The following is a 97,218-nucleotide window of genomic DNA, read 5'->3' as shown; positions in this document are numbered from 1 at the left end:
ACGAGAAGCGTTCTTCGACGCGCCACTCAGAAGCGTCTCGCTCTTGGAGTCGCTTGAGCGTCGTGAACATCTCTTTGCAGATTCGCTTGGCTTCTTTCCCGTTGATTAACAGTGGTTTGGTGGGGGTGTCGTGTTGGAGGGCACAGCCCGCAACCAACATCGACTCACCAATATCGAATCCAACCCGAGTCGGGTTCTCGGGGAGTTCGGAAGTGTCCTTGATTTCGTATTCGACGGTAACGTGGAGTGTCCACGTCTTCCGGTGTTTCTGCAAGCGAAGTTCGCCCACTTTGGTACTCGACTCGTCATCGAGCATCTCTCCCCACAACTCCTCTTGGTCGGGATTCAGTCGGAGTGGAATCCAGAAGTTGGTTCCGCGACCGGGTTGCGGAACATTCCAACAGATTTCGTACTCGCGCTCGGAGTCACGGTCGAACTTCCCGGCTCGATTCACGAATCGGAGTGGATGTTCGTCGTCCAACTCTTTCGCGTTGTACTTCTTGTGAAGTTTCGGGACGTAGGATTTGAGGGCGTCTTTCGCTTGGTACGGCAGGTTGTACGGCGTCACCACGTCGTTCGTGGCACTCATCGTCGTGCAACCACTGTCGAACGCCTCGTGGAGTGCCTCTCGGTACTCGGTGAGGATTTGTTGGAGGCGTTGCTCTTTGCACTGTGTGGGGGGTGCGAGCGTGGCTTCCAGCGTCTTGTTCGCGGTTGCAGACACAATACTCTGTACGAATCATACACACTTAAGAGTAACTAATACGTAACACAGAGCATGACGAAGTACGTGAAAATTGAGTTCGATAACGAGGAGCAGTACGAGTCGTTGAAAGAGACGAAAGACCACTACGGGTTCACATGGAAGGGTATGCTACTGAAGGCGCAACGCACGTTGGAGTCCCAACCGAGCGACGAGGAATAGTTAGTTCGGGAAAGTGTCGGATTCCCTCCTTGCTGGAAGATGGTCCGGCCGGTCGGTGTCTCTTTAGCGTGTTCATTACATGTGTTCACGGTGTTCATTCACTGAATTCATTTCCGTGAGGTCCCCCGAGAAAATCGAGATGCGTAGCGGTAGAGGCCAGTTACAGAACGGCTAAGGTTGCCACGGATTTGTGTGCTGTGCAGACTGCCGGCAAACGGTTGGTGAGTGGTAAGTGTTATTCCTCGCAATCGTCGAGGCCAAACGTGGAACTTTCTATCGTCGATTTGTCCCCGGTCCCCCGCGGCGGCACTGCGACAGAGGCGTACGAAAACACCGTAGAGACGGCCAAGCAGGCCGAGAAACTCGGATACTCTCGGTTCTGGGTGGCCGAACACCACGGAATGGCCGACACGCTTGCGGGGACGACACCGGAAGTACTGCTCGGACGACTCGCCGGCGAAACCGAGTCGATTCGACTCGGGTCGGGAGCAGTACTGTTGAATCATTACAGTCCGTTCAAGGTCGCCGAACAGTTCGGTGCGCTGGACGCGCTCGCACCGGGACGTATCGATGCTGGGCTCGGACGTGCGAACGGGTCACCAGCGGCTGACCGAGCGCTCGGAACCGACCGCTACGTCGAGAATCCCGACGAGGACCACGCCGAGAAAATTGAGGCTGTCGTCAACCACCTGTACGACCAGTATCCGGGCGGACATCCGTACGGCAAGTTGCAAATACCATCCTCCAGCGAGGGACCGCCCACACCGTGGGTGCTTGGGTCGAGTCCATCGAGCGCTGCGCTCGCCGGGAAACTCGGGCTTCGGTACTGCTTTGCCGCGTTCATACGCCCGCAGTTTGCGACTCAGGCGTTCGAGGAGTATCGCAGTCAGTTCACGCCGTCGAAGTTAGCAGGGAGCGTCGAGGAACCGAAGGGAGTAGTTGCAGTAAATGCGGTCTGCGCCCCGACTGACGAAGAGGCAGCACGACAGCGAGCGGTGGCCGAAGCGTCGTTCCAGCGACTCCAGCGTGGAGTGGTCGGGACGAGACCGACGGTGGAGGAGGCTATCGATGAACTCGGTGGCGTTCCCGAGCCGACGCCTGCAACGCTGGATGACGGGGAATGGCCCCGCGCGATTTCCGGTAGCCCCGAAACCCTCGCAGGGCTGTTAGCGCAACTATCCGACCGTGTTGGTGTGGACGAACTGATGATTCAACACGTCGTCGACGACCACGAAACCGGACTCCGGTCACACGAACTCTTAGCAGAGGGCATTGGACTAAATCCCCGTGTTCGTGTCTAACTGTCATCTGGTCGGGTCTCTGATTGGCTCGTGCCGCCGGCGGAATTGCTAAATCCGTGGCTTGCCCCCGGTCTCGTATGAGAGAGACGGGCCCGATGACTAGCTTCGACAAAATCACCGATGTGTTTACTCAGCTGCCTGACCCATATGAACCGTTGACATCGGCTGAAGTCGCAGATAGTATCGGGTGCGCTCGTCGGACTGCGCTCAAAAAACTGGTTGCGATGGTGAAAGAGGGACTGCTTCGGTCGAAAAAGGTCGGTGCAAGCGGCCGTGTGTTTTGGAAACCACCCAAAGGCACGGTGTCCAGAGAGACTGCCGCAGTCGGAGCGGATGCGCAAATCGTCGCAACACCAACCTGGGAGTTCGTCTTTCGGTCAGCAAAAATCGCAAAGCCACTGCTAGACGCTGGAAGCGAGGACACGGAGGTAGTCGTTGACGGAATCGTTCGCCTCGACGGGGAGACTCATCTTCAGTACTGGAATGCAAGTGGAATCTCTCCAAAGGACCTACTGGAGATAGAACAGCATTACTCGACTAATTTGGGCGGGCGTTTACTCAGCACTCACGCAGACTCCTGTCGAGTCGAGGTTGTCGGGTCGAACGATTCGCTATTAGCTATCTTCGAAGAACTCGGTGGCCGTCTGAAATCGGCGGTAATCAAAGACGGTACGATCACCATCGATGCAGCACTGCCGTACTCGGTCGACCCATCTTCGATTCTCGATTCAGTGGAGGATATTTACCCCGATTTAGAACTCGTCTCGAAGCGCTTGGTTTACACACCTCGCTTGTTCCGCCAGCTTATCGAAGACGTACTATCTCCGCGTCAGTGGATTGCTCTCCAATCTGCATACTACGCCGGGTACTTCTCGACTCCAAAGACGAGTACGGGCGAACAGATTGCGGCGAGTATGGGAATCACAAAGCAGACATTTCACGAACATCTTCGTTCTGCAGAAGAAACTGTTATCACCTGTATGCTTCGAGGAGACGAAAATCCGAATCCTGACTAGTCAGATGTAGTAGTTAGGTCGGTCCGTCTGGATAATGATTACATGGCCGAGCAGAGTGAGTCAGTGTGTGATACGGTCGCTTCTCAAAGTGGTTTTCAGGCGGCACTCTCTGACCTCGTTTCGGAGTCCGAATCGAACGCCGTCGATATTCGAGGCCACTGGGAAGTCTCTTGGGGAGACGACCAAATCTGGGAGGTAGAGATAACCAGCGTCGACAGTCGCTCGACTACTCGTATCGAAAATAGCGGACATATTCTCACGTCAGTGATTGAGACCGTTGCAGAAAAGAAAGGAGTCGATGCACAGGACCTTCCCGTCCTTTTCGACGTAATCGACCCCGACATATTCGAGGCAGTCTCCGACGAAAGCACGAAGTTACAGTACGATATTCGGTTCCCATACTGTGGATACCAGGTAACGGTCAGTGACAACGGGATCATCACTGTTGACGGATAATACAATCCATCCCAACTTCGTACTCCCGAGATGTCGAATGCCGTCACGAGAACGGTGACGCCACCGATTCGGTCGTGAGTAGCTGGCCTCTTTGCTGAACTGGCTGTGACCGCATTCGTCTGCTGTCGGACGACTGTGTCTCAGCTTGCTCGACTGTGGCAGGCGTATCGTTCGTAAGCAGAGAACAGTCAGGGGCTGTCACGCAATTCGAGACCACGTGTGTGGCGAGTGTCGCTCGCCGAACAAACGTTGATTATCTGCGTGGTACACTGTTCTGAACATGAGTTGGTGGAAGCGAGGAGTTGCAGTCGTGTTTGTGGTATTCATCGTCGGTAGCGCCGGTATTGTAGCCTACTTTTCGACGCCGTATCACGGACCGCAGTCGTCGGTCCAGCAAGTCGTGGATGACTCCCGGGTATCGGTTACGACCGAAGACGGCGTACACGTCCTCGCCCCGGAGGAGACCAACTCCACTGTCGGGCTCGTGTTCTACCCTGGGGGACGCGTCGCTCCTGACGCTTATTACAGCACGTTCGCACCAGTGGTGGCGCGGACGAACGTCACGGTGTTTATCCCGGAGGTGCCGCTCAATATTGCGCTCCTCGACACCGATGCGGCCGAGGGCATTCGGACGCAACGCCCCGGTATCGACACATGGTTCGTCGGTGGTCACTCGCTCGGCGGTGTTGCCGCCTGCCAGTACGCAGATTCACAGGACGTCGACGGACTCGTCTTGTTCGCGTCGTACTGCAACGTGGACGTACGAAACGAGTCGTTTGCTGCCCTCAGCGTCACCGGAAGCGCGGATACGGTGCTGAACCGTGAGAACTACCGGGAGGCGAAGAGTCGATTACCGCCGGAAGCGACGGTCTACGAAATCGAGGGGATGAACCACACACAGTTCGGTTCGTACCGAGGACAGCGTGGAGACTCACCTGCATCGCTCTCGTACGACGACGCACATCAGCGACTCGCTGACGTTCTCGTCCCGTGGCTGAGAAACCACTCGTCGCCTGCTGAGACTGCCGACGCCATCTAGTGACAGTGACAGAAAAGTTCAGTTGCCAAATTTTCTCTGTACGAGCGAATCCGAGGCCGGTGACTTCATCGACGAACCCGGCGGACGGACTCATCCCGGTAGTTATACAATCAGGATGTACAGTGTGATATACGCGCCCAACTGTGGCGTTTCCGGGTGCAACTTGAGGGTGGAGTGGTCGTCCATGCGTTCTGCATCGGCGGCTCTCCTCTTTGACTCCCGAATCGCATCAGTCGATTCTCATTTCTCGAATCCCGCCACTGTATCGCTCTGTCGATTGAGTTACGGTTGTCCGCCGTCGCCGAGATGCTTCACGTCTTGACCGGGAAAACCGAAAACATCGGTTGCTTTCGGTGTCAGCCAAGCCCACCGCTTTCAGAAGCCTCATTGACGAAAATCGCCCGAGATAGAACGTGGAAGACTCAAACCGGAGTTGGTATTTCGCGGAGCGACCGGACGGAGAACCGGATGCGGACAGCTTCGAACTCAGAGAGGAACCCGTTCCGGACCCCGATGCCGGTGACCTTCTCGTCCGCGTCGGGTATCTCTCCGTAGACCCGTACATGCGCGGTCGAATGCGAGACACCGAGTCGTACGCAGAACCGTGGGACGTTGGAGACGTACTGAAAGGTGGAATCGTCGGTGAAGTCGTCGAGAGCAAGAGCGAACAGTACGACGCGGGCGACTTCGTCACCGGACAAGGAACGTGGTCGGAGTACAGTGTCGTCGACGCGGACGACGTCGCCCCCGTCGACCCCGAGGTTGCCGACCTCCCGGCCTATCTCGGTGTCCTCGGGATGCCGGGACGGACGGCGTACTTCGGTTTGCTCGATGTCGGCGAACCCAAGCCCGGAGACACCGTCGTCGTCTCCGGGGCGGCGGGTGCAGTTGGGTCGGTCGTCGGTCAAATCGCCAAACTGAACGGTTGTTACGTCGTCGGATTCGCCGGGTCAGACGAGAAAACGCAGTGGCTTACGGACGACCTCGGATTCGACGCTGCAATCAACTACAAGGACACCGACGACTACGGGGCGGCACTGGACGATGTTGCACCGGAGGGCGTCGACGTCTACTTCGACAACGTCGGCGGCCCGATTACGGATGCCGTGTTCACGAAACTGAACCTCGATGCCCGGGTCGCAGTGTGTGGACAGATTGCCCACTACAACGACGAGGACGTTCCGACAGGCCCTCGAAAGCTGCCGTTGCTCATCGCCCCGCGTGCGAAAGTCCAAGGACTTCTCGTAGGCGACTACGCGACTCGGTTCGGAACCGCAAGCGAACAACTCGCACAGTGGGTGGCGAACGGCGAGATAGCCCACCGCGAGACAGTCGTCGATGGGTTGGAGAATGCACCAGACGCGTTCCTCGGCCTGTTCTCGGGCGACAACATCGGCAAACAGGTCGTCCGAGTGGCTGAGTGACTACCTTGGAATAACACCAATGGGTAGTTGAGGCGCGCTGTGGGCACGGCGACTGCTGCCCGTGTGTCTCATATCGCTGTTTCTTTCGGTTGTCTCGATTCTGATTCTCATCGATAACCGATTGCAGTACAAGGTGAGCGGCTTCTGTAGAGCTGGATGTTCTGGGCCAAATGTCAACGTTCTTTGTTGAATTTGAACGCAGAATGTCCGGAAGTATTTAACCACCTGCTATCCGACACGCAATCGAACTACGGCCCAGCGTTCAACCAGCATGACCAGACTTCTATCCCGATTCAATCAACGGACACTCCTCGTGTTTTTGCTCCTCGCCGTTGCGCTCCCAATCGCTTTCTTGGGGTCGGGGGGTGTGCTCGAGGATTCGAGTCCGTCAGTCGACGCGAACGTGACCGAACGGTACCGCGCCGTCGACACCCTCACTGGAACGCAGACGGTCCTGATACGAACCAACGGAACCGTCACGTCCGAGAACGCGGCAACTGTCACCCTCGTTCCGGGGAGCGATAAGAAACGGGTTCGCTTCCACGACGCCGGAACCCGTCAGTACGACCTCCAGGTCTCGAACGGTTCGACGCTCTGGCTCCACGACACCGAGGAGAACGCTATCGACGCTATCCAACTCTCGAACTCGCCTGCGGAATCACGAACTGGCGCTCGACTCCAGCGACTGTTCGTCGCCGCCGAACTGGCCGACCAAGCAGGCCGGCCACAGTCTATCGGCGTGTCACCCCTGCCGGTCTTGCCCCGACACACGGGCATCGCTCCACAAGTAGACGCGAATCGGAGCTACACCGTCGATTTCGTCGAAATCGACTCTGTCGGCGGGCGTGAGGCGTACGTACTCGACGTCGTACCCACAGACGAGGTGAGTCGTAACCGCTACGAACAGCGACTGTGGGTCGACACCGAACGGTTGTACCCGCTCCGTAAACAGACGGCGTGGACCGACAACGGTACTCAGCGCTCGGTGACGACGACGTACACCAACGTGACGTTCGACACACCGATTTCGACAGATACGTTCCAACCAGAGCGAAACGCCGACACGAGCGTACAGCGACCAAACGTCCCCAACACGGAGTGGTATCGAAGCCGCGCTGACCTGAAAGCACAGAGTTCGCTTTCTGTACCGGACCCGACCATCCCTTCGGAGTTCGAGTTGGTCTACGCCACGCAGACGACGGGCCGTATCGATGGAGTCGGACTCCGCTACGCTGCGGACGGACGACAACTCACCGTCGCAAAGTTCAACCGCACTATCGGCATCGACTCCGACCAGCGCGATGTGACAATCGACGGTCAACCGGCGGCCTTCGATTACGGCCCGACCACCTCGCTCTCGTGGGACTGCAACGGCTACGGGTACAGCGTCCGGGGAACAGACCTCGAACCGGACCGACTGGTCGAAATCGGCCAGTCCGTCGGTTGTAACACGTGAAAGTAGACGAATTTCTGGGTCAGAAACTCGTCGCCGCGTTATATTATCCGATAGCTCATCGATTGGAATGCAATGGGGTCTACCGACCAACCGACGTACTGCCGTCATGAGCAGTATCGTGATGTGCCTTCTGACAGCACGACGGCCCCCATTGCAGTCTCCCCTGACGCACTAACCCCTCCACAGTATCGCCGTACTGCTCTGACGGCCCTATCGTACTTTAGCCCCAATTCGGTCCCCGTGACCGGCCGGGCTTGAAACCCATGGGCCTATTAGTTCGACGAGTAGTCATCCAACCGAAACGTGAGCGATGAACCGACGCTGGGTGAGGTCCTCGATATCCTCAGCGACGAGTACGCCCGGGACATCCTCGCAGCGACGAGTATCAAACCGATGTCAGCACAACAGCTTGCCGACGAGTGCGAGATGTCCAAGCCGACGGTCTACCGCCGGGTGGAACAGCTACGAGCACACCGGCTTCTCGACGAACAGACCAAGATTCGGACCAAGAACAATCACTATAGCGTGTACACAGCCACGCTCTCGGAGTTCTCGCTCCAGTTGGACGCTGGTTCCTTCGAATCCTCCATAGCACGCATCGACGAGGAATCGTTCCCCGGAGAACGCGAAAGCGACACCGCCGACCGCTTCACGAAGATGTGGGAGGACCTGTGAGATGACTACCGCGGCTGCCGTCATCGACTGGGCCATCGTCGCACTCGCGCTCGGCTCGACGCTCGTCGGTGGCTACGTCGGCTACCAAGCGTACCGCGGCTACCGCCGCCACGACAGTCGGACGATGCAGGCGCTCTCTCTGGGCCTGTTTCTCCTCACGGCCGTTGCATTCTCCACCGCGTTTGTGGGGTCTATTCTACTCCACGAAGGCCTTCTCGGGCTACAGTATCAGCAACCGCTCACACTCGTAACGCGACTGTTTCAGTTCCTCGGCGTGCTGCTGATTGCGTACTCGTTGCATTCGCGTGGCTGACTTCCACAACGGTCACTGCTCTTTTCGTTGAAAGCCACACACACACACATACTACGGAATCGACGCTACCGAGGTCGTCGTCTCGCGGTTTCGACGACTGTCGCGGATTCGTCGACCGTGACTTCGAGTATCTCACCGTCTGCTTCGATGGGAACGAGATACCGGAGTGGGTCCGTCGAATCGACCCTGACTCCTCCGTCGTCGAGACAGAAGTCGAAGGTCCAAAATCGGCGCTCGTCGACACGGATACCGTGAGAATCGAGAAAGGTGACGACTGCTGGGTCGGCCAGAAGACGGAGTCCGATTGTCGAACCAGCGGTGGCGCCACAGTCGGTACAGATACTCTGGGCGGCGTATCCAATGTACCAGTCGGGGTCCGGTTCGACACGCGTGTCCGTTCGGCCACTACAGTGCGGGCAAACTCCGCGATGGGCGAGCGTGAAATCCCGCCAGAGACGTCGTGAGTACGCGTCGAGAAAATCGTCGGCGTTTCGCGTCACCCGACCACGCGGTGGGAAGTACCCGTAGTGGACCAGGGTCTCACAGTCGGGGCACGAAAGGCTGAGGTCACCATCTTCGTAGCGTGCCCGGAGTTCGGTATCACAGCGTGGACAGTCCGCTCCCGCGGACTGGTCGACAGATGGTGGCGTGGGACCGAATCGCTCGTCGAGAACGAGGTCGACGGCCTTCGCTCCCGAGGGCGTGAGTTGATACCCGTCGTCCGTCTTTGCGACGAACCGCCCGACGAGTTTGTCGAGGTGGTAGTTGAACCGCCCGCTGTCGTCGAATCCAGCCGCTTCTTGAAGCGTGACGAACCCAAGCGAGTCGGACTGCCAGAGGGCGAGGAGGATGTCGATACGTGCTTCGTCGGCTAACGCACCGAGTGCAGTGGCTGCCGCCTCCCGATTGACGTCCTCGGTTCGCTCGTCCATGCTCGCCGTTCGACGACACTGACCGTGAAACTGTCTCTCTAGCTCTGACGACCCTCGCTTTCGACTCGGAGTGGCCACCTGAAGATTTCTTCACAACGAGGCCTGCAATCGACACCGAACCTCTCCAGAAGCGTCCGAGGTCCCGACTCGGTGGCGACCGGTAGACGGACCGATAGCGACCGTGAGCATCCGCTCGCGCCGCGTTCCGACTCGGAACCGGCGAGACAAGGTGTCGAATACGACACCCGAAATCTGTTCTGCTGACAGTTAACTGGCCCTCCTCCGTGCTCTGGTAGTGACGATGCACCATCCTGGACCGCCGCGGTTTACGACAGTCGGTACCGCAGTCGAACTCGCCCCACGCGACCCCGACCCGACAGCCGAGTACGTCTGGTCGATACTGGAGCAACCCGAAGAGAGTACAGCAACACTCGGCGAGAGTCCGGTTTTGGACTTCGAACCGGACGCGCCGGGTACGTACCGGGTAACGCTCGACGCTCCCGACGGTCGACACGACCTCACGGTTCGCGTGTTCCCCGACGACCGGAGGCTGACCTGTTTGGATTACCCACTCGACGAGTTTCCGCGAGACGCCGACGACTTAGCCGACGTCTCGGTTATCGGTCTGTTCAACGAGCACATCCTCGGTGCGGACCAGCCGACGGTCGAAGACGGTATGGTCGGCGTCAAAAAACGGCTCTCGCCGGGCGTTCACCGGTTCGGATTCTCCGCACCCGGGGCGTTCTGGGTCCCGGGTGGCAACGTTCGCGTACCGGGACCGGGTCGGCCGAAACTCCAACTCCGGGCCGATGTCGAAGACGAAACGGTCGTCGTCTCCGCACAACCTACGGCCGCACCGAAGAGCCAGTTCGAAGACGGTGACCTCACCGTCGAGTTCTACGTCGACGACCGTGACGACCTCAGTCCGGCCGATATCGAAACAACCGAACGGACGATGAAGATTCCCCGTTCCGAACTCGGTGAACGGACACGTATCCACGCTGTCGCGGTCGGCGAGCGTCACAGTGTGCCGGACGTCGTCGACCTTCGGATGCCGGTCGAAGATACCCGAAAAGTCACCGTCGGACGACCGAACGGCCCACCTGAGTGGCTCGCGGACGCGACCATCTACGAGATATTCGTCCGGTCGTTCGCCGGCGAGCGTCCACCGACCACGTTCGAGGAACTCGAACGTCGACTCGCCTACATCGACTCGCTCGGCGTCGACTGTATCTGGCTCACGCCGGTACTTCAGAGTCCGACGACGCACGGCTACCACATCACGAACTTCTTCGAGATGGCCGACGACCTCGGGACACGAGCGGAGTTCGAGTCGTTCGTCGACGCGGCCCACGACCGTGGGATGACCGTCATGTTCGACCTCGTCATCAACCACTCCGACCGCGAACACCCGTTCTTCCAGATGAGCGCCGCCGACGTGCCCGAGTACCGAGACTGGTACGTTTGGGAGGAACGCGCAGACGCGTTTACGCCGGCCGAAGAGCCGAGTTCACGCTCGCGCGGTCCCGGTGAGTCGGACAAACGGGCAGAGCGATATTTCGCTTGGGAACGCATTCCGAACTTCAACTACGGCTCTCTCGCGGTTCGCTCGCACTTACTCGACGTGGTCGACGAGTGGGCCGACGTGGTCGACGGCTTCCGCTGTGACGTCGCTTGGGGTGTCCCTCACGGCTTCTGGAAGGAGACTCGCGAACGTGTCAACGAGAGCCATCCGGAGTTCGGTTGGCTCGACGAGACTGTTCCACACGACCCCGACTATCACGACCAAGAGTTCGACGCACACTACGACACCTCGCTGTACTACGCGCTGCGTGATATCGGCAGGGACGAGTCACCGGCCACGGCTGTTCTCGACGCACTCGACGATATCGAGTCCGCTGGCTTCCCCGACAGCTCAGTCCACATGCGCTACGTGGAAAATCACGACGAGGACCGTTATCTCGACGAGTGCGACGAGGCCGCGCTCCGTGCAGCAGCGGCCACGACGTTCACCTTACCGGGCGCACCGATGATTTACGCCGGCCAGGAACGTGGCATGACGGAGTACCGCGGTCCGATGACGTGGCACGACGGCGATACCGAACTCACGAACTTCCACCGGCGACTCAGTCACGCCCGCGACGAACACGCCGTCCTCCGTAGGGGGGCCGTCGAGCGCGTTGGCTTCGTCGCCGAGTCCGAAAAAGTAGTTGCGTTCGCCCGTGACGACGGTCAGAACCGTGTGCTGGTCGTGCTCAACTTCGGTTCGGAATCTGCGAGGGTAACTCTCGACGAAGCAGTTGGCGACACTGACCTCGTAACGGGTGCCGACGTGACGACACCCGCCGATGACGAGACCGAAGTGACCGTCGACAACGTTCTCGTCTTGGACACGAACCAGTAACCGACGGGAATCGATTTCCGTACGGGAACACGCTCGAAGTTCCGCTCATCGTCGGTGTCCTCGCTATCCTTCTGTCGGAAATATCTGGGCTACTGCGTCGCGTCAGACGTACTCCTAGATTCGATGCAGAGCGCCTGGCAACACTCACTTTTCGCCGTCCGTGTTCTGCCAATCGAGGAGTGCCGAATCGGTGTTCTCACAGCCGGGAATGCCACAGACGCCGGCATCAGCACCTGCTTGCTCGACCCCTCCGGCTACGCGAATGATTCGCCAGTCGACGTCGTGACCGGTCTCCAATTCGTGGTCGTCGAGCGCGACGCGTGCACGCCCCAGATTCTCGAACGATTCTTCGAGCGTACAGTCACGACACGTGACGACGACGTTTCCCTCGCTCATACCGATGATTCGGTCTAGAACGACGAAAGTACACCGGTCCGTTCGGAGTTCACCGTGCAGACGCTGTGTCCTCACACGGGCCGAAAGGGAGTGTGCTGCTTGCTCTGGCAACTCCCGGAGATTGACCGCTCTCGACTCTCGAATACCGTGAGTTATATTTGAGCAAGGCTATATTACTCACGTGAGTACCCGATGACAGCAAACGACGGCCACATTCGGACGACGCACATCGGAAGTCTCCCTCGCCCACCAGAACTGCTCGAACTCCTCAAGAAGCGTCAAGACGGTGAGGATGTCGACGCCGAGGAGTGGGAGACGACTGTTGCAGACGCCACACGGGACATCGTCGAGCGCCAAGTCGAAACTGGACTCGACAGCATCAACAACGGCGAACAGTCCCGCGTCTCGTTCAACTGGTACGTGGCGGGCCGCCTCAGCGGTATCGAAGGCAAGCGCAAGCAGGAACTCTGGGCGGATCTCCAGGAGTTCCCCGACTACGCCGAAGAGACGTTCAAAACGGACGTTATCGACCTCTCGATGCATCCAGTCGTTACCGACGCTGTCGAGTACACCGGACAGGAGGACGCCGAGGCCGAACTCGCGGAGTTCCAAGATGCGCTCTCGGCAGTCGGTGCCGACGTCGAAGAGACGTTCATCACGTCGGCGTCACCCAGCGTCGTCACCGCCACACACGTCAACGACTACTACGACTCATACGAGGAGTATCTCTTCGCCGTCGCGGAGGCGATGGCAGCGGAGTACGAACTGGTCGCGGAAACCGGAATGACGCTCCAAATCGACGCCCCCGAACTGCTCACAGTTGGACATACGGCGGCGTACGCCGATGCACCCTTAGAGGAAATCAAAGGTGCGACACGACTCCACGTCGAAGCGCTCAACGAGGCGCTGGCGAACGTCCCGGAGGACCAAGTTCGGCTTCACACCTGCTGGGGAAGCTACGAAGGGCCGCACCACCTCGACACTGATTTGGTCGAAATGCTCCCCGAGATTTACGAGGCCGACATCACCGGCCTCAGCATCGAGCAGGCGAACCCGCGCCACCAACACGAGTACCGCACGTTCGCCGAACAACCGCTTCCTGAGGGGTGGACACTCATCCCCGGCGTCGTCGACGTGAAAACGAACATCATCGACCATCCAGAGACGATTGCGGACCGCTTGGAGCGAGTCGCCGACGAAGTCGACGATTCGACACCGCTCGTTGCAGCGCCGGACTGTGGGTTCGGCACGCAAGCAGGTCTCGACATGGTCGACCCCGAAATCGCCTGGGCGAAGTTGGAAGCGCTCGTCGAGGGTGCCGAAATCGCAAGCGAGCGCATCTACTGAGGACTGCTCGCAGGACGGTACGTTCGTTCTCTTTATCGCCTCCTCAAATACGCGACGTTCGTCACACCTATCATCAGATATCGAGAATCTACACCAATGACCAACCCCTCCATGTACGCACACTACCAGTCGACGGCTGGTAACCGCTCGGACGGCACGTATCGTGTCGTCGGTATCTCCGACGAATCAGTTACCCTTCTCCGTATCACGGACGCGGATGGAAAGCGCGTCCACACGGGTCAGACGGTTACTGTCGCACGCGACAGCCTCGGTGACTACGAAGTCGTCGACAATCCAGATGAGACGTTTTCGTTCGAGGGGACGGTTTCGTCGGCAGTAGAGGCGCTCTACTGGACCTCCCGCGTGTTCGCTGCCCAACTGCTCACGCACCGACTGTTGTCGAGTATCGCAGTTGCGCTCGTTCTGATAGGGTTCCTCGGAGACGAAGCTGTCCCGCTCCCTGATTTCGCTTCGTCGATACTCGTGCTCATTGGCACGTTGACTCTCGTTTACATCGGAAACGGCCGTCTTTGAGCCATCTCGGTCACGAGTTCAGTCCACAGTCGCTGTTGCTGAGGGCCTCAGATACTGAGTGAACCCCGAGCAGGCTTTTTGACAACGGTTGATAATGATTACCTCCATACATGAAAATCTGGACTGTTTCTCGATTGTTCGCTAACGGCGAACTACTATATTAGAATTACAATCTTTGTGATAATAATATCCGGACCGGATTTTCATTGTGTTAGAATAACTGTTTCAACTCAGGAGGTGGTTGTCTGTGGGCCTGTCCAGAAACCCCGATTTCTGTTATCAGAAATGTGGTTCGTCATTACGTTCTCATTGTATAACTCGAACGATCGCCCTGACACTCTCCTCGGCGATTTGTTGTATTTGCAAACCCGATCACGCTCATGTAGTATTAAGTTGAAATTGACATATCTTGTAAGTTGGTAATTATGCACATCTCATACAAGCCTGATTGCTGTTGCGCCGGTCGTTCACTCGTTTGCCGCCTAAATCACGGATACGGTTCTCTCAGTAGATTGAAAGTCGAGTCCGATCCGAATCGATTGGACCCTGACAGCCGTATTTTCCTTGTCTCTCGCACTGAGGAACCTGCGAAAACGTCGTTCGAGAGTTGTGAACATTTAACACCAAAGAGGGCGCAGCAACTTCCTCTCCCCGATGTTATTCAGTTTTCTCTCGGTTATTCCCGCTAGGAAATGCATCAATCGCAAAAATCGGCACCAGTTCCTGTTGTATGTCACAATCTAGCGCCCTAGATAACAGTACTATGCTTGTTATGGGGACGGAGTGTTGCACGACTTCGCCGAAAGCCCCGTTCGGCTCTTGCGAATTGAGCCTCTTTCTCGGGGGACACACCCGGTTCGTGGTCCAGTATAGACTGTGCTACTGCGTACAATACGCACTGTGGCGTTTTATCTCGTTAGCACGACAGTCCAACGGCACACTTCCGCAGATATTTCGATGCGTATGCTGGTATAAATGTCCGCGTCTCGTAAACAGAGACACAGTTCGATGTACCTTTTGACACTGTGTACGTGTTCGAAGACTGAGTAAACGGAGTCGGGCAGTGACTACGAACACGAAACGGAGATTCGAACACCGTCACAAACAGTTTTGGTGATTCCGTCTGACAGACGGCTATGACAAAGCGAGACACAGGACGGGTGCTCCAGACGACTGCGCTCTCGCTTCGGTTGGTCGACCATATCCTCGAACTGGAGGGGGCAACATTGGCCGAACTCGCGGAGGCGTCGAACCTCGCAAAGAGCACCGTCCACAGCCATCTCACCACGCTCATGAGATACGGGTACATCGTCAGCGAGGACAACCAGTACCGCCTCGGAGCGAAGTTCTGTCACCTCGGAGACTACGTTAGAACTCGAAAGGAGTACCGACGCATCGCGGAGGAGGCAATCGCACACCTCTCACAGGAGTCGCCGCTGGAGGCAGACTTCGCCGTCGAGGAGAACGGTCGAATCGTCTCGCTGTACGGTGACCTCGACTTCACGAACTTCCCACAGTTTCTCGTCGACGGAAGTCCGTTTCACATCCACACGACGGCCTCGGGGAAAGCCATCGTCGCCGAGTTTCCCCGACAGCGAGTCCACGAAATTGTCGACCAGTGGGGGCTGCCGGCCTCTACGGAGCGCTCCATCACCACGGAGGCAGAACTGTTAGACGAACTCCAACAGGTCCGCGAACGAGGCTACGCCGAGACCGACGGAGAAGCTATCGAGGGTCTCTGGGCCGTGGGGAAGGCGGTGAAATCCCCTCGTGGGGAAGTGTACGGTTCGTTGAACCTCTCGGGCCCATCCTACGCTATCGACGACGAGACGAAAGCCGCACAGGTCGAGATGCTGAACGAGGCCGTCGCCACGTTCGAGCGAAAGGTTTCCGAAATGTACGGTGCGCCGTCGAGTGACGAGCGAGACTGACCGTCAACCTGGAGAACGAACTCGTCGACCGTTCGCTGCTACACGGGTACCTCGTCGTCGGGGACGACACCGTCGTTCGTCCATCCGCGTCGGTCGTAGTATTCGTCGAGCGCCGCCTCGAAGTCGGGAAGGTCGTACGGGAGTACGTCGTCGTTGCGGTCGAAACCACGCCGGTTGTTGAAGTGACGTTCGAGCGTGACGATTCGGTCGCCAACTGCGAGCAACTCCCCGAACTCGGCACCGAACAGCATCTCGTATCGCTCGGGGGTCATGAAATCGCGCGAAAACTTGCAGACGACGCCGCTGTCGTTGACCGCCATCTGGTTTTCTTTCTCGATGAGGCGCTGGGGCTTCCCGTCGAGTCCGGTCGGGTCCATCGCGTCGGCTTCTGGGACAAGGGGATACTCCTGCGAGTAGAAGACGGCGTACATGTGGTCGGCACCGCGGTTCGCTACCGCGTACGACAGTCCTTGTCCGTGGAGGACGCGTCCCTCGTGGGCGGCGAAGTCAAGGCCCTTTACCGTCCAATTTTCGACACCCAACTCGTCGTGAACACGGTCGATTCCTTCGGCGAGGTCGTCGCCGACGCCCTCTCGACGAGCGATTTTCTCGACGAGTTCCCAAATCAGCTCTCGGTTACCGAACTCGTCTTCGGCCGCGAGATACGCGGCGATAGTGTTGCCCGCCGAAATAGCGTCGAGTCCGAGTTCGTCGCACAGTTCGTTCGATTTCATCACGTCGACGATGTCGTCGACACCGGCGTTCGACCCGAACGCCATCGCCACCTCGAACTCCGGTCCCTCCGTTTCGACGCCTCGCTCCTCGTCTCTCGTCGGGAGTTTACACGCGAACGCACAGGCCGAACAGGTTCCCTTCTTGTACTTCTTCGACTCGACGGCGTCGCCGTTGATTCCTTCGACGCCCTCGAACTGTTGCTCGGAGAAGTAGTAGGAGGGAAGTCCACCGATTTCGTTGGCGAGGTCCATCACTGCGACCGTCCCCTGCCGTTTCATGATGTGGTCGTCGGTTGCTGCTTCACGGTGAATCTCCATCTGCTTCGATGGAATATCGATATCGGGCGCGGAGTCACCGTCGAAGCTTATCGCCTTCACGTTCTTCGAACCCATCACTGCCCCCAGACCACCGCGTCCGAACGCCCGTTCCCCGCTCGTCATGATAGATGCGAAGCGGACGTGGTTCTCGCCCGCGGGACCAGCAACGGCGAGGTTGTCGACGCCGAGACCGTGCTCGTCCTCCATGTACGCACCCACTTCTGAGACGGGTGCATCTTCGAGTTCCGGTACCGCCTCGAACTCGACGTCGGTGTCAGTGACGTGGACAGCGAGCAACTCGTCACTCACGCCGACGAGTTCGACGGCGGCGTAACCCGTATCAGCAAAATTCCGCGACATGAATCCTCCGGCGTTCGACGAGACCAACCCGTCGGTGAGCGGCGAGACGCCGGTGCAGTTCATCCGTCCGGTGAAACTCATGGTCGACGCTTGCATCGGCCCCGTCGTGAAGAACAGGCGGTTCTCCTCCCCGAACGGGTCGGCATCGAACGGAATCCGGTCGTGTGCGAGTTTCGTGGCGACGCCTCGCCCTCCGATGTAGGATTCGAGTAGCTTGTCGATGTTCTCCGTCCGACTCTTCTTCTTCCCGACGTCGACCGTCAGAAGCGGTCCGACTGTGTGCAACATTACCATGACAGTCCTTTGCCCACCCCCAAATTGGTTACGGACACTGTGTACCGTATCCATGGTAACCGTGGACAATGTTTTTATGACTGTTCCCCATGGTGTCGATTATGACTGCTGGGCCACCGATAGCCGAACTACAGTACGACGACGCACCGAACGTCGACTCCGTTCCGGGACCGAACTCTCGGGCTCTTCTGAAGAAACAACGCGAAATCGACAGCAGCGCGGTGGCGTATCCCGAGGACATCCCTGTCGCGTTCGAGGAGGGAAAAGGAGCAACCGTCCGCGACGTCGACGGCAACACGTACATCGACATGTTCGCCGGTATCGGCGTGTTGAACGTCGGCCACGCCAATCCCTACGTCTTGGAGGCGGTCCACGAACAGGCGGATAAACTCGTCCACACGGTCGATTTCCCCTCGGAGGCCCGCCTCGAACTCATCGAGAAACTCGGAGAGATTGCACCCGGAAATCTCAGCGGCAACAGCAAAGTCGTCTTCGGCGGTCCGACCGGTAGCGACGCCGTCGAAGCGTCCATCAAACTCGCAAAGTACAACACGAAAGGAACGGGTCTCGTCGCCTTCCGCGGTGCGTACCATGGTGCGACGAGCGGCGCGATGAGTATCACCGGCAACAAGAAGTTCAAAGGCAACTACACGCCGCTTCTTCCCGATGTCGTCCACGCACCGTATCCGAACCCCTTCGAGCAGAACAAGAGTCCGCAAGAGGCCGTCGACCACGCTCTCGAAGAGGTACAAGCCATCTTCGAGGACCCCTACGGCGGCCTCGCAAACCCGGCGGGTATTTTCGTCGAACCCATTCAAGGCGAAGGTGGTGTCGTCGCTCCCCCCGAAGGGTTCCTGAAGGGGCTTCGAGACATCGCCGACGACAACGAGGTCCCGCTCGTGTTCGACGAAATACAGAGCGGTCTCGGGCGCTCCGGACGGTGGTGGGCCAGCGAGTGGTACGACGTCACGCCCGACGTGATGACCTCCGCGAAAGCGCTCGGCGGCACTGGCTTCCCGCTGTCGGCGACCATCTACCACGACGACCTCGACACGTGGGGCTCAGGTGACCACGCCGGGACGTACCGCGGGCACGTCGTGGCGATGCGCGCAGGAACTCGCGCTATCGAGTACATCCAAGAACACGACCTGTTGGCGCACGCTCGTGACCTCGGCGAGTACATTCGTGCCCGTCTCAGAGACGTCGGCGAGAGTAACCCGCACATCGCCGAGGTCCGCGGCAAAGGACTGTTTATCGGCGCAGTGCTCGTCGACGAACAGGGACACCCCGACGGTGAGATGGCCGACGCCATTCAGGACTACTGCTTCGAACACGGCGTGCTCATCTGGAAGGCTGGGCGGCACGGCAACGTCCTCCGACTCCTCCCGCCTCTCGTACTCACCGAAGAGTTGGCAGAAACGGCGCTCGACATCATCGTCGACGCAATAGAGTCCGTCACGACCGAGACACAGCGGGTCTGAGTTTCCTTCTCTTTCGACCTTCGCTCAGTCGTTCAGTTCTTCGAGGCGACGCTCACGGTGTTCGGTCGCGGTGTCGACTCGTTCGATGAACTCGGTCATCTGCGCTTTCATCTCCGAGCGGACGTCGGTCGCCGAGAAATCGTCGGAGTCTGCGAGTAGTCGGGTGAATGCGCGGAGTTCCTCGTCGGTGAGTTCGCCGAACTCGCCGTACTCCAGTTTGTCGACGACGTCGTCGACGTCGATTCGACCAACAGGTTCGACGTTGAAGTCGACGGTCACCATCCGGTAGTCGGAGCCGGCGAGTTCCTGTTCGGCTTTGTTCACTCCCCGTGCGAGCATGTCTTTGAACGGCGTGTGGTAACCCATCGTTCCGAGATGGAAGAACGCAAGCATGTCGGTGATTCCCTGTGTGTACGCGTCACGGGCGTCGTCGGGGTCGAACAGCGTCTCTCGGTCCCGGGCTTCGAGATGTTCGAAGAGAATCGTAAAGTCGAGGATAGCGTTCCGGAGGCGGCGTCGGATGCGGTTACGTTTCTGTTTCTTCGAGTGGTCGGTGTAGTCGGTTTTCCGGCCGAGGAGATACTCCCTGTCGCTGGGCGTGAGAATGCCGCGGTCGCGGTCCGCTGAGTAGGCCAAACCGTCGTAGGTTTCCGCGTCGTCGGGAGTGTCCGCGTCGTCGGGGGTGCTCTCCATACACAGTTCGTGTGGATTAACGGAAGTAAGGATTTCGACCTCTGTCTGCCGGTTTCTCGTTCGATGACTCGATTGTGTATCTGGAAACAGGGGTTCAAAATTTGTGTATGCCGCTATCTCGACGCTGTGGGTTCACCACTGGACGTCACTCGAACTCGCTACTGCTCGTCGACGGCCGCCTGCGAGAAGACACACCGACTCTTCGCTTGCCTCGATGTTCGTCACTATTGCTCCAGTGACGCGAGCGTCGCCGCCGTCGATAGGTGGTGTACAGATACTGTATCCTGTGGTCTCAGCAAGGGTAACGCTTAACTGTCTCATTGCTGACTCCCATGCTGTGCGACACCGTATAGCACAGTAAGTGTTCACAGGGGACAGGCTCATGTACGCCAATACCGATACACCCGACAGACCAGACGACGTACAGTACCGTGCCCGACGCCGGCCGGAGCGGGTCGAAGGCAGCGAACCGACTGGGCGGTATCCCGTCCGGTCAGAGAGGAGGTGCTGAGAGATGGCCACTTCCGACGACCAAGGGGCAGTGGCTCAGTTCTTCGACGAAATCGAACCGGTGATTTTCGCGTTCGGTGCGGCTATCACGTTGCTCTTCGTCGCCGCTTTCGCGGTGAGTCCCGACCGAGCGTACGAACTCGTCGACGGCGTCCGTCTCTGGGTGCTGTCGTACTTCAACTGGTTCTTCCTTCTTGTGATGCTGGGGTTCGTCCTCTTTTTGGGCTTCGTCATCTTCGGCCCGTGGGGGAAACTGCGACTCGGTGACGACGACCCCGAGTACAGTTACTTCTCGTACTTCTCGATGATGTACTCCGCCGGACTGGCGGCGGGCATCGTCTTTTGGGGACCGGCGGAAGCACTGTTTCACTACTCGGAGGTTCCACCGCTGTACGGTGCGGCCGCCGAGTCGACGGCGGCGATGCCCATCGCCGTACAGTACTCCATCTTCCACTGGAGTCTCACCCAGTGGTCCTGCTTCACCGTGATGGGGCTGGCAATCGGCTACTACGTTTACAACTACGACGCGCCGCTTCGCGTTTCGGCGGTGTTGACGCCGATTCTCGGCGCTGACAGCGTCAACGGCCCGCTCGGCAAGACCATCGACATTCTCGCCGTGTTCGCAACCCTCGGCGGTGTGGCGACGTCGCTCGGCTTCATCGGCAGTCAGTTCATCACCGGACTGAACTTCCAGTGGGGCATCCAACTGGGCGACATCGGCACCGTCCTCGTCATCACCGGGATGACGGTTATCTTCACCGTCTCGTTGGTGCTCGGTGTCGACCGGGGTATCCGTCGACTCTCGAACTTCAACATGCTGCTGTTCTTGGCTCTGATGGTGGCGACGCTCGTCTTCGGCCCGACGTTCCGTATTCTCGAGCTGTCAACGCAGGCTGTCGGCGGATTCGTCGGCGAGTTCTTCCGGATGAGTCTGTACACGCAACCGGGCGTGGCGGCCGCCGAGAAGTGGGTGAACGAGTGGACCGTCTTCTACTGGTTGTGGCCGCTCGCGTGGTCGCCGTTCGCCGGTCTGTTCATCGCCCGCGTCTCCCGCGGGCGCAGCGTCCGCGAAGTCGCCTTCGCCGGCATCGGCGCGACGTCGATGGCGACGGTTCCGTGGTTCGCCATCGTCGGTGGCTCGGCGGTCATCATGCAGAACTCGAACACCGCGTCCCTGCTCGGCCCCGTCAGCCAGTACGGCGAGTCCGTCTCGGGCTACGTCCTGTTCGGGTCGCTGCCCATCGTCGGGCCGCTGCTGCTGTTCGCGTTCCTCGTTCTCGTGACGACGTTCTTCGTCACGTCGGCGGACTCCTCGACGCTCGCGGTGTCGATGATGACGACCGGTGGGAAGGAGCATCCGTCCTCCATCAACCGCATTTTCTGGGCGGTGCTGCAGGGACTCGTCGCGTCCATCCTGATGGTCGTCGGCGGCGTCAACGCACTGCAGTCGGCGGCTATCATCACGGGCGCACCGTTCGCGCTCGTCTGTCTGGTGGCCGTGATTGGCCTTATCAGGACCTTCCAACAGGAGACGGGTGGTGTGCTCTTACAGGAACGGACGCGGTTCCTCGGTTCACCGAAGAAAGACAGCACCGTGACGCCGGGGAAAGTCGCCGGGCAGGACGACGACTGACGGAACGAAGTGGCGGGCCGTCTCCTGCCCAAAACCGCGTCGAAAACAGCCGCTGTCGGCTGTTTTCTGCAGTATTAGCGACTGCTGACAACCCACTGATTCGTCTGTTCGATACCAACTTTTAATGTATGGCATACACGTTCTTTGTGTATGGATAGGGATACCGCGGAGCCCGACACAGCTGCGCTTCCCGGACCCAACGCGCGCGACTGGATAGAGTTCCACACGCGACACGCCGCACCGAGTGAGTACTCCCACGAGTTCGTCTGGGACGTGACCGCCGACGCCGACGGCCCGTTCGTCACCGACGTCGACGGCAACGTCCTCTTGGACTTCACCTGCCACATCGGGGCAGCGCCACTCGGCTACAACAACGAGAAAGTCGTCTCGAAACTCCGCGAGTTCGACCTGGTCGAACCGATGAAGATTGCCGGTCAGGACATGTACTTCGGCGCGGGGCCGAATCCCGAGACCACCGAGTTCCCGGTCGCAAGTCATCTGATGGAGAAGCTCGTCGACGTGTCGAGTCAGTATGGGATGGACACGGTGTTTCTCTCGAACTCCGGTGCGGAGGCCGTCGAGAACGCGATGAAGATAACCCACGACCATAGACCGACCGCGAAGTACGCCTACGCGTTCGAGGGAAGCTTCCACGGCCGCACGCTCGGAACGCTGTCGCTCACGTTCTCGAAATCGGTGTACACCCGTCACTACCCCGAAATCGCGGGCGTCAAGACGATTTCGTTCTGCGACTGCGCGGCGTACGACGACTGCGACTGCGGGTTCGCTCGGAACGACGGCTCACAGTTGCGGAACGCACTCGAACCAGAAGGCGGCCACGTCGACCCCGACGAGGTGGCCTTCGCTATCCTCGAACCGATTCAAGGCGTTGGCGGCTATCGGTTCCCGAACGAGGAGTTCATGGCCGAGGTGGGTGACGTCTGCGAGACGTACGATATCCCGCTCGTCGTCGACGAGATTCAATCGGGCGTCGGTCGGACGGGAGAGATGTGGGCGTCGGACCACTACGACATCGAACCCGACGTCATTGCAAGTGCGAAAGCTCTGCGCGTGGGAGCAACCATCTCGAAGCGAGACGTCTTCCCCGAGGAGAAAAACCGCCTCGGTTCGACGTTCGGCGGGGGTGACCTCCTTGGCTCGATGCAGGGTGCGTTCACGCTCGAAGCTATCGAGGAACACGACCTCCTCGGAAACGCGACCGAGCGTGGCCGTCAGGCCAAGGAGATGCTCCGCGACGAGGTTCCCGAATACGTCGACGATATCCGTGGCAAAGGGCTGATGCTCGCCGTCGAGTTCGACACGAAAGAACGCCGCGACGCCGTGATTCAGGCGGCGCTGAAACGCGGCTTACTCACTCTCGGCTGTGGGAAGAAGACGATTCGGCTACTGCCACCGCTGGACGCAACCGAGCGCGAAATCGAGATGGGTGTCGGTATCTTCACCGAGGCGATAGACGACGTCGCCTCGAAAGCAGTAGCTTGAGACGCGTAGTCGAACTGACTGGGGCGACCGGGAGGTCGGAACGGTATCCAAGACGGCCGACGACGACACTGTAGTTAGCACGTCTTCCGGTTCGGGTCTCATACGCGAGTATCGAGGCTCTTCCTCGCAACGCTGACGCCATCCAGTTCGTCGAGTGCCTCCACCACCTCGTACAGATGGTCGGGACCGCTTCCCTCGACGGCGACACGAACCGGCGTCCGGTCGAGGTCGTCGGCCGCCGTACGTCGGGTGCGTTCGACGGCGTCGAGTTCCGCTCCCGCTCTCTCGACGGCGCCGGTCACGTCGCCGAGCACCGTCGGCCAGTCATCGAGTTCGAGGGTGACCTCGACGTACCGGCCGAGTCGTTCGAGTCCCACCCGACAGAGTTCGGCGTGGTCGGTGAGGTTCGTGTTTCCACCGGAGACGACCGCGACGACTCGCTCTCCGTCGACGTCGACCGCTCCCGAGAGCAGTGCCGCGACCGGGGCCGCACCTGCCGCCTCCGCGACCGTCTTCGCCCGTTCTGTGAGAAGCGCCATGGCGACGGTGATATCGGCGTCGCTCACCGAGACGACGTCGTCGACGCGTTCGCGGACCACGGCGAACGTTTTCTCCAACAACCGGGCGTCGGCGATACCTTCGGCAACGGTGTCGACTTCCGAGAGCACGTGAATTTCGTCATCTTCGAGCGAGGGTTTCGCGTGTGCTGCCCCTTCGGGTTGGACGCCGACGACGCGGATGCTCGAATCGTACGCTTTCACCGCCGTTGCAACCCCCGAAATCAGCCCACCTCCACCGATGGAGACGAGCACCATGTCCACGTCGGGGTCCTGTTCGAGCAGTTCGAGACCGACGGTCCCCTGTCCGGCGATGACGTGCTCGTCGTCGAACGGGTGGACGAACGCCAGATTCTCCTCTTCGGCGAGTTCCAGCGCGTGCTCGTAAGAGCGCTCGTACTCACCGCCCTCCACGACGACCTCGGCCCCGTAACCTCGTGTCGCTTCGATTTTCGCCGCCGGCGTCACCTCCGGGACGACGATGGTCGCCTCGATATCCAGCAGTTGCCCGGCCAAAGCGACACCCTGTGCGTGGTTGCCGGCACTCGCGGCGACGACACCACGTTCACGCTCCGCTTCCGAGAGTTGTGCCATCGCGTTGTACGCACCACGAATCTTGAACGACCCCGTCCGTTGGACGTTCTCCAGTTTGAGTCCCACGGCGGCGGCCCCGCTTCGCTCGGCGAACGTCGTCGACCCGTCGAGCGGCGTTCGATGGACAACGTCGCCGAGACGTTCGTGGGCGGCTTCGACGTCGGCGACCGTAACGATATCGTCGGCCGTGCATCTCCCGTCGGGCGACTCGGAGTCGTCAGAATCACCCGACGGCGAACTCACGGTCCGTCCTCCGCAACGGCGAGAATCGAGTTCGTGAGTACCTCGACACCGGGTTCGAGGCTGCGTTCGTCGACGTCGAACGTCGGCGTGTGGTGGCTCGTCGGGTGGTCGGTGCCGACGATGAGATACGTTGCGAGTCCCCCATCGCGCTGGACGCGCTGCATGAGAAACGTCGCATCCTCACTCGCGCCGAAGTCGGCGGTGGGGACGACGGTGTCGATACCTCCGGTTTCTCGGGCGATGTCGGCGACGACGTCGACGAGTTCGGAGTCGCTGTCAGCACGTGGACTCTCGCTTGCGACGGTAACGTCCGCTTCACAGCCGTGCATCTCCGCAGCCGTCTCGAACCGCTTCGTGAGTTCGTCTTTAGCATACTCCATCAACGCCGTCGTTTCGCCGCGGGCCTCGGCGATGGCTTCGACGCCCTCTGCGATGATGTTGCTCGCCGTCCCACCTTCGACTCGTCCCACGTTGACCCGAGTCATCCCGTCGGCGTGTCTCGGAATCCCGTAGACGTTTCCGATGGCGGTGCCGAGCGCCTGAATCGCGTTGTCGCCGTCCTGCGGTGCTTTCCCGGCGTGTGCGGACGTGCCTTCGATGGTAACCTCGACGTGACACATCGCCAGTGGTCGCACGATGCCGGCGACGACTTCGCCGGTCGGGTGGTCTAAGCCGACGTGGGCGGCGAACAGGTAGTCGAGTCCCTCGGCGTACTGGCTTTCGGCCATCGGACAGCCGCCGCCGGAAACCTCCTCGGCTGGTTGGAAGAACGCGACGAGTCGGCCCTCGAACTCGCTGTCTTTTATCGCCTCTACGGTGGCGAGACCCCACGTCATGTGGGCGTCGTGGCCGCAGGCGTGCATCGTCTCGCCCGTCTCCGAACGAAACCCCTCCGCGGCCGGCAAGTGGTCACCGTCGTCGGACTCCTCGATGAACAGGCCGTCGATGTCGACGCGGAGGCCGACGGTCGGTCCCTCGCCGCGGTCGAGTACGGCGACGACGCCGGTGTTGCCTCCCGCCATCTGTTCGAGGAGGTCGTCGTCGACGCCGTGGTCGCGGGCCCGGTCGTACCACGTCTCCACACGATGTTCCGGCGGGACGGCCATGCGGTCGTCGGGGTCGTACGCCTCCGGTCCGACCGCGAGTTCGTCGACGCCGATGGCCCGAAGTTCCTCGACCAGTCGGGCGGTCGTCCGAAACTCACACCACCCGGGTTCCGGATGCCGATGGAACTCCCGTCGCAACTCGCTCAGTCGCGCTCGTACAGACTCGGCCATGCGCTAGTGTGACAATGACCACGCACTTAACTCTGAACGAACCCTGTCGGTACCGGTCACACGAAAAGCTAAGTCGAGGACTCACTTTGGTAGGCCCAGACACACAGGGCGGGGAAACGTGGGTGGACGCGTCGAACCGTTCACTCGTCGCCGTCCGGGAGCCGACACAGATGACTACGAAACCCGACGTCGTCGTCCTCCGCGAGGGGACGGAAGGACTCTCGATGGAATCGTACGCCGAGGCGTTACGCGAACGACTCTCCGACCGAACGGTCGCGCTCGCCCGAACCCCGAAACAGGAACGCGAACTCGTCGCAAACGCTCGAGTCGTCACCGGGACCAGTATCGACGAGGACCTGCTCGCTCGCGCCGACCGACTCGAACTGTTCGCCTGCACGTTCGCCGGAACCGACCACTTGCCGATGGAGATGCTTTCGGACCACGGAATCGCCGTCACCAACGCGGGCGGCATCCACGCTCCGGGTATCGCCGAACAAGCAATCGGCAACATGCTCACCTTCGCGCGCCGACTGCACGAGGGCTGGCGACGAAAGCAGCGCTCGGAGTGGCGACACTTTCAGTCCTCGGAGTTCACCGACAGCACAGTCACTGTCGTCGGTCTCGGTTCTATCGGCGAGGCGCTCGTCCAACGCTTGCAGGGGTTCGAAGTTCACACTATCGGCGTCCGCTACACGCCCGAGAAAGGCGGGCCGACCGACGAGGTCGTCGGCTTCGACGAGGACGCGATTCACGACGCGCTCTCGCGCAGCGAGTACGTCGTCCTCGCGTGCCCGCTCAACGACCTGACCCGCGGTCTCGTCGGTCACGAGGAGTTCGCTACGATGCAACCCGACGCAGTGCTCGTCAACGCCGCCCGCGGCGGCATCGTCGACACCGATGCGGTCGTCTCGGCGTTGCGATGGAGCAAGATTCGTGGAGCAGCGTTGGACGTGACCGACCCCGAACCGCTCCCGAGAGACCACCCGCTATGGGACCTCGAAAACTGTCTCATCACTCCGCATACGGGTGGTCACACGCCGAAACACTGGGACCGCCTCGCCGACATCGTCGCCGAGAACCTCACTCGTCTCGACGCGGGCGACGAGTTGGAGAACCAACTGCTCGCGCCAGAGTCGAAATGAGCGACGTCGACGACCACGGCAGAGCTCTCCACCGACTCGGTCACGACTGACCCATCTGGCTCACCCACAGCTACTCGAAGGGCTCTCTAAAGAGTTCGCGGCAACGAGCCGAGACGAACCTGACGGCGCGTTTCTCCCGTGTCACCGACGGGCGAGACGGCGTTTCCCTCGAACCGTTCGATTCGGGATTCTGTGGAATGGCCGAGTCGTTCAGCTACGAAGTCGGACTCTACTTGATGAGCGAGGCTATCCCGCGCCCCGTGCGACCAAGTCGACGACAGCGGTGGCAACGTTGTCGCTCCCGGTACGCGGTGGCAAACACAACTGAGTGACCGAGGCGAGTCGGTACCGGAACCGCCGCTTCCCGTCGAGAGAATCGCCGAGGCGCCGGAGCGCCGAGAAGAGACGGAAAGCCCGGTACTTCGATGCCCCGAGGTCGATGTATCCTCAGGGCCAGAGTCCGCGTGTCTCCTTCGCTTCGCCGATGCGCGAGAGCGCCACTACGTACGCGGCGTCGCGCCACGTCAGATCACGCTCGTCGACCTCGGCACGAACGGCGTTCCACGCCTTCAGCATCTCCGCTTCCAGTTCGTCGTGGACGCGGTCCAGCGGCCACGTCCGTCGGTTGATGTCCTGCAGCCACTCGAAGTACGAGACGGTGACCCCACCCGCGTTGGCGAGGATGTCCGGAAGAACCGGCACATCCCGTTCTTCGAGAACCGTGTCCGCGGCGAACGTAATCGGGCCGTTTGCTCCTTCGACGATCATCTCCGCTCGCACGTCGTCGACGTTCTCGACGGTGATGGCGTTGCTGACGGCCGCTGGAACGAGGACGTCGATATCGAGTTCGAGCAGTTCCGCGTTCGTGAGTGTCTCCGGGGCGTCGTAGCCCGAGACCATCCCCGGACGTTCGTCGTGACTCTCGACGTCGTTCGTGTCGAGTCCGTCGGGGTCGTAGATGGCGCCGTCGACGTCGCTGACGGCGACGATGTTCGCCCCCCACTCGTCGAGCAAACGGGCGGCGTTCGCACCGACGCTGCCGAAGCCTTGGACGGCGATAGTCGTCTCTTCGATGTCCCAGTCGTAGTAGTCGATAGCCTCGCGTGCAACGATGGCGACGCTTCGACCGGGTGCCTCCTCGCGACCGTACGACCCGCCGATGGACGGTGGTTTTCCGGTGACAACGCCAGGGGTGGTCTCGCCCTCCTGCATCGAGTAGGCGTCCATGAACCACGCCATCGTCTGCGAGTCCGTTCCCATGTCAGGTGCGGGAACGTCCTTCTTTGGACCGATGGCCGCGCGTATCTCCTCGGCGAAGCGGCGCGTGAGTCGCTCGCGTTCCTGTTCGGAGAGCGTCTTCGGGTCGACGGCGATACCGCCTTTCCCGCCGCCAAAGGGAAGGTCCATCACGGCGCATTTCCACGTCATCCACATCGAGAGTCCGCTACACTCCTCGGCGCTCACCTCCGGATGATAGCGTAAGCCACCTTTGTAGGGGCCGCGGACGTCGTCGTGCTGTGCGCGAAAGCCAGTGTACACTTCCAGTGTGCCGTCGTCGCGGCGCAACGGAACCGAGACCTGTTGGACGCGGGTCGGGTGTTTCAACCGCTCGACGACGCCCGAGTCGATATCGACGTTCGCGGCAGCGCGCTCGAGTTGACGACGAGCGTTCGACAAGGTGGACTCGGTGTCAGTTGTGTCGTTGTTGTCGGCCATCGTTTCGGGTTTCTCGGCCGTCTCTGTTGGTTCTGTCGCTGTCATCTCAGGCGGTGAACAGTCGCCGTGGGAAGTCCGCGAGTGGTTCGGCACCCGTCGACGTGATGCGGAACGTCTCGCTGAGTTCGACGCCGAAGTCATCGAACCAAAGTCCCGGAATCGTATGGAACGTCATGTTCTCTTCGAGCACCGTCTCGTCGCCGGGGCGGAGACTCGCAGTGTGCTCGCCCCAGTCCGGCGGATACCCGAGTCCCATCGAGTAGCCGATACGGTCTTTCTTTTCGACACCGTGCTTGGCGATGGTGTCGCGCCACGCCTTCTCGACACGTTCGGCCGTGACGCCGGGTTCTGCGGCGTCGAGGGCGGCTTCCATCCCTTCGACGACTATCTCGGCAGTCTCCGCTATCTCCTCGGGGGGGTCACCGACGAAGGTCGTCCGCGCGAGCGGCGAGTGGTAGCGGTGGCGACAACCGGAGAGTTCGATGATAACCGGGTCTCCGTTCTCGAAGGGTCGGTCGGTCCAGGTGAGGTGGGGCGTCCCCGTGTAGTCACCGGAGGGCATCAGCGGTACGATGGCGGGATAGTCGCCGCCGTACTCGTCGGTGCCGTCGATGAGCGCCGAGTAGATTGCTTCGGCCGCCTCGTACTCAGGGATTCCCTCGCCGATAGCGTCGAGACCGGCCTGCATCGCGTTCTCGGAGATGCGTGCGGCCTGTTGCATATACTTTAGTTCTGCATCTGATTTCTTGATGCGCACCCAGTTGACGAGCAGCGTGATATCCTCGAACTCGGCTTCGGGCAGATTGTCCCGGATGCGCGTGTACGACTTCGCGGTGAAGTAGTACGCGTCCATCTCCAAGCCAATTCGGCCGTCGTCGACGCCGAGGTCCCGTAGAACGTCGGCGAAGAAATCCATCGGGTGGAGGTCTCGCGGTGACTGGACGTGGTCGTCGCTGTACGGACGGATGCTCTCCTCCGTGAGTCGTGTCGTCGCGCGCGCACCGGTCGCGTCCATCTGCCGGCCGACCCAGACTGGTTCGTCGCGGTCCGGCGTGAGAATGACCGCCTGATGGACGTAAAACGACCACCCGTCGTAGCCGGTGAGATAGTTCATGTTCGCCGGGTCGCTGACGACGGCGGCGTCCAGTCCCTCCTCTTCCATTCGTGCTTTCGTTCGGGCGATTCGTCGGTCGTACTCCGCCGTATCGAACACCGTTTGGGACATGACAACGTCTCGCGTAACCGGTTCGGAAAGTGGGTGTATAATTGTTTTGTGTACGCGAGAAACGGATTCTGTATACCGTTCGTTCGTACCTACTGAAAACTCGTTATAACGATGACCCTCTTGCGTCGCTGTAAGAGAGGCTATACGCTCTTGGGTGGGTGTTGCTAGCATGGCGACCGAACGGCCGCGGCCCAGTCGGCACGACGAGATAGAAGCGATTCTGCAGTCGAAAGGCGGCGTGAGCGAGACGCGAGACGAGGCGGACAAGTACACCGTCGTCGGGGCCGCTCGACGACGGACGTTCGCAAACTGGCTCACACCCATCGAAGAGCACTTCGTCTGCCACAGAAACGACATTCCGGACGTCGACGCCGAGACGTGGACTGTTTCACTCACCGGCGACCTATCGGGGGCGCTCTCGGTGGCGGACCTCAGAGACGAGTTTCCGAGGGTCGCAGTCGCGCACACGATGGAGTGCGCAGGCAACGGCCGAGGCCAGCATCGACCGGAGACCGGGAGCGTGCAGTGGGGGTTCGAGGCCGCCGCCACCGCAATCTGGACTGGCGCACCCGTCAGTTCGGTTCTCCGGACGAGTGGCGTCAGCGACCCGAACGACGGGTGGCTGACGGCTATCGGCGGCGACCCCTCCGACGGCGAAGATGTCTTCGCGCGGTCGATTCCGCTCTCGAAGGCGCTCGACGACTGTATTCTGGCCTACGAGATGAACGGCAAGCCACTCCCACGTGAGCACGGCTATCCAGTTCGACTCATCGTGCCCGGGTGGTACGGCGTGAACAACGTCAAGTGGGTCGAGGAACTGCGAGTCATGGACTCGATGGTCGTCGAGGGGACGCTCGACCGGCCGGGCGAACACGCGTTCTGGCAACAAGTCGCCTACCGCATCCACCCGCGTGGAGTCGAGCCCAACTCGAACGAATCGGTGGAGACGGTCGACACATGGGAGCAACTCGAAGGCGCCGTCGATTCTCCGTACACGTTCGACGAGAACGTGAAATCGGTCATCGGAACCCCGGACGGAGAGTCACCGCTAACACCGCGAGACGGCTCAATCGAGGTCCGTGGCGTCGCCTGGGCGGGTGACGACTCGGTCGAGCGTGTCGAAATTTCGACCGATGGCGGTCAGAGTTGGGCCGAGGCGGACCTCTTCGGACCGGAGTACTCGGGCGCGTGGCGACTGTTCCGGTACGACTGGCGCGCCGAACCGGGCCAACACGTGCTGCTGTCACGGGCGACCGACGAACGAGGTCGACGACAACCGGCGACGATTTCGGAACCCGACGACTGGCGCGACGCGCTGGACGACGACACGTTCCCGTGGAACGAAGGCGGATACGCCGCGAACGCCTACGAACCGACGGGGGTCGAAGTGAACGTGCTCGACTCCGACGAGGACGGCCGAATCGAGGGATAACTCACTCTCGACTCACAGTTCCTCGGCCCACGGCCAGTCTTTCGGCCCGCCCCACGGCCACGCGTCCGTCGCTTTCATCCCGACGTCGAATCCCTCGTCGAGACAGGCCTGTTTTATCTCCTCGTCGTCGACAGGGTCGACTTCGACGTCGGTTCGGGCGAGTCGTGCAACGCCCGCAGCACAGAGAATCGACATGTCGCGCAGGTCGCGCACGTCGAGTTTGTCGAGCGTGTCGCCGTGGGTGTGACCCCACCCACGGCCGCTTCCGTCCGACGACGAGCGACCCTGTGCGCCGGCGACCCCTCGCTGGACGAACGGCCAGTGGTCGCTGTTCGGCCGAATTCCGTCTTCGGTGTGGACGGGAATCGCGTACTCCTCGCCGACTGCGTCGAACGCGTCGGCAATCGCCTCGAAGCCATGGCTGTGGATTTCGAGGTTTCGAGAGTAGCCCGCGCCGTCGACGTTGACGATGCACTTTACGTCATCTAAGTCGTGGGTGTGACTCCAGTAGTACGACCCGTAGAGACCGGTCTCCTCGGCGCCGAAGACGACGAGGCGGACTTTCGTCTCCAACTCGTCTGCAACCTGTGCCAGCATCTTGCCGACCTCGACGACCATCGCGGTGCCGAATCCGTTGTCGTTGGCGGCGGTACCTACGTCGTGGCCGTCGACGTGCGCGGTAAACAGGACTTCTTCGTCCGTATCGGGACCAACCGTTCCTTCGATGTTGTGCGAAGTACCGCGACCGACCTCCGAGGCGACCGAGAGGTCGGCTTCGACGGTGCCAGTGTCGCAGTACCGCTGGAGTCGTGCGCCGGTTTCCTTGCTCGCTCCGATGGCCGGAATCGGTCCCGGTCCGTTCACGCTGCCGATGTTTCCGGTCGGCGGTAGCGCACCCTCGATGTGGTTGTAGAAGACGAACGCCGCAGCACCGGATTCAGCGGCGTAGTGGTACTTTTCGGAGCGGTGGACCCACCGCCCGTAGTCGTCCGGGGTGAGACTCGACGCCATTGCGATGTCGCCCGAGAGGTCGACGTCTTCGAAGTCCTCGGGGAGACCGTAGCCCATGTCGACGAGTTCACCCGTTACCTCGCCGGAGGGTGTCCCCGGCAACTCGACGAGTTCGTGCGAGCGAGCGAACGTCGTCTCTCGGTCGCCGTGTTCGACGGTGAGACTCGCGTCGCCGCGCCACCACGCAGGAATCGGGAACTCGTCGAGTACGATTTCGTCGAGACCGGCCTCCTCGAACGCTTCTGCCACGAGGTCCGCGCCGACTCGTTCGCCCTCGTGTCCGGGCATCCGGTCGTTCAAATCCTCTAACTCGGCTAATAGGTCCCACCCGGCCGTGCTCCGGTAGGCAGTTCCCACAACTGTGTTCGATAGCTCAGTCATCGAACTGTGGTGTGATACCTCTTATCAAGAGTGTTCTGGTTTCCGTGGGGCTTCAACGAGAAAACGCGAAAATATATTGATATCTTTGTTATTTAGCAGCTGTATGCATCAAATTATTCATGCACATTCGGGTACTACCTTAGATAGACGACAGATATGGTGGAAAGATTTTAGTAGGGGCATCAGAGATAGCCACTGACATGCCAGACAATGCCAAACGTGTGAAGCGCCGGAGATTTCTGAAAGCAGCCACAGCGGGCGGTGTCGCCGGGATGACGGCCTTAGCTGGGTGTGCTGGTGGGAATCAGGACGGCAACGGAAACGACAGTGGAAATCAGAGTGGTGGCAACAGCAATGCTAGCGCAGGTCAAGGGATGGCCACGTACACCTACGTCAACAACGCGCAGAGCTACAACCCACCGAGACACGACGCGATAAACCTCATCGCAAGCCAGTTCAGCGAACTCGGACTGGATATGGAGGTGGACGTGCTCGAATGGGGGACGCTGTTCAGTCGCGTCTCCGAGGAGTACAACTACAGTTTCGCAACGTGGCATACGTTCTTCGTCTCCGAACCGGTGACGGAACTGAACAACCTATTCAACTCCGAGAACACCGGGGCGGGTCAGGGGAACTACTCCGGGTACGAGAACCCCGAACTCGACGAGATGATGGGGAGCTATCTGGCCGAACCGGACCCCGATACCCGAGTCAATCAGGCACACGAGATTCAGAAGACGTTGATGGACGACGTACCGACGATGCCCATCACGCAGATGCCGCAGGCGGCCATCTACAACAGCAATCAGGTGGGCAACTGGCAGGCGGACCTCGCAAACGGCTTCAACTCCTACTGGACGATGATAAACTTGGAGATGAAAGGCGGCGAGGATACGCTGAAGGGCTACTGGCCCGAGACGCTCTCGACGATGAACGTGCTCGGTCACAACGACGAGAGCAAACACGTCTACCAGTTCAACATGATGTACGACTTCTTGGTCCAACTCAACAACAACGCCGAACCGGACCCCGAGGTCAGCCTCGCAACCGACTGGAACCGGGTCGACGACACCACGATGGAGTACACCATCCGCACCGGCCACTCGTGGCACGACGGGGAAGACCTCACCGCCGAGGACGTTGCGTTCTCGTACAATTACATCAGCGAGAACGAGGTCCCGCTGTACTCGACGCAGTCGCAGTACATCGACAACGCCGAAGTCGTCGACGAGCAGACGGTGCGAATCAACATGTCACAACCGCTCGGACCGTTCAACCTCGCGGTTGCGAACCTGCTTCCGATTATCCCCCAGCACAAGTGGGAGGGGCGGAGCAATCCGAGCCAAGCGAACATCCAAGAACCCGTCGGCAGCGGTCCGATGATGTTCGACTACTGGGAGCAAGGCAGCGAGTTCGGGATGACGAAGTTCGCGGACCACTTCGCGCCCGTCTCCTTCGAGAATCGGTTCTGGCGCGTCATTCCCGAGGCGTCGACGGTGTGGGAGAACCTCATCAACGGCGACCTCAACTACGAGCCGTTCGGCCGTATCGACCGCAGTCTCGACCAGAACCAGAGCAACGAGAACATCGGTACGACGTTCCAGACCGCCCCGACGTTCTGGATGTTCACGCCGAACGAGCGCGAACAGCGCCTCGACGACAAGCAGCTACGGAAGGCACTGGTCGAGACGATTCCGCGGACGCCCATCGTCGACCAGATTCTGTTCGGCTTCCCGGACGTCGGCTCTAACATCGTCTCGTCGGCGTTCGGGCCGCTTCACACCGACGACGTGACCCAGTACGAGGAGAGTCGCGAGGCCGCGCGGAGCCGTCTCGAAGAGGCCGGCTACACGTGGGACGACAACGACATGCTCCAAGCGCCGAGCGGCAACTGAACGAGAGCGGCTGAACTCCGATACGGAGTTTTCACCTAACGAACACAAAACCACGTTACAAACACGATATTACTATGGGAAAAGCGAGTTTCGTCATCAGGCGTATATTACAGCTCGTCGTGACGCTCTGGGCGGTCGGGACGGTCCTGTTCGGACTGTTCCGGCTCATGCCGGGCGACCCGACGTCGTACGTCGTCTCCTCACAGATGACCCAGGAGGCGCGTGAACAGATTATCGCGAGCTACGGCCTCGACCAGCCGCTGCACGTGCAGTACATCAAATTCCTCGAAAACTTAGCGACGCTGCAGTTTGGTCAGTCGTTCCATTCGAACCAACCGGTGACGGACGTCATCGCAACGTACCTGCCGAACACGCTGTTGCTCATGCTGACGGCGTTTATCACGGCGTACGCTATCGGCATTACGCTCGGCGTGTTGTCCGGCTGGTACCGCGGCTCCAGATTCGAGAAGAACGCAGTCATCGTCGCGTTGACCGCTCGGAGCGTACCCACCTTCTACGTCGGACTCATCGTCCTGTGGATATTCGGCGCGAATCTCGGTGTCATCCCGATGAGCGGGATGACCAGTCTCGGGTCCCAACAGACAGGGTTCTGGCAGATGGTGTTCTCGCTGGACTTCCTGCATCACCTGCTCGCGCCGGCGTTGGTGCTCGGGTTCTACTTCATGGGTTACCCGCTTCTCATCATGCGTTCGAGCATGCTGGAAGTGCTCTCGGAGGATTTCATCGACGTCTGTCGCGCGAAGGGACTGAAAGAGCGGACGATAATGTTCAGACACGCGGCGCGGAACGCTCTGTTGCCCATCGTCACGGCGGCGGCTATCGCGCTCGGGTACGCCGTTGGCGGGAGCGTCCTCATCGAGACGGTGTTCGCGTGGCCCGGTATCGGTCGGGAGATGGTTCGAGCGGTGCTCCGGCGTGACTTCCCCGTCGCGCAGGGGACGTTCATGGTCCTCGCAGCGACCATCATCTTCCTGAACTTCGTGGCGGACCTGGCGTACGGGTACCTCGACCCACGGGTGACGTACGACTAAACCAATGGCACAAGAAGAACACAGCACTCGGTCGATATTCGCCGACCTCGACGACACCGGTTCGTCCGACGAGGAGATAAACAAGTGGCAACGGACCGCCCGACTCTGGCAGGAGACGCTCCGTGACCACTGGGGGAAGCTAACCGACGAACTGTCGGTCAAGCTCTCGCTTCTCACCGTGGCGGCGTTCGTGCTCGTCGCTATCTTCGCGCCGTTCATCGCAACCCATCAACCGCTCCAGCGCCAGTATCAAGGTGACGCCGAAATCATCATCGACAAGTGGGCCGAGCCGTCGATTCTCGGCGCGGACACACCCTACATCCTCGGAACGACTGCGGAAGGATTCGACATCTTCAGCCAACTCGTCTACGGTACGCGGGCGGCGCTGATGGTCGGACTCATCGCCGCGGTGTTCACCGCCGGCATCGGGACGCTCGTCGGACTCGTCGCGGGCTACTACGGCGGCAAGGTCGACGACGCGCTGATGCGACTCGTCGACTTCCTCTACGGGATGCCGCTTTTGCCGACGGTCATCGTGCTCGTCGCAGTGCTGGGGCCGAACCTCTGGAACATCATCTTCGCGCTAATCATCCTGCAGTGGCGCTCTACGGCCCGCGTCATCCGATCGCAGGCGCTGTCGTTGCGTGAACGGCCGTTCGTGAAGGCCGCGGAGGTCGCCGGCGCGGGCGACTGGCACATCATCAGCAGACATCTCGCGCCCAACGTCCTGCCGTTGACGTTCCTGTACGGGTCGTTCGGCATCGCGTGGGCCATCCTCGCGGAGGCAGGCGTCTCGTTCATCGGCCTCGGCGACCCGAACACCGTCTCGTGGGGCACGATGCTCCAAGCGTCGCGGGCGTACTCGGCGCTCCAGTTCGGCGCGTGGTGGTGGTTCGTGCCGCCGGGAATCTGTATCGGACTGCTCGTAATCAGCGGCTTCCTCATCGGCCGCGGCTACGAAGAGATAACCAACCCCAAACTACAATGAGTTTACTCGAAGTCGAAGACCTCGAAGTGTACTACGAAACCGAAGACGGTCCCGCACAGGCAGTCGACGGCGTCTCGTTCGAACTCGAAGAGGGCGAGAACCTCGGCATCGTCGGCGAATCCGGTTGCGGCAAGACCACGCTCGCAAAGGCGATAATCGGCATCCTTCCAGACGCCGGCTACGTCAACAACGGCAGCATCAGTTTCAAAGGCGACGACCTCACCGAACTCTCGAGTCCGGAACGCCGTCGCCTGAAATGGGAGGAGATATCGATGATTGCCCAATCTGCGATGAACTCGCTGGACCCGGTGTACACCATCCGCGAGCAGATCGTCGAGGCCATCGAAACCCACCGTCCCGGCACGGGTCGGGTTGAGTCGAACGAAATCGTTACCGAGATGTTCGAACTCGTGGGGCTGGACCCCGACCGCGCCGACGACTACCCCCACCAGTTCTCCGGCGGGATGCGCCAGCGGGCGATGATAGCGATGGCACTCGCGCTTGACCCGTCGCTGGTGTTGGCCGACGAGCCGACGACGGCGCTCGACGTCATCATGCAAGACCAGATACTCAAGCGCATCAGCCGAATTCAAGACGAAATCAACTCGTCGATGCTCGTTATCACCCACGACGTGAGCGTCGTCGCCGAGACGTGCGACCGCGTCCTCGTGATGTACGCCGGGAAGGTGGCCGAAGAAGGTCCGGTCGAGGAAATATTCGACCGTCCGTACCATCCCTACACCATCGGGCTGAAGCGGGCGTTCCCCAACATCCGGATGAAGAATCAGGACCTGCTCTCCATCGCCGGCTACCCGCCGGAGCTCGTCGACCCGCCGCAGGGCTGTCGGTTCGCCGAGCGGTGTCCGATGGCGACCGAACGGTGTCGAACCGAGGAGCCGGAAGCTCACTACGAAAACAGCCTGCGGTCGTACTGCCATTACACCGACGAAATCGACTCGGAACTGCGCCCCTACGCCGACGACGCGCGGACGTGGGAACAGACTGCCGCAGCACAGAACGTCGGCAACGTCGGAGGTGACTGAGATGCGAGACGACGTCCTGCTCGAAGTCGACGACCTCAAGAAACACTTCAAGGTCAACCAAGGCTGGATAGCGAGTCTGATGCAGTCGGTCTCCGGTGACGACCCCGAGTACGTCCACGCAGTCGACGGCGTCAGTTTCGACCTTCACGCGGGCGAGACGCTCGGACTGGCGGGCGAATCTGGCTGTGGGAAGACGACGACGGGGATGTCGCTGGTGAAGCTTCACGAACCGACCGACGGCGACATCGTCTACAACGACAAACAGCTCTCGGAGGCCACGGACGAGGAACTCGAAGAGTTCAGACAGAACGCTCAGATGATTTTTCAGGACCCCTTCGAGAGCCTTAACCCTCGGATGACGGTGTACGACATCGTCGCCGAACCGCTTCGCATCCACGACATCAGAAACGAGACGGCACGGGTTCAGCGCGCACTGGAGTTCGCGGAGCTCCTTCCGGCCGAACAGTACTTCGACCAGTATCCCCACGAACTCTCCGGGGGACAGCGCCAGCGCGTCGCCATCGCACGCGCTCTCGTGCTCGACCCGGACTTCATCGTCGCCGACGAACCGGTGTCGATGCTCGACGTGAGCCTCAGAGCGGGCGTACTGTCGCTACTTGACCGGATGACCGAGGAGTTCGGTCTCTCGGTCGTCTACATCAGCCACGACCTCTCGTTGCTCCGGCATATGTGCGACCGTCTCGCCATCATGTACATGGGGAAAATCGTCGAGAAAGGACCGACAGACCAGATAATCGAGAACCCCCAGCATCCGTACACACAGGCGCTCATCAACGCGGTACCCGTCCCGGACCCGGACGTGGGCCGCGAGCGCGTCGAGCTACAGGGTGAGGTCGGCGACGTCATCGACGTGCCGACGGGCTGTCGGTTCCGGTCGCGGTGTCCGAAACTCATCGCCCCGACGGCGTTCGACCTCTCACCCGCCGAGTGGGAGAATACCCGAGCGTTCATGCGGGCCGTCAAACGTGGGACGGTCGAGACGGGCGACAGCGCGGTACTTCGACAGGAGTTCTTCGCGGACGCCGAACCGTCGGGAGAGGCGGGGCAGGTTGTCGACGGCGCGCTCGAACGTATCGACCGAGGCGAGTGGGAGGAAGCGACAGAACTGCTCGTCACCGAGTTCGAAGAGCGGAGCGTCTGTGCTCGCGAGGTGCCGCCGCTCGAACAGAAAGCGGACGTCGACGCCGACCAGGATATCGCCTGTCATCTCTACGAGAGCGCCGAGGGATACGACCCTTACGCGGAGTTGGAGGCCGGCCGTCGACAGGGCGACGTTACCGCGAGCGACACCGGTAACGACAGCGAGTCGGCACCGGCAGACGACTAACTCCTCTTTTCGAGTCGTTCGGAGCCAAACCCCGGAGTTCGTCGAGCGATACGTCGGAGAACCGGGTCAGTCCGACCGGTTCAAAAGCAGCGGTTCGTCGTCCGGGACGGCCATGTCGAGAAGCGGGTCGTTCTCGTAGACGGCGACGCGTTCGTACCGACTGAGAACGTAGCCAGAGTGTTCGACTTTCACCTGCGTTTGCGTCTCTCCACAGGGAGTGACGATGTCGGCGACCACCTCTCCGGAGTCGACCCACTCGCCTTCTCGAACTCTGTAGCGAACGATTCCGGCGGTGTCCGTGTGCGGGTGGACGAACCGCTTGAGGTCGTCGTCGGTGGGTAACTCGAACGTCGTCGAACCCGCCGCCGGGTCGGACACCATATCGAGCGCGTAGAGAACGTTCTGTAACCCGACGACGGCCGCCTCACAGACGTCCTTCTCGACTACGAACCGACCACCGAGTTCGGGAGTAAACGCCGGAATCCCGTCGGCGATGGCCGCGCCAGTCAGCGTGTGGTCGAGCGACCGTTGGACCGTCTCGTCGGCGCTGAACTGGTTGACGACGGGGAGGCCGAACGCGTCGACGAGTTCGACGAGCCGGTCGCGTAACTCGGCTGCTTCTGCCTTCTTGCGGTGTTCGCCATAGCTCACGCGCGGTCGAATCGTGTACGGATACGTCGCAATCCACGAGGTGTGAAGCGAAATAACCGCGTCCGCACTCGCGCGAATCTCCTCGTAGAGGCGGTCACAAATCAGTTGCTGGACGCTCGGCGGTGTTTCGTCGCTTCCACCGTCGATGCCGAAGTACCGATTGGGGTCTTCGTCGCCGTAGTACGAGGTCCGAGCGTTCGTCCGGAATCCGGACGGATTCATCACCGGGACACAGACGACGGTCCCCCGAACCTGCTCGTCTCGGATGCGGTCGACGAACTCGTGAATAGCCTCCATTCCGGTCGGTTCGTCTCCGTGAATCGTTCCGGTCGCCCACACCGTCGGCCCCGGTTTCTCGCCTTCGACGACGACGACCGGAACCTGTTCGGGTTGACCCGTCGGCAGTTCGGTGACCGAGAGATAGCCGGAAGCGACCTCGCCGGACGCCGCTTCCGCGGTCCCGAGTTTCATCGGTTCACCGAGCAACGCCCCACAGTCGCCCGTTGTGCAGTACGTCGAGGTTGCCGTCGCGTGACGGAGTCGTCTCCGACCCACACTACAGTGTCACTGTGTACCATCGTTGGTCGAAGAGACCGTGGGGGCGGATGGTAAATCCATCGGCGGCGTTGGCGACTCGTCGCCGTCCATCGCCCTGTACTCCGACTACTCGTCGCTGCGGAGCGTCGCCTGAAGGCGAAGCCCGGGTGCGGTTACTGCGTACGGAATCTGCGATTTGTGTTTCCCGTCGACGCCGGTGACGGTGCCGCGAGCGTCGCCGACGGCGGTCACTCCGCGGAGCGTCGCGGGGTCGTACGCCAGCGACACGCCCTCGATACGGCCGTCGCGCTCGCCGTCTCGAAGGCGGTACGCCTCTGCGACGGGTAAGTCGGCGCAGCCACGGTCGGGTCGGTCGTCGTCGACCTTCCGTTCGATGTCCCTCGCGTAGAGGGCGCTGGCGGGCATGACGCCCGACCGCTGGACGCGCTCGAACTCGTCGCGGAGCCAAGGCTCGTCGAACCGCTCGACGAGTACGTCTGCTCCGTCGCGCAGCGCTGCGCTGGTTGTATCACCGGGGTCGACCTCCAGATGACGGGCGTGTATCCGCGGTGCCTCACCGAATCCGAGACTGTGAACCGCGTTTCCGGCGGGGAACACGTCCGCCTCGGCCGCGGTCGCGGTGTTGTGGAGGAGTCGCGTCACGGTTCCGTTCTCGACGAGTTGGACCGGTGTCGTCGGCCGAAGCTCCGCATCGTAACCGCGGGCGGCCCACGACCCGGCCTTGACGGTGTCTGCGACCGAAAGCGACTCGGAGCCGAGTTCGTCGCCGACGTCGAACGGACTCAACCCCATCTCACACGTGTCGGCTTCGAGGTAGCGCGAGACGAACGCGAACAGCTGTCCCGCCGCTCGTGGGCTCAGCGTAACCGTCGTTTCGCCGGTCGGCGCGTCGACCGTGTCGGCGGCCGACAGCGCCCGTGCGTCGTCGGCCGCGTTCTCGAACGCGTCTGTGAGGTCGTCGAGAAACGCCACCCCCCGCGTCGAACCGATGTGGCGCCGGACCGTTGGCCCGTCTCGAACTGAGAGGGTGAACATTGCGCTCGCGCGGTCGAGCGTCGTTCGGACGGTACTTCCGGTCGTCGTCGCCGCCGTTTCGTCGACGTGGGCGTCGGTGTAGTTGACCCACTGACGTGTTATGTCGAGGCCGTCAGCCGTCGCGGCGAGGCCGTCTTCGAGGATAGACCGCTTCGTCTCCAGAGAAACGTCGTCGATACGGTCGGCCGCCCATCCGCCGTGGACGGCTCTGTGCGTGGTGATCTGGTCGAAGCGGGCGGGGTCAGCCTGCGCGAGGAACGCGCCGCCACGGACTGCTCTGTCGGCAACGTCCGTTAGCGCCTCCTCATCTAGGCTCGTCGTGTATCGATAGTCGGCGGCACCGTCGGTGAACACGCGACACCAGACGCCCGTCTCGTCGAACGCGAGTTCGTCTCGCGGGCCGTCCTCGGTGACGACGAGGTCCGTCTTCGACTGCGAGACAGCCCCGACCTCCGCGTACGCGACGTCGTCGTCGTCCTCGAAGCGGTCGAGTAACCACTCCATCGCCACGATAGGGTCGTCGCTCTCGTTCATGCCAAGAGGTAGCTAACCACGAGGTATGAATCTCCCGGACGGCGGCTGATATCGCCGCGGTCGACCGCTCGAACGTATCGAGGGAGCGTTCGTCACTGTCGATTTTCGCGCCGCTGTGCCTCCGCTTCCGCTTCGTACGACTCGGCGACGACGACGTCTTGGAGTTTCCGTCGGTACTCCCAGACGCCGGCCAACAGGATGAGGAGTCCGACCACCGCCCCGCGCACCGGCGTTCCGCCGAGCGCGAAGTAAGCGAACACCCCGACGGCGAAGAGTACGGAGATACCGAGACCAACCGTCGACCAGCCGTTTCGACGCAGTTGGGTGCTTGGCATGTCTTTCCGTATCAGGGGCGTCCGTATCAACCTTCGGGAACCCTAACGCCTTCGTGTGGTCGTGATTCGACCGACACCGCCGGGTGAGCTACGACTCGGCTCGGAATCGAACATCGATTCCATCGGGGCCTTCGACGACGAACCCAGCGTCCCTCTCGGATACGGCGACCTGAGCATCCGTGAGGCGGTTCCGAATCGCCTCGAACGTTTCCGTGTCGGGAAGAACGACCTCGAACCAAGATAGACCTCGCCCGCCTACCGGACTTGTCCGCTGGTTCCACGTGTTCGCCCCGATGTGGTGGTGATACCCCCCAGCGGAGACGAAGTACGCCGCCGGAACGGTCGTCTGCACCTCGAACCCAAGCGTGTCGACGTAGAACTCCTCGAACGCGTCCAGCGAGGTGACTTCGAGGTGGACGTGGCCTACATCAGTTCCCGGCGGCGCTCGGTCGTCGCCTGCGGCCGCGGCTTCGACGCTCTCGAGGTCGAGCGGTTCGGTGCTGATGTGGACCGTTCCTTCGTCGGTGATGGGCCACTCCTCACGGGGGAAATCGCGGTAGATTTCGACGCCGTTGCCCTCCGGGTCGCGGAGGTAGAGCGCCTCGCTCACCAGATGGTCGGAGGCCCCGCTGAGCTGCCATCGGTCCCGTATCCGTGTGAGCGCGTCTCCGAGCGCTTTGCGCGAGGGGACGCGAAACGCGTTGTGGTAGAGGCCCGCACCGCTTCGCTGCCGCTCTGGAGTGTCCGCATCTCTTTCTAAGACGAGAAGCGGTGTCTCGTCGACGCCGAGAACTGCGGTGCTCTCGGACTGTTGCTGGACGCTGAGTCCGACGACGTCTCGATAGAACGCGGTCAGTTCGCCGAGGTCGGAGGCTCTGAGCGCCGTCCGGCCGATGCGTGTCCCCTGCGGGAGTGTGTCTGTTTTCTGTCGTGTGGTCATGTTGGTTACCGAAGAACCGGTCGTGCACCCGTGTACGAGCGCCCGAATGTGCGTCGAGCGACGACGATAGAGCGCAGACACTCGTGGCTCGGTCGGGTCTTTGTTACAGCACGTAACTTGTCCTCTAACCCTGATATAGCCCCGGTAACAACCGTGTGACCACGTGGTGTACACCCAACCACCAACTTGTCGAGCGTCCGAGCGCCGTCGCTCGGGGAGGTCTCAGTCGGCCGCTTGACCGCCGTCGACAGGTAGCGTGTGGCCGGTGATGTAAGAGGCGTCCGACGAACAGAGAAACGCCACGACGCCGGCCATCTCTTCGGCTTCGGCGATACGGCCCATCGGAACGTCACGCATCGCCGACGTGTCGAAGTCGGCGCGCATCGTCCGAATCGCCATCCGAACCAGTTCGAGAGCGGTCTTGAGTCGACTCAGTAACGACGAATCGTCGCTTCCCAAGAAACTGGACTGGATGTTCGTCTTCGTCGGCCCGGGGGCGATGGCGTTGACTCTGACTCCCCGACCGGCGTATTCGAGTGCGACCGACTTCGTGAGACCGACGACCCCGTGTTTGCTGGCGGAGTAACTGGAAAGCCCGCCCATCCCGACCAGTCCGGCCTCTGAGGCGGTGTTGACGATTGCGCCGCTTCCTTGTGCTTCCATCACCGGCAGTTCGGCTCTCATACAGGCCCAGATTCCTTTCAGGTTGATGTCGAGGAGTCTGTCCCACTGCTCTTCGGTGATGTCGGTTGTCTCGGTGAATCCGGTGAGAATCCCGGCGTTGTTGTGTGCGAAGTCGAGCGTTCCGTACGTCTCGACTGCGACGTCGACCATCCGTTCGACGGACGCGAACTCCGAGACGTCGACTTCCACGAACGTCGCGTCGCCGCCGGCGTCTTCGATGAGTTCGACCGTCTCACGACCCGTTTCTTCGACCACGTCGGCGACGACGACGTTTGCTCCCTCTTCGGCGAATCGACGTGCGGACGCACGACCGATGCCCGACCCGGCACCCGTTACGAGGGCTGTTTTCCCGTCTATATCCTTCATATCGACTCAACTTGGACTAACTATCCGGTCAAAATAGTGGTTGCGGGGGTCGTACTCTCACCGCCGGTGCTCACCACCTCGGTTCGAGACGACGGGTCGACCCGTTATCTGGCAAGAACCCTATCGGTTGAATTGCAAACTGCTATTAGTCGCCACGGTTCGAATGCAAACAAACGATGGTTATCGATATAGACGCGGTACAGCAGCGACCTTCAGTCGATGCCGACTGGGTTCGCGCCGGTGCGTAGTCGTCTTAGCTATGACTTCTTCTGTATCCGGCCACGACCCGTCGTCGATTCTGCTCGTAGGGACGGGTAAGTGGGTCGATCAGTTCGGTAGCGTACTCGAAACGCGAACCGACACGACGGTACAGCGAGCGAGGGCCGAATCGGCCGCATTCGACGTCGTACGTTCGCACACTCTCGATTGTATCGTTCTCGGGTACGTACTTGATGACACGACGGGACTCGACCTGCTCGAAACCCTCGACCACGAATCTACGGCACTCCCCGTGGTGTTCGCAACCGACGTTGGTACCGAAGCCGTCGCCAGCGAGGCCATCGGGGCTGGAGCGACAGACTACGTCGTTTTGACTGATTCGTCCGAACAGGAAATGGACACCCTCGTTGCGCGCACCGACCAAGCGATTCGGACCGCACGCCAGACAGTGACTCGGCGGGACCGTGCCAGACAGTTCGATGCAATCTTCACCGATTCACGGACTGCAACGTGGGTTCTCGACCCGGATGGGTCGCTCGTCCGAGCGAATCAGACGGCACGAGAGATGGTCGAGACGAACGTCGATTCTCTCGTCGGTAACCCGTTCTGGACGCTGCCGTGGTGGTCACAGGCGGAAAAACAGAAGACAGAGGTGCGACAGCTACTCGACCAGGCACTCGGTGGAACGTTCGCAAACGCAGTCGTTCCACAGTCAACACATCTCGAATCCCCCCGGATGGTTGACCTGTCGGTTCGCCCAGTCGAAGACGAACGTGGAGAGCTCGTCTCAGTCGTCGTAGACGGTGTCGACGTGACGGAGCGAGTCGAACTCGAACGTGACCTTCGTCGCTCCGAGGAACTTCACCGTGTCACGCTCAACAATATGACCGACACCGTCCTCATGACCGACGAGTCAGGCGAGTACACGTACGTCTGTCCGAACGTGCACTTCATTTTCGGCTACACGGCCGAGGAAATCCGCGAACTGGGGACTATCGACGACCTTCTCGGTCACGACCTCTTCGACCGCGACGAACTCGCAAAGGAGGGCGTGTTGAAGAACATCGAGTGTACAGCCGTCGACAAAATCGGACGTGAGCACACGCTGTTGGTCAACGTTCGGGAAGTCTCCATTCAGGATGGCACGCTCCTGTTTAGCTGTCGGGATATCACGAAACGCAAGCAACGTGAGGAAGCGTTAGCAACGCTTCACCGGACTGCTCGTGACTTCCTGTACGCCGAAACACACGGCGAAATCGCCCAGCACGTCGTCGAAGACACACCGAGCGTCCTCAACCTCGATGCGAGTGCGGTGTATCTGTTCGACGCCGAGACCAACGCTCTCCAGCCTGTCGTGCATTCGGCGGCCATGCGAGCGCTCCATGGTCCGCTCTCGACACTTCGTACCGACAGCGAGACGCTCCCGGGCCACAGCTTCGTCGAGGACAAAGTGTTGTTTTGTGACGATGTCCACGAGATGGACCGATTCGAGAACAGAGCGAGCGAGCTTCGGAGTGTCGCGTACATCCCTCTCGGCAGTCACGGGGTGTTCGTCGTCGGCTCGGAACGAGTCGGTGTCTTCGACGAGGTGACACGCGAACTAGCGGACCTTCTCGCAGCGACGGCCGAAGCGGCGCTCGACCGCGTCTCCCGGGAGTCACAGCTCCGCGAGCAGGACCGAACACTCCAGACTCAGAACGAGCAACTGACCGCTCTCAACCGAATCAACGAGATAATCCGTGAAATCGACCAAGCGCTCGTCGAAGCGGAGACGCGGGCGGAAATCGACCATACCGTCTGTGAACTGCTGACCGGCGACGACCGACTTCGGTTCGCCTGGGTCGGGACCGTCGATTCGACGACCAACACCGTCGAGCCACGTGCGTGGGCAGGCACAGAGCGTGGGTATCTCGACAGTCAGACGTTCGCCATAGATGCGGAAGCGGTCGAACCGGCCGGTCGGACTGCAGACACCGGTGACGTAACGCTGGTGTCGAACGTCGCGGCCGGTCTCCGAGACGAACCGTGGCGAAAAGACGCGCTCTCCCGAGATTACCTCTCTGTGCTGAGTATTCCGCTCGTGTACAATGACCTCCTACACGGGGTATTGACCGTCTACGGGCCGACCCGGGACGCCTTCGACGACACCGCGAAAGCGGTCTTGAGTGAACTGGGCGAAACCATCGCGTCCGCACTCAGCGCTATCGAGCGGAAGAACGCGTTGCTCACGACATCGATGACACGTCTAAAGTTCGCTGTCGACGACCCTTCGTTCGTCCTTTCTCGACTTGCCACGGACGCGAACTGTACGCTCTCGTACCAAGGCGGCGTTCAACAGTCTTCAGAGGGCAGTTACGTGTTCGTTACCGTCGACGGTTCGCCCGTGGAGGCTGTCGCTGCGACGGCCTCAGAACTGATCTCGGTCGACGACGTCCAGCAAATCAGCGCCGATGCGGAAGGCGGTGTTCTGCGACTACGGTTCGCACAGCCGTTCTTAGCACTCGAACTAGCTGACCACGGCGCAATCTTCCGGCAAGCGACGGCCGCCCCCGACCAGACCGTGCTCGTCGTCGACATTCCCGACAGTATCGACGTGCGAACTATTACGCAGTTAGTCGACGAGACGTTCTCGACCGCTGAACTCCAATCGAAGCAGACACTCGACCAGTCGATAGAACGCGACCTCTACACGCGTTTTCTCGACAAACTAACCGAGCGACAACTGGAGGTGATTCAGACGGCGTACTACAGCGGATATTTCGAGTCGCCACGCGAGAACACAGGCAAAGAAGTCGCCGAGACGCTCGGAATCAGTCCACCTGCGTTTTACAGTCACGTGCGAACCGTTCAGCGGAAGTTGTTCTCGACATTCTTCGAGAACCACGAACTACCGGCCGCTGCTCGACGAACGGTTGAATAACGAACCCCCATTTCTGTCTGTAGTTACTATACGAGCTACCAGATACTACCTATTACAATTATTATCACCTTACAGAGTGCCCGTCGGTCCGGCACTCACGTCTAACCCATGAGAGATGTCAAACCCCAGTCCGACGGAGAACGGTCGTACGAGTGCTTCGAGTGTGGAACCATCGTTGTCAGCGAAACAAATCCGGTCACCTGTTCACGCTGCGAAGGCTCGATGCGGAATCGGGGGATGCCAATCGAGTAATCATGGTATCCACATCCGAGAGCCGCCACGACAGCGTCACTGACACACGAGCAGACCCGGTTGAATCGGAATCGGCACTCGAAACGGCCCGTCGACAGCTACACCACGCCGCCGACCGTCTGGAGATCGACCCGAACGTCGTCGAACGGCTCAAACATCCTCAGAAAGTTCACGAGGTTACGATACCTATCGAACGAGACGATGGAACAGTCGAGGTGTTCACCGGCTATCGAGCCCAACACGACAGCGTCAGAGGCCCGTTCAAGGGTGGACTCCGATATCACCCCGATGTGACCAGAGACGAGTGTGTCGGCCTCGGGATGTGGATGACGTGGAAATGTGCCGTGATGGACCTACCGTTCGGCGGTGCCAAAGGTGGCGTTGCAGTGAATCCAAAGGAACTGAGCGCCGAGGAGAACGAACGTCTGACCCGACGGTTCGCACAGGAACTCCGCGACGTCATCGGTCCGAATCAGGACATCCCCGCACCCGATATGGGAACGGATTCGCAGACGATGGCGTGGTTGATGGATGCGTATTCGATGCAGAAAGGAGAGACGACACCTGGTGTCGTCACTGGAAAGCCCCCGGTCGTCGGCGGCAGCCAAGGGCGCCAAGAGGCTCCCGGACGGAGTGTCGCAATCGTTACGAAACTACTCTGTGAGTACTACGACCGACCGCTCGAAGAGACGACGGTTGCTGTACAGGGCTACGGCAGCGTCGGCGCGAGCGCGGCTCGACTCCTCGACGACTGGGGTGCAACGGTCGTCGCTGTCAGCGACGTGAACGGTGCTATGTACGACCCATCGGGAATCGATACTGCCACCGTCCCGTCACACGACGACGAACCAGAGGCAGTTACGACGTACGCAGACGAGGTCATCTCGAACGACGAGTTGCTCACACTCGACGTCGACGTGCTCGTCCCTGCAGCGCTTGGTAACGTCATCACGAGACGAAACGCCGAGAACATCGCTGCGGAGTTCGTCGTCGAAGGTGCGAACGGTCCGACGACCTCCGCCGCGGATTCGATTCTCGAAGAGCGTGGTATCGAGGTGATTCCGGACATCCTCGCAAATGCAGGCGGCGTCACGGTAAGTTACTTCGAGTGGCTGCAGGACATTAATCGACGTGCATGGTCACTTGAGCGGGTAAACAACGAACTCGAAACGGAGATGTGCTCGGCTTGGCGTGCTGTCAAAACCGAGTACGAGCGGCGAGACGTCACGTGGCGCGACGCCGCGTACATCGTTGCGCTCTCACGAATCGCGGAAGCACACGAAGTACGTGGGCTCTGGCCGTAACCCGACCCCCGAACGGTCGGTCGGTGAGGGCAGCGTTGTCGATGGAATCGCCCGCTGTAAGGCGAGTCGATTCTCGTCGAACTGCAGATGACTTCGACGCGTTTTCTTTTAGCTGTCAGATACTTGGTGATAGAGATGGTTTATACAGTGAATCGTCAGATGCAAACCCATGTTCGGAGCACACGTAGTGGCACACGGCGGCGAGGTGGTGAGCAACTGTGAACCGCCTCGGGGCCAAGCCCCGAGGCACTCGCCTTGCTTTCTCTGTAGACGATGATTCGAGTCCAGTCGTCGGCCGACACCCTGTGCTGGGCACACTCGCAGGTGTCGCTGCAGTCAGTGTGGCCGGTTGTTCGACGCACTCGCCGAGTTGGTCGAACGCGAAGACGACGGGCAGACGACGACCGTTGAAGACGAACCCGCCCGAGAACTGGCGACACGGTTCGCGCCGACGGTGTACTTCGACGAGAACGAACCGTGGTTTCGGACAGACCCGCGTCGGTACACGATATTTCGGTTGCGGAATGCCTCCTGAACGAGAGGCAGTTCCGGTACGTTTTGTCGATGTAGGCCTACGTACGGACGATGACAGAGACACCCGAGTCACGTGCCGGCGTCACGGACGTCGATTTGTCGGGAACGACCGCTCTCGTCACCGGTTCCACGAGTGGCATCGGACGCGAGGCAGCGCTATCACTTGGACGACTCGGTGCCGACGTACTCGTCCACGGGAGAGACGAGACGGCGGGCAACGAAGTCGTCGACGAACTCGTCGACGCGGGGTCCGATGCCCGCTTCGTCGAAGCCGACTTCGCCAGCATTGAGGACGTGAACGCCCTCGCGGAGACGGTCCGAACCGAGACGAGCGAACTCGACGTACTGCTCAACAACGCGGGTGGCCTCTTTCGAACCGGTCGCCTCACCGACGCGGGCGTCGAGTACACCTTCCACGTCAACCACCTCGCGCCGTATCTCCTGACAACGAACTTGCTGGGCCATCTGGCTCCCGACGCGCGCGTCGTAACGACGGCTTCGGAGGCCCACCGCGGCGCACAGCCCAACTGGGATGCCGTTACGTCCGTCGACGACTACTCGACGTTCGGGGCGTACAGTCGCTCGAAACTGGCTAACATCCAGTTTTCGATTGAACTCGCTCACCGACTCGACGCGGCGGACGACGAAATCACGTCGAACGCCCTCCATCCCGGAGCGATTCCTGGGTCCGGGTTCGCTCGATTCCTCCCGGGGCCGATTCCGCGAGCGATGCAACTGCTCGACGGACTCCCGTTCGTTACGTCGGTTGACGACGGTGCTGCTGCGCTCGTCAACCTCGCAGCCTCCGACCGCCTAGAAGGCGTCTCCGGCCGGTACTTCGACCAGCAACAGATTCGGACGCCGTCGTCGGCGGCGCTGGACCCCGACTCACAGCACGACCTCTGGACGCGTAGCGCCGAATTCCTCGACATCGACGTTCCGCTCTCGGAAGCCAGTACGCAAGGTTGAGTCCAAAGACGGGGCGACCCCCGATTGACCCGATTACCGGTGCGAGGACCCGACCCGCGGAGATATCCCCACAGCGCCCTACCAGCTTGTATGGACCGGCGTGATATCAGGGAGGCGTGGGATGCGGTCTCAGAGACGTACGCAAAGCGGCGCGACCCGACCGGGTCGGACGCCGCGCTGATTGGTGACCTCCTCGAAACGCTGCCCTCGAATCCCCTCGTCCTCGACGTCGGCTGTGGCGACGGCGCGCGGACGCTCTCGAATCTTCCATCGTCGAGTATCGGCCTCGACATCTCGAAAGAGGGGCTGAAGCTCGCGCGAGAGCGACTGCCCGAGGCAACGCTGCTTCAAGCGGAGATGTCGGCGATGCCGCTGGTCGCCGACGCAGTCGACGCCGTCGTCGCCTACCACGCAGTGTTCCACGTGCCTCGTGCCGAACATCCGGAAGTGTATGCGGAGTTCGCTCGTGCACTCCGGCCGGGTGGTCGGCTTCTGATGACGCTCCCGAGTGGTCGGTTCGAGACGGTTCGTCGCGGATGGATGGGCGGTAGCATGTTTTTCTCTGCCCCGGGCCGGGAGACGACGCTCGACCAACTCCGCGCAGCGGGCTTTTCGTCGCTGAACACGGTCACTGCCGACGACCCGCTCGGGAGCAGTACGGAGTTCGTCTTCGCTACGCTCGAAGGTGACAGCGACGATAATCGGAGGTGACCGACGACAACCCTCGCTGTCGCCCGACGTTTTATGATTTCTCCGAAACGACGACGAGCTATGACGATGGTATCGATTACCGACGAGACACGCCTGTACTGTCAGGACGCCGGAACGGGACCTGTTGTCCTCTTTCTGCACGGCGGGTGTATGAGCCACCGCGTCTGGGAGTCGCAGGTGAAGGCGCTTCTCGACGCCGACTACCGAGTCGTCACTCCGGACCTGCGGGGCCACGGTAGCTCGGACAAACCGGTGAGTCCCTACACCGCAGAGATGTACGCAGACGACGTTGATGCGCTCCTCAGCGCGCTCGGAATCGAGCGGTGTGTTCTCGTCGGCTGGTCGCTCGGGGCGACTATCGCCACCACGTTCGCCAGCAAGTACAGTGACCGACTGGCAAAACTCGTTCTCGTGTCGAGTAGCATCTTCGACACCATCGCACCGCAGTCGGACGCAGCGCCCGGAGAGCGCCTTCCGATCGACAAGATGATAGCGAACCAGCGTCGCAACCGTCCCCGTGGAATGGAACGCTTCGTCGCCGGGATGTTCGGGACTGACGTCGACGAACACACGCTGCGATGGCTCTGGTCGGTCGGGATGCAGACGCCGATGCGAGTCGCAATCAAGACGCTCGAAATCTACGAAAATCCGCAGCGTGAGCGACTGCGCGACGCGCTTTCGGAGTTGGCGGTCCCGGGCGCGGTGTTCCACGGTGCGCTCGATGGGTCGGCGACGCTCGACGACGCCGAATCCATCGCAGTCGAGGTATTCCAGAACGGTACGTTCGTCGCGTTCGAGGAGAGTGGCCACGTTCCGTTTCTCGAAGAATCAGAGAAGTTCGAAGACGAGTTGCTCGAATTTCTTCGAGCGTAACCTGCTGGCCTCTCTTCGGAGAGTACGCGTTCGATATATCCGTTGGTCGAAGGTGCGCCGACTAACGGCGAAAAAATGTGGCCGCGCCGCTCGATTAGTCGGCCGTCGACTCCTCGAAACTGTATCCAACGGCCTCCGGCGTCATCGTCTCGGCGAGTTCTACGTCTTCACCGCGGATGTCGTCCAGCACCGGTTTCAGATACTCCTTGAACAGTTCCGGGTTCTCGCTCATCGGGAAGTGACCGATGCTGCTCATCTCGATAGCCGTCGCGTTCTCCCCGATACCGTCGGCGACTTCGCGGGCGTCGTCGGGGTTCGTGGCGAAGTCGTACTCGCCGTTCATCACGTACACCGGGCACTCCGGATTGACTTGGTCGAGTTTCCCCCTGTAGTCGTGGTCGACGGAGTAGTAGAACAGGTCACCTTTGAACAGTCCAGTCGAACTCTGCTCGTAGAGATGCATGGTCTCTCGACGAGACGCCTCGGGGCCGTGCGGTGCCATCAGTCCCCAGCAGGCGTAGGCGCTCGCCTCCGCGATGTTCACCTGTGGGTCGTCGAACCAGTCGAGATAGTAGCCGGGGCTGTAGGTTCCACACTCCAGTCCAATGAGTGCGCGGAACCGGTCCGGATGCCAGTCACCGAGTTGGAGAATGACGTTCCCACCGATGCTCGACCCCATGTACACCGGGTCGTCGAGTTCGAGTGCATCGGCGATGCTGACGATGCTCTCGGCGAACAGGTCCTCGGTGAGCGTGTAATCTTCCAGCCACCACTCCTCGCTCGTCGGCGGCACCGACTTGCCGTGGTGCGGGAGGTCGTACGCAATCACGCGGAAATGTTCGGTTATTTCGTCGTCCGCGAGAATGTGACGCCACTCGTGGCCGTGGTTGCCGGCCGTGTGCTGACAGAGGAGCGGAATCCCGTCCTCGGGACCCGCTTCCTCGTAGTAGACGCGGTGTTCGGTGCCGTCGATTTCGACCCCGATATACTGTCCGGTGATCGCTTCGTGCTCGCCGTGCGCTGGTGCTTCGATGCTCATTGGTTCAGTTGTTCTGTGTTTCCCGCATCAGTTCCAACGCCCGCTGGAACGGACGGAGGTTCTGGAACACTTTCTTGTTGTTTCCGTGCAGTTCGAGATAGCCCTCTTCGCCTTTGACTGCGGTCCGATAGTCGGACGCGATAATCTCGTTGTTGTGCGCGGGCGGGAGTTCCTGAGTGAACTCCTCCCACGCCTCACGGCTTCCCGACACGCCGAACGACCAGTCGCCGTTGACGCCGGGGTTCTTGACGACGTCTTGGACTTCCCCGCCGTACATCTCGACGAGGAACTTGTCGTCGTCGATTTGGACGAAGAAGTTGTCGTCGAACCGGTCGTGGCCTCTGACTTCCATCTCCCGGTCCTCGTTTACGGTCTGTCGATACTCGCTCCACCATTCGTCACTGCCGAGTTCTGTACTGGACATGTTGTCGTCTTCCCCCAAGCCTGATAGCAAATATTTATCAGGGCTGTTCGAGTGTCCCGCACCGACCCACTTAATTATCAGTATCGTTCAATATTGGTCACTGATAATCAATGCTGAAGTGGTGTGCGTAGAGGCGTTCAAAGTGAATTTGATGCCGTTTTGAGAGTGTAATAATACGTCGTGTCCTTTTTCATATAATATATCATACATACCATCCTACAACCGAGTTAACTCTTGAGACGGGTCGTGAAACTGCTGACTCGGGCTATCGGTCAGAGAAAGGACTATCACAATCTCGGAGAATGGTACTGATAAGTGCCTTCTATTCTCCAGAAGTAGACGTGAAATAGGTACTATCCATTGACTTCGAATTTATCTCACTCAGAAACCTCTCGGAATCCCTCACCGAGACACATTCGAAAACCGCGAGACGAGAGCCTAACCAAATCTACCCTGCACGAAAATGAGAGACGCAACAGTTCCAAACACCGAAACTGTGAACATAAATCCTCTGGGACTTCCAGTACTCACCCCACGTTCCTCCACTGGCCTTACGCCTCGGGCTGACGGCGGGCCGTGAGGTGGATTGTGGTGCTTACGCCGACCACGCATCCACGTCACTCTTGAGCCATGAGTCGGTCGACTTCGGCCGCTTCGTGGACGAACGGTTCGCCGCTGACGTCGACAGTCACACGGGCGATGACGCCGGTGAACTCGAACGGTGTCTGCTCACGGTAGTCGTCAACGACTGCGTTGAGGGCATCACAGCCGCAACTCAGCCCCGCCGTGAGTCCGGTCGTGATGGGGACCGTAACGGGAATCTCGCCTTCTCCAACCTCCTCGTCGTCGTAGTAGAGTCGAACGATGCCCGGCGCACCTTTCCCAGCGTCTTGGTCGACGTCACCGGTTGTCTCGAACTCCATCCGGAGTTGCATCTCTCCGTCGGGGAGCACCTCGTCGGCAACGACTTCGTACTCTTCGACGCCGACGTAGTTGTGTACGTAGTGGAGACGGTCGTCTGCGACGAACAGCGAGTATCCGCCGGAACGGGACCCGTTTGCAAGCAAGACGCCCTCAACCCCACCTTCGGGTATCGTCACATCGGCAGTGATACTGTGGTCGCGGTTGAGAACTTTGGCGGCAGCGTTCTCCGGGACGTACTGACCACCGGGATAGTAAACGTACGTATCACGAGGCCTGCCAGGTTGGGGCCGGTCCTCGGCAAAGCGCTGAACGCCCCGACCATCGAGCGGCAGCACGTCGTACTTGCCGGCTTCGGACCACCAGAGTTGGACGAGTTCCAGTACCTTTTCTGGATGTTCGCTCGATACGTCGTGTGCTTCGGAGAAGTCCTCGGCGACGTGATACAGCTCCCACCCCGATTCTTCGAGCGTCGTCGCCGAGAGGTCTTCAGCGCTGATGGGTTCACCGAACGGCCACGGATGGACTGCCCGCCAGCCGTCGTGGTAAATCGCGCGGGTTGCGAACATCTCGAAATACTGGGTCTCGTGACGCCCGGTAGCCTCTGAATCCGCAAACGTGTACGAGAAGCTCGTTCCTTCGACGGGCGACTGTGAAACCCCTTTTATCTCGCTCGGCGCGTCGAGACCAATCGCGTCGAGAACCGTCGGCACGACGTCGATTGCGTGGACGAACTGTTCACGAACCTCGCCACGAGAGTCGATACCGTCCGGCCAGCAGACGACGAGCGGGTCGCTCGCACCGCCGCGGTACGTCTCGCGCTTCCAGCGTCGGAACGGAGTGTTGCCAGCCCACGTCCAGCCGAACGGGTAGTGGTTGAAGTACTTCGGACCGCCGAGATCGTCTATCGCTGCGAGATTTTCGTCGAAGTCTTCGGGAACGTTGTTGAAGAAGCGGTTTTCGTCGACGGACCCGGTCGGACCGCCCTCCGCACTCGCCCCGTTGTCGGAGACGAGGACGACGAGTGTGTTGTCCAGTTCTCCGAGTTCGTCGATGTAGTCCAGAACTTTGCCAATCTGTGCATCCGTGTGTTCGAGGAATCCTGCAAACACCTCCATCATCCGTGCGTACAGACGTTTCTCGTCGTCGGAGAGCGGGTCCCACTCCGGAACGTCCTCGTTGTACGGCGAAAGCTCCGTGTTCTCCGGGACGATTCCGAGTTCCTTCTGTCGTTCGAGAATCTCCTCACGGGCGTTCTCCCAGCCCATATCGAACTTCCCGTCGTACTTGGCTGCCCACTCTTCTGGAACTTGATGCGGTGCGTGACACGCGCCGGGACAGAAGTACGTGAAGAAGGGTTTGTCCGGGTCGACTTGCTTCGCATCGCCGATGAAATCCATGGTGCGCTGAGCGAGGTCCTCTGTCAGATGATAGCCGTCCTCAGGGGACGCAGGGGGGTCGACCTGATGGTTGTCGTGCACCAGCGATGGCGTGTACTGGTCCGTGTCGCCTCCAAGGAACCCGTAGTAGCGTTCGAACCCGCGCCCGAGTGGCCATCGGTCGTAGGGACCCGCCGCGCTGTTGGACTCCGCCGGTGAGAGATGCCACTTCCCGACGGCATAGGTGCTGTAGCCCTGCTCGACGAGCATCTCCGGTAGAAATCCGTTCTCGTGTGGGATACGGCCGTTGTATCCGGGAAATCCCATCGAGAGTTCGGTGATTGCCGCCATCCCGTTGGAGTGGTGATTCCGACCGGTCATCAGACACGAACGCGTCGGCGAACAAAGCGCAGTCGTGTGGAAGTTGTTGTATCGAAGTCCTTCGTCTGCGAGTCGGTCGATGTTCGGCGTGTCGACGAGACCACCGAAACAGCCCAACTGCCCGAACCCGACGTCGTCGAGAACGACCATTAAGACGTTCGGCGCATCCTCGGGTGCCCGAACTGAGTCTTCCCACCACTGCTCTGATTCGGCGTACGTACGCCCGATACGGCCCTGAAACTGTTGCTCTGTCATTGATATCCTCGTCTCTCGTGGTCAACAGAGCTGTGAATCACACCGTTCTGCAAGATTCTCGACGTCGGGTCATCATTCAGGTAGCCGACGGTCGATTGGTAGTTGGTCACTCCTCTATCAAGTCGGAGAGTATGATATATTCGAAGTTTCACATCTTAATATTTCTGTCACATACCAACGATTGTCGCCCTCGTGTGACTCTCTAGTGACACTTATGACCAAATCCATTCTATGAACGATATCTGACCGGAGCACGCCCTCCGGTAACGTATCAGTGTCCGCTAGTACGACAGGCGACAAACAGTCACTATGACTACAGACAGACGAACATCAAAAGAGAACGCACCGACAGAGCCACCGGACGACGAGATGGTCTGGATTCCGGGGGGAGCGTACACCGCAGGGTCGGCGGAGTTTTATCCCGAAGAGCGGCCACCGCGTCGCGTAAGGGTCGAAGGGTTCTGGATGGACGCACACCACGTCACCAACGAGCAGTTCGGCGAGTTCGTCGACGAGACTGGGTACACGACTCTCGCCGAACGGCCGCCGAACCCAGAGGACTATCCGGGTGTTCCAAGCGAGGACCTAATCACCGGCTCTGCAGTGTTTCAAAAGCCGAAGCGTCCGGTCGGCCCCCAAAACCCGAATCAATGGTGGAAGTACGTCTCCGGTGCCGACTGGCGACATCCGCTCGGTCCGGACAGTTCTATCGACGACCTGTCGGACCACCCTGTCGTTCACGTGGCCTACGAGGACGCCGTCGCGTACGCCGAGTGGGCGGGCAAGACTCTACCGACGGAAGCACAGTGGGAGCGTGCCGCTCGGGGGGGTCTCGACGCCAAACCGTTCGTCTGGGGCGATGACCACACCGTTGACGGGAAACTCATGGCAAACACGTGGCAGGGTCACTTTCCCTACGAAAACACCTGTCTGGATGGCTACGACCGAACCTCGCCTGTCGGAGCGTTCCCCGCGAACGAGTTTGGCCTGTTCGATATGGCTGGCAACGCTTGGCAGTGGACTCGTGACTGGTACCACGACGACCCGACCGCTGGCACGTCTACCTCGTCGTGTTGTGGCCCCACCACACCTCGCGGAGTTTCAGAGGAGCAGAGTGTCGACCCACGTGACCCCACGGGGATTCCTCGGAAGGTTCTCAAGGGCGGTTCACACCTTTGTGCCCCGAACTACTGTTTCCGATACCGGCCGGCCGCGCGCTACCCCGAACCAGTCGATACCTCGACGAGTCACGTCGGGTTCCGATGTATCGTCGAACCGTGAGCAGGACCGGTCGGTGATAACTGCTGAATCCGCGAGTCAGTCGGTGATGCCGAGTCTGTCCACTAGTGGTTTCATCGTCTGCCCGTTGACGAGTAAGGTGAACGTCGCAACGCCGAAGACGAGTGCGGCGAGTTGTTCAGTGAGCACACCGGGGAACTCGTCTGCGACTCCCAAAACGAGTGCCACGGAGACTGAGGCGTGGATTCCGCTCCACGTCAGCACGTGCTGGTAGGAGCGTGGAATCGTCGGATGTTCCACCCAGTTGAGTACGCCGACCAGCGGATAGACGACGACCGCCCGTGCGACGAAAACGACGACGATTGCGACGAGGATTTGTGGCGCGTACTCGACGAGGAGCGGCCAGGGCGTGACGATACCGATTGCGACGAACAACACCGTGTTTGCGAGATACGCTGCGACAGACCACGTCGTCTCGACGGTAGCGTGTGTCTGTCGTGATATATCTGTCCGGTTAGTGCGGGACGCAAAGAACATTCCCGCAGCGAGCGTCCCGACAACGCCACTGGCCCCGAGTTCGTCGAGGCCGATGTACACTCCGTAGGCGAGTACCACCGAAATGACGACGGCGAGGAGGTCGTCGTCAAGTTTAGCGAGGAGTTCGTACGCGAGATATCCTGCGATGGTTCCAACGACGACACCGCCTACGAGAGCCACGGCAATACCCGTACCGACTACACCGACGAACTCACTGAGCGAGAGGACTTCACCGACGGCGACGGACCGTGCTTCGGCTTCGAGCAGTCCAGCAAGAACGGCCGAATACACGACGATAGAGACACCATCGTTCAAGAGACTCTCGCCTTCGACGAGAATCGTGAGTCGCTCCTCGACGCCGAGACGCTCGAACACCGCGAGAACCGAGACTGGATCGGTCGGCATCACGATTGCTCCGAAGAGAATCGCAACGGCGAATGAGAACCCGAACAAAGTGGGTCCGACGAGTGCGATGACTCCGATAGAGAGTACGAGCCCGATGACTGCGAGAACAAGGATAGGCACGAGGTTCTCTCGAAACGCGACGACGTCGATGTTCACCGCGTCGTTGAAAATCAGTGCTGGAAGCAAGACAAGAAGGATGAACTCCGCAGAGAGTTCGAAGTCAAACGGAGACCCGACCAGCGAGATGAGAAGTCCGATTACGAGTAACCCTGTCGTGTACGAGAGTCGCTCGAACCACGTCGTGAGGATACCGACGACGACGGCGAGTGACAGAAGCGCGAGAATCGTAATCAACTGTTCTTCGAGAGACACTACTGATAATCACACTTCGGGAGTAGGTATAACTTCACCTGACGACTGACGGTCATGTCGACGTTCACGGTCTGTCGTCGTGATATACCTCTATTCGCCTCTTCGACTCAGTCACTGGTAGTACACGTCGAACCGTGCAATCGAGCCAGTTAGATCGAGAAATTCTTTGATTAGTTGCCCAGGTCTTCGTCGTCTGACGGACCTGAGGGGTTCACGTCAGTATCGGTCGGAGAGATGTCACTTTCCCCACCAAGAGGTTGTTCTAGCAGTGTCTCTTCGGCCGGGGAGTGTACAGCAAGTCCGTCGGTGGAATCTGAGTCTATCAACCACGGAACAATAATTCGTGCGAACTCAAAGATAACAGTCAGTAGCAGTGGTCCCAAGAAGATACCGTACCAACCGAACAGGAGCGGACCGAACGTGTAGGCAAGCATGACTGCACCCACGTGAAGCGACCGCCCGCTCACGTACGGTCGGAGCAGTTGATCCGGAATGTAGTCGACGACGACGGACGAAACGACGAGAAATAAGACCGGAAACCACACTGTCTCTTGGGAGACCAACACAGAGCGAGCGAAGAGATAGAGCGCAATGGGTGCTGTTATCAGTTTGATTCCGACGAGTGGAATAAGACTCGCAACACCGACTAAAAGACCGACCAGTCCTGGCGCGGGAATGCCGACTCCCTGCGGTGCGACGAGGTTGAGTGATAGGTACGTAACGATAGCCAAGAAACTCGTGAACAGTGCGTTGAGGATGTTCCCGAAGTAGATGCTCTCCATATCTTCGTCGACCGTGCGAAAGTAGTGTTCGAGGACGCTCTCTGGGGGCGAGAACATGTTTCGCGTCCAGTTGGCAATTCGATAATCGTCTCTCAGGAGGTAGAACACGATGATGAGGGCAGCGAACAGAAATACCCCGAGATTGACAGCCTCCGCGAGCGCTCCAAACACGGCAGTCAGTCCCTCCGTTATTGCAGCACCCAATTGTAGGTCTGCGAACTGGCTCGGATTTCGGAGTATATTCTCGATCGCTTGGACCACATCCGTCCAGAGTGACGCGAGTTCAGCGGAGGGTTCGACGACTTCCACGAATGGACCGCCGAAGCCACTACCGAGAACGTCCGAGAGAGACTGACTCACGACAGCGAGGGTCCACATAACGAGAATCAGTACGGGAAGAGCGGCGGACAAAAGCGTCACAACGACCGCAAGCGTGCGAGATTCGATTCGTCGGTGAACTCTTCTGAATACCGGTCGGGTGATGTAGTAGAGAAATACACCAAGTACGAACGTTTCGACGTAGCGCCACATCACGTACGTCAACGTCAACAGAAAGAGCCCAGCAATCACCCACAGTCCGATGCGGTCTCGCCGAAATTCGACACCCAACACTCCCTTCGACAAGCGGTCTATACCGTCTGTAGGACGGCGGTCAATGTTTCCCTTGCTCGATTCTCGCGCAGTCGTCGAACTGTCATCTGCCACTGGAAACCGCCCCTCCATTGCAGGAGTTTGTCTTTAACACGTGAAGGGTGACACGTTGTGTCGCACGACGAACGTCCTTAGCGTCCGAGCTATCTTGACTTCGACGGACACCGGTCATATCAGTTTGTAAATTCGTATGCTGATGATAAGCCACTTTCCTCGGTAGTCTCTTTGCCAGAGTTCCATCTGGTCTGAGGTGTTGAGTGATTCGATGTACCACAAGTTGCAGACCGACTGTCCTGACCAGTCTAAACGTTGCCAGCAGTCAGTGTTCGTACAAAGAACTCATCGAGATGCCCCGCATTCGGAAAGCCGTCAATCTGGACGCACTCCCGTCACCCTCAACGTTGTGCAAAGCGTTCGACTGGCACGATATGGCAGTCTAGCACGTCCCGTTCAACCTCTCGGTCGGACTGCTCCCGACTAACGGTGTCGTCGGGTCGACGCCTCCGGATTCGACCGGAACCACGCCTCGAAACACTACACGAACGGGCGTTCAAATACGCGACGCTCTCGATTATCGGGCAGAACGCTCCATTCTTACTGGCTATTGAGCCTGTACGAGAGAGTTCACCGTGGGGCGACAACCCGTCGAACCGAATTCACCGAGTCGTTCGTCGACTCGTACGGCGGGCAAAAGAACTCGTTCCTATCGAGATGGTGCTGTGTGACCGGGAGTTCGACTCGATGGATGCGTTCCAGACGCTGTCGAACCCCAACGTGAATTATCTCATTCCGAAGCGAGTCACCAGTACCGAAAGTACGCGAAAATAGCGTATCCTCCGAAACTGTGGCTACCAGCCCAACATCTATTGCATATCGACCAGTAGTTTCCCGGGGTCCATGACAGAACGTGTCACGGACTACGACCTGTTCGTCGACGGGCAGTTCGTTCAGTCCCACGGCTCCGAGGAACGTATCGACGTCGAGTACCCGTACGACGGAAGCGTTTGGGCGACCGTCCCAGCGAGTACACCCGACGATATCGACCGGGCCGTCTCGTCGGCGCGGGACGCGTTCGAATCCGACGGGTGGGGTGACCTCGCCGCCAGCGAGCGAGCGTCGATACTCCACGACGTCGCCGACGCTATCGACGACCACGCAGAGGAACTCGCCGAACTGGAGACGAAACAGAACGGCAAGTTGATTCGTGAGATGAGTTCGCAGATGGGCGGACTCGGCGAGTGGTTCCGCTACTACGCGAGTCACTGCCGAACCGAAGAGGGGCGAACCATCCCCGTGGAGAACAAAGATGGGCAGTTTTTCACCTACGTCACGGAGGAACCGCGAGGCGTCGTCGGCGCGGTTACGCCGTGGAACTCGCCGCTACTTCTGACGACGTTCAAACTCGCACCCGCACTCGCGGCCGGTTGCACGTTCGTCCACAAACCGAGTTCGTACACGCCGGTGAGCGCACTCCGATTCGCAGAGATACTGCACGAGGAAGGCGGCCTCCCGGCGGGAGTCTACAACGTCGTCACGGGCAGCGGAAGCACCGCAGGTGACGCACTCGTCAACCACGACGATGTCGACAAGGTCGCGTTCACCGGAAGCACGAGCGTCGGTCGGGAAATCGGTGCGGACGCCGGGGAGTCGCTCATCCCGGCGTCGTTGGAACTCGGCGGGAAAAGTCCGAACGTCGTCTTCCCCAGTGCGAGCCTCGACAACGCCATCAACGGCGTCATCAAGGGAATCTTCGCGGCGACCGGCCAAACCTGTCTGGCGGGGTCGCGCGTGTTCGTCCACGAGGATATCGCCGAGGAGTTCGTCGACCGATTCATCGAGCGAGCGGCCGACATCGAGTTGGGCGACCCGATGGACCCGGAGACGGAGATGGGTCCGGTCGCGTTCCGCGACCAGTGGGAAACCGACATGTCGTACATCGAGACGGGCGTCAAGGAAGGAGCGACGCTACAATTCGGCGGCGAGCAACCGGACGAACTACCGGGAGAATGTTTCCTCCGGCCGACGATTCTCACCGACGTCGACAACGGAATGACCGTCGCCCAAGAGGAGATATTCGGCCCCGTGGCGAGCGTTCTCACGTTCGGAAGCGAACAGGAGGTGCTCGACCTCGCAAACGAGACGCAGTTCGGACTGGCCGCCGGCGTCTGGACCGAGGACATGCGTCAGGCGCACCGATTCGCCGACGCCGTCGAGGCCGGAACCGTCTGGGTGAACGAGTACCGGACGCTGTCGTACAACGCCCCGTTCGGCGGGTACAAGGACAGCGGACTCGGCCGGGAGAACGGCGCGGAGGGTATCGAGGAGTATCGGCAGACGAAGACGGTCTGGATGGACCTGTCCGGAAACGTCGACGACCCGTTCAAGTTGGGTTGAGACGACGACTGGCGCACTCGTCGACTCACACTTCCAACAGCGAAACTGCCGACCCAGCTACCGAGTCAAAAAAGGTTCCGCGAGACCTCGACTTATTCGAGGTCGAAGCGGTCGAGCGTCATCACTTTGTGCCACGTCTCGACGAAGTCGTTGACGAACTTCTCCTCTGCGTCCGCGCTGCCGTACACTTCGGCGAGAGCGCGAAGCCGCGAGTGCGACCCGAAGATGAGGTCCGCACGGCTGGCCTTCCACTTGATTTCGCCGGTCTCACGGTCGCGGCCCTCGAACAGGTTGCTCGCTTTCGTGACCGGTTCCCACTCCGTCTCCATGCCGAGTAGGTTCACGAAGAAGTCGTTGGTCAGCGTCCCCGGACTGTCGGTGAGAACGCCGAGGTCGGACTGCTGGTAGTTCGCGTCCAGTGCTCGCATCCCGCCGACCAGAACCGTCATCTCCGGTGCCGTCAGGTCGAGCAGGTGCGCCTTGTCGACGAGCGCCTCTTCGGCCGGTCGGTCGTGACCTTCCTTCTGGTAGTTGCGGAAGCCGTCCGCGTCGGGTTCGAGTGCCTCGAAGGAGTCGACGTCGGTCTGCTCCTGAGAGGCGTCGGTTCGACCCGGCTCGAACGGAACGTCCACGTCGTAGCCGGCGTCCTTCGCCGCCTGTTCGACGCCGACGTTGCCGCCCAGCACGATGAGGTCGGCGAGCGAGACTTTCGTCCCGTCGGACTGCGAACTGTTGAACTCCTCCTGAATCTCTTCGTACGTCTCCAAGACGTCCGTCAGTTCCGCAGGCTCGTTGACTTCCCAGTCACGCTGCGGGCGGAGTCGGATGCGCGCGCCGTTCGCGCCGCCGCGCTTGTCGCTGTCGCGGTACGTCGACGCCGACGCCCACGCGGTTCGGACCAGTTCGGGGACGGAGAGTTCCGAGTCGAGAATCTTCTCTTCGAGTGTGGCAACCTCTTCCTCGCCGATAATTTCGTAGTCAGCGTCCGGGATGGGGTCCTGCCACAGCATCTCCTCGTCCGGAACTTCCGGACCGAGGAACCGCGACGGCGGACCCATGTCACGGTGGATGAGTTTGTACCACGCCTTTGCGAAGGCGTCTTGGAATTCCTTGGGGTTCTCTTGGAACTCCTCCATGACCTGACGGTAGTCGGGGTCACGCTTCAGCGCGATGTCCGTGGTCAGCATCATCGGCGTGCGCTTCTCCGCCGGGTTGTGCGCGTCGGGGACGGTGTCTTCGAGTGCTTCCTCCGTCGGTTTCCACTGCCACGCACCGCCGGGGCCTTTCTCCGGTTCCCACTCGTGGTTGAGCAGGTTGTCGACGTAGCCCATGTCCCACTGGACGGGCGCGTCCGTCCACGGTCCTTCGATACCGCTCGTGATGGTGTCGGCACCTTTGCCGGACTCGTGGTCGCTGTCCCAGCCGAAGCCCTGCGCTTCTATGGGGGCGGCCTCGGGTTCGGGGCCGAGATTCTCGGGGTCGTCTGCGCCGTGGACTTTCCCGAACGTGTGGCCGCCGGCGATGAGCGCGGCCGTCTCCTTGTCGTTCATCGCCATTCGGCTGAACGTCTGTCGGATGTTGTCCGCAGAGCCCATCGGGTCGGGCTGTCCGTCCGGTCCCTCGGGGTTCACGTAGATGAGGCCCATGACGGACGCACCGAGCGGCTCCTCGAGCTGTCCGTCCTCGAAGCGGTCGGACGCCTCCATCTCGTTCTCGGGGCCCCACCAGACGGCCTCGTCAGGTTCGTAGGTGTCCTCACGCCCACCGCCGAAGCCGAACGTCTCGAAGCCCATCGACTCCAAGGCGACGTTACCGGTCAGCACCAGCAGGTCAGCCCACGAGAGTTTCTGGCCGTACTTCTGTTTGACCGGCCAGAGCAGGCGGCGTGCCTTGTCGAGGTTCGCGTTGTCGGGCCAACTGTTGAGCGGCGCGAAGCGCTGTCCACCGCGGGATGCGCCGCCGCGGCCGTCGGTGACACGGTACGTACCGGCGCTGTGCCACGCCATCCGAATCATCAGCGGTCCGTAGTGGCCGTAGTCGGCCGGCCACCAGTCCTGCGAGGTGGTCAGCACGTCTTCGATGTCCGCTTTCACCTCGTCTAGGTCCAGCGACTCGAACTCCTCGGCGTAGTCGAACTCCTCGTCCATCGGGTTCGCTTGGGACCCGTTCTGGTCGAGAATATCCAGACTCAACTGTTCCGGCCACCAGTCCTTGTTGGACTTCGTCATCAACAGGGTGTTACTGCTTTCGCCTGTTAAGATTGTCTATCCGGAAAGGATTCCTTCGGTACAGCGGAAGAAGAGTACTGTGTTTATGAACTTTTGTCAGTGTCGAACTGGTGCAACGCTGCGCCTGACGAAGTTGGAGAGAATCCGACCTGTAACAACTCATCGTTTACTGACCTCGATGTCGACAGCGATCTATGTCAGGTGAGCCGAATGGTGTTCTCCACGCCATACACATACCCTTTGAGGATGAGACGTTCGAGGATTTCGTCCGGATGTGTGTTGCCCGCCGCACAGATTGCTGCGAGAGCGTCGGTCGGTGAGAGCACGCCGTCGGTGTATTCGGCGAGTTGTCGGATGCGAGTGTAAGCCTCCTGTTCGATGTGCGTGAGTGGAGTTTCGGGGTTCCGCATCGGCTACATCTCAGTGGAGGTCTGTCTTGGCTTTTCGGGTGATAAACGAACAACTGTATACGACGGTACTCGTCCCCTGAGTGTCGTTCTCCTCTTGACGTTCGAAATCGGACTGTTGCCACATCGGGTCTAACGGCCGGGTGTTGCTCCACGGCGTCCGACTCGTCGCTGACTCGGTATCCGAATCACGACTCCGGAGCTGTCAACGACCGGAATAGTTCTCGGTGCATATTTGTTACTGTACACGAACAGGTTCGATACGATGCCCTCCTTCACCCGACGTCACGCTCTGCACTCGGTAGTTGGCGCACTTGGCGTCGTCTCCGGATGTGGAACTCAGTCTCGGTCGCAGTCGTCGCCGACGCCCACTCCGAGAAACCCCAGAGACGGCGCAGCCACCGACCTCCCGGCGGTGCGTCTCCGGAACCCGGACGTCGCTCCCGCTCTCATCGAAAGCGGCCCGGAGACGACTGACGGCCAACCGGCAAACGACAGTTGGGCGCCGATATTGGTCACGGACACCGAAACTGCCGCGTCGCTCGAATTCGCAGCGGTCGAAGGCGTCGAGCGTGCCGAACAGTTCCTCGAAGAGACCGATTTCGACTCGGAGACGCTCTACGTTGAACAACACCCAATCCGAGAGTGCTACGAGCAACAGCTCTGTTGGGTTCGATGGACCGAGTCGTCCATCGAGACGGCGTACTCGAGGGGGTATCGTGACGCCGACATCGCCTGCGAGACGGATGCGTATGACGTCGTCGCCCAACTCGTTCGTCTACCCGTCGTCTTCGACGTAGACGAACTCCGAAGCCACGGGTCACGCACACAGAGCGGACCCTGCCGCCCGCCTACTACTCCCGAGAACCCTGAGGAGGAAGAATGAAACCGCAGTTTCGTCGTCGGGAAGCGCTCTCGTTGCTCGCGGGGATGTCGCTCACCGGTTGCGCCGGCCGAGTTCCCGGTATCGGCCCAGAGGAAGTCGAAGCCAGCCGACTTCAACCGATTGTCGAGCAGACAGTACCGACCGTGCCCCAGACAGTTCCAGTGTCCATCGAGGCGTCGTTCGTCGCCGGCCACGTCGAGGAGGCTCGACAGCTACGGAACGAAGTGCCTGCGCCGCTCGACAGCGACGAAATCCCGAATGAAGCCATCAGAGAACGGATGAACAGGCTCGCCGAGGTCGTCGACGAGCGTCTCCGTGCTGTCTCCGACGGAGCGACGCCTTTCGAGCGCCTCCAACGCGCACAACGGGCTCGAGTGGGCGCACGCGAACTCTCTGCTGCGTGGCGAACCATCGACACGGAATTCACCACCGACGGGGTTCGAGACGACGCGCGGTCGGTTCGAGAGGCTGTAGACGCGTTCGTCTCCCGATGGTCGTATCTCGGTGACGACCCGGTGAGAGCACTCCGCGTTCACGGCGAAATCGAGCGCTCGCTTCAGGCGGCTCGAAACTGGGCCACCTTCGAAAGTCGTGACTACCCGTCGAACGACACTGGTCCGTTCGTGGCTGGCGAGATGGCGAGTGACCTCGAACGTGCCCGAACCCATCTGACCCTCGCCAGCTATCTTTTCGAGCGACTTCGCAACGATATCGACAGCGAACGCAATCTTCGCTCGAGGTTCGAGGAGACGAAACAGGGACTGATCGGCCGAGTGAAACGACGTCGTGGGTCGCTGCCGGACCGAAGCGACGACGAGTCACCGACTGCACTCGTCGACCGGACTGTCGACGAAACGGCCGGCGTCTGGGGGCTTCACTCCCTCTACGAGGAGACAACACGAGAGGCTCGTGCTCTCGAAAGGACACAGAGTGAGGAGAACGAATCGGTCGCAAACGTCTCACTCGACGTTCTCGATTTGTTCGGGGCACTGCTCTCGATTCGCGGATTCGAGCAACTTCGTCGTCGCATCGAGAACGGCGACGACGTAGATGTCTCCTCAGCGTCCGACCTGCGGTCGGTCCGGCAAAACGCCGTGAACGCTATCGAGGCCGCTCGGGAGACGACTCAGAACGAGGCGTTGGTTCGGTACTTTCTGCCCCGGTACGTGAGCTACATCCGGTGGGGCGACAAGCATTTCGAGGGTCGCTCCGGGACGATTCCGGTTTCGGGGCTTCGACGTGACGCCTCGGAGTACGTCGTCGCAACATCGCTCTACCGGGCCCTTCCCAAAGTGAGCGCGACGGTCGCAGCAGCGCTTCGTGAGTCCTGACTCGGTTTCCCGTCCGGTCGACGTGTCGGTGTCGGTCTTCAGTTCTGGTTCTATTTCCGGTCCCGGTCTACCGGTGACCTGGCACGTATCGAAGACGTGGAGTACCCAACACCACGTGTCGCTCACTCGATATCGTCCCATGCACCGACGTCGCTTCGCCGCAGTTCACCGGTCGCCTGCCAGACGCGAGGGCGGAACGTGATAGCGACCAAGACGAGGTAGAACGTCGCAACGACGCCGGTGACGAGCATGCCTGACATCATCCCTATCGACGCACTCGCGGGCCACGGTTGCGTTCCGGGCGTGACGACGGTCCGGAACAGCCACGCAGCGAGTAGCACGGTGAAAAGCGGAAGATACACCCGGCGCAGACGGTGCGCGATGGCCTCCTCGTAGGAGATTTTCGTCCGAGGTTCGCGATAGTCCTTCGAGAGCCGTGGCCGCCAATCTGGGTCTTCGATACCCTGCGAAGGGTCGAGCGAGTACGCGAACACGTTTCGCTGGAGCATCCGCACCCGGGAGCGCCACATGTCGTAGCCGCGGTATCGTCGGGCTTCGATGACGAGAAACACCGTCACCATCACGACGCCGACGAGAATGACTGGGTGGGGCCGACTCGCCCCGGAGAACGCGTAGGTGAGAATCGCGGCGATGAGCGTCACCGCCCAGTTCGAGGTCCGGTCGAGTCGCTCGCGCCAGAGTTTCATCCGGTGAATCTCCCCGCGGTAGAGATGCGCCATCGCCGACCCGGGTGCGCTCGACTCCTCGAAGAAGCCTCTCCCCATCGTTCGCGCGTCCTCGCTCACCGCGTCGAACGACTCGTCGCAGTCGTGACCGTCCCTGCGGTGGTCGGACCCGGCCTCCGTGTTCGTTCCTGAATCACTCATATGCTGTCTCTCGGGGTCGAGACGAAAATGGTCGTCTCTCGGTTCGGTTTCCGCGTTCGTTTCTCGCCAACTGGCCGTGTGGCATCGTCGTGGTGGAGGGTTCGATACTGTTCCTGCGCGCTAGACGAGCAACTGAACGTCCGCGTCGGCCATCCGCTGGAGAGCCGTCGCCGCGCCGACGCCAGTCGTGACGCCGTCGTGGAAGTCGTTTTCGTCGTAGTCCATCAGGTCGATTGTCATCTGACACGCCTGCAGGTCGACCCCTTGGTCGAGCGACACCTCGATGAGTTCCTCGATGGTCGCCGTTCCGTTGTCGGCGATACGCTTGTTCATCATCTTCGTCGCCATCGAGTCCATGCCGGGAAGCGACGCGATGGCGTTCGGCATCGGCATGCTCGGGTTGCCGACTGCCGAGAGTTTGAGGTTCTTCGATTTCTCCTCGTGGAGGATGTCGAGTCCCCAGAACGTGTGGAAGACGGTGACGTCCCAGCCGAAGGCAGCGGCCGTCGATGCGAGGATGAGCGGCGGGTAGGCCATGTCGAGCGTCCCCTTCGTCGACACGATAACCATCGACTTCTGGTCGTCTCCGACCGCCGCTTGCAGTTCTGCGAGTTCTTCGCGCAGTTCCTCGACTTCGGCGGCGAGTTCGGCCGCCGTCACGTCTTCGGGAGCGTCAACGGCGTCGATAGGGCTCTTCGCCTCGGACCCGTCGGCCGTCTCGGGACTGTCGGATGTGTCCGTACTCATACTCACTGGGTCTTGCGCACGTAGTGTTTGAACACGTCGCCCTCGTCTTGCTGGTCGAGGAGTTCGACGCCGCTGGTCGCTTCGGCCCAGCCTGCGATGTCGCTCATGCTGCCGGAGTCGGTTGCGATGACTTCCAGCACTTCGTCGTCCGACAGTCCATCGATGGCTCCTTTCGTCTTTACGACCGGCATCGGACACGATTCGCCTTTCACGTCGAGCGTCTCGGTGACAGTGTATTCCGTACTCATTGTATCTCTGCCCGTTCTGTATTGGGCTTGGCACACAATACTGGGTAGCACGTAAAAAGTGTGTCGGTTATTGGGTCAAGCGCACAATTACAATAGCGCATATACGCATCCAGAACCACCTTGTGCGCCTAAGACGGACTTTTTGGCATCTGACACGGGTGGTAGTCTTGCAGTTATTGTGAACTACCATGCAAACTCTTATGTGCGATGGCCCGGTATCGAAGCGTACAGATGAACGACGCATTTCCCGACTCGGACACCGAGGTCGAATCGGTCACTCCCGAGACGCTGAAGCAGCGCATCGACGACGGCGAACCAGTCAAACTCCTCGACGTGCGCGCAGAGAGCGAGTTCGAGGAGTGGAGCATCGACGGCGAGAGCGTCGACGTCGTCAACATTCCCTACTTCGAGTTGCTCGATGGCATCGGCGAGGAACAACTGGAGCGCATTCCCGAGGGTGACCCCACGGTCGTCGTCTGTGCGAAAGGCGGTTCCAGCGAGTACGTCGCCGGCCTACTGGCCGACGAGGGCCTCGACGCCGCGAACCTCGAACGGGGGATGAAAGGCTGGGCGCGCGTGTACGAATACCGCGAACTCGACGCCGACACCGATGCGACAGTGGCACAGTACCAGCGGCCCTCCAGCGGTTGTATGGCGTACATGGTCGTCAGTGACGGCGAGGCAGCCGTCGTCGACCCACTCCGCGCGTTCGTCGACGAGTACGTACAGGACGCGCGGGCATTGGGTGCCGACATCGTGTACGCTGTCGATACGCACGTCCACGCCGACCACGTCAGCGGCGTCCGCGAACTCGCCGTCGAGACAGGTGCGGAAATCGTCCTCCCCGAACCGGCAGTCGCACGTGGCGTCGAGTACGACATCGACTATCGAACGGTCGAAGACGGCGACACGCTCTCGGTCGGCGATATCGACGTCGACGTGCTCCACACGCCCGGACACACCTCCGGAATGACGAGCTATCTCGTCGACGACGCGGTGCTTCTCACCGGTGACGGACTGTTCACCGAAAGCGTCGCGCGGCCCGACCTCGAAGGCGGCACCGAGACTGCCGCTGGAGTGGACCTCGAAGGCGGCACCGAGACTGCCGCTGGAGTGGACCTCGAAGGCGGCACCGGAACTGCCGCCGGAGTGGACCTCGAAGGCGCAGACGACGAGGAAGCTCGGACCGCAGCCGAAGAACTCTACGAAACGCTGCAGTCGAAGATTCTCTCCCTTCCCGACGACGTGCTGGTCGCCCCGGCGCACTTCAGCGACGCGGCGACCCCGCGCGATGACGGGACGTACGCCGCACGACTCGGTGACCTCGGTTCACGGATGGACGCGCTGTCGATGGACCGGGACTCGTTCGTCGAGTTCATCCTCTCGGATATGCCGCCGCGGCCCGCAAACTACGAGGAGATTATCGGCACGAATCTCGGCCGTCTGGTGACCGACGACGAGGAAGCGTTCGAGTTGGAACTCGGGCCGAACAACTGCGCTGCAAGCAGTGACGCGATGACGAGCGACTAACCACGGGGAACATCTACAAGAGACAATGACTTTGACGACATTTCCACTGGTCGCGTTCGCTGGCCTGTTTCCGGAAGGCGTCGCACACTACGCCGCCGGAGGGCTGTTCATCGGCCTCGGCGTCGCCGTGATTTACCTCAGTACCGGTATCATTGCGGGCGCGAGCACGTTTCTCGAAACGACGCTCTCGTACGTCTCGGACCTCTCACGGTTCAATCAGGCGAAGTACGTCGCGTCCCGAGACTGGCGCGTCCTGTTCACAGTCGGCATCGTCGGCGGTGCCGCCGTCTACGCGCTGGCTTTCGGTGAGTTCGGCTGGACGACCGAGGTTCAGTGGTGGCGTCTGCTCGGCGGCGGCTTCCTCGTCGGCGTCGGCACGCGTGTCGGGAAAGGCTGTACCTCCGGCCACGGTGTCTGTGGCATCGGCTCACTCTCGGAGACGTCGTTCGTGAACGTTGCGACGTTCATGGCCATCGCTATCGGCACGGCACAGGTCGTCGCGGCACTGGGGGTGACGCCATGAGCGCCAGCGACGACGAGCGCGGACTCGCGTTCAGCCTCGTCATCCTCCTCGGCGGGTTGGTGTTCGGGTTCGGCCTCGGCCTCAGCCAGATGGCGAAGCCCGAAATCGTACTGGACTTCCTCCAGTTCGAGGACTTCGGCCTCGTGTTCGTGATGGGCGGTGCGGCCGTCGTCTCGGGACTGACGTTCTTCGTCGCCACGCGGTATCTCGACCGCGCGCCGCTCACCGGACGTGGCTACACCCGTCGGCTGAAAACGATGGACCGAAACGTCCCCGTCGGTGGGGTCATCTTCGGTGTCGGCTGGGGACTCTCGGGTATCTGCCCGGGTGCCGCCTACGCCAGCGTCGGCCTCGGAAACGTCACCATCCTGTGGGCGATTCTCGGGATGTTCCTCGGCGCGTACGCACAGGGGTTCGCTCGGTCGACTCGTGCCGACGGAACTGACTCCGCAGAGTCGGTAACGAGCGACTAATCTCCATGTTCTCAGATAGACGCACTGGGGGTTCACACGACGAATATTGTGTAGTAATTGAACGACAAAGCAATACAAAAGGCCAATACAGAAAATGGTAGGATTCGAGTTGTTCGGCGGGTCGATGGATGCGATAACGACAGTCGGCCTCGTCCTCGGAGAGGCAGTCGCACTGTACGTCGGGTACGGAGTCCTCGCAAGCGCTGTCGGCGCAACGGTTCTCGACACGATAGGAGCCGACACAATAGGGTCCGACACGACGGGCGGTGAGTGACGATGGAGGTTCTCGGACTGAGTCTCCTGTTGGTCGTCCTGTTCGTCGGGTTCGGTCTCCTCATCGGCATCCTGTTCGGCTTTTTCGGGATGGGCGGGTCGTTTCTCGTGACGCCGGCGCTTTTGGTGATGGGCTATCCCTCGACAGTCGCCGTCGGGAGCGGACTGGCGTTCGTCTTCGGGACGAGCGTCATCGGGGCGCTTCGCCACCGCGACCACGGACAGGTCGACTACAAACTCGCGGTCATCATGACCGTCGCCATGACCATCGGCATCGAGGCCGGCAAGCGCGTCGTGTTCTTCTTGGACTCGACTGGAATGGCCGACCTCATAATCAGCGTCGCGTACGTCGGTCTGCTCGCCGCAGTCGGGGTGTTCACGCTTCACGACGCGAGGCAGTCCGATGAAGCCCAAAGCGACGGCCGAACGCTCGCCGACCGCGTGCAGTCGCTGGAAATCCCACCGATGGTAACGTTGCGCGGCGACGTCCGCGTCTCCGCCAGCATCATCTTCGCAATCGGCCTCGTCATCGGCGTGCTCTCCGGCTTTCTCGGCGTCGGCGGCGGGTTCCTCTTGATGCCCGCGATGATGTACGGTCTGGGGGTTCCGGCCGCTATCGCCGTCGGAACCGACATCCTCCAAATCACCATCTCGGGTGCGTTCGGGGCGTTCCGCTACGCACAACTCGGTGCGGTCTCGCTGCCTGTCGTCGCCGCGTTGCTCGCCGGGAGCGCACTCGGCGCTCGCATCGGCGCAGGAGCGACCAAACTCGTCGACGAGGACGCTATCAAAGGCTACTTCGCGGCGATGCTGCTCGCTGGGAGCGTCGCCGTCGCGTCGAAGGAACTGGGTTCCGCCTACGGTCTCGAAGTGTTGAACACGGTGAGTATCGTGCTCATCTTCGGTGCGGCCATCCTCGTCAGCGGCGCAGTCGTGCTCGCGGCCGTCTGCCGCCTGCGAGGCAACAAATCGGGAACGTGGTGTCGCTTGACAACGTCCTGAGTTCGACAGCACATCGGCCGCTCCAACAGCTATTTATCACGTCGAACGCGACTCCTGCTATCACTCGGGCAATGGAGTCTGCCCCACCCAACCGCCGAACACGTCGGCTGATGACTCCTTCTCGTCAGCGTCATCTATGTCAGAGGTCACTCGCCATCCGCTCGTTCGACTCGAATCGCTCGCCCTCGTCGCTATCGGCGGCTTCGCCGGGTCGAATCTCCGATACTTCGCCGCCCTCGTTCTCCCGGGGTTGGCCGGTACACTCGCGGTCAACGTCGTCGGCAGTTTCGCGCTCGGGTTCGTCCTCTACGAGCGACTGTACTCGGGGCTGCTCGCAAAGGAGACGCGTGTCGTCGTTTCGACAGGCTTTCTCTCCTCGTTCACCACGTACAGTACGTTCGCGCTCCAGTCGGCGCAAGCACCGCCGCTATGGCTGGTCGTAAACGTCGTTGCGAACTACACGCTCGGCTTTTCGGCCGTGCTTCTCGGGCGGTACGTCGCCCGCCTCGCCGAGAAACGGTGGTCGCAGTGATGGAGTTCGACCCTGCACACGTCGTCGGCACCGGCGGCGCTGTCGGCGCGCTCCTCCGGCAGTACGTCGACCACCTCGTCGACGTCGACGAGTTTCCGTTGGGAACACTCACCGTCAACGTCCTCGGGACGTTTCTGCTCGGCTTCGTTACGTTTCTCGGCGTCGACTCGACGACGCTGTTGCTGCTCGGAACCGGCGTCTGTGGCTCGTTCACCACGTTCTCGTCGTTCTCGGTCCAGACAGTTCGACTCTGGGAGACAGGCGACCGTCTCCGGGCGGTCGGTAACGCGACGCTAAACCTACTCGGTGCAGGACTCGCACTCGCCGTCGCGTGGGGTCTCGTTCGAATAGTGGGGTGATTCCGAGCGACTCGGGTGGACTGTAAACTCTTTCGAGCGGTTTCGCAGTTGACAAAGACCGAAGAGGTTCGCGCGCAGAGCAGTTGATAATGACCTCCGAGTTACAGCATGCGCCGGACGAGCTTCCACCCGGTCCTAACGGCTTACCGGTCGTCGGGTCGGCAATCGACGCGATTCGTGGCGGCCTGACGTTCAGCGAGCGGATGGCCCGGGAGTACGGCGACGTCGTCCACTGGGAAGACCCGACCGGCCACGTCTACCAACTCAACCACCCCGAGGACATCGAACGTGTCCTCGTCCACAACAACCAAAATTACGAGAAAGGCGACGAGTTCCAGAAAATTCTGGGTCCGCTGACCGGCAACGGCATCCTCAACAGCGAGGGCGAGGAGTGGCGACGGAACCGCCGTCTCGTTCAGCCGTCGTTTCATCCCGAACGAATCCAAGTGTACTCGGGGATGATGACCGACCTCACAGGCAGTATGCTCGACGGGTGGGAAGACGGCGAGACGTTCTCGATTCACGAGGAGATGATGGAACTGACGCTCCGCATCGTCACGAAGGCACTGTTCGGCGTCGATATAGACGAGTACGTCGACGAGGTGGAGACGGCCATCGATGGGTTCCTCGCGGCGACATCCAGCCTTCCAAATCTCCTGCTTCCCGAAGACGTGCCGCTTCCCTCTCGGCGGCGGATGACGAACGCCCGCGAGACGCTGGACCGCGTCGTCGACGACATCGTCCAGCAGAAAAAGCGCAATCCCGGCGAACACGACGTAGTCTCGATGCTCTTGGCGGCCCGCGACGACGACGGAGAGCCACTGAGCGAGAAACAGATTCGAGACGAAGCGATTACGCTTCTGGCTGCGGGTCACGAGACGACCGCCGTCTCGATGACGTACACCGCGTTTTTGCTCTCACAGCACCCGCGAGTCGAGCGGAAACTCACCGCAGAACTCGACGAGGTACTCGGCGGTGACCGGCCGACGATGGCCGACCTGCCGGAACTGACATACACCGAACAGATAGTCAAAGAGTCGATGCGACTCTACCCCCCGGTGCCGCAAATCGTCCGCGAATCGGTCGACGCCGACGTCCTCGGCGGCTACCACATCCCGCCGCAGTCAAAGATTATGCTGAATCAGTGGGTCGTCCACCGCGACGCCCGTTGGTACGACGACCCGCTGGCGTTCGACCCCGAGCGGTGGACGAGCGGGTTCGAGCGCTCGTTGCCGCGGTTGGCGTACTTCCCGTTTGCGGCCGGTCCACGTCGCTGTATCGGCGACCGGTTTGCGATGCTGGAGGCACGACTCATTCTAGCGATGCTGTACCAGAACTCCCACCTCGAACTCGTCTCCGACCGCAACATCGAGGTCGTTCCGACGGTAACCCTGCGACCGAAAGAGGACATCATCGTCACCGCCCACGAGCGCTGACTCCACCGCTTTACTGCTCGTGGTTTTTAGAAAACCCAGAGACTACGTCGTGTTCACCAGACGAGTTCACTGAGTAAGTTCACTCTGTGTGTTCATCTTATTCAGCCACTCGACCAGTCACTCGACGGGGCGTTCGAGAATGAGAAACTTCGTGCCGCCGCCGACGTATTCGACCGTTTCAACGAGTCGCCAACCGTCGGCGGCGTACTCGTTCAACTCCTCTTTCGGGTCCACGGACTCTTTTTTCGTCGCCCCGCGCGGAACGCGCAGACTCTCGTACTCGAAGCGACCAGCGTCGTCGTTACGACTCATACGGATAGCTACAACGCAAGCGGGCCTAAAGGTAGGCCTCGTTGGGGGGACGATATCCGGGAGAAGAACCGCTGTTTCGACTACGGTACTGTCGTTCCGCTGATGGTCACGTTCTGTCTGGCGACGACGGTTCCGTTGACGGTGTTGACCGCGTACAACTGCGCCGTCTGGTTGGTCGGGAGGACGACGGAAACGCTCGTCTGCCCCGTATCGACCGATGTCGTGTAGAACGACTCCCCTTCCGCGGTGATGACGCTCACCTTCGTTACGCCCTGTTCGGTCGTCGCTGCGGAACTCAGTGTCACCGACGCGTCTATTCCCGAAGTCCCCCACTCGTCGTTGGTCGTCACGCTCTTGAAGGTGGGTCCATCGGATGTCTGGACGGAGACGGTCGGTTGGACGGTGAGACACCCGCTACAGACGAGAAGAGCCAGCGTCAGAACCGCGAGTGTTCGGCGTCTCGGTGTCGTACTTTTCATACTACCGTGTACATCAGGATTGGTAATTAGTCCGCTGGCTCAATCGCTCACTCCAGTCGGACGCTCGACTGTAACAACAACGAATAATCGTGATTTTCCTGTCTGCCCGAATCGTGGCACTACGTGAACTTTTTGGATGCAGACTAAAGTGGACTGCTGTCGTCGATAGCAGTATCTACAGATGATTCATACAGCCAACTGCCGTACGACTATCGGCTGTCGACGCATCTTCGACGATTGGTCGGGTGATTCGCCCTCGGTTCTCTCCTTGGAGACGAGTTCTGGGAGTTCGTTCGGAGCGTGGACGTCGTCGAACGGGCATCGAGGTCTCGAAGCCGACACGAACACGCTACGGTCTTCGGCTCGATGAGCGACGACAACTCCGACACCATCGATACGAGAGAGCACGACCCGAACTTCGAACTCACCGTCAGTGGAGATATCGGCACCGCGAACACGATGCGGCAGCGAACCGGCGAGACGCGACTCAAGACGTGGTTCATGCTCGACGGCCACCGTCTGGTCGTCGCCGGACTGTTGGCGATGTTGATTTTCGCCGTGTTCATCTTCGCGGGGACGTTCTTCTACCAGTATTTCCTCATCGATGCGACGAGCGGTGACACCGTCGAGACGGTGTTCTCGACGATGATTAGCGCCATCATCACCGGTGTCACGTTGGTGTTGACCATCACCCAAATCGTCATCTCCCAAGAGAACGGTCCGCTCGGCGACCAGCGCGAGCGCATGAGCGCGACGATGGACTTCCGTGAGTACGCAGAAGAGATAACCGGGTCGCCAACGCCGGCGGACCCCTCGGCGTTTCTCCGCGCACTCATCCTCCAGAGCAAAGAGTACGCCGAGGCGCTCCGCGACTCGGTTTCCGACAGCGACAACGAGGAACTCCGCGGCGAAGTCGACGAGTTCACCAACAGTCTCATCGGCAACGCCGACGCAGCGACCGACAAACTCGAAGGTCGCTCGTTCGGCTCTTACACTGTCGTCTCGGCGGCACTCGACTACAACTACGGCTGGAAAATCTTCCAAGTCGAACGCCTCGCCGACGACTACGTCGACGACCTATCGACGGAGACGCTCTCGATTCTCGACCAGATGAAGACGTCACTGTCGATGTTCGGTCCCGCCCGTGAACACATCAAGACGCTGTACTTCGAGTGGGAACTCATCAGCCTCTCACAGAACATCCTCTACATCTCGGTGCCGGCGCTCATCGTCGCCGGATTCACCACGACGTACGTGGACGGAAACGCACTCACGGGCGGTATCCTCGGCGTACCGACGCTTATCTGGTGGACGTCCGCCGCCTTTGCGATTACGTCGCTCCCGTTCTTGTTGCTCATGGCGTACATCGCCAGAATCGCAACGATTGCGAAGCGGACGCTCGCCATCGGTCCGTTCATCCTCCGCGACTCACAGCGATAAGCGGCTCTTCCTTTTTTGTCGTGCGAGCGAAATTAGCTCGGGAGTCGCCCCGCTCGCTCGAACACGACGAGAACCAGAATACTCACACCGAGTGCCAACGCCGCACTCGCAAACACAGTGTCGTACGTGTATCCGCGTTCGACGAGCGTACCGACCGCCGAGGACCCGAGCGCCTGCGTCAGCATCCAGACCGAACTGAACACCGCGTAGGCGCTCCCTCTGGTGGCGTCCGGAAGCGTGTCGAGCATGTAGGTGTCCACCGCTGGGAACACCGCGTGTGCAACGAAGCCCAGAAAGCAGGTGACGGCACCGACCGCCCAGAGACCGTCGACCATCGTCAGCAGATACACCGTCGCGGCGAACACGCCGACGACGCCGAGCAGGTACGGAACCTGTGGGAGTCTGTCGGCCAAGTCGCCACCGAGATAGAACGCCGGCACGCCGGCGGCGAACACGACTGCCAGCATCGCTCCCGCTTGACTCTCAGAGAGGCCTTTCGCCTGCATGTACAGTTCGTAGAAGTTGAACAGGCCCTGCCAGACGAACACCGCCGCGCCGACGATGGCCAGCGACGTGACGATGATGCGCCACTCCGAGAGCGCGCTAGCGATGAAGTTACTGTCTTCTTGTCCTGCCGTCGGCATCTCGATGCGGCGCGCCGCAATCCACGTGTAGGCGGTCACGAGGGCCGCGCCGACGGCGATGCCCCACAGCGAGAGTCGCCAGTCGACGAGCAACGTCAGCGCGACCAGCGGGGCGGCGATGACCGCCGCAATCTGACTGGCGACGCCGTGGATGCCGATGACGTGGCCGACTCGCTGGGGGAACAGTTCGCTCAACAGCGGGTTCGCCGAGACGAAGTAGACGCCGGAGGCGAGACCCATGAGAAACGCACCGGCCATGAGACGCGGTATCGTCGCCGCCGTCGCCGCGAACGCCGACGAGAGCGCGAGAATGACGCCGGAGACGACGACGACGTGGTGTCTCGGCACTTTCGTGAGAATCCATCCGGTCGGGAGGCGCAGCGAGGCGCTGCCGACCCACGCGAGGGTGACGATGTGACCGGCGGTCGCTTCGCCGATGGCGAACTCGGTGATGAACACGTCCAGAAGCGGCGCAAAGACGATTCGAGCGAGATTCAGCAGAAAGACGAGGCCACACAGAGAGCCAAAGAGCCGAGCACGGGACACGAGTCGTCGTTTCCCGTAGGGAGTCTCAAGGGTTCCGTTTCCGGAAGTTCTGCGCTACCGAATCGCGTGCGCGGTGGGTTCGCAGGCTCGGACTCCCACGCTGCCTGCACTCAGTACTCGTCGGATTCCGCAGATGTGTCGGCTTCCTCGGTCTCGTCGGTTTCCTCACCGGGCAGTCGCTGAGAGAGACGGTCGAAGCGGTCCTGTGCGGACTGGCTTCGTTCGTCGGTCAGGTCGGACTCGTATCGGAACTCGACACGAGTGTCGTCGGGTCTGACAACCGAGAAAATCGCGTCCTGATGCTGGCCGTCCGGCGGCAGCATCGCTGTCGGCAACACGAGTTCGTCGACGAGTTCCTCGGCCTCCTCGACGAGCAGTACGGCGTCGTCGCCCTCGAACCGGTCCAACACGAGCAGCGTCGAGTCGTCCATCAGTATCGCTCCTCCAGCACTACCGTCCCGGTACCGTCGCTTACGCGTATCGTATCGCCGCCGTTGTTCCAGACGGCGTTGCCGGACCCCCAGTACAGTTCCGTGTCTGTGTCGGACCCTTCACCGGTGTACAGCGTCACTCGCGCCCCGGGGGCCAGCGTGAACCCCATCGGGAACGTGTACGTGTGACCGGCCTCGTCCGCGACGGTCCAACCCGTGAGGTCCAGCGGGCTGTTTCCACTGTTCTCGAAGACGAGATACTCGCCGTTCGTGTTCCCGTGGTCGTTGCCTGAGGCGTCCGCCTGCACCGAGACGAGCGATAGCTCCGCGGCAGTCGCCGCATCGTCGTCGGCCGGCGGCTCCGTCTCCGTCGGCGTCGACGCCTCGGATTCGCCGGAACCGACCGACTCACCGGACGACTCTCCTGCCGTCACCGGCGTATCTACTCCGCCGTCCGTGGCGACGAGCATCGGTGTGGCCGCGACGCCGCCGACGAGCGTCGCTCGTTCGACTACTGGATCGGTCGCTCCGGGTTCGATGGGTGGTGCAGTATGGAGTTCGGGAGCCACCGTCGTCGCGTTTCGCTGTGTCGCAATCGTCAGATTTCGCCCGTCGCTCGTGAGTACGGTGTTGCCGTGGACCGCAGTCCAGTACGTCGCAATCGAACGCTCGCCGAGACGGGCCAGCGTCTCTTCGTGCGGGTGTCCGTACTGTGATTGGTAGGCACTGGAGACGACGGCGACCTGTGGCGAACTCGCATCGAGAAGCGCGTCGCTCGAACTGGAGTTGCTCCCGTGGTGACCGGCTTGAAGCACGGTTGCGTTGAGTCTGTCGCCGTGCGTCTCCACGAGATAGTTCTCGCCTTCGGTTTCGGCGTCGCCGGTGAGCAGGAACCGCTGTTGACCGTGGGTCATCATCAGTACGACGCTGTTTTCGTTGCGTTCGCCGCCGGCGAGCGGTTCGGCGGGCGGTGCGAGAACGGAGACGTTGACGCCTGCAACGGGAAGCGTATCGTTCGAGACGACGCGGTAGAGGGGGATATCGTACCGCTCGACGGCGTCGAGGTACGATTCGTACGTCCGCGAACTCGACGCGATACCCGGGTCGTAGACGGCGCCGACGCCGTCGGCTTCCTGCTCGTAGTACTCGATAACGGACGCGTGGCCGCCGATGTGGTCGGCGTCGGCGTGGGTGGTGACGAGGTGGTCTATCCGAGTGATGTTTTGGGCGCGGAGATACGCGAGAACGTACTCTCCGTCGTCGCGCCAGTCGCCCGTGTCGATGAGCATCGTCTCGTTTTCGGGCGTCACGACGAGCGTACTCGTCGCTTGGCCGACGTTGATGTAGTGAACTTCGAGTGTCCCGCTCGCCGTCGTCGCATTCGCAGTCTGGAGGGACGCGGACGCCTCGGAGGCGGACTCGGTCCGTGGTTCCGACGGTGCCACTGTCCCCCCACCGACACATCCCGACAGCACGACGAGAAGTACGAGGACGAAGACGGTCGGGGTGTGCCGAGTAACCATACGTTTGACACGCGGGGACGGATGAAAAACCGTGACACGCGTCCACTCGACACACACTCTTCAGTACCGATACGAGTCGTGAGATGCGTCAACGGCCGTCGACGCTCAGACGCCGAGCGCGTCGGCCAGTTCGTAGAACGTCTCGATAGTGTGGTCGGGTTCGCCGCCGAACGTCTCCCACGGCGAGCCTTTGCGGTCGACCCACGTGCCCTGCATTCCGGCGTGTTGTGCGCCCATGACGTCGAACCAGCCCGCGGTGACGTGGACGATTTCGTCGATTGGGGTCCCCGTCCGGCCTGCCGCGTGGCGGTAGAGGTCGGCAGCGGGTTTGAACGTCCGAATCTCGTCGGCGCTGATGGTGTCTTCGAGTAAGTCGCCGATATCTGCGTGTTCGACCATCGAGTCGAGCATCTCGGGGTTGCCGTTCGAGACGACGTAACAGTCGTAGCCGCCGTCGCGGAGGCGTTCGATACCGTCTCTGACGTCGTCGAACACGTCCAGTTCGTGGTACACCGCGAGAATCTCGTCGCGTTCGTCCGTACTGATGTCGACGTTGTGCGCGTCGAGGGCGTACTGCAGTGCGTCGCGGTTCATCTCGTAGAACGGCTGATAGGCGTCTATCTGGTTGGCGACGAACGTGTATTCGAGCGACCGCGAGCGCCAGAGTTTCGACACCGGTTCGGGGTCGTCGACGCGTTCTGCCAGCGCCTTTTCGGCCGCGTCGACGTCGACCAGCGTGCTGTACGAGTCGAACGTCACCGTCGAAACCCGGTCGGCATCCAAGCTCATTTCGTAATGGTACGAACGTGTGCGTATTAGCTCTCCGGGGGACGTGCAGTCGACAGACCACGGCGTTCGACGGCGACTACGGCGGGAATCAGGACTCGTTCTCACACGACACATCGGCAACACTACTACCGACGACCGGATACTCACCGACAGATGTGTCTCGTCTCGTGAGCGGTCGTCACTCGGTTGCAGCGCGCGTTCCCAGACTCTGGGCGCTCTGGGCGGCCGCCCGTCCGAGTCAACTCCTACTCATTCTCCTCGTCTACGTACTCGGCGTGGGGATAGCGACGGCGATGTCGGGCCTCGAAGGGACCCGGACGGTTGTTTCGCCGTCCGGATTCGTCTTTTCGGAAGCGTTTGCGCCAGCCCTCGCCGGTGCTGTCGCTCTCGTCCCCGTCGCGGTTACGATACACTACGCTAACGAGTACGCCGACGTCGAAACCGACGCACTGACCGAGCAGACGCCGTTCTCGGGGGGTAGCGGTGCGCTCGTTCGAACCGGCCTCGACGCCGAGTTCCTCCAACACGCGACGGGAGCTTCAGCCGTCGTGTCGGTGCTCACGCTGGCCTGTATCGTCTCGGTCGTCGGTCTCTCTCCGACGGCGGCCGGACTACTGGTGACAGTACTCGTCGTCGGCGTGGCGTACTCGTTGCCGCCGGTCGCGTTCATCAGACGAGGAGTCGGTGAAGCCGTCAACGCACTTCTGGGTGGGCTCCTGCTCCCGCTGTACGGAGCGGCGACGGTCGGTTCTGCTACGGTTTCGACTGCGCTCACCGTCGTCCCGTTCACGCTCGTCGTCGGGTGTAACCTCCTCGCCACACACTGGCCCGACAGGAAAGCGGACGCGACGGTGGGAAAACGAACGCTCGCCGTCAGGTGGCGTCCCGATTCGCTCCGTCGTGCGTACGTCGTACTCGCAGCCGTTGCCGCGGCGACGACTGCGCTGCTTTGGTTCCTTGGCCTACTGCCGACGCTCGCCGCCCTCTCGCATCTCGTCTGTGTCCCGTTCCTCGTCTGGGGCGGCTACGTCTTGACGCGTCAGCGCTCACCGCTGCCGTCGGTGCTTGCGATGGTTTCGCTCGCGGTGTCGACGACGCTCGCGTGGTGGGCCGTCGCTGTCGGCGTCGGCGTACTGCCTCTCTGACGCCGAGGCTTCGGATGGTCGATTCTCGTCGCGACCCGTCTACAGTTGAAACGCGTCGAACGTTCGGCCCCGTGTGCGTCAGTAACACACAACTGCTCTACGTATTTGCCGACGGTACTGCTACGTTTCGGTATGTCCTCGACCCGTCGGGACGTCCTGCGTTGGACTGGAGGCCTCGGGCTTGCGGCACTCGGCGGCTGCTTAGGAAGCGCTCACCGAGACGACGCTTCCGCCGACCGGTCGGTGTCGTCGGACGACGAGTCCCTCCCACCCACTACCGAGAGACCGCTCTACCTCGGACACGGACTCGAATCACTCCGAAACAACGTTGTCAGTGGCGGTGTCTCGAAAGACGGCATCCCGTCGATAGACCGACCGGTGTTTTCGGCCGCCGACGCGTCGTCGCTCGGCGATGGTGACCCCGTGTTCGGCCTCGTGAGAAACGGCGATGCACGAGCGTATCCACAGCGCGTACTGGTGTGGCACGAAATCGTCAACGACAGCGTCGGCGGCGACCCCGTCGCAGTCACGTACTGCCCGCTAACGGGGACCGCACAAGGGTTCGAACGGGGACCCGCCGAGTTCGGTGTCTCGGGACGACTCGTCAACTCGAATCTCGTGATGTACGACCGCGCCACCGATAGCCGGTGGCCGCAGATGCTTGCGACAGCCATCGAGGGGGCACTCGAAGGTGAGAGCCTGCACGAGTTTCGTCTCGTCTGGACCACGTGGAAAAACTGGCGCGACGCGTATCCGAACACACGGGTTCTCACCGAACAGACCGGGTACTCGCGCCGGTACGGGGACGACCCCTACGGGAGATACAACCCCGATAGCGGCTACTACGCGAACACGCAGTTACTGTTCGACCCGCTCTCCGAGGACACGCGAGCGAACCCGAAAACCGTGGTCTTGGGAGTCCGAACGGCCCATGGAGCACTCGCCTTCGAGAAAACGTCACTGCTCGAAAATCGGGTTCTCGAAGGCGAACTCGCCGGCGAACGGTTCGTAGCCGTCGCAGACCCCGCGTTAGAAACCGGCTACGTCTACGTCGCCGACGCCGACGTCGATGTCGAACCGAACGCAGCGGGATACGACGTCGACGGGGAGTTCGCCCGTGCAAACGAACTTCCTCTCGGTCGCTCGCTGGCGTTCGACGCGATGTGGTTCGCGTGGGCGGGGTTCTATCCGGAGACGAACTATGTCGTCTGACCCGGAAACCGGAGTCGACGAAACGGAGCGACGTTCTCTCGGGTCGGTGCAGGTGCTGCTCGAACGGACAGCTCTGGCAGTGCGTGGCTCGCTCTCTCGACGCGCCGGAAAGGCGGTGTTTGCCTCGGTGGCGGTGATATACTTCGTTCTCTACTCGGTCGGTCTGAGACATCTCGGTGTCGGCGACGGGTCCATCGAGGTCGTCGTCGTCGCCGACCCACTCGCCCGAGCGACGGAGCAGATTGCACCGTTTCAGTACGAATCAGTCGCCTTCGTCGCTCTCGGACCGGTCGAGTACCTGTTTGCGCCGGTGAACGCCGCAATCGGCGTCGGACTCGCCGTACTGGTCGGCGTCAACCTCTCGGTGTCGTGGATGGCGTGGCGAGGGCCGTCCGCCTGCCACATCGGTCCTGGTGCGGGACTGACGGCTGGAGTACCCGGGATTCTCTCCGGGTTCGTCTGTTGCGGTCCGACGGTCCTCCTCGTCGTTGGAGTGCAGGCAAGCGCCGGTCTCGTCACCCTGTTTCAGTGGCTCGTTCCACTGGCAGTCGTGCTTCTGTTCGGCACCCTCCTCTGGGTTGGCAGTCGAGTCGACACCACCCGAGACGACCCGGCCGTCGTCTAAGGACCCGACAGGAGCGTCGACAAGAGTTCCTCGGTTGTTACACCCGGAGACGACACGACCAGATATCGGACCGTCTGCACGGACGAGAACCCGCAGTACCACCGGTCGTCGGCGGGTCCGGACGCGACGTACGGGCGCTGTGCGAACCTCTCGCGCGACCGAGATGTCTTTGTAACGGACGTCTGCGTACTCTCCTCATGACCGACCCGTTCGTAATCGTCGGCGGCGACGCCGCGGGGTTGAGCGCAGCGAGTAAACTGAAGCGGGACGCCCCGTCCAGAGACGTTGTCGTCTTCGAGAGGGGTCGGTGGGTGTCGTACGCCCACTGCGGCACGCCGTACTTCGTCGAAGGGGTAGTCGAGCGACTGACGGATCTCCTGTCGCTGTCTCCGGCGGCGATAAACGAGCGAGGAATCGACCTCCGGCGCGAAGCCGAAGTGACCGAAATACGACCGGCAGAACGTCTCGTCTCCGTCACCGAGGCGGACGGGTCGACCTACGACCAACCGTACGGGGAACTGCTCGTTGCGACCGGTGGCCGCGCCGCCACTGACCCCATCCCCGGCACCGATACCGACGGCGTGTTCACCATGCACGGCCTCGACTCCGCGGCGGCGGTCCGGGCGTTTCTCTCCGACCCCAAGACGTTCACCGTCGACTCGCTCGGCGGCGGCGAGTTCGTCGACGAAGCGTCCGTCTCGCGGTACGGGTCGATGCGACCACCGAATCGAGTTGCCGTCGTCGGCGGCGGCTACGTCGGCGTCGAGATGGCCGAAGCGTTCTCCGCGTGGAACCTCGACGTTCACCTCTTTCAGCGCGGCGACCGACTCCTCACGCCGTTCGGCGACGCCGTCTCAGAACGTGTCGAGGCTCACCTCGAAGCCAACGGCGTGACGCTGCATCTCGGGGCAGCGGTCGACGAACTTCGAGGCACGGACGGTCGTGTCACGTCGGTCGTCTGTGCCGACGGGACGGCACTCGACGTCGATGCCGTCCTCGTGGGTATCGGTATCCGTCCGAACGTCGAACTGCTGGAGCGCACCGACGTCGAACTCGGAGAGTCCGGGGCCGTCGCTGTCGACGAGTTCGGCCGCACCTCGGTCGATGGAATCTACGCAGCAGGTGACTGCGCGGAGGCGACGCACGTCGTCAGCGGCGAACCGGTGTGGATGCCGCTCGGTCTCACCGCGAACCGGGCGGGAAGAGCAATCGGACAGACGGTCGCCGGAGACCCTACGCCGCTGGGGGCTGTCGCCGGTACAGCGGTCGTGAAAGCATTCGACCTCGAATGCGGACGAAGCGGCTTCGTCGACACCGAAGCCGCCCAGAATGCTGGTTTCGACCCGGTCTCGGAGACGATAACAGCAGGCTCACGCTCCGGTTACTACCCCGGCAACGCCGAAACGGCGGTGACGCTCGTCGCCGACCGCGAGAGCGGCCGACTGCTCGGCGGCAGCATCGTCGGGAGGGACCGTGCGGCGATACGTATCGACACCGTTGCGACGGCACTCGAAGCCGGTCTCACCGTCGAAGCGGTCGAACGACTCGATTTGGCGTACGCGCCGCCGTTCAGCCCCGTCTGGGACCCCGTCTTGGTCGCCGCGAAAGTACTCAACGGGTCGATATCGACGTGAGTCGTCGTCATCGGGGTCGCCGAGATTACCGGTGGCTCACGGGGTCGTCCTGACTCTACCGCAGCGATGCGTGTCACACGCACACGTCCGGCAACTGTCTTGTCGGCTGAGTCCCACAGCCTACTGTGAGCGACCAGAGCGACCAAGAGTCTACGGGGGACGGACGGGAGGGAAGAGACGCCGGAACCGACGCAGTCGATGTGTCCGGTCACGTCGGCCGGGAGACGACAGGCCCTGACGACGGAATGCGAATGGACGAGGGGTCGCAAAATCGGATGGTCGACGTTGCCCAACAACTGCTAGAACGCGTTCGGTACGGTGACCCGACGGCGTCGCTCTGTCGGGAACTCGCCGACGCCGACGAGGAGCTACTGGCTCCGGTCAGAAACGAGCGAACGAAAGCGCTCGCCTTCTGGCTGAACGTCTACAACGCGTCGGCGCAACTGCTTTTGGACCGACGTCCCGACCTGTTCGAGACGCGGTGGCGGTTCTTCAGGGCGCGTGCGGTGACCGTCGGCGGCGTCGGACTGAGTTTGGACGATATCGAACACGGCATTCTTCGCGACTCGCACTCGAAGTACGGCCTCGGCTATCTCCCACGACTCGGTCGGGTCGGCCTCGACGCGTCGTACCGGGTCGAACGCGACCCTCGAATCCACTTCGCGCTGAACTGCGGCGCTGCGAGCTGTCCGGCCGTTCTCGCGTACGACTGGCGACGTGTCGACGAGATTCTCGACGACGCGACCCGTTCGTATCTCGACCGAACCGTCGAGTACGACGCCGAACGAGACAGAGCGACCGTCCCCCGAGTCTGTCTGTGGTTCGTCGGCGACTTCGGCGGCGTCTCGGGAATTCGAAGCCTGCTCCGGGAGTTCGAACGAGTCCCACCGGGGTCGTCGCCGTCGATTCGGTTCGCAGCCTACGACTGGTCGAAACGACCACGTTATTTCGGTGAACGGTCGGACTAACCAGTTTCCGACGCCGATTTGCGCGCACAGGCTAAAAGAACCGTCCCCGCGTTGAACGTTCGGACGTCGACGGAGTCGAACGAACACCGAAGAACCGACGGGAGGTGAATCTCCGGTTGCCAGTCGGTCGTTCGCTTCGAGACGGGGACGACCACCGCGTTGGCGAGAGTCCACGGTCGCTCTTGAAACGGTTGCCCGTCGAGGACGACCAGTCGTCCTCCCGGTCGAAGAAGCGTTTTCGCGGTTTCGATGGCTCTCTTCGGGTCCGGAACGGCGCTGAGCGACATCGACGCGTAGATTGCGTCGAACGACGCCGCGTCGAACGGCGGCCGTAACGCGTCGGCGCGGACCGCGTGGACGTTCTGCCATCCCGCTCGCCGGATTTTCGTCGTTGCTTCCCGGACCATCCCGTCGCTTGCGTCGAAGCCGACGACCGTTCCGGACCGACCGACGGCCGAGCGGAGCGATTCGAAACTGTTGCCCGGGCCACAGCCGAGTTCGAGAATCCACTCACCCGAGGTCGCGGCGAGTACGTCTAGCGACTGCTGACGAATCTCCTCCTCGCGGCCGAGAAACGCGAATCCGTACAGGAGGTCGAACGCACGCGGATGACGACTCCACCAGTCGTACACGCTCGCCCCGTCGCGTTCGTCGGCGTTTGCTGTCATCGCGTCTTCATCTCCAGACGCTATTCACGAGCGGGTCACTTCAATCGTCGGTCGGGAAATCGGTGTCTCTACTCACTCGGAAACCGCTCGTCGAACAGCGTGGTGACCCGGTGTTCGATATCGTCTCGAATCTCACGAACGCGGTCGATGTCCTGTCCGTGTGGGTCGTCGAGGTCCCAGTCTCGAACGTCGACGTCGGCGTCGAGTTCCAGCGTCGAACAACCCATCGTGGCGACGACGTCGCAGTCGTCGAGTTCCTCGTCGGAGACTTCTCTGGGGACGCGTTCCGACAGGTCGATATCCAGTTCTTCCATCACGTCGACGACCTCGGGATGCACCTCGTCGGCCGGCATCGTCCCGCCGGTGAGAATCTCGACGCGGTCTTCGAGACCGCGTCGTTGGCGCTCCCGTTCTGCGAACGCGGCCGACATCTGACTCCGACCCGCGTTCTGTACGCACACGAACCCGAACCGTACCGGGGTATCACTCATACTACGGTTCGAGACCGTATACACCAATAACGGTTGCTAAGAACACTATAGAGTACTCTATTCTTCGAGAGTTCGATTTTACGTACCGAACGACGTGTGCGCTCGTCGGTGGTGCAGAGAGCCTGCCCCAATCGGGTGAGAAACGACTATACTTCGAGACTCCGAGTCCCGAGCAGACACCGGCGGCAGTCCGCTCGTCCGCCAACGGTGACACTCGAACAGATGGCTCGCATCGACACGTCCTACTACGACATCGACTCGACGGCATCGGTAGCCGAGTTTCTCGCCGTGTCGAAGATTTACGCCCGCGAAGTCGTCGACCATTACGACCTCACCGCGTCGGTCAGCGACCTCGAATGGACCGTGAGCAAACGAGCAAAACGGCGGGCAGGTGCGGTCAGCTACCGCGACGGCGTTCCGAAGTCCGTTTCGCTGACGTGGGAGTTCTTCGAGACCCACGGATGGGAGGCGACCGCCGAGACGATTCGCCACGAACTCGTCCACGTCCACCTGCTCAACGAAGCGGGCGATGGCTCTCACGGCGCGCGGTTCCGAGCGCTCGCGGACGAACTCGACACTCACGTCCACTGCGAGCGGTTCGCCGACCCGAACTGGTGGATACGCTGTGCGTCCTGCGGCGCGGAACTCGTCAGATACCGACGGTCGAAACTCGTCGACGAAGTCGAGTCGTATCGCTGCGGCGACTGCGGCGGCGAACTCCGCGTAGTCGAGAACACGGACAACGAGTAATCGAGGAACCGCGACCCGCGACCCGCGAACCTCGAATCGCGCGTTCAAATCCAACCCTGCCGATGGAAGTGTCTCAGGCGTCGTCGAGTTCGCGAGCACGCTCTCGTATCAACTCGTCGTCGATGTGGTCGAGCAACCGACGCTGCCCGCGTTCGGTCTGGTGTTCGATTTTTTCGTCGGAGATGTACGTCTCGAACCGTCGGTCGATTTCGGCTTCGCGGAGTGTCGTCCACTCGGCGTCCGGTACCTCGTGGTCGTCCGGTCGCTGCGAGTCCGCGTACTCGCGCCACCGGTCGCGTTCGGCCCACTCACCGGTCAGTTCTGCTTCTCGGCGGACCCAGTCGTAGTGTGCGGCGAATCCTTCGAAGAACCCCCGTTCGCGGCGGACGTCGTCGAGCAGCGTCAACGCGACGCGAGCACCGCGTCCCGCGGCGATAATCGCTTGACGGTCCGCCTCCTCGGAGGGTGACGCGACGTACAACCGTTCGACGGGCGTCGTTCCGTCCGACTCGGCGTACGAACGGTCGAAATGCTCGTGTTCGTCGCCGTCGTGGTCGTGAGTTACGAACATCTCGTCGCCACCGAGCGGTCGGAGATACTCGCCATCGTATCGCGTGGCGGCGACGACGTACCGAGCCGTAACGGAGTCACCGTCCTGCGGTTGGACGACGAATCCGGCGTCGCCTTCCTCGTTGGTAACCGACTCGACGAAGTCGGGGACGATTTCGCATCCTGCTGTCTCGACGTGGTCGTGTAGCAACCCGTAGAACGTCTCGATGTCGATACCGGCGGGAAATCCGAGATAGTTTTCGAGGAAGGCACACCGCTGAATCGACGACCGGCCTCGGTCGTACACGAGTGTGTCGAGACCGTACCGGGCGGTGAAGATGGCCGCCGAACTCCCGGCCGGGCCGCCACCCACGACGACGACATCGTACTCGCAGTCGTGGTCACCCGACACGTTCGCTGTTGTCTCCGTGTCCGCCATCTCAGAGGTCTCCGTTGATGACGTCGGCGACGCGCTGGCGGTCGAACATCCGCTCGCCCTCGGGAATCTCCGGATACGGGCCGCTCTCGTACGTCGGCCACGCGCCGAACTGCTCGGGGTACAGTTGCTTTGCCGTCATTTCGATTTGGAACAGGTTCAGGATTGGGCCCTGATAGCGCGCTCCCTGCGGGTGCAGACGGTCGTTTTGAACGGCCGTGAGTGTGGACCCAACGGGGTGTGATTTGAGCGCCGAGCGGGTATCGGGCATGCTCGTTCCCGGTTGCATCCCGCCGAGGAACAGCATCACGTCCGGGTCGGCTTCGAGCAGCGTCTCGAAGTCGACAATCTCCCCGGATTCGACGCTTCCGTCGAACGCGTCACGCGGGCCGAGGGGTCGCGTGTGCGCCGTCAGGAAACCGGGATTATCCAGCGTGTACGCGTAGATATCCTGTTCGATGTTGCTGGCGCCGACCATCACGACGGTGGGTCGCTCCGACGCCGCCGGGAGCCCACCCGAAATCTCGTCCAGCATCGACTGTCGGACGGAACTCAGTGCCTCGAACCGCTCCCGTTCGCCGAACGCCTGTGCCACTTTCTCGAACTGCTCCCACAGGCCGTAGTACTCGTACCGGTCGGCCCACTCCTCGGGTGGCTCCTGATGGCGGGCGCTCAACGAGTTGCCGAACCACGGCGAGATGTTCTCGTCCACTTCTTCGATATCGGCCATACTCCAGTTTCCGAGTTGGTGCACCGACGCGGGGTCGGCGAGGTGGACATCGCTGTCGAGTTCGTACAGTTTCTCTTTCGTCGGTTCCCACGAGGAGTACAGCCCTGACCAGTCGAGGGAGACACCGGGCAGTCGCTCGACGAACTGGTTCCAGAGCGCGTCGTAGTAGTCGGGCGCGTGCATCGCGTTGACCGAGTTACCGCGACCCAGCGCAAACGCCATATCGGCATGATGGGTGAGTCGAGTGAACACCGTCTCGGGTGCGGACTCTAACGCCACTTCGCCGACCGGCGACATCGATGCGGTGAACGCGGCCGACTCGTCACTCGTCGTCGTGTCCGATTCCGTCTCTGTCTGCGTTTCCGTCGCTGATGTCTGTGCCTCAGTAGCCGTCGATTCGTTGCCCGACTCGGCGTCGGTCGTCGAATTACCCGTACACCCGGCGAGCAAACTGCCGCCGAGTACCGCACCGCCGTACTTCACGTAGTCGCGTCGCGTCGGGCCACGCTGGCCGTCAGTGTTCTGTGTCATGGTTTTAGGCTCGCCTAAACAGTGATAACAGTTCCGGAATTTCGGTCAGCCTAAAATCTCGAACAGTCCGAGACGACGAACTGACTGCCCTGCTAATGTGGGCTAATACGACCACTCTGGTTTATTTTCCGTTTCGGGTTCGTGACAAAACCAGTGGAGGTATACGTGAGATATTCGATGTGTTGCGCATGGTACACTGCCCTGAATGCAAGACGACGCTTTCGGACGAGTCTGATATCGAGTTCATCGAGACGGACGCCGTCTCCGGATTCTTCAAAGCCTCCAAGCGCTTCTACATCGCGGAGTGCGTCGACTGCGGCGCGAACCTCGGCAGCGGTGTCGCCGGCGCGAAGGCGGGCGGCGGCGGTGCGGTCTGACCGCGCCGACCCGACGATTCAGTCGTGCAGAACAGTTAACAGGTGAGTCCGAGAACGGCAGTGTATGGCACACTGCCCTGAATGCAACGCGGACCTCTCCGAGAAATCCGACGTCGAGTTCGTCGAGATGGACGCCACCGCCGGCTTCTTCAAAGCCTCAAAACGCTTCTATCTCGTCGCCTGTACCCACTGTGGGGTCGCTATCGGAAGCGGCGTCGCCGGCGCGAAAGCGTAGGCGACAGAAGCACCCTCTCAACCCGAGAGACGCGCTCGGCTACACCTCTCCGAGCACTTGCTTCGGGTTCTCGTAGACGACCTGCCGTATCGTCTCCACGTCGAGACCCATGCGGTACAACTCGAATATCGTCCGTTTGAACGAGAACACGTCTGTTCGAAGAATTCCCGCACTGTCGGTTTCGACGAGGATGCGCTCGGGACCGTACTCGTCGACGACTGCCGCGACGTCCCGCGGCGTCACGCCGAGTAGCCACGGATAGCTCACGGTAAAGGAGAGGAAACAGTCGGTGTTCTCCAACACGTACGGCGCAATCTCCCTGTCGGCGTGTGAGAGTACCAGTTTCTCGTCGGCGAGTCCCGCGTCGTCTTTCAGTTCGACGTCGAGTTCCGTCGCGGCCCGTTTGACGTCGTCGGCTTCCAGCACTGGGTCCTGCTGCAGTCGCATATCCAGTTCGTAGCCCGGAATCCGTCCGCGTTCCCGGTACGGGATATCGACGTGGTCGAGATTCGGCGGCGTGTGGACCACCGCGGGGAGGTCGTGGTCGGCCGCAATCTCCATCTGTCGTCGCATCACCTCCTTCTGTTCGTCGAGCGGCCACGTCGCGACGTGCTGTGAGGCGGTAATCCCGATTTCACCGACCGCGGCGACTTCGTCGAGCGCGCAGTACTCGGGCATCACCGCCAGCAACTCCTCGTAGTCGTCGATTCGGACGCCGGTGTGCATCCCGATACCCAACTTCGCGTCGAACACGTGCGAGCGCTGAATCTCGGCGCGGCGGTTGAGCGCGTCGTCCCAGAGATACCGAACGTCCTGAGACTCGACGGGCTTGTACGGCGTCCAGTAGTACGCCGCGGCCATCATCACCATCCCCTGACAGCCGCTGAGCGCGAACTGCTCGCGTTCGTTCCACGACAGGGTGTGCGCGTGGTTGTGGATATCTATCCACGGAATGTTCGTCAGTTCGACGGGGAACGTCGCGTTGTCGGAAAATTCGGCGTCGGTCGGTCGCTGTGTCGGGTAGGTGGTGTCCATCGTCTCTCGGGGTCTGGAAGCAGAACGCAAATCGAAGGGTGGTTCGTCGAACGATACGGCTTCGCAGCGCGCTCAGTCGCGGCTGAGGTTCGGTAGCTGTTCGTCGATGTAGTCGATGTCGACGTCCAGCCAGTCGGGAACTTTGAGGTTCTCTCCCAGTTCGGAGACGTCCTCGTCGAGCGTGACGCCCGGTCCCTCCGTCGCAAACTCGAACACTGCTCCACCGGGTTCGGTGAAGTACATCGACCAGAAGTAGTCACGGTCTTTCCGCGACGTGGTAATCAGCCCTGCGTCGCGGAAGCGGTCGCTCCACTCCTTCTGTTCCCACTTCTCGCCGGTGTCGAACGCGACGTGCAGGAACGTCCCGGTTCCCATGACGCCTTGCGGGGCGTTCGGTCTGACGAGTACGTCGACGAACTCCGCGCCCTTGCCCTCGCCGGGCGCTTGATAGCGGACGCGGTCACCCGCCTGTGGGTAGTCTTGACGACCGACGCGCGACCAGTTCATCGTCTCCAGCGCTCGGAACGTCCCCGCAGGGTCGTTCGAGTGAATCGTGACGCTGTGTAGGCCGCGAATCGCGTGTTCGGCAGGGACGTCGCTGCCGTCCCACGGGTCGATATCGGACTCGCCGGTGACGAGTTCGAACGGCGTTCCGTCGCGGTCGGTGAACTCGATGGCCGTCTCGTCGAAGCGCTTCGTGACCTCGTAGGTGATGTCGTGGTCGTCGAACCGGCCGGTCCAGTAGTCGACCGAATCCTCGGGGATGACCAGTCCACAGCCGCTGAGGCCACCTTTCCCAATCGAGCCCTGTTCCATGTCCTCGATGGGGAAGAAGGTGACAATCGAGCCTGCGGTACCCACCTCGTCGCCGTAGTAGAGGTGGTAGATTTTCTCCGGAATATCGAATCGAACCGTTCGTTTGACGAACCGCAGTCCGAGAACGCTCTCGAAGAAATCCAAGTTCTCCTGAGCGTCGCTGGCGAAGGCGGTTACGTGGTGTAGCCTGTTGATTTCTCCCATGGTACTGCGTGTTTTACCAAGTGGTCAAATAATAAGTCACTGGGGGTACCGGCATTTTTGATGGATATTCGTGTTGAATACCCGCTCCGGCGAACTACCGTTCCGCGCAGTCGTTGGTAAGTTCGCCGACGCCTTCCACGCCGACGGTAACGGTGTCCCCGTCGCCGAGAAGCACCTGCGGGTCGCGGAAAAAGCCGACGCCGTCCGGGGTTCCGGTGTAGATGACGTCACCGGGATAGAGCGTAAACGCGCGACTGCAGAATGCGATTATCTCGTCGATGTCGAAGATGAGATGCTCGGTGTTCGACTCCTGTAACCGCTCGCCGTTGACTTCCGTCCAGATGTCGAGGTCGTGGACGTCGTCGAGTTCGTCGGGGGTCACGAGGTCCGGTCCAAGTGGTCCAAACGTGTCGAGACTCTTGCCGCGGACCCACTGCTCGTCGCGGTTCTGGAGGTCACGGGCGGAAACGTCGTTGCCGACGGTGTAACCGGCGACGTAGTCGCGTGCATCCGCTTCGCTGACGTTTCGGGCTTTCTCACCGATGACCGCGACGAGTTCGCCCTCGTAGTCGACGGCGTCGGTGAGTTCCGGGTCCCACTCGACGGTTGCATCCGGGCCGACGAGCGACTGTGGGAACTTGGCGAACAACACCGGTTCGTCGGGTGTGTCGAACTCGCCTTCGTCGGCGTGTTCGCTGTAGTTGAGGCCGACGGCGACGACTTTCTGTGGTCGAGTAACGGGTGCGACGCGTTCGAGCGAGTCGACAGAGTACGTCCCCACGCCCGTCTCTTCGGCGTACGAAACCGCGAGTTCGACTTTCTCTCTCCAGTTCCACTCGGCGAGAATCTCGCGCGTCGTCTCTGGGAGCGTCACGCCCGCTGACGCGCCTGCCTCGTGCAGGGAGACAACGGTGTCGTCGTTGACAACGCCCGCCCACGCGTCTTCGGGACCCTCCGCGTCGTCCGTGGTGAACTGTCCGACTCTCATCGCTGTGGCCCACGCTCGATTCGGTCAGAGTTACCGCTCGTCGTGTGCTTCGATACCATGAACGATAGTTAGAAACGACTTCACATAGTGTTTACCGTCTGGTCAAAATCGTGCCGGTATCGCCGATATCACGAGTGTCGTCGGACGCCCGACGGATGTCGAAGAGTGGTTACTCGCCGGAACGGTTCCGGCCCGTCCGCTGCGAGGAGACGACGAACTCGGGTTTGAGCAGCGACGAGAGGATGTACTCGTGGATGCCGCGCCGGGCCTGTTCGGGTGCCTCGTCGTGACCGAGCGAGATGCGTCGTGCGCGCGCGGCGTGGATGATATCGGTGACGAACTGTGCGGTCTCCTCGGCGTCGACGGGCCGGAACACCCCCTCGTCGATACCACGTTCGAGCACTTGCGTGATGCTGTCTCGAATAGTCACGTAGTGGTTGTTGAACACTTCTCGGTGTCGCTCGTTGTGTTGGGCCTGCGAGAACAGTTCGTGGTATACTTTCATCCGCTCCCAGTGGCCGAAGTCGGTGTCGAACTCCGGGCCGAACAGACACTGGTCGATGCGAGCGTCGAGTTCTGTGAGCGGGTCGGCGTCTTCGTCGACTTCGACGCTGCCTTCGTACTGTTCGATAACGTACTCTAGAAAGGCGGAGATGAGGTCGTGTTTGCCGTCGTAGTGGTAGTGGATGAGCGTCCGACTCATCTCGAACTCCTCGCCGATATCTCTCATCCGGAGGTCGTTGTAGCCGTGCTTGCTGAGCGCACGAAACGTCGCCTCCATAATCGCCTCCCGAGTGTCCGCAGAAGAACGGGAACCGCCGGACGAGTTCATACCCTGTAGATGACGGTCGGTGATTAAATAGCCGTGGCCTACCGCTTACGTGGTTTTACCGCCTGGTCAGGTTGTCGTGACGAACGACGAATCGAACGTCGACGCAGTCACCGTTCCCGGCCGAGGGAAACGATTGCTCAGAACCCGATGTGAGAGGTCGAGTCCGGTCCGCCATCGTCCTCGACACCACCCACTCGGAGGAAGGTGTAGTTGTCGTCGGAGAGAAACACGCCGTCGTCTTCGACGGCGATTTCGACGCCCGGGAGCGTCGTTCCCGCCGCCTCCCCGTTGTCACACTCGCCCGAGCAACTGTCGAACATCGACCCGTGCTTCGGGCAGATTATCTCGCCATCTCGCATGGCCGCCCCCGACCCTCGGTCGAGTCGCTGGTTCTCGTGCGTGCAGTTGTTTATCCACGCTTCGATACCGGGTTCGGTCTCGCATCGGACGAGTATCACCTCTCTTTCGTTGGTGAAGGCGTCTTCGGCGGTGAACAGGTACGACCCCACCTCGGGAACGTCTTCGACGCTTGCGATTCGCGTTCCTTCGACCATCGCGTAACCGTACTCACCGACCGAGCAAGTAGCCATCGAATAGTTTCACCAGATGGTCAACGGTTCGGTAGCGTCGAAAAACCGTGGGGGTTGCGGGGTTTACTCGAACAGTTCGACGGCCTGGTCGTAGCGGGTGCTGGGTTCGTCCCAGTCGACGACCTCGAAGAAC

90 protein-coding genes, 3 pseudogenes and 1 riboswitch are annotated in these 97,218 nt (G+C 61.0%); of the genes and pseudogenes, 53 read left to right on the top strand and 40 right to left on the bottom strand.

What is annotated here, in order from left to right:
- Positions 1 to 724 (bottom strand): annotated as a pseudogene (locus AUR64_RS00915) (RNA-guided endonuclease TnpB family protein); the annotation flags it as partial.
- Positions 725 to 778: 54 nt separating this feature from the next.
- Here AUR64_RS00915 and AUR64_RS20810 point away from each other — a divergent pair.
- The 9 genes from AUR64_RS20810 to AUR64_RS00875 all read left to right on the top strand — a co-directional run bounded on the left by AUR64_RS20810 (position 779) and on the right by AUR64_RS00875 (position 8,605).
- Positions 779 to 925 (top strand): hypothetical protein, encoded by a 147-nt coding sequence (locus tag AUR64_RS20810; protein ID WP_169794648.1) that lies wholly within the window; start codon positions 779 to 781, stop codon positions 923 to 925.
- A 263-nt stretch (positions 926 to 1,188) separates the two neighbouring features.
- Positions 1,189 to 2,226, top strand: a complete 1,038-nt coding sequence (locus AUR64_RS00910) for an LLM class flavin-dependent oxidoreductase (RefSeq protein WP_058580069.1) — start codon at positions 1,189 to 1,191, stop codon at positions 2,224 to 2,226.
- Positions 2,227 to 2,303: 77 nt separating this feature from the next.
- The gene (locus AUR64_RS00905; protein WP_058580068.1) at positions 2,304 to 3,242 is read left to right on the top strand and encodes a helix-turn-helix domain-containing protein; all 939 of its coding nucleotides are present in this window, start codon (positions 2,304 to 2,306) and stop codon (positions 3,240 to 3,242) included.
- A gap of 42 nt (positions 3,243 to 3,284) precedes the next feature.
- Entirely contained in the window at positions 3,285 to 3,698 is a 414-nt protein-coding gene (locus AUR64_RS19705; RefSeq protein ID WP_058580067.1) for a HalOD1 output domain-containing protein, read from the top strand.
- 280 nt (positions 3,699 to 3,978) lie between these two features.
- Entirely contained in the window at positions 3,979 to 4,737 is a 759-nt protein-coding gene (locus tag AUR64_RS00895; protein ID WP_058580066.1) for an alpha/beta hydrolase, read from the top strand.
- Positions 4,738 to 5,150: 413 nt separating this feature from the next.
- Positions 5,151 to 6,161 (top strand): NADP-dependent oxidoreductase, encoded by a 1,011-nt coding sequence (locus AUR64_RS00890; protein WP_058580065.1) that lies wholly within the window; start codon positions 5,151 to 5,153, stop codon positions 6,159 to 6,161.
- 271 nt (positions 6,162 to 6,432) lie between these two features.
- Positions 6,433 to 7,617, top strand: coding sequence for a LolA family protein (locus tag AUR64_RS00885; protein WP_058580064.1), 1,185 nt, complete (start codon positions 6,433 to 6,435; stop codon positions 7,615 to 7,617).
- A 303-nt stretch (positions 7,618 to 7,920) separates the two neighbouring features.
- The gene (locus tag AUR64_RS00880; protein WP_058580063.1) at positions 7,921 to 8,292 is read left to right on the top strand and encodes an ArsR/SmtB family transcription factor; all 372 of its coding nucleotides are present in this window, start codon (positions 7,921 to 7,923) and stop codon (positions 8,290 to 8,292) included.
- A gap of 1 nt (position 8,293) precedes the next feature.
- Positions 8,294 to 8,605, top strand: coding sequence for a DUF7521 family protein (locus AUR64_RS00875; RefSeq protein ID WP_058580062.1), 312 nt, complete (start codon positions 8,294 to 8,296; stop codon positions 8,603 to 8,605).
- Between the two features lie 65 nt (positions 8,606 to 8,670).
- Here AUR64_RS00875 and AUR64_RS00870 read toward each other — a convergent pair whose 3' ends face one another.
- Positions 8,671 to 9,537 carry a DUF7351 domain-containing protein gene (locus AUR64_RS00870; RefSeq protein ID WP_058580061.1) on the bottom strand — a complete coding sequence of 289 codons (867 nt, stop codon included), beginning with the start codon at positions 9,535 to 9,537 and terminating at the stop codon, positions 8,671 to 8,673.
- Positions 9,538 to 9,838: 301 nt separating this feature from the next.
- Between AUR64_RS00870 and AUR64_RS00865 the strand changes: the two genes are divergently transcribed.
- Positions 9,839 to 11,941 (top strand): alpha-amylase family glycosyl hydrolase, encoded by a 2,103-nt coding sequence (locus AUR64_RS00865; protein ID WP_058580060.1) that lies wholly within the window; start codon positions 9,839 to 9,841, stop codon positions 11,939 to 11,941.
- 144 nt (positions 11,942 to 12,085) lie between these two features.
- On the opposite strand, the gene AUR64_RS00860 is transcribed toward AUR64_RS00865, so the two are convergent.
- Positions 12,086 to 12,337 carry a DUF7542 family protein gene (locus tag AUR64_RS00860; protein WP_058580059.1) on the bottom strand — a complete coding sequence of 84 codons (252 nt, stop codon included), beginning with the start codon at positions 12,335 to 12,337 and terminating at the stop codon, positions 12,086 to 12,088.
- 192 nt (positions 12,338 to 12,529) lie between these two features.
- Between AUR64_RS00860 and AUR64_RS00855 the strand changes: the two genes are divergently transcribed.
- The 3 genes from AUR64_RS00855 (at position 12,530) to AUR64_RS00845 (ending at position 16,149) form a co-directional block, all read left to right on the top strand.
- On the top strand, positions 12,530 to 13,684 hold the full coding sequence (locus AUR64_RS00855) for a cobalamin-independent methionine synthase II family protein (RefSeq protein ID WP_058580058.1): 1,155 nt from the start codon (positions 12,530 to 12,532) through the stop codon (positions 13,682 to 13,684).
- Positions 13,685 to 13,780: 96 nt separating this feature from the next.
- Positions 13,781 to 14,218 (top strand): hypothetical protein, encoded by a 438-nt coding sequence (locus AUR64_RS00850; protein WP_071391181.1) that lies wholly within the window; start codon positions 13,781 to 13,783, stop codon positions 14,216 to 14,218.
- Positions 14,219 to 15,354: 1,136 nt separating this feature from the next.
- The gene (locus AUR64_RS00845) at positions 15,355 to 16,149 is read left to right on the top strand and encodes an IclR family transcriptional regulator (protein WP_058580056.1); all 795 of its coding nucleotides are present in this window, start codon (positions 15,355 to 15,357) and stop codon (positions 16,147 to 16,149) included.
- 38 nt (positions 16,150 to 16,187) lie between these two features.
- Here the strand turns inward: AUR64_RS00845 and AUR64_RS00840 are convergent, their stop codons facing one another.
- Positions 16,188 to 17,849: an aldehyde ferredoxin oxidoreductase family protein gene (locus tag AUR64_RS00840; RefSeq protein ID WP_058580078.1), complete on the bottom strand. Its 1,662-nt coding sequence runs from the start codon at positions 17,847 to 17,849 to the stop codon at positions 16,188 to 16,190.
- Positions 17,850 to 17,956: 107 nt separating this feature from the next.
- Here AUR64_RS00840 and AUR64_RS00835 point away from each other — a divergent pair, with 107 nt between their 5' ends.
- Entirely contained in the window at positions 17,957 to 19,336 is a 1,380-nt protein-coding gene (locus tag AUR64_RS00835; protein ID WP_058580055.1) for an aspartate aminotransferase family protein, read from the top strand.
- Positions 19,337 to 19,360: 24 nt separating this feature from the next.
- On the opposite strand, the gene AUR64_RS00830 is transcribed toward AUR64_RS00835, so the two are convergent.
- A complete protein-coding gene (locus tag AUR64_RS00830; protein ID WP_058580054.1) occupies positions 19,361 to 20,029 on the bottom strand; it encodes a hypothetical protein in 669 nt (222 codons plus the stop codon).
- A gap of 514 nt (positions 20,030 to 20,543) precedes the next feature.
- Here AUR64_RS00830 and AUR64_RS00825 point away from each other — a divergent pair.
- Together AUR64_RS00825 and AUR64_RS00820 are read left to right on the top strand one after the other, a co-directional pair.
- Positions 20,544 to 22,172 (top strand): BCCT family transporter, encoded by a 1,629-nt coding sequence (locus AUR64_RS00825; protein WP_058580053.1) that lies wholly within the window; start codon positions 20,544 to 20,546, stop codon positions 22,170 to 22,172.
- 150 nt (positions 22,173 to 22,322) lie between these two features.
- A complete protein-coding gene (locus AUR64_RS00820; protein WP_058580052.1) occupies positions 22,323 to 23,675 on the top strand; it encodes an aminotransferase class III-fold pyridoxal phosphate-dependent enzyme in 1,353 nt (450 codons plus the stop codon).
- Positions 23,676 to 23,773: 98 nt separating this feature from the next.
- On the opposite strand, the gene ilvA is transcribed toward AUR64_RS00820, so the two are convergent.
- Positions 23,774 to 25,069, bottom strand: a complete 1,296-nt coding sequence (gene ilvA, locus AUR64_RS00815) for a threonine ammonia-lyase (protein ID WP_082230505.1) — start codon at positions 25,067 to 25,069, stop codon at positions 23,774 to 23,776.
- The gene (locus AUR64_RS00810; RefSeq protein WP_058580051.1) at positions 25,066 to 26,346 is read right to left on the bottom strand and encodes an amidohydrolase; all 1,281 of its coding nucleotides are present in this window, start codon (positions 26,344 to 26,346) and stop codon (positions 25,066 to 25,068) included. The genes ilvA and AUR64_RS00810 overlap by 4 nt, the downstream gene beginning before the upstream one ends.
- A gap of 170 nt (positions 26,347 to 26,516) precedes the next feature.
- Here AUR64_RS00810 and AUR64_RS00805 point away from each other — a divergent pair, with 170 nt between their 5' ends.
- Positions 26,517 to 27,488: an NAD(P)-dependent oxidoreductase gene (locus tag AUR64_RS00805; protein ID WP_058580076.1), complete on the top strand. Its 972-nt coding sequence runs from the start codon at positions 26,517 to 26,519 to the stop codon at positions 27,486 to 27,488.
- A gap of 447 nt (positions 27,489 to 27,935) precedes the next feature.
- Here AUR64_RS00805 and gdhB (AUR64_RS00800) read toward each other — a convergent pair whose 3' ends face one another.
- Together gdhB (AUR64_RS00800) and AUR64_RS00795 are read right to left on the bottom strand one after the other, a co-directional pair.
- Positions 27,936 to 29,204 (bottom strand): glutamate dehydrogenase GdhB, encoded by a 1,269-nt coding sequence (gdhB, locus tag AUR64_RS00800; RefSeq protein ID WP_058580075.1) that lies wholly within the window; start codon positions 29,202 to 29,204, stop codon positions 27,936 to 27,938.
- Between the two features lie 46 nt (positions 29,205 to 29,250).
- Positions 29,251 to 30,429 carry a M24 family metallopeptidase gene (locus tag AUR64_RS00795; RefSeq protein ID WP_058580050.1) on the bottom strand — a complete coding sequence of 393 codons (1,179 nt, stop codon included), beginning with the start codon at positions 30,427 to 30,429 and terminating at the stop codon, positions 29,251 to 29,253.
- Between the two features lie 169 nt (positions 30,430 to 30,598).
- Here AUR64_RS00795 and AUR64_RS00790 point away from each other — a divergent pair, with 169 nt between their 5' ends.
- Positions 30,599 to 31,861 carry a sulfite oxidase gene (locus AUR64_RS00790; RefSeq protein ID WP_058580049.1) on the top strand — a complete coding sequence of 421 codons (1,263 nt, stop codon included), beginning with the start codon at positions 30,599 to 30,601 and terminating at the stop codon, positions 31,859 to 31,861.
- Positions 31,862 to 31,873: 12 nt separating this feature from the next.
- On the opposite strand, the gene AUR64_RS00785 is transcribed toward AUR64_RS00790, so the two are convergent.
- Positions 31,874 to 33,253 (bottom strand): M28 family peptidase, encoded by a 1,380-nt coding sequence (locus AUR64_RS00785; protein WP_058580048.1) that lies wholly within the window; start codon positions 33,251 to 33,253, stop codon positions 31,874 to 31,876.
- Positions 33,254 to 33,453: 200 nt separating this feature from the next.
- Between AUR64_RS00785 and AUR64_RS00780 the strand changes: the two genes are divergently transcribed.
- From AUR64_RS00780 to AUR64_RS00760, 5 genes are all read left to right on the top strand, one after another.
- Positions 33,454 to 35,148, top strand: a complete 1,695-nt coding sequence (locus AUR64_RS00780; protein ID WP_071391180.1) for an ABC transporter substrate-binding protein — start codon at positions 33,454 to 33,456, stop codon at positions 35,146 to 35,148.
- Positions 35,149 to 35,222: 74 nt separating this feature from the next.
- Positions 35,223 to 36,200 carry an ABC transporter permease gene (locus AUR64_RS00775; protein ID WP_058580046.1) on the top strand — a complete coding sequence of 326 codons (978 nt, stop codon included), beginning with the start codon at positions 35,223 to 35,225 and terminating at the stop codon, positions 36,198 to 36,200.
- 4 nt (positions 36,201 to 36,204) lie between these two features.
- On the top strand, positions 36,205 to 37,188 hold the full coding sequence (locus AUR64_RS00770; RefSeq protein ID WP_058580045.1) for an ABC transporter permease: 984 nt from the start codon (positions 36,205 to 36,207) through the stop codon (positions 37,186 to 37,188).
- Positions 37,185 to 38,231 (top strand): ABC transporter ATP-binding protein, encoded by a 1,047-nt coding sequence (locus AUR64_RS00765; protein ID WP_058580044.1) that lies wholly within the window; start codon positions 37,185 to 37,187, stop codon positions 38,229 to 38,231. Before AUR64_RS00770 ends, AUR64_RS00765 begins: the two co-directional genes overlap by 4 nt.
- 1 nt (position 38,232) lies before the next feature.
- Positions 38,233 to 39,579 (top strand): ABC transporter ATP-binding protein, encoded by a 1,347-nt coding sequence (locus AUR64_RS00760; RefSeq protein WP_071391179.1) that lies wholly within the window; start codon positions 38,233 to 38,235, stop codon positions 39,577 to 39,579.
- A gap of 66 nt (positions 39,580 to 39,645) precedes the next feature.
- On the opposite strand, the gene AUR64_RS00755 is transcribed toward AUR64_RS00760, so the two are convergent.
- The 5 genes from AUR64_RS00755 to AUR64_RS00735 form a co-directional block, all read right to left on the bottom strand.
- Positions 39,646 to 40,701 (bottom strand): succinylglutamate desuccinylase/aspartoacylase family protein, encoded by a 1,056-nt coding sequence (locus tag AUR64_RS00755; RefSeq protein ID WP_058580043.1) that lies wholly within the window; start codon positions 40,699 to 40,701, stop codon positions 39,646 to 39,648.
- Between the two features lie 192 nt (positions 40,702 to 40,893).
- Entirely contained in the window at positions 40,894 to 42,357 is a 1,464-nt protein-coding gene (locus AUR64_RS00750) for a metallopeptidase TldD-related protein (protein ID WP_058580042.1), read from the bottom strand.
- A 92-nt stretch (positions 42,358 to 42,449) separates the two neighbouring features.
- Positions 42,450 to 42,692: a hypothetical protein gene (locus AUR64_RS00745; RefSeq protein WP_058580041.1), complete on the bottom strand. Its 243-nt coding sequence runs from the start codon at positions 42,690 to 42,692 to the stop codon at positions 42,450 to 42,452.
- A gap of 88 nt (positions 42,693 to 42,780) precedes the next feature.
- Positions 42,781 to 43,632, bottom strand: coding sequence for a VOC family protein (locus AUR64_RS00740; RefSeq protein WP_058580040.1), 852 nt, complete (start codon positions 43,630 to 43,632; stop codon positions 42,781 to 42,783).
- A gap of 222 nt (positions 43,633 to 43,854) precedes the next feature.
- Positions 43,855 to 44,682, bottom strand: a complete 828-nt coding sequence (locus AUR64_RS00735; RefSeq protein WP_058580039.1) for an SDR family NAD(P)-dependent oxidoreductase — start codon at positions 44,680 to 44,682, stop codon at positions 43,855 to 43,857.
- Between the two features lie 259 nt (positions 44,683 to 44,941).
- Between AUR64_RS00735 and AUR64_RS00730 the strand changes: the two genes are divergently transcribed.
- The 7 genes from AUR64_RS00730 (at position 44,942) to AUR64_RS00705 (ending at position 52,464) form a co-directional block, all read left to right on the top strand.
- Positions 44,942 to 47,821, top strand: a complete 2,880-nt coding sequence (locus AUR64_RS00730; RefSeq protein WP_058580038.1) for a bacterio-opsin activator domain-containing protein — start codon at positions 44,942 to 44,944, stop codon at positions 47,819 to 47,821.
- Between the two features lie 108 nt (positions 47,822 to 47,929).
- Complete coding sequence (locus AUR64_RS20255; RefSeq protein WP_155120404.1) at positions 47,930 to 48,073, top strand: rubrerythrin-like domain-containing protein; 144 nt, start codon at positions 47,930 to 47,932, stop codon at positions 48,071 to 48,073.
- 2 nt (positions 48,074 to 48,075) lie between these two features.
- Positions 48,076 to 49,377 carry a glutamate dehydrogenase GdhB gene (gene gdhB, locus AUR64_RS00725; RefSeq protein ID WP_058580037.1) on the top strand — a complete coding sequence of 434 codons (1,302 nt, stop codon included), beginning with the start codon at positions 48,076 to 48,078 and terminating at the stop codon, positions 49,375 to 49,377.
- A 349-nt stretch (positions 49,378 to 49,726) separates the two neighbouring features.
- Complete coding sequence (locus AUR64_RS00720; RefSeq protein WP_058580036.1) at positions 49,727 to 49,912, top strand: hypothetical protein; 186 nt, start codon at positions 49,727 to 49,729, stop codon at positions 49,910 to 49,912.
- Between the two features lie 50 nt (positions 49,913 to 49,962).
- Complete coding sequence (locus AUR64_RS00715) at positions 49,963 to 50,880, top strand: SDR family NAD(P)-dependent oxidoreductase (RefSeq protein ID WP_058580035.1); 918 nt, start codon at positions 49,963 to 49,965, stop codon at positions 50,878 to 50,880.
- 90 nt (positions 50,881 to 50,970) lie between these two features.
- Positions 50,971 to 51,591 (top strand): class I SAM-dependent methyltransferase, encoded by a 621-nt coding sequence (locus AUR64_RS00710; RefSeq protein WP_058580034.1) that lies wholly within the window; start codon positions 50,971 to 50,973, stop codon positions 51,589 to 51,591.
- 60 nt (positions 51,592 to 51,651) lie between these two features.
- The gene (locus AUR64_RS00705; RefSeq protein WP_058580033.1) at positions 51,652 to 52,464 is read left to right on the top strand and encodes an alpha/beta fold hydrolase; all 813 of its coding nucleotides are present in this window, start codon (positions 51,652 to 51,654) and stop codon (positions 52,462 to 52,464) included.
- Between the two features lie 94 nt (positions 52,465 to 52,558).
- Here AUR64_RS00705 and AUR64_RS00700 read toward each other — a convergent pair whose 3' ends face one another.
- From AUR64_RS00700 to AUR64_RS00690, 3 genes are all read right to left on the bottom strand, one after another.
- Positions 52,559 to 53,503 carry an alpha/beta fold hydrolase gene (locus AUR64_RS00700; protein WP_058580032.1) on the bottom strand — a complete coding sequence of 315 codons (945 nt, stop codon included), beginning with the start codon at positions 53,501 to 53,503 and terminating at the stop codon, positions 52,559 to 52,561.
- Positions 53,504 to 53,507: 4 nt separating this feature from the next.
- Positions 53,508 to 53,927: a hypothetical protein gene (locus AUR64_RS00695; protein ID WP_058580031.1), complete on the bottom strand. Its 420-nt coding sequence runs from the start codon at positions 53,925 to 53,927 to the stop codon at positions 53,508 to 53,510.
- A gap of 617 nt (positions 53,928 to 54,544) precedes the next feature.
- Entirely contained in the window at positions 54,545 to 56,863 is a 2,319-nt protein-coding gene (locus tag AUR64_RS00690; protein ID WP_058580030.1) for an arylsulfatase, read from the bottom strand.
- A 309-nt stretch (positions 56,864 to 57,172) separates the two neighbouring features.
- Here AUR64_RS00690 and AUR64_RS00685 point away from each other — a divergent pair, with 309 nt between their 5' ends.
- Positions 57,173 to 58,144 (top strand): formylglycine-generating enzyme family protein, encoded by a 972-nt coding sequence (locus tag AUR64_RS00685; RefSeq protein WP_205628348.1) that lies wholly within the window; start codon positions 57,173 to 57,175, stop codon positions 58,142 to 58,144.
- A 36-nt stretch (positions 58,145 to 58,180) separates the two neighbouring features.
- On the opposite strand, the gene AUR64_RS00680 is transcribed toward AUR64_RS00685, so the two are convergent.
- Both AUR64_RS00680 and AUR64_RS00675 read right to left on the bottom strand, forming a co-directional pair.
- Positions 58,181 to 59,416 carry a cation:proton antiporter gene (locus AUR64_RS00680; RefSeq protein WP_058580028.1) on the bottom strand — a complete coding sequence of 412 codons (1,236 nt, stop codon included), beginning with the start codon at positions 59,414 to 59,416 and terminating at the stop codon, positions 58,181 to 58,183.
- 170 nt (positions 59,417 to 59,586) lie between these two features.
- Positions 59,587 to 60,903, bottom strand: a complete 1,317-nt coding sequence (locus AUR64_RS00675; protein ID WP_162265513.1) for an AI-2E family transporter — start codon at positions 60,901 to 60,903, stop codon at positions 59,587 to 59,589.
- A gap of 281 nt (positions 60,904 to 61,184) precedes the next feature.
- Here AUR64_RS00675 and AUR64_RS19700 point away from each other — a divergent pair.
- The 3 genes and pseudogenes from AUR64_RS19700 to AUR64_RS00665 form a co-directional block, all read left to right on the top strand.
- Positions 61,185 to 61,390 (top strand): annotated as a pseudogene (locus AUR64_RS19700) (IS5/IS1182 family transposase); the annotation flags it as partial.
- Between the two features lie 2 nt (positions 61,391 to 61,392).
- Positions 61,393 to 61,662 (top strand): annotated as a pseudogene (locus AUR64_RS21080) (transposase); the annotation flags it as partial.
- An 84-nt stretch (positions 61,663 to 61,746) separates the two neighbouring features.
- Positions 61,747 to 63,243, top strand: coding sequence for an aldehyde dehydrogenase (locus tag AUR64_RS00665; protein ID WP_058580025.1), 1,497 nt, complete (start codon positions 61,747 to 61,749; stop codon positions 63,241 to 63,243).
- A gap of 92 nt (positions 63,244 to 63,335) precedes the next feature.
- Here AUR64_RS00665 and katG read toward each other — a convergent pair whose 3' ends face one another.
- Both katG and AUR64_RS00655 read right to left on the bottom strand, forming a co-directional pair.
- On the bottom strand, positions 63,336 to 65,471 hold the full coding sequence (katG, locus tag AUR64_RS00660; RefSeq protein ID WP_058580024.1) for a catalase/peroxidase HPI: 2,136 nt from the start codon (positions 65,469 to 65,471) through the stop codon (positions 63,336 to 63,338).
- A gap of 197 nt (positions 65,472 to 65,668) precedes the next feature.
- Positions 65,669 to 65,881, bottom strand: coding sequence for a hypothetical protein (locus AUR64_RS00655; RefSeq protein ID WP_058580023.1), 213 nt, complete (start codon positions 65,879 to 65,881; stop codon positions 65,669 to 65,671).
- Between the two features lie 262 nt (positions 65,882 to 66,143).
- Here AUR64_RS00655 and AUR64_RS00650 point away from each other — a divergent pair, with 262 nt between their 5' ends.
- A complete protein-coding gene (locus AUR64_RS00650) occupies positions 66,144 to 66,764 on the top strand; it encodes a hypothetical protein (RefSeq protein ID WP_155120402.1) in 621 nt (206 codons plus the stop codon).
- On the top strand, positions 66,761 to 68,095 hold the full coding sequence (locus AUR64_RS00645; protein WP_058580021.1) for a hypothetical protein: 1,335 nt from the start codon (positions 66,761 to 66,763) through the stop codon (positions 68,093 to 68,095). The genes AUR64_RS00650 and AUR64_RS00645 overlap by 4 nt, the downstream gene beginning before the upstream one ends.
- Positions 68,096 to 68,217: 122 nt before the next feature.
- Here the strand turns inward: AUR64_RS00645 and AUR64_RS00640 are convergent, their stop codons facing one another.
- The 3 genes from AUR64_RS00640 to AUR64_RS00630 all read right to left on the bottom strand — a co-directional run bounded on the left by AUR64_RS00640 (position 68,218) and on the right by AUR64_RS00630 (position 69,977).
- A complete protein-coding gene (locus AUR64_RS00640) occupies positions 68,218 to 68,880 on the bottom strand; it encodes a DUF2270 domain-containing protein (protein ID WP_240479555.1) in 663 nt (220 codons plus the stop codon).
- A 222-nt stretch (positions 68,881 to 69,102) separates the two neighbouring features.
- Positions 69,103 to 69,729, bottom strand: coding sequence for a DsrE/DsrF/DrsH-like family protein (locus AUR64_RS00635; protein WP_058580020.1), 627 nt, complete (start codon positions 69,727 to 69,729; stop codon positions 69,103 to 69,105).
- Between the two features lie 2 nt (positions 69,730 to 69,731).
- Positions 69,732 to 69,977: a sulfurtransferase TusA family protein gene (locus AUR64_RS00630; protein WP_058580019.1), complete on the bottom strand. Its 246-nt coding sequence runs from the start codon at positions 69,975 to 69,977 to the stop codon at positions 69,732 to 69,734.
- 231 nt (positions 69,978 to 70,208) lie between these two features.
- Between AUR64_RS00630 and AUR64_RS00625 the strand changes: the two genes are divergently transcribed.
- The 8 genes from AUR64_RS00625 to AUR64_RS00590 all read left to right on the top strand — a co-directional run bounded on the left by AUR64_RS00625 (position 70,209) and on the right by AUR64_RS00590 (position 76,105).
- Entirely contained in the window at positions 70,209 to 71,507 is a 1,299-nt protein-coding gene (locus AUR64_RS00625) for an MBL fold metallo-hydrolase (protein WP_058580018.1), read from the top strand.
- Between the two features lie 25 nt (positions 71,508 to 71,532).
- The gene (locus AUR64_RS00620; RefSeq protein WP_058580017.1) at positions 71,533 to 72,030 is read left to right on the top strand and encodes a YeeE/YedE family protein; all 498 of its coding nucleotides are present in this window, start codon (positions 71,533 to 71,535) and stop codon (positions 72,028 to 72,030) included.
- Positions 72,027 to 72,503: a YeeE/YedE family protein gene (locus AUR64_RS00615; RefSeq protein WP_058580016.1), complete on the top strand. Its 477-nt coding sequence runs from the start codon at positions 72,027 to 72,029 to the stop codon at positions 72,501 to 72,503. The genes AUR64_RS00620 and AUR64_RS00615 overlap by 4 nt, the downstream gene beginning before the upstream one ends.
- A 94-nt stretch (positions 72,504 to 72,597) precedes the next feature.
- Positions 72,598 to 72,777, top strand: a complete 180-nt coding sequence (locus tag AUR64_RS00610; protein ID WP_058580015.1) for a DUF7512 family protein — start codon at positions 72,598 to 72,600, stop codon at positions 72,775 to 72,777.
- Between the two features lie 2 nt (positions 72,778 to 72,779).
- The gene (locus tag AUR64_RS00605; RefSeq protein WP_205628346.1) at positions 72,780 to 73,778 is read left to right on the top strand and encodes a sulfite exporter TauE/SafE family protein; all 999 of its coding nucleotides are present in this window, start codon (positions 72,780 to 72,782) and stop codon (positions 73,776 to 73,778) included.
- Between the two features lie 58 nt (positions 73,779 to 73,836).
- A riboswitch (Fluoride riboswitch) is annotated at positions 73,837 to 73,905 on the top strand.
- A 9-nt stretch (positions 73,906 to 73,914) separates the two neighbouring features.
- Positions 73,915 to 74,310, top strand: coding sequence for a CrcB family protein (locus tag AUR64_RS00600; protein ID WP_058580014.1), 396 nt, complete (start codon positions 73,915 to 73,917; stop codon positions 74,308 to 74,310).
- Complete coding sequence (gene crcB, locus AUR64_RS00595) at positions 74,307 to 74,669, top strand: fluoride efflux transporter CrcB (RefSeq protein ID WP_155120400.1); 363 nt, start codon at positions 74,307 to 74,309, stop codon at positions 74,667 to 74,669. The genes AUR64_RS00600 and crcB overlap by 4 nt, the downstream gene beginning before the upstream one ends.
- Before the next feature lie 89 nt (positions 74,670 to 74,758).
- A complete protein-coding gene (locus AUR64_RS00590) occupies positions 74,759 to 76,105 on the top strand; it encodes a cytochrome P450 (protein ID WP_082230500.1) in 1,347 nt (448 codons plus the stop codon).
- A gap of 117 nt (positions 76,106 to 76,222) precedes the next feature.
- Here the strand turns inward: AUR64_RS00590 and AUR64_RS00585 are convergent, their stop codons facing one another.
- A complete protein-coding gene (locus AUR64_RS00585; protein ID WP_058580012.1) occupies positions 76,223 to 76,417 on the bottom strand; it encodes a DUF4177 domain-containing protein in 195 nt (64 codons plus the stop codon).
- 80 nt (positions 76,418 to 76,497) lie between these two features.
- On the bottom strand, positions 76,498 to 76,896 hold the full coding sequence (locus AUR64_RS00580; RefSeq protein ID WP_058580011.1) for a hypothetical protein: 399 nt from the start codon (positions 76,894 to 76,896) through the stop codon (positions 76,498 to 76,500).
- Between the two features lie 366 nt (positions 76,897 to 77,262).
- Here AUR64_RS00580 and AUR64_RS00575 point away from each other — a divergent pair, with 366 nt between their 5' ends.
- On the top strand, positions 77,263 to 78,336 hold the full coding sequence (locus AUR64_RS00575; protein ID WP_058580071.1) for a hypothetical protein: 1,074 nt from the start codon (positions 77,263 to 77,265) through the stop codon (positions 78,334 to 78,336).
- A gap of 32 nt (positions 78,337 to 78,368) precedes the next feature.
- On the opposite strand, the gene AUR64_RS00570 is transcribed toward AUR64_RS00575, so the two are convergent.
- The 4 genes from AUR64_RS00570 to AUR64_RS00555 form a co-directional block, all read right to left on the bottom strand.
- Positions 78,369 to 79,526: an MFS transporter gene (locus AUR64_RS00570; RefSeq protein WP_058580010.1), complete on the bottom strand. Its 1,158-nt coding sequence runs from the start codon at positions 79,524 to 79,526 to the stop codon at positions 78,369 to 78,371.
- A gap of 110 nt (positions 79,527 to 79,636) precedes the next feature.
- Positions 79,637 to 79,957 (bottom strand): DUF3006 domain-containing protein, encoded by a 321-nt coding sequence (locus tag AUR64_RS00565; protein WP_071391178.1) that lies wholly within the window; start codon positions 79,955 to 79,957, stop codon positions 79,637 to 79,639.
- On the bottom strand, positions 79,957 to 81,480 hold the full coding sequence (locus AUR64_RS00560) for a lamin tail domain-containing protein (RefSeq protein ID WP_058580008.1): 1,524 nt from the start codon (positions 81,478 to 81,480) through the stop codon (positions 79,957 to 79,959). The genes AUR64_RS00565 and AUR64_RS00560 overlap by 1 nt, the downstream gene beginning before the upstream one ends.
- 105 nt (positions 81,481 to 81,585) lie before the next feature.
- Complete coding sequence (locus tag AUR64_RS00555) at positions 81,586 to 82,269, bottom strand: haloacid dehalogenase type II (protein WP_058580007.1); 684 nt, start codon at positions 82,267 to 82,269, stop codon at positions 81,586 to 81,588.
- A 167-nt stretch (positions 82,270 to 82,436) separates the two neighbouring features.
- On the opposite strand from AUR64_RS00555, the gene AUR64_RS00550 reads away from it, so the two are divergent.
- The 5 genes from AUR64_RS00550 (at position 82,437) to AUR64_RS00530 (ending at position 87,853) form a co-directional block, all read left to right on the top strand.
- Positions 82,437 to 83,414, top strand: a complete 978-nt coding sequence (locus AUR64_RS00550) for a prenyltransferase (protein ID WP_240479554.1) — start codon at positions 82,437 to 82,439, stop codon at positions 83,412 to 83,414.
- Between the two features lie 132 nt (positions 83,415 to 83,546).
- A complete protein-coding gene (locus tag AUR64_RS00545; RefSeq protein WP_058580005.1) occupies positions 83,547 to 84,626 on the top strand; it encodes a DUF3179 domain-containing protein in 1,080 nt (359 codons plus the stop codon).
- The gene (locus tag AUR64_RS00540) at positions 84,616 to 85,251 is read left to right on the top strand and encodes a hypothetical protein (RefSeq protein ID WP_058580004.1); all 636 of its coding nucleotides are present in this window, start codon (positions 84,616 to 84,618) and stop codon (positions 85,249 to 85,251) included. The genes AUR64_RS00545 and AUR64_RS00540 overlap by 11 nt, the downstream gene beginning before the upstream one ends.
- 197 nt (positions 85,252 to 85,448) lie before the next feature.
- On the top strand, positions 85,449 to 86,885 hold the full coding sequence (locus AUR64_RS00535; protein ID WP_058580003.1) for an FAD-dependent oxidoreductase: 1,437 nt from the start codon (positions 85,449 to 85,451) through the stop codon (positions 86,883 to 86,885).
- 125 nt (positions 86,886 to 87,010) lie between these two features.
- A complete protein-coding gene (locus AUR64_RS00530) occupies positions 87,011 to 87,853 on the top strand; it encodes a DUF547 domain-containing protein (RefSeq protein ID WP_240479553.1) in 843 nt (280 codons plus the stop codon).
- Here AUR64_RS00530 and AUR64_RS00525 read toward each other — a convergent pair.
- Together AUR64_RS00525 and AUR64_RS00520 are read right to left on the bottom strand one after the other, a co-directional pair.
- Positions 87,850 to 88,521, bottom strand: coding sequence for a class I SAM-dependent methyltransferase (locus AUR64_RS00525; protein WP_058580002.1), 672 nt, complete (start codon positions 88,519 to 88,521; stop codon positions 87,850 to 87,852). The two genes, AUR64_RS00530 and AUR64_RS00525, sit on opposite strands and share 4 nt — an antisense overlap.
- A 68-nt stretch (positions 88,522 to 88,589) precedes the next feature.
- Positions 88,590 to 89,012, bottom strand: coding sequence for a low molecular weight phosphatase family protein (locus AUR64_RS00520; RefSeq protein ID WP_058580001.1), 423 nt, complete (start codon positions 89,010 to 89,012; stop codon positions 88,590 to 88,592).
- A 207-nt stretch (positions 89,013 to 89,219) separates the two neighbouring features.
- Between AUR64_RS00520 and AUR64_RS00515 the strand changes: the two genes are divergently transcribed.
- The gene (locus AUR64_RS00515; RefSeq protein WP_058580000.1) at positions 89,220 to 89,762 is read left to right on the top strand and encodes a SprT-like domain-containing protein; all 543 of its coding nucleotides are present in this window, start codon (positions 89,220 to 89,222) and stop codon (positions 89,760 to 89,762) included.
- Between the two features lie 73 nt (positions 89,763 to 89,835).
- Here AUR64_RS00515 and AUR64_RS00510 read toward each other — a convergent pair whose 3' ends face one another.
- Positions 89,836 to 90,750 (bottom strand): FAD-dependent oxidoreductase, encoded by a 915-nt coding sequence (locus AUR64_RS00510; RefSeq protein ID WP_058579999.1) that lies wholly within the window; start codon positions 90,748 to 90,750, stop codon positions 89,836 to 89,838.
- A gap of 1 nt (position 90,751) precedes the next feature.
- The gene (locus AUR64_RS00505; protein ID WP_058579998.1) at positions 90,752 to 92,008 is read right to left on the bottom strand and encodes an ABC transporter substrate-binding protein; all 1,257 of its coding nucleotides are present in this window, start codon (positions 92,006 to 92,008) and stop codon (positions 90,752 to 90,754) included.
- 188 nt (positions 92,009 to 92,196) lie between these two features.
- On the opposite strand from AUR64_RS00505, the gene AUR64_RS00500 reads away from it, so the two are divergent.
- Positions 92,197 to 92,385: a hypothetical protein gene (locus AUR64_RS00500; protein ID WP_058579997.1), complete on the top strand. Its 189-nt coding sequence runs from the start codon at positions 92,197 to 92,199 to the stop codon at positions 92,383 to 92,385.
- Positions 92,386 to 92,449: 64 nt separating this feature from the next.
- Positions 92,450 to 92,620, top strand: a complete 171-nt coding sequence (locus tag AUR64_RS20805) for a hypothetical protein (RefSeq protein WP_169794647.1) — start codon at positions 92,450 to 92,452, stop codon at positions 92,618 to 92,620.
- A gap of 39 nt (positions 92,621 to 92,659) precedes the next feature.
- Here AUR64_RS20805 and AUR64_RS00495 read toward each other — a convergent pair whose 3' ends face one another.
- The 5 genes from AUR64_RS00495 to AUR64_RS00475 all read right to left on the bottom strand — a co-directional run bounded on the left by AUR64_RS00495 (position 92,660) and on the right by AUR64_RS00475 (position 97,049).
- Positions 92,660 to 93,655 (bottom strand): TatD family hydrolase, encoded by a 996-nt coding sequence (locus tag AUR64_RS00495; protein ID WP_058579996.1) that lies wholly within the window; start codon positions 93,653 to 93,655, stop codon positions 92,660 to 92,662.
- A gap of 72 nt (positions 93,656 to 93,727) precedes the next feature.
- Positions 93,728 to 94,675 (bottom strand): VOC family protein, encoded by a 948-nt coding sequence (locus AUR64_RS00490; protein WP_058579995.1) that lies wholly within the window; start codon positions 94,673 to 94,675, stop codon positions 93,728 to 93,730.
- 94 nt (positions 94,676 to 94,769) lie between these two features.
- On the bottom strand, positions 94,770 to 95,663 hold the full coding sequence (locus AUR64_RS00485) for a fumarylacetoacetate hydrolase family protein (protein ID WP_058579994.1): 894 nt from the start codon (positions 95,661 to 95,663) through the stop codon (positions 94,770 to 94,772).
- Between the two features lie 169 nt (positions 95,664 to 95,832).
- The gene (locus tag AUR64_RS00480) at positions 95,833 to 96,495 is read right to left on the bottom strand and encodes a TetR/AcrR family transcriptional regulator (protein WP_205628345.1); all 663 of its coding nucleotides are present in this window, start codon (positions 96,493 to 96,495) and stop codon (positions 95,833 to 95,835) included.
- Between the two features lie 137 nt (positions 96,496 to 96,632).
- The gene (locus AUR64_RS00475; protein WP_058579992.1) at positions 96,633 to 97,049 is read right to left on the bottom strand and encodes a Rieske (2Fe-2S) protein; all 417 of its coding nucleotides are present in this window, start codon (positions 97,047 to 97,049) and stop codon (positions 96,633 to 96,635) included.
- Positions 97,050 to 97,218: the final 169 nt, after the last annotated feature.

The sequence above is a fragment of the Haloprofundus marisrubri genome (assembly GCF_001469955.1).
GTDB lineage: Archaea > Halobacteriota > Halobacteria > Halobacteriales > Haloferacaceae > Haloprofundus > Haloprofundus marisrubri.
Note: the sequence above shows the minus strand (reverse complement) of the source record. Positions and strands in the feature narration are given on the sequence as shown.

What these genes read in the sequence shown, in the direction of transcription:
- AUR64_RS20810 (WP_169794648.1), top strand. Translation starts at nt 779, where the DNA reads ATGACGAAGTACGTGAAAATTGAGTTCGATAACGAGGAGCAGTACGAG.
- AUR64_RS00905 (WP_058580068.1), top strand. Translation starts at nt 2,304, where the DNA reads ATGAGAGAGACGGGCCCGATGACTAGCTTCGACAAAATCACCGATGTG.
- AUR64_RS19705 (WP_058580067.1), top strand. Translation starts at nt 3,285, where the DNA reads ATGGCCGAGCAGAGTGAGTCAGTGTGTGATACGGTCGCTTCTCAAAGT.
- AUR64_RS00895 (WP_058580066.1), top strand. Translation starts at nt 3,979, where the DNA reads ATGAGTTGGTGGAAGCGAGGAGTTGCAGTCGTGTTTGTGGTATTCATC.
- AUR64_RS00885 (WP_058580064.1), top strand. Translation starts at nt 6,433, where the DNA reads ATGACCAGACTTCTATCCCGATTCAATCAACGGACACTCCTCGTGTTT.
- AUR64_RS00875 (WP_058580062.1), top strand. Translation starts at nt 8,294, where the DNA reads ATGACTACCGCGGCTGCCGTCATCGACTGGGCCATCGTCGCACTCGCG.
- AUR64_RS00870 (WP_058580061.1), bottom strand. Translation starts at nt 9,537, where the DNA reads ATGGACGAGCGAACCGAGGACGTCAATCGGGAGGCGGCAGCCACTGCA.
- AUR64_RS00865 (WP_058580060.1), top strand. Translation starts at nt 9,839, where the DNA reads ATGCACCATCCTGGACCGCCGCGGTTTACGACAGTCGGTACCGCAGTC.
- AUR64_RS00860 (WP_058580059.1), bottom strand. Translation starts at nt 12,337, where the DNA reads ATGAGCGAGGGAAACGTCGTCGTCACGTGTCGTGACTGTACGCTCGAA.
- AUR64_RS00855 (WP_058580058.1), top strand. Translation starts at nt 12,530, where the DNA reads ATGACAGCAAACGACGGCCACATTCGGACGACGCACATCGGAAGTCTC.
- AUR64_RS00850 (WP_071391181.1), top strand. Translation starts at nt 13,781, where the DNA reads ATGACCAACCCCTCCATGTACGCACACTACCAGTCGACGGCTGGTAAC.
- AUR64_RS00845 (WP_058580056.1), top strand. Translation starts at nt 15,355, where the DNA reads ATGACAAAGCGAGACACAGGACGGGTGCTCCAGACGACTGCGCTCTCG.
- AUR64_RS00840 (WP_058580078.1), bottom strand. Translation starts at nt 17,849, where the DNA reads ATGTTGCACACAGTCGGACCGCTTCTGACGGTCGACGTCGGGAAGAAG.
- AUR64_RS00835 (WP_058580055.1), top strand. Translation starts at nt 17,957, where the DNA reads ATGACTGCTGGGCCACCGATAGCCGAACTACAGTACGACGACGCACCG.
- AUR64_RS00830 (WP_058580054.1), bottom strand. Translation starts at nt 20,029, where the DNA reads ATGGAGAGCACCCCCGACGACGCGGACACTCCCGACGACGCGGAAACC.
- AUR64_RS00825 (WP_058580053.1), top strand. Translation starts at nt 20,544, where the DNA reads ATGGCCACTTCCGACGACCAAGGGGCAGTGGCTCAGTTCTTCGACGAA.
- AUR64_RS00820 (WP_058580052.1), top strand. Translation starts at nt 22,323, where the DNA reads ATGGATAGGGATACCGCGGAGCCCGACACAGCTGCGCTTCCCGGACCC.
- AUR64_RS00810 (WP_058580051.1), bottom strand. Translation starts at nt 26,346, where the DNA reads ATGGCCGAGTCTGTACGAGCGCGACTGAGCGAGTTGCGACGGGAGTTC.
- AUR64_RS00805 (WP_058580076.1), top strand. Translation starts at nt 26,517, where the DNA reads ATGACTACGAAACCCGACGTCGTCGTCCTCCGCGAGGGGACGGAAGGA.
- gdhB (WP_058580075.1), bottom strand. Translation starts at nt 29,204, where the DNA reads ATGGCCGACAACAACGACACAACTGACACCGAGTCCACCTTGTCGAAC.
- AUR64_RS00795 (WP_058580050.1), bottom strand. Translation starts at nt 30,429, where the DNA reads ATGTCCCAAACGGTGTTCGATACGGCGGAGTACGACCGACGAATCGCC.
- AUR64_RS00790 (WP_058580049.1), top strand. Translation starts at nt 30,599, where the DNA reads ATGGCGACCGAACGGCCGCGGCCCAGTCGGCACGACGAGATAGAAGCG.
- AUR64_RS00785 (WP_058580048.1), bottom strand. Translation starts at nt 33,253, where the DNA reads ATGACTGAGCTATCGAACACAGTTGTGGGAACTGCCTACCGGAGCACG.
- AUR64_RS00780 (WP_071391180.1), top strand. Translation starts at nt 33,454, where the DNA reads ATGCCAGACAATGCCAAACGTGTGAAGCGCCGGAGATTTCTGAAAGCA.
- AUR64_RS00775 (WP_058580046.1), top strand. Translation starts at nt 35,223, where the DNA reads ATGGGAAAAGCGAGTTTCGTCATCAGGCGTATATTACAGCTCGTCGTG.
- AUR64_RS00770 (WP_058580045.1), top strand. Translation starts at nt 36,205, where the DNA reads ATGGCACAAGAAGAACACAGCACTCGGTCGATATTCGCCGACCTCGAC.
- AUR64_RS00765 (WP_058580044.1), top strand. Translation starts at nt 37,185, where the DNA reads ATGAGTTTACTCGAAGTCGAAGACCTCGAAGTGTACTACGAAACCGAA.
- AUR64_RS00760 (WP_071391179.1), top strand. Translation starts at nt 38,233, where the DNA reads ATGCGAGACGACGTCCTGCTCGAAGTCGACGACCTCAAGAAACACTTC.
- AUR64_RS00755 (WP_058580043.1), bottom strand. Translation starts at nt 40,701, where the DNA reads ATGAAACTCGGGACCGCGGAAGCGGCGTCCGGCGAGGTCGCTTCCGGC.
- AUR64_RS00750 (WP_058580042.1), bottom strand. Translation starts at nt 42,357, where the DNA reads ATGAACGAGAGCGACGACCCTATCGTGGCGATGGAGTGGTTACTCGAC.
- AUR64_RS00745 (WP_058580041.1), bottom strand. Translation starts at nt 42,692, where the DNA reads ATGCCAAGCACCCAACTGCGTCGAAACGGCTGGTCGACGGTTGGTCTC.
- AUR64_RS00740 (WP_058580040.1), bottom strand. Translation starts at nt 43,632, where the DNA reads ATGACCACACGACAGAAAACAGACACACTCCCGCAGGGGACACGCATC.
- AUR64_RS00735 (WP_058580039.1), bottom strand. Translation starts at nt 44,682, where the DNA reads ATGAAGGATATAGACGGGAAAACAGCCCTCGTAACGGGTGCCGGGTCG.
- AUR64_RS00730 (WP_058580038.1), top strand. Translation starts at nt 44,942, where the DNA reads ATGACTTCTTCTGTATCCGGCCACGACCCGTCGTCGATTCTGCTCGTA.
- AUR64_RS20255 (WP_155120404.1), top strand. Translation starts at nt 47,930, where the DNA reads ATGAGAGATGTCAAACCCCAGTCCGACGGAGAACGGTCGTACGAGTGC.
- gdhB (WP_058580037.1), top strand. Translation starts at nt 48,076, where the DNA reads ATGGTATCCACATCCGAGAGCCGCCACGACAGCGTCACTGACACACGA.
- AUR64_RS00715 (WP_058580035.1), top strand. Translation starts at nt 49,963, where the DNA reads ATGACAGAGACACCCGAGTCACGTGCCGGCGTCACGGACGTCGATTTG.
- AUR64_RS00710 (WP_058580034.1), top strand. Translation starts at nt 50,971, where the DNA reads ATGGACCGGCGTGATATCAGGGAGGCGTGGGATGCGGTCTCAGAGACG.
- AUR64_RS00705 (WP_058580033.1), top strand. Translation starts at nt 51,652, where the DNA reads ATGACGATGGTATCGATTACCGACGAGACACGCCTGTACTGTCAGGAC.
- AUR64_RS00700 (WP_058580032.1), bottom strand. Translation starts at nt 53,503, where the DNA reads ATGAGCATCGAAGCACCAGCGCACGGCGAGCACGAAGCGATCACCGGA.
- AUR64_RS00695 (WP_058580031.1), bottom strand. Translation starts at nt 53,927, where the DNA reads ATGTCCAGTACAGAACTCGGCAGTGACGAATGGTGGAGCGAGTATCGA.
- AUR64_RS00690 (WP_058580030.1), bottom strand. Translation starts at nt 56,863, where the DNA reads ATGACAGAGCAACAGTTTCAGGGCCGTATCGGGCGTACGTACGCCGAA.
- AUR64_RS00685 (WP_205628348.1), top strand. Translation starts at nt 57,173, where the DNA reads ATGACTACAGACAGACGAACATCAAAAGAGAACGCACCGACAGAGCCA.
- AUR64_RS00665 (WP_058580025.1), top strand. Translation starts at nt 61,747, where the DNA reads ATGACAGAACGTGTCACGGACTACGACCTGTTCGTCGACGGGCAGTTC.
- katG (WP_058580024.1), bottom strand. Translation starts at nt 65,471, where the DNA reads ATGACGAAGTCCAACAAGGACTGGTGGCCGGAACAGTTGAGTCTGGAT.
- AUR64_RS00655 (WP_058580023.1), bottom strand. Translation starts at nt 65,881, where the DNA reads ATGCGGAACCCCGAAACTCCACTCACGCACATCGAACAGGAGGCTTAC.
- AUR64_RS00650 (WP_155120402.1), top strand. Translation starts at nt 66,144, where the DNA reads ATGCCCTCCTTCACCCGACGTCACGCTCTGCACTCGGTAGTTGGCGCA.
- AUR64_RS00645 (WP_058580021.1), top strand. Translation starts at nt 66,761, where the DNA reads ATGAAACCGCAGTTTCGTCGTCGGGAAGCGCTCTCGTTGCTCGCGGGG.
- AUR64_RS00640 (WP_240479555.1), bottom strand. Translation starts at nt 68,880, where the DNA reads ATGGGGAGAGGCTTCTTCGAGGAGTCGAGCGCACCCGGGTCGGCGATG.
- AUR64_RS00635 (WP_058580020.1), bottom strand. Translation starts at nt 69,729, where the DNA reads ATGAGTACGGACACATCCGACAGTCCCGAGACGGCCGACGGGTCCGAG.
- AUR64_RS00630 (WP_058580019.1), bottom strand. Translation starts at nt 69,977, where the DNA reads ATGAGTACGGAATACACTGTCACCGAGACGCTCGACGTGAAAGGCGAA.
- AUR64_RS00625 (WP_058580018.1), top strand. Translation starts at nt 70,209, where the DNA reads ATGAACGACGCATTTCCCGACTCGGACACCGAGGTCGAATCGGTCACT.
- AUR64_RS00620 (WP_058580017.1), top strand. Translation starts at nt 71,533, where the DNA reads ATGACTTTGACGACATTTCCACTGGTCGCGTTCGCTGGCCTGTTTCCG.
- AUR64_RS00615 (WP_058580016.1), top strand. Translation starts at nt 72,027, where the DNA reads ATGAGCGCCAGCGACGACGAGCGCGGACTCGCGTTCAGCCTCGTCATC.
- AUR64_RS00610 (WP_058580015.1), top strand. Translation starts at nt 72,598, where the DNA reads ATGGTAGGATTCGAGTTGTTCGGCGGGTCGATGGATGCGATAACGACA.
- AUR64_RS00605 (WP_205628346.1), top strand. Translation starts at nt 72,780, where the DNA reads ATGGAGGTTCTCGGACTGAGTCTCCTGTTGGTCGTCCTGTTCGTCGGG.
- AUR64_RS00600 (WP_058580014.1), top strand. Translation starts at nt 73,915, where the DNA reads ATGTCAGAGGTCACTCGCCATCCGCTCGTTCGACTCGAATCGCTCGCC.
- AUR64_RS00590 (WP_082230500.1), top strand. Translation starts at nt 74,759, where the DNA reads ATGACCTCCGAGTTACAGCATGCGCCGGACGAGCTTCCACCCGGTCCT.
- AUR64_RS00585 (WP_058580012.1), bottom strand. Translation starts at nt 76,417, where the DNA reads ATGAGTCGTAACGACGACGCTGGTCGCTTCGAGTACGAGAGTCTGCGC.
- AUR64_RS00580 (WP_058580011.1), bottom strand. Translation starts at nt 76,896, where the DNA reads ATGAAAAGTACGACACCGAGACGCCGAACACTCGCGGTTCTGACGCTG.
- AUR64_RS00575 (WP_058580071.1), top strand. Translation starts at nt 77,263, where the DNA reads ATGAGCGACGACAACTCCGACACCATCGATACGAGAGAGCACGACCCG.
- AUR64_RS00565 (WP_071391178.1), bottom strand. Translation starts at nt 79,957, where the DNA reads ATGGACGACTCGACGCTGCTCGTGTTGGACCGGTTCGAGGGCGACGAC.
- AUR64_RS00560 (WP_058580008.1), bottom strand. Translation starts at nt 81,480, where the DNA reads ATGGTTACTCGGCACACCCCGACCGTCTTCGTCCTCGTACTTCTCGTC.
- AUR64_RS00555 (WP_058580007.1), bottom strand. Translation starts at nt 82,269, where the DNA reads ATGAGCTTGGATGCCGACCGGGTTTCGACGGTGACGTTCGACTCGTAC.
- AUR64_RS00545 (WP_058580005.1), top strand. Translation starts at nt 83,547, where the DNA reads ATGTCCTCGACCCGTCGGGACGTCCTGCGTTGGACTGGAGGCCTCGGG.
- AUR64_RS00540 (WP_058580004.1), top strand. Translation starts at nt 84,616, where the DNA reads ATGTCGTCTGACCCGGAAACCGGAGTCGACGAAACGGAGCGACGTTCT.
- AUR64_RS00535 (WP_058580003.1), top strand. Translation starts at nt 85,449, where the DNA reads ATGACCGACCCGTTCGTAATCGTCGGCGGCGACGCCGCGGGGTTGAGC.
- AUR64_RS00525 (WP_058580002.1), bottom strand. Translation starts at nt 88,521, where the DNA reads ATGACAGCAAACGCCGACGAACGCGACGGGGCGAGCGTGTACGACTGG.
- AUR64_RS00520 (WP_058580001.1), bottom strand. Translation starts at nt 89,012, where the DNA reads ATGAGTGATACCCCGGTACGGTTCGGGTTCGTGTGCGTACAGAACGCG.
- AUR64_RS00510 (WP_058579999.1), bottom strand. Translation starts at nt 90,750, where the DNA reads ATGGCGGACACGGAGACAACAGCGAACGTGTCGGGTGACCACGACTGC.
- AUR64_RS00505 (WP_058579998.1), bottom strand. Translation starts at nt 92,008, where the DNA reads ATGACACAGAACACTGACGGCCAGCGTGGCCCGACGCGACGCGACTAC.
- AUR64_RS00500 (WP_058579997.1), top strand. Translation starts at nt 92,197, where the DNA reads ATGGTACACTGCCCTGAATGCAAGACGACGCTTTCGGACGAGTCTGAT.
- AUR64_RS20805 (WP_169794647.1), top strand. Translation starts at nt 92,450, where the DNA reads ATGGCACACTGCCCTGAATGCAACGCGGACCTCTCCGAGAAATCCGAC.
- AUR64_RS00495 (WP_058579996.1), bottom strand. Translation starts at nt 93,655, where the DNA reads ATGGACACCACCTACCCGACACAGCGACCGACCGACGCCGAATTTTCC.
- AUR64_RS00490 (WP_058579995.1), bottom strand. Translation starts at nt 94,675, where the DNA reads ATGGGAGAAATCAACAGGCTACACCACGTAACCGCCTTCGCCAGCGAC.
- AUR64_RS00485 (WP_058579994.1), bottom strand. Translation starts at nt 95,663, where the DNA reads ATGAGAGTCGGACAGTTCACCACGGACGACGCGGAGGGTCCCGAAGAC.
- AUR64_RS00480 (WP_205628345.1), bottom strand. Translation starts at nt 96,495, where the DNA reads ATGAACTCGTCCGGCGGTTCCCGTTCTTCTGCGGACACTCGGGAGGCG.
- AUR64_RS00475 (WP_058579992.1), bottom strand. Translation starts at nt 97,049, where the DNA reads ATGGTCGAAGGAACGCGAATCGCAAGCGTCGAAGACGTTCCCGAGGTG.